Origin of the sequence: uncultured Dechloromonas sp. (assembly GCF_945957265.1) — a bacterium.
Lineage (GTDB): Bacteria > Pseudomonadota > Gammaproteobacteria > Burkholderiales > Rhodocyclaceae > Azonexus.
In genome coordinates, this window is sequence record NZ_CAMFKO010000006.1 from 57,368 (window position 1) to 139,725 (window position 82,358).

The window sequence follows — 82,358 nt, forward strand, 5'->3', positions numbered from 1 at the left end:
TGGCGTAATCGAGGTTGAGGTTGACGATCTGGTTGATCGTTCGCCGGTTCTCGATTTCCTCGCCCGAATTACTCGGCGCCTCGGTCGCTTTCTTCGTTGATCCGGCCCGCCACTGGTCGGCTTTGGCGTAGGAGTAGCGGAGATCGACCAGCAGCCCGCTATCGTTCGACAGCCCCTGGGTGTTCCAGTTGGTGTTCACCATGCAATAGGATGAACCGCAAGAAGCGTGGGCCAGGCCGGCAACGAGCAGGCCGGGAATCAGGAGGAGGGACGGGTTCATGCCGGAACACTCGCAGGATGGGCTAGCCGGCGATTTTAGCCGGCCTGGCGCCCGCCCCGCCTGCGACAGATTGTCGCACTGCCGGCACTCGAGTCAGCTCAGGTAGTTGGCGATCCGGACGTAGCCCTCGACCGGGATATCTTCGGCCCGTCGCGTCGGATCGATGCCCAGGGCGGCGAAGCCGGCATCGTCCAGCATGCCCTTCAGGGTGTTGCGCAGCATCTTGCGACGTTGCGAGAAGGCGGTCAGCACGACCTGCGACAGCTTGTCCAGGTTTCGGGCATTGAGTTCGCCGGGCGGCTTGGGAATCAGCCGGACGACGGCGGAATCGACCTTGGGCGCCGGATCGAAGCTTTCCGGCGGCACGTCGATCAGCCATTCCATATAGAAGCGGTACTGCAGCATCACCGAGAGGCGGCCGAAATCGGCGTCGCCCGGCTCGGCCACCATGCGTTCGACGACCTCCTTCTGCAGCATGAAATGCATGTCGTAGACGTTCTCGGCATAGTCGGCGAGATGGAAGAGCAGCGGCGTCGAGATGTTGTACGGCAGGTTGCCGACCAGGTGCAGCTTCGTGCCGATGCTGGCGAAGTCGAAGGCCAGCGCATCGCCCTCGTGGATGGTCATGCGCTCGGGGCTGTGCTGCTTTTTCAGGCGGGCGATCAGGTCGCGGTCGATTTCGACCACGTGCAGGTGATCGACGCGCGCCAGCAGGGGTTCGGTGATCGCCCCCAGGCCGGGGCCGATCTCGACGACGGTATCGCCGCGTTGCGGATTGATGGCCGACACGATGGCGGAAATGATGCCGCTGTCGACCAGGAAGTTCTGACCGAAGCGTTTGCGGGCGACGTGGCCTTTCATGTTGCTATCCTTGCGTGTGTTCTGCTGGGTAATAGGCTAGCCGCGATGCGACCGCCGAGGCTAGGCGCGGGCCGCGGCACGCGCCATGCGTGCGGCTTCGGCGACGGACTCGAACAGGCTGCCGTGGTCGGCCTTGCCGGTGCCGGCCAGTTCGAGTGCGGTGCCGTGATCGACCGAGGTGCGGATGATCGGCAGGCCCAGCGTGACGTTGATGCCATGGCCGAAAGTCGCGTACTTGAGCGCCGTCAGCCCCTGGTCGTGATACATCGCCAGCACGGCGTCGCCCTGGGCGAGGACCGGCGGCGTAAACATCGTGTCGGCCGGGTGCGGACCGCTGAGCAGCATGCCTTCGGCACGCAGCTTGTCGAGCACCGGCGTGATGACTTCGATCTCCTCCATGCCGAGGTAGCCTCCCTCGCCGGCATGCGGGTTGAGGCCGGCCACCAGGATGCGGGGCTGCGCCAGGCCGTACTTGCGACGCAGGTCGGCATGCAGAATGCGCAGCGTCTCTTCCAGCATGGACGAGGTGATGGCCGAAGGAACGTCCTTCAGCGGCAGATGGGTGGTGGCCAGGGCCACGCGCAGCGGACCGCGCGTCGTGCCGCCGGCAAGCATCATGACGACCAGCGGCGTGCCGGTCCGGTCGGCCAGGTATTCGGTATGGCCGGTGAAATGCACGCCGGCCTGGTTGATGACGCCCTTGTGCACCGGGGCCGTCGCCATCGCGGCGAATTCGCCGGAAACGCAGCCGGCCAGCGCCCGGTCGAGCAGATCGAGGACATGGCGCCCGTTGGCCGGGTCGAGCCGGCCGGCGACGGCGGGTACCGCCAGCGGCAGGTGAAGCACGTCGAGCACGCCGGGCTGCGGCGCATTGCCCACCGCGTAATCCCGCATGGCCACCGCCAGCCCGAGCTGCGCGGCCCGCCCTTCAAGCAACCCGCGATCGCCCAAGACGACGGGGTGCGCTTCGTCAGACCAGTTCGCCAGCCGCAGGCAGAGCTCCGGCCCGATACCGGCCGGCTCGCCACTGGTGACGGCTATGCGCGGTTGCATCACTTCTCGTCGAGACGGTTTTCGACGTAGGTCCGGTCGCGCAACTGACGCAGCCAGTCCTGGTAGGCCTCGTCCATCTTGCGTTCGCGCAGCGCCTGACGGGCGACCGCACGCTGACGCTCGGCCGAGACATCGCGCTCGCGGCGCTCCTGGACCTGGATCAGGTGCATGCCGAACGGCGACTGGACCACGGCGCTGACTTCGTTGACCTTCAAGGCATCCATGGCCCGCTCGAATTCCGGAACCGTATCGCCGGGATTGAGCCAGCCCAGGTCGCCGCCCTTGGCGGCCGAACCGTCCTGCGAGTAGAGGCGGGCCTGCTCGCCAAAATCGACCCCGTTGGCGATGCGTTCGCGCACGGCCTCCAGCTTGCGCCGCGCCTCGGCCTCGGACACCACTTCGTTGACGCGGATCAGGATATGGCGGGCCTTGGTCTGCTGGACCGAGGCCGGCATGCTGCCGCCCCGCTTGCCGACCAGCTTGACGACGTGGAAACCGGCCGAGGAGCGCAGCAGCTCGCTGACCTCGCCCTGCTGCAGGCGCCCCGCCACCTCGGCGTACAGGCTGGGCAGACGGCTCAGCGGACGCCAGCCGAGATCGCCTCCCTGCAGGGCATCCGGCGCATCGGAAAAGGCGGCGGTCAGTTCGGCAAAGTTTTCGCCGGCACGCGCCCGCTTGAGCGCTTGTTCGCCGCGCAGGCGCAGCTTCTGCAACTGTTCCGGGCTGGCCGATTCCGGGGCGCGCAACAGGATGTGGGCCAGCTGATACTCCTCGCTGCTGCCCGAAGCGGCCTGGTTGGCGATGTAGTTGTCGATCTCGCCGTCGGAGATGACCAGCTTGCTATCGACCTCGCGTTCGCGCAGGCGAACCGAGACCATTTCGTTGCGAATGTCTTCCCGGAAGCTGGCGTACTGGACGCCATCCTTCTCCAGCGCCGCCCGGAATTCCGGAACGCTCATCTTGTTTCCTGCCGCGATGCGGCCGATCGCCTGATCGAGCTGGATATCGTCGACCCGCATGCCCGAATCCTTGGCGTACTGCAGTTGCGCGCGATCCATGATCAGGCGCTCGAGCATCTGGCGCTCCAGGACATCCTGCGGCGGCAGCGGCGTTCCCTGCTTTTGCAGTTGCTTGAGCGCCGCCGCGAGGCGACTGCGCAACTCGACATAGGTGATCACGTCGGAACCGACGACGGCGACGATGCGGTCCGCCTCGACCGGCTCCTGCGCCGTGGCGAACGGCGCCTGGGAAAGCAGGCCGCCCAGGCAGGCGATCAGAAAAACGAAGGTACGAACGAATTTGGTCATGGGGTTCATTAGGGAGTAAGCAGACTGCTGTTGGTTGGCAGTTCGTTGATCTTGCCATAACCCGGGATGCTGCGCCGGAGCATGCCGATCGGATTGGAGCCGATGCTGCCGAAATCGTTGAGTTCGAGCTGCAGGAAGAGCGTCTCGTTGGGCGTACCGGAAATCGCCGCCAGGCGCTGCCCGACCAGACGAACCGACCAGCAGCTGGCGTTGTACTCGACGCCGGCGATGACTTCGAGCGCCCGGCTGTCGCGCAGCGAGTAGTTGTAGCGGCCGACCGCATACCAGTTGGCCGAAATGGGCCATTGGCCGGCGAAATCGACCTGGTCGACGGTGGAATTGCCGGTCAGCGCATCGCGGGTGTAGCGATAGCTGGCCGACAGCACCTTGCCGTATTCCGGCTGGAAACGCGCGCCGGCCGAGAAGCGTTCGATGACGTTTTCGCGGTAGTTGTACTCGGTCGCCAGATCGGCGTAGGTCTTCGACGCGACCAGCCCGTTGAAGGCCGCGACGATGTTGGAAAAGTCGCTCTGGCGCGTCGTTTCACTAGCGATCGAAACGCGCTGCGGCTTGAAGTAATAGCGCTGGCCCAGCATCGCCTTGAAGCGCTCGACCCCCGTCTCCGCGTCGAGCAGACGGGTGGTCAGACCGGCCGTCAGCTGGTTGGCGTCGTTGATGCGGTCGTAACCGCTGTAGCGGTTCTCGGAGAAGATCTGGGCGAAATTGAAGTCGGACAGGCCGGTGTCGAACAGCGGAATCTGGCTCTGGTCCTTGTACGGAATATTGACGTAGTAGAGCCGCGGCTCCAGCGTCTGGATGTAGCCCTTGCCGAACCAGTCGCCCTCGCGCTCGAAAACCACCGTCGAATCGAGCGAGAAGGTCGGCAGCGCGCGGCTGAAGGTATTGGGCAGCCCCGAAGCCTGCTCGTCCAGCGAATACTTGGTCAGGTGCAGGCCGAGCTTGGGCGTGATCTGGAAGGCCGGATGGACGATGGGCAGGGAAACCTGCGGATAGAACACCATCCGGTCGCCCTGCACCTTTGCGGCATCGACGTGGGTGAAGCGCGAATATTGGCCGATCGCGGAAAAATCGGTCTTGAACACGTTCGGCTTGTACGCCAGCAGGTTGAGCTGTGGCTCGAGGAAGTAGGGACGGGCGATCGGGTTGGCCGGATCGATCTGCAAGGTCTGGTAGCGCAGCACCTGCATGTTGGTCTGCAGCCACGGCGCGGGCGTATAGCCGAGCGACACCTGGCGCGGCAGCTGGGTCTGCGATGTCTGCAGCAGACGCGAGGTCAGGTCCTGCCAGTAGTAGTCGTCGGAAACGCCGTTCCAGTTAACCGTTGCCGAAAGACCGCGTCCCAGGTTGTGCCGATGGTCGATACGATAGGCGTAGCGATGACGATTCAACATGTCGTCGTTCGGCATGTACTCGAAGCGTGCCTGGCCTTCGTAGAAATGATCGACATAGCGCGCATCGGCCCCGATCTGGACGCCGCGCTTCGACAGGTAGCGCGGCACCAGCGTCAGGTCGTAGTTCGGCGCCAGGTTGAGGTAGTACGGAACCGTCAGGTCCAGGCCGCTGCGCGTCGACGTCGAGAAATGCGGATGCAGGATGCCCGAACGTCGCTGGTTGTTCAGCGGAAAGGACGCCAGCGGCGTATAGAGAATGGGCGCGCCATGGAACCACAGCGTGGCATCCCTGGCCGTTCCCTTGCCCTCGTCGTAATCGAGATGCGTTTCGGCGCTCTTCAGATACCAGTCGGCGCTTCCCGGCTTGCACGTCGAATAGGTATTGGTGAACAGCGACATCTGGTTCTCGCCTTCGAAATCGATCCGTTCGGCGTAACCGTTGGCTTCCGAGGGACGCGGCGGCGGCAGTTGCGTCGGCAGCCCGTAGCTGTTGGCGACGTTGAGCATCATCGGCGCGCCCGAGGTATTCGCGTTGCTGCTCGCCACCGTGACCACCGTCTGCTGCGGGGCATAGTAGCGACTCGGCACGTCGCGCACGATGTGGTAGGTCGCCTGCTCGGCCGAACCGATCCGGTCGGACAGCCGCATGCGCAAATGCGGGCCGCTGATCTCCGCGCCATCCTGCAGCAGGCGAACCGAGCCCGTGGCCTCGACCTCGTCCTCGAGCGGCCGATAGGTGAGGCGGTCGGCATAGAGCAGGCTGCCCACCTTGCGCAGTTCGACATCGCCCTCGGCTTCCGTGAGCTCGTCGGCCTGCCCCTCGATCTGGTCGGCGACGATGAACAGCGGATAGCTATCGTCCTGCTTCAACACCGCCGGCGCTTCCGGCACCGGCACCTTGGCTTCCTGCACCTTCTCCGCCGGCGCCTTCTTTTTCTTGAGGATGTCGAACTTGCGTTCCTTGCGCAGGTTCAGCGGCACGTCGTTGGCCGCCAGCATCAACGGCTGCACAAGTTCTTCCGGCGCCGAACCCGCCGCCTGCAGCGAGGCGCGCTCGGTCTCGATGGCCGCATGACCGACCTGCGTGCCGGAAAACAGGCAGCAGACAAGAACGGCGAGCGGGCGACGGGAAAAACCGGGCATTCAGGCGATCGAAGAAAAGCGAGGACCGGAACGACCGGAACCCGAGTGTTAAAATCGCGCCATTTTACAACGAACCCACACCCGACCGATGTCGCGCGATCAACTTGTTACAGACTGGGTAGCCGAGCGCTTCCCCAACCAGAACGTCCAGATCACCCCGGCCTCGGCCGATGCCAGCTTCCGCCGCTACTTCCGCCTGACCTGGCCGGACGGCAGCACGCGCATCCTGATGGACGCCCCGCCGGAGAAGGAAGACTGCAAGCCCTTCATCCATGTCGCCGGACTGCTCGCCAAGGCCGACCTGGCCGCGCCGCGCATCCTCGACAAGGATCTCGACAAGGGTTTCCTGGTGCTCACCGACCTCGGCCGCATCGGCTACCTCGACGCCCTGAACGCCGACCTGAGCATGGCCGACCTGCTGATCCGCCCGGTCCTCGACGTGCTGATCCAGTGGCAACTGTCGTCGACCGCCGCCACGTTGCCGCCCTACGACGGCACGCTGCTGCGCCGCGAACTCGACCTCTTTCCGGAATGGTTCGTCGGCCGCCACCTCGGCATCGAACTGGCCGACGAAGACCGCATCATGCTCGATCGCACCTTCAAGTTCCTGATCAACTCGGCGCTCGGCCAGCCCAAGGTGTTCGTGCACCGCGACTTCATGCCGCGCAACCTGATGGTCGTCGAAAGCGCCGAGCGCCTGACCCCGGGCATCATCGACTTCCAGGATGCCGTCATGGGGCCGATCACCTACGACGTCGTCTCGCTGTTCCGCGACGCCTTCATCTCCTGGGACGAAGAGCAGGAAATCGACTGGGTCGTCCGCTACTGGGAAAAGGCCCGCGCCGCCGGCCTGCCGGTGCGCGAGGACTTCGGCGCCTTCTGGCGCGAATACGAGCTGATGGGCCTGCAGCGCCACCTCAAGGTGCTCGGCATCTTCTGCCGCCTGAAGTACCGCGACGGCAAGGACAAATACAGCGAAGACCTGCCGCGCTTCATCAACTACGCCCGCAAGACGGCCAGCCGCTACCTCCAGCTCAAGCCGCTGCAGAACCTGCTCGACCGCCTCGAAGGCAACACCGAGCAGATCGGCTACCGGTATAAGTAGTTGTTGGCTACCAGCAAAGGCACTCCATCCTGGATTCCAAGATGAAAGCGATGATCCTCGCCGCCGGCCGCGGCGAACGCATGCGACCGCTGACCGACCACACGCCCAAGCCGCTGCTGGTCGCCGGCGGCAAGCCGCTGATCGTCTGGCACCTGGAGCGCCTGGCGGCGGCGGGATTCCGCGACATCGTCATCAACCACGCCCACCTCGGCCAGCAGATCGAAAGCGCGCTGGGCGACGGCTCGCCATGGGGCCTGCGCATCCGCTACTCGGCGGAACCGCCGGGCGCGCTGGAGACCGCCGGCGGCATCGCCACCGCCCTGCCGCTGCTCGGCGACGCGCCCTTCCTGGTGGTCAACGGCGACGTTTATTGCGACTGGGATTTCAATCAGGCCCGGCGACTCGCATCGGCGAACGCCCATCTCGTCATGGTCGCCAACCCGGCGCACCATGCCGGCGGCGACTTCAGCCTGGACGGCCAGCGGGTCATCTACGCCCACGGTGAGCAAACGCTCACCTATGCCGGCATCGGCGTTTTTTCGCCATCCTTCTTCGCCGGCGTCCAAGCCGGCACGGTCATGAAACTGCGCCCGCTGCTCGACGCCGCCATCGCGGCCAAGACGCTGACCGGGGAACGCCACGCCGGCCACTGGGTCGACGTGGGAACACCGCAACGTCTTGCGGAACTGGATGCCGAGCTATCGAAGACAGCCTCCCGATGACCGCCGCCGCCCAGCCACGTGTCCTGATCATCGCCGGCCCCAACGGAGCCGGGAAAACCACCTTTGCCCGCGAATTCCTGCCGAACGAGGCCGGTTGCCCGGCCTTCATCAACGCCGACCTGATTGCCGCGGGGCTCGCCCCCTTCGCCCCCGAATCGGCAGCTATTGCAGCGGCCCGCCTGATGCTGCAGGAACTGAACCGCCACTTTGCTTCTCGAACCAGCTTTGCGTTTGAAACCACGCTGTCCGGGCGAGGTTATTTGCGGCTGATCGACCAATGGCAAGCCGCCGGCTATCGCGTCAAGCTGATTTTCCTGCAACTCGACAGCCCCGAGGAGGCCATTGCCCGCGTAGCCCAGCGAGTGCGACAAGGCGGGCACGATATTCCCGAAAACGTCATTCGGCGCCGCTACTCCGCAGGCTTGGAGAATTTCCGCCAATACTACGCCCCGCGTGTAGACGCCTGGATGCTTTACGATAACAGCGGCTTGACGCCGACCCTGCAGGACTGGAGTGAATGAAGATGAACACTCGCCCGATTGAAACCGCACAAGACCCGGATTTGCGTTTATCCGTTCACGCTATCGAGCGGGCCGCCCGTCGCGCCAGGGAAATTGCCCGACAAACCGCTACCGCATTGGTTATCAGCCATAACGGGGTGATCGAGTTGCTGCAACCGGAGCAACTCGTTCAGACGCCACCCTCGGCTCAAGAGCAAACAGCACCTTACGCAGCCAAATGACCCACGCCCACTTTCTCGCCCGCCGCAAGCGCCTGCTGAAGACAATCGGCGACGGCGTCGCCATCGTGCCGACCGCGCCGGAAGTCATCCGCAATCGCGACGCGCACCATCTCTACCGCTTCGACAGCTACTTCTGGTACCTGACCGGCTTTCCCGAGCCGGAAGCCGTCGTCGTGCTGATCGGCGGCAAGAAGCCGAAATCCATCCTCTTCTGCCGCGAAAAGCACGAAGAACGCGAAATCTGGGACGGCTACCGCTACGGCCCCAAGGCCGCGAAAGCCGCCTTCGGCTTCGACGCCGCCTACCCGATCGAGCAATTCGACAAGAAACTGGCCGAATTCCTCGTCGACCGCGACACGCTGTGGCACGCCATCGGCCACGATGCCGCCTGGGATGCCCGCATCGCCAAGGCGCTCAACGAAGTGCGCGCCCAGACCCGGGCCGGCAAGCGTGCGCCGCGCGCCATCCACGACCTGCGCGCCGAACTCGACGCCATGCGCCTGGTCAAGGACGCCGCCGAGGCCGACATCCAGCAGCGTTCGGCCGACATCGCCAGCGCCGGCCACGCCCGCGCCATGCGCGCCTGCCGCCCCGGCATGGCCGAATACGAGCTGGAAGCCGAACTGACCTACGAATTCCGCAGGCGCGGCGCCGATGCCCACGCCTACACGCCCATCGTCGCCGGCGGCGCCAATGCCTGCGTGCTGCACTACGTCGAGAACAACAAGCTGCTCAACGACAACACCCTGGTGCTGATCGACGCCGGCTGCGAAGTCGAGGGCTACGCCGCCGACATCACCCGGACTTTCCCGGTCAACGGCCGCTTCAACGCCGCCCAGAAGGATGTCTACGAAATCGTCCTCGCCGCGCAGGACGCCGCCTTCGCCGCCACCGCCCCCGGCCGCCACTTCATGGAAGCCCACGACGCCGCCGTGCGCGTGCTGACGCAAGGCCTGGTCGACCTCAAGCTGCTCCAGGGCGATATCGACAACCTGATCGAAAAAGGCGACTACCGCCGCTTTTACATGCACCGCACCGGCCACTGGCTCGGCCTCGACGTGCACGACGCCGGCGAATACAAGGTCGGCGACCAATGGACGACCTTGCAGCCGGGCATGACCGTCACCGTCGAACCCGGCCTCTACATCCGCCCGGCCGACGACATCCCGCCGGCGCTGGCCGGCATCGGCATCCGCATCGAGGACGATGTGCGCGTCACCGACAGCGGCTGCGACATCTACACCTCGGCACCGAAGACGGTCGCCGAGATCGAGGAGGTGATGCGCCGTGACTGAAGCCGTGGAAACCGTCGACATCCTGATCGTCGGCGCCGGCCCGGTCGGCATGACGCTGCACCTGGCCCTCGCCGCCGGCGGGCAGCCATCGCTGCTCATCGACCGCCGCCCCCCGGCCGACCTGCAGACCGACCCGCGCGCCCTCGCCCTGTCGCACGGCGCCCGCGAACTGCTCGAACAGATCGCCAGCTGGCCGGCCCGCGCCGCCACGCCGATCGAAACCATCCACGTCTCGCAAAAGGGCGGTTTCGGCCGCACGCTGATCGACCGCGACGATTACGCCTTGCCGGCACTCGGCTACGTCGTTCGCTACCGCGACCTCGCCGCCGCGCTGGCCGCCAACCTCGCCACCGGCAGCCTGCTGGCCGAGACGGAAATCCTCGGCATCGACGCCGACGATGACGGCGCCACCGTGTCCCTGCGCCAGGCCGGCCGGCAGCGGACCATCCGCTGCCGACTGCTGGTCCATGCCGAGGGCACGCCCGGCGACGATCCGGCCGTGTCGGTCAGCGACTACGACCAGCATGCGGTGATCTGCGAAGTGACGCCGACGCCTAGCCACGGCCGGCGCGCCTGGGAACGCTTCACACCCGACGGCCCGCTGGCCCTGCTGCCGCTCGGCGAGGAATACGCCATCGTATTCACGCTGCCGCCGGCCAAGGCCGATGCCGTGATGGCGATGGACGACGCCGCCTTCAGCGCCGCCCTGCAGGCCCAGTTCGGCAGCCGCATGCGCTTCGCCAGGCCCGGCCCGCGCAGCCGCTTCCCGCTCGCCCTGCGCCTGCGCGACACCCTGGTCAAGGGCCGCGAGGTATGGATCGGCAATACCGCCCAGACCTTGCACCCGGTCTCCGGCCAGGGCTTCAACCTCGGCCTGCGCGACGCCTGGCAGCTGTGCGAGACTCTGCTCAGGAGCGGCATCGACGCTGCCAGCCTGGGGGACTACGCGGCCAGCCGCCGCCTTGATCGCCGGGGCGGCGCCCTGTTCACCGACCGGATCGTCAGGGCCTTCTCCAACGACTGCGCCCCGCTGCAAGTGGCGCGCGGCCTGGGCCTGCTCGCCCTCGACGTCTTCCCGCCGGCCCGCCACTTCGTTGCCAAGCGCATGATCTGGGGCGCCCGCGCCTGGCCTTGATCTGCGCCAAGGGCAAGGGCGCGGCAGCCGGTTAATGTCGTGCCCCCGGCCCTTCGATCCGACCCATGAACAAAAGCACCGCCTGGTTCCTCGCCTGTCGCCCCAAGACGCTCTCGGTCTCGCTGTCGCCCGTGCTGGTCGGCACGGCCGTCGCCTGGCATGACGTCCACGCCCTGCTCTGGCTGCCGCTGCTGGCCGCCGCGCTCGGCGCCGCCTTCATCCAGATCGGCACCAACCTGTTCAACGACGTCGGCGACTTCCTGCGCGGCACCGACACGCCCGGGCGCCTCGGTCCCCGACGCGCCACCGCCGAGGGCTGGCTGTCGCCGGGCACGGTCAAGGCCGGGGCCTGGCTCAGCTTCGCGCTGGCTTTCCTGTGCGGCATCTATCTCGTCCGCCACGGCGGCTGGCCCATCGTCGCCATCGGCCTCGCCTCGCTGGCCGCCGGCTGGGCCTACACCGGCGGCCCCAAGCCCATCGCCTACGGGCCGCTCGGCGAGGTTTTCGTGTTTGCCTTCTTCGGCCTGGTCGCCGTCGGCGGCAGCTACTACCTGCAGACGCTGACCCTTACGCCCACGGCCCTCGTCGTCGCGGCACTGGTCGGCATCCACGCCGCCGCCGTCATCACCGTCAACAACTACCGCGACCACGACGGCGACCAGGCCCACGGCAAGAACACGCTGGCCGTTCGTCTCGGCCGCCCGGCCACCCGGCATGTCTATGCGCTGGAGATGCTCGCTCCCTACGCCCTGCTGCCGGCGCTCGGCGACCTCGGCTGGCCGGCCGCCCTGCCGCTGCTGTCGCTCCCGCTCGCTCTGCGCCTGATCGCCCGCTTTTATCGCCAGCCGCCCGGCCCGGCGTTCAACCTGATTCTCGCCGCCACCGCCGGCCTGCAGCTGGTCTTTGCCTGCCTGCTCGGCCTCGCTTTCGCGTTGGTGTAAACCACAATCGCGCCGGGCCTCACATTGCGATAGAGTGCCTTGCTTTTTTCCGGGAGCAGCGCATGCTCGAACGGTTTTTCCAGCTGCAGGCCCACGGCACCACGGTCCGCACCGAAGTCCTCGCCGGCCTGACCACCTTCCTGACGATGGCCTACATCGTCTTCGTCAATCCGGACATCCTTTCCGCCGCCGGCATGCCGCGCGATGCGGTATTCGTCGCCACCTGCCTGGCCGCCGCCATCGGCACGGCGATCATGGGCCTCTACGCCAACTACCCGGTGGCCCTCGCCCCGGCCATGGGCCTCAATGCCTACTTCGCCTTCACCGTCGTCCAGGGCATGGGCTACACCTGGCAGACCGCCCTGGGCGCCGTCCTGATTTCCGGCGGACTGTTCATCCTGCTCAGCCTGTTCAAGGTGCGCGAATGGATCGTCAACGCCATTCCGACCTCGCTCAAGTATTCGATTTCCGCCGGCATCGGCCTCTTTCTCGCCATCATCGGCCTCAAGAACGCCGGCCTGATCACCGCCCATCCGGCGACGCTGCTCACCCTCGGCGACATCCACCAACCCGGCCCGCTGCTCGCCGCCGCCGGCTTCATGCTGATCGTCGCGCTGGAATACCGCAAGGTGCCGGGCGCCATCATCATCGCCATCCTCGCCGTGACCGGCGCCTCGGTCGGCCTCGGCCTCACCGAGTTCAAGGGCATCGTCGCCGCCCCGCCGTCGCTGGCCCCGACCTTCATGCAGCTCGACCTTGCCGGCGCCCTGAATGCCGGCCTGCTCGCCGTCGTCCTCACCTTCTTCATGGTCGAGCTGTTCGATGCCTCCGGCACCCTGGTCGGCGTCTGCCACCGCGCCGGCCTGCTCGACAAGGACGGCAAGCTGCCTCGCCTGCGCAAGGCCCTGCTCGCCGATTCTGTCGCCATCAGCGCCGGCGCCCTGCTCGGCACCTCGTCGACCACCGCCTACATCGAATCGGCGGCCGGCACCGCCGCCGGCGGGCGCACCGGCCTGACCGCCGTGGTCGTCGCCCTGCTCTTCCTGTGCTGCATCGTCTTCGCGCCGCTCGCCGGCACCGTGCCGGCCTACGCCACGGCGCCGGCCTTGTGCTACGTCGCCATCCTGATGTCGCGCGGCCTCGCCGAAATCCACTGGGACGACCTGACCGAGGCGACTCCCGCCGTCGTCACCGCGATCACCATCCCGTTCACCTTCTCGATCGCCCACGGCATTTCCTTCGGCTTCATTTCCTATGTCGCGATCAAGGCGCTGTCCGGCCGCGCCCGCGATGTCTCGCCGACGGTGGCCGTCATCGCCGCCGCCTTCGTCGCCAAATTCGCCCTGCTCTGAGCTCGCCATGAACCACGCCCCCCTGCCCGACACCGGCTACCTGAAAGCCCGCATCCGCACCGTTCCGGACTGGCCCGAGCCGGGCGTGCAGTTCCGCGACATCACGCCGCTGCTGCAGGACCCGCGCGCCTTCCGCGTGCTCGTCGACGCTTTCGTGCTGCGCTACATGGAAGACCGGATCGACGTCGTCGCCGGCATCGATGCGCGCGGCTTCATCCTCGGCGCCGTCGTCGCCCACCAGCTGAACAAGGGCTTCGTGCCGGTGCGCAAGAAGGGCAAGCTGCCGTTCTCGACGGTGAGCGAGGAATACGAACTGGAATACGGCAACGCCACCGTCGAAATCCACACCGACGCGATCAAGGCCGGCGACCGCGTGCTGCTCATCGACGACCTGATCGCCACCGGCGGCACCATGATGGCCGGCGCCCGGCTGATCCAGCGCCTGGGCGGCACCATTGTCGAAGCCGCCGCCATCGTCGACCTGCCCGAACTCGGCGGCTCCCGGCTGCTCAAGGCCGCCGGCCTGCCCATCTTTACCGTTTGCGAATTTGAAGGACACTGACATGACCGTCGACATCAACGAAATCAAGCGCGCGATGGCCGAGGCCGACTGCCTGGCCACGCCGCAACAGGTCGATGCCGCGCTCGACCGCATGGCCGCAGCCATCACCGCCGAGCTCGCCGACAGCGCACCGCTGGTCTATTCGGTCATGAACGGGGGCCTGGTCGTCGCCGGCCAGCTGCTCGCCCGCCTGAACTTCCCGCTGGAAGTGAGCTACCTGCACGCCAGCCGCTATGGCATGCAGCTGCAGGGCAACAGCCTGCTCGACTGGCGGGTCCGCCCGGCGCAGGAGCTGAAGGGGCGCACCGTCCTGGTCATCGACGACATCCTCGATGAAGGCCACACCCTGAAAGCCATCTGCCAGCACCTGGGCGAGGAAGGCGCGGCCCGCGTGCTGACCGCCGTGCTGGTGCACAAGGACCATGACCGCAAGGCCGAGCCGGGCATGCGCGCCGACTTCACCGGCCTCGATATTGCCGATCGTTTCCTGTTCGGCTGCGGCATGGACTACAAGGGCTACTGGCGCAATGCGCCGGGCATCTACGCGCTCAAAGGTCATTAAAAATCAATCGTCAAGCCGGGGCGCCGGGATGCAAATCGATGCCCCTCTGACTATTTTTTAGGCGGCAATTGCGCTACAATCCGCCGCTTCCCAAAATTTGCTTGAACGCACCCGCTCGCCCATGGAATTTGCCGGTTTTACCTTGCGCAACAATCTCTTCGTCGCACCGATGGCGGGCGTCACGGATCGTCCGTTTCGCCAGCTGTGCAAGAAGATGGGCGCCGGACTGGCCGTTTCCGAGATGGTCACCTCGAACTCGCTGCTCTACGGCAGCGCCAAGACGCTGCGCCGGGCCAACCACACCGGCGAGGTCGATCCGATCTCGGTGCAGATCGCCGGCGCCGATCCGAAGATGATGGCAGAGGCGGCCAGGCACAACGTCGACAACGGCGCCCAGATCATCGACATCAACATGGGCTGCCCGGCCAAGAAGGTGTGCAACGTGATGGCCGGCTCGGCGCTGATGCAGCACGAGCAGCTGGTCGGCGAGATCCTCGATGCCGTGGTCGGTGCCGTGCCCGACACGCCGGTGACGCTGAAATTCCGCACCGGCTGGAATATCGCCAACAAGAATGCGCCGAACATCGCGCGCATCGCCGAAAACGCCGGCATCCGCGCCGTCGCCATCCACGGCCGCACGCGCTGCCAGCAATACACCGGCGAAGCCGAATACGACACCATCGCCTACGTGAAAACGCTGGTGAAGATTCCGGTCATCGCCAACGGCGACATCACGACGCCCGAGAAGGCCAGGCACGTCCTCGACGTCACCGGCGCCGACGGCGTGATGATCGGCCGCGCCGCCCAGGGCCGCCCCTGGCTGTTCCGCGAGATCGAACACTACCTGAAGACCGGCGAAAAAATGGCGCCGGCGCCGGTCGGCGAGATCCACGCCATCCTGATGGCGCATCTCGAAGACCTCTACGATTTCTACGGCCTGGACACGGGGGTCAAGGTCGCGAGAAAGCACATCTCCTGGTACACCAAGGGCCTGATCGGCTCGGCGGCGTTCCGCAAGGTGATGAACACGCTGCCGACGGTGGAATTGCAGCACCAGGCCGTGAACGAGTTTTTCCTGCGTTACGCGGAGGAACACGATCATCTGCAGTATGAAGAAAACAAAACACAAGAGGAGGCGTTGGCAGCATGAGCCAACATGATCTGGGGAAGTGCGTCGTGAACGCACTGGAGCAGTATTTCAGGGACCTGGACGGCGAAAGCCCGTCCGCCATCTACGACATGGTCCTCAAGAGCGTGGAAAAGCCGATGCTGGAAGTCGTGCTGGCCAAGGCCGGCAGCAACCAGACGCTGGCCGCCGAGATGCTGGGCATCAACCGCAACACGCTGCGCAAGAAACTCACCGAACATTCACTTCTGTAAGCCACGACCATGACCATCAAGCAAGCGCTGATTTCCGTCTCCGACAAGACGGGTGTTCTCGAATTCGCCCAGGGCCTCGCCGCGCAAGGCGTCAAGCTGCTGTCCACCGGCGGCACCGCCAAGATGCTGCGCGACGCCGGCCTGGAAGTCACCGAAATCGGCGACTACACCGGCTTCCCGGAAATGCTCGACGGCCGCGTCAAGACCCTGCACCCGAAGGTGCACGGCGGCATCCTGGCCCGTCGTGATCTGCCCGAGCACCTGGCGACCATCGCCGAGCATGGCATCCCGACCATCGACCTGGTCTGCGTGAACCTCTACCCGTTCGCCGCCACCATCGCCAAGCCGGGCGTGACGCTGGAAGACGCCATCGAGAACATCGACATCGGCGGCCCGGCCATGGTCCGTTCCTCGGCCAAGAACTACAACGGCGTCGCCATCGTGACCGACCCGTCCGATTACCAGCCGCTGCTCGACGAGATGAAGGCCAACGGTGGCGCGCTGCAACTGGCCACCCGCTTCGGCCTGGCCAAGAAGGCCTTCACGCATACCGCGCGCTACGACAGCATGATCGCCAACTGGCTGACCGGCCTCGACGAAGGCGCCGAAAGCAAGCCGGCCGACGCCGCACCGCTGCCCTCCGTGTTCCCGGCCAAGCTGCAACTGGCCTTCGACCGCACCGAAATCCTGCGCTACGGCGAGAACGCTCACCAGCAGGCTGCCTTCTACCGCGACACCGTCGCGCTGCCGGGCAGCATCGCCGCCTACACCCAGCTGCAGGGCAAGGAACTGTCCTACAACAACATCGCCGATTCCGATGCCGCCTGGGAATGCGTCAAGGCCTTCGACGCCCCGGCCTGCGTCATCATCAAGCACGCCAACCCGTGCGGCGTGGCCATCGACGGCAAGCTGCTCGGCGCCTACGAAAAGGCCTTCAAGACCGACTCGACCTCCGCCTTCGGCGGCATCATCGCCTTCAACGGCGAAGTCGGCATCGACGTCGTCAACGCCATGAACGAGCGCAAGCACTTCGTCGAAGTGCTGATCGCCCCGTCCTTCACCGCCGAAGCCAAGGCAGCGCTCGCTGCCAAGCAGAACCTGCGCGTGCTGGTCGTGCCGCTCGGCCGCGACCTCAACAAGCTTGAGCTCAAGCGCGTCGGCGGCGGCCTGCTGGTGCAGACGGCCGACGACTTCACCGCCCAGGCTTCCGGCCTCAAGGTGGTCACCAAGGTCCAGCCGACCGCCCAGCAGATCGAAGACCTGCTCTTCGCCGAGCGCGTTGCCAAGTTCGTCAAGTCCAACGCCATCGTCTTCTGCGGCGGCGGCATGACCCTGGGCGTCGGCGCCGGCCAGATGAGCCGCGTCGATTCGACCAAGATCGCCAGCATCAAGGCGCAGAACGCCGGCCTGCCGCTCAAGGGCTCGGTCGTCGCTTCCGACGCCTTCTTCCCGTTCCGCGACGGCCTCGACGTGCTGGCCGAAGCCGGCGCCGTCGCCGTCATCCAGCCGGGCGGCTCGATGCGCGACGAGGAAGTCATCGCGGCAGCCGACGAACACGGCATCGCCATGGTGTTCACGGGCGCCCGCCACTTCCGACACTAAAGGCAGTCGCGAGTCGTTAGTTGCTAGTCGCTGGCAACCCCTCGCTAACAACTAACGACGAATAACCAACGACTAGCAACTAGGAACTAGCACAATGAAACTACTGGTAATCGGTTCCGGCGGCCGCGAGCACGCCATGGCCTGGCGCCTGGCGCAGACCCCCGGCCTGCAGAAGGTGTTCGTCGCCCCCGGCAATGCCGGCACGGCGCGCGAGCACGAGCTGGAAAACATCGACATCACCGATCCGGAAGCGCTGGCCGATTTCGCCGAGCAGAACAAAATCCACCTCACGCTGGTCGGCCCCGAGGCCCCGCTGGCGGCCGGCGTGGTCAATGTCTTCCGCAACCGCGGCCTGAAGATCTTCGGCCCGACCAGGGAAGCCGCCCAGCTCGAGTCCTCCAAGGACTTCGCCAAGCGCTTCATGGCCCGCCACAACATCCCGACCGCCGGCTTCGAGACCTTCTCGGATGCCGCCGCGGCCCACGCCTACATCGACCGCCAGGGCGCCCCCATCGTCATCAAGGCCGACGGCCTGGCCGCCGGCAAGGGCGTCGTCGTCGCCATGAGCCTCGACGAAGCGCACGCCGCCATCGACGACATGCTGTCCGGCAACAAGCTGGGCGATGCCGGTGCCCGCGTCGTCATCGAGGACTTCCTCGACGGCGAGGAAGCCAGCTTCATCGTCATGGTCGACGGCAAGAACGTGCTCGCCCTGGCCTCCAGCCAGGACCACAAGCGCATCTTCGACGGCGACCAGGGCCCGAACACCGGCGGCATGGGCGCCTACTCCCCGGCTCCGTGCGTCACCCCGGAAGTGCATGCCAAGGCGATGCGCGAAATCATCCTGCCGACGGTGCGCGGCATGGCGGCCGACGGCATCCCCTTCACCGGTTTCCTCTACGCCGGCCTGATGATCGGCAAGGACGGCTCGGTCAAGACGCTGGAATTCAACTGCCGCATGGGCGACCCGGAAACCCAGCCGATCCTGATGCGCCTGAAGTCCGACTTCGTCGATCTGCTCGAACACGGCATCGCCGGCACCCTCGACCAGGTCGAGGCCGAATGGGACCGCCGCATCGCGCTGGGCGTCGTGCTCGCCGCCGCCAATTACCCGGACACCCCGAAAAAGGGCGACGTCATCGGCGGCCTGCCCAAGGGCAACAGCTTCGGCGACGACTGCCACGTCTTCCATGCCGGCACGGCCGACAAGGACGGCCAGGCGGTGACCGCCGGCGGCCGCGTGCTGTGCGTCACGGCGCTCGGCGAAAACGTCAAGCTGGCCCAGAAGGCTGCCTACGAGGCCGCCGCCCAGATCGCCTGGGAGGGCATGCAGTACCGCAAGGACATCGGCTACCGGGCGATCGGCCGCTGACAGCGCGCGGTCGGGGCACCGGCCGGCAGAAAAACGACAATCGGGCGGCTCACGCCATGCATGAGCCGCCCGTTGCACATCCAACGGAGACAACCATGGACACCACCCGCCTCAAGGATTACTTCACCGGCCTGCAAAGCCGCATCGTCGGCGAACTGGAGGCTTTCGACGGCCAGCCGTTCCGCACCGACAGCTGGGTTCGACCGGAAGGCGGCGGCGGCGTTTCGCGACTGATCGAGGAAGGCGATTTCTTCGAACGCGGCGGCGTCAATTTCTCGCACGTCACCGGCAACTCCCTGCCCGCCTCGGCCACCGCCGTGCGCCCGCAACTGGCCGGCCGCTCGTGGGAAGCGATGGGCGTCTCGCTGGTCCTCCACCCGCGCAACCCCTACTGCCCGACGGCGCACATGAACGTGCGCAGCTTCGTCGCCAGCAAGGCAGGCGAAGACGATGTCTGGTGGTTCGGCGGCGGCATGGACATGACGCCCTATTACGGCCAGCGGGAAGACGTGGCTCATTTCCACCGCAGCTGCCGCGATGCGCTGGCCCCGTTCGGCGACGATGTTTACGCCAAATACAAAGGGTGGTGCGACGACTACTTCTTCCTCAAGCACCGCAACGAGCCGCGCGGCGTCGGCGGCGTTTTCTTCGACGATCTCAACGAAGGCGGTTTCGAGCGCTGTTTCAGCCTGACGCAATCCGTCGGCGACGCCTTCACCCGGGCCTACCTCCCGGTCCTGGCCAAGCGCCGCGACACGCCCTACGGCGAGCGCGAGCGCGACTTCCAGGCCTACCGTCGCGGGCGCTACGTCGAATTCAATCTCGTCTGGGACCGCGGCACGCTGTTCGGCCTGCAGTCCGGCGGGCGCACCGAGTCGATCCTGATGTCCCTGCCGCCCGTCGTCAAATGGCGCTACGACTGGAAACCGGAAGCCGGCAGCCCGGAAGCCGAACTGTACGAGGTCTTCCTCAAGCCGCAGGACTGGCTGGAGGGCAGTTGCTAGTCATTGGTTGCTAGCGAATCGTTGAGGGCGCCAAGGCGCCCTCTGTTTTTGCTAGCAACGAATAACTAATGACTAGCAACTATTTCAGCTTGCCCTTGACCACACGGACACGCGTCGGGTCCTTGACCCCCATTTTCCCGCCCCCGCCCGCCAGGTTGCCGCAGGCGCAGGCGGCCTTGATGTGCGGCACCGAATTGACGACCACCGCGCATTCGAGGCATTCGTAATAGACGTCGCCACCGGTCGGGAGCGCATGCGGATCGGGAGCCGGCTCGACCGGGTAGAAATTGTAGATTTTCCGCAGATCGATATTCAGCATTTTCCCTCTCCTCGTCTTGGGTGCGCCTTGTAGCCTAGCCCAGAGATTGCGGAACAAAATGAAAGCGAAGAATTTGCGTTGCCGGCTAGGCGCGAACCACAGCGATAGCCGAAGCTATCGCGAGGATGAGCAACAACGCCAGCAGCGCAAAGGCGAGTTTTCATGTTCCGTAATCTCTGGGCTGGGCTACTAGCTTGCGTTGAGCTGGGCGCTGGCCCGGTAGTGTTTGTTGGCTTCGTCCGCCTTGTCGAGTTCGTCGAGCAGGCGGGCCAGCGCGAGATGCGCCTCCTGCGTCGCCCGGACCGACAACGACGCTTCCAGGTAACTTTGCGCCTTGCCCCACAGGCGCTGGCGCTGGCACATCCGGCCCAGGGCGAGCAGCAGCACGGCATCGCCCGGATGATGGAGCAGCCAGCCTTCCGCCCGGGCAATGCGGGTCGTCTGTTCGCCGCGCGCCAGGCGGCCGTAGATGGCGGCCAGTTCCGATTGCCAGGCGTCGCCGCCGGCCTTGTCGAGCGCCGCCTCGATCAGCTTCTGCGCTTCGCCCTCGGTATCGAGCGCGGTCAGCGCCTTGGCCGCCGCCAGCGACACGCGCCGGCCGCGCTCTTCCTCCGGCAGGCCGCGCAGGTAGGCGACCAGTTGTCCCTGATCGCTGCGGCGCTTGGCGATATTGGCCAGATGCGCCTGGGTGCGGATTTCCACCACCACTTCCGGCGGCAGCGCGTCGCGCTTGGCCAGCTGGCGTACCAGCTTGAGCACGCCGTCCCAGTCGCCACTGCCCTGGCGCGCCCGCAACTCCAGGCGCAGCGCGGCGATATGCCGCCCCAGCTTGCCCTGCAGACGCCCCAGGGCAGCCAGGGCATCGGCGAAGCGGCGTTCCTCGTTGGCCATTTCGGCATCGAGCATCAGGGTGGCGGCTTCGGTCCGCGGGTCGTCGGTCCTGGCATGCTCCAGCCAGTATTGCTGCTTTTCCGGCTCGCGCATGCGCTGGGCGGCCCGCGCGGCAATCAAGGCCGACAGGCCGGGCGCCGTGCCGGCACCGTGGGCTTCGCCGGCCCTCTTCATGGCCTGCCCGAAGCGTCCCTCGAAGAGCAGGCGCACGGCATCCTGGAATACCTGCCCGGCCTGATCGCGCTGACGACGGGCACGATAGTCGCGGACCCGTTTCGGCAGCCCGAGGGTCGCCGAGGTGACGCGCATCGCCGCGTAGAAGGCGAGGAAGAGGCCGAACAGCAGCACGACGAATAGGTTCAGCGAAATCTCGACGCGCCACGGCGGCACCACGAGCAACAGGTAGCCGTCGTTCAAGCGGGCGCCGAGGGCGACCGCAACGGCTGCCACGAACAGGACAACGACCCAGAACAGCCCTCTCACCGCTTGTCCCTGCCCTGGCGCAGGCTGCGCAACGCGGCCTGGGTGTCGTTCAAATTCGGGAGCTCGACATTGATCTCGGCCGCCGACATCTGGCGCAGCGTCGATTGCGCCGATGCAACCGCCTTGTCATTGGCATCGAAGTGCTTGCCCAGCCACTCCTGGGCGACCTTCAACTCGTTGCGGTAGGTCCATTGGTCGCGCGAAAACAGGGCCAGGCGGGCGTTGAGCAGGCGCAGCTTGAGGTTTTCGCGCAGGAAATAGCCCTGGCCGGGCGCGAGCAGCGCCGGGTCCTCGCGGTCGAAACGCTGGATGCGGACCAGTCCCTTGAGTTCCTGCCAGACCTCGCCGCCGGTGCGCTGCCACCACGGGGCGGCGGCCACGGCCTTCTGGGCTTCGCTCTTCTCCACCGGGCGCCCGTAGGCGGTCAGCGGCAGCTTGTCGATGCCGTGAATCAACTGCTCGAGACGCAGGCTGACGCCGGGCATATCGACGAAGGGCAGCGCGTTCAGGCGCTCGAGATCCTTGGCCAGCGCCTTGCGCAGCGGCAGATGGGCCGGACGGTCGAGGCGGGCCAGGCGCGAGTCGGCGGTCTGCAGGGCGAGCACCGCGACCGGCACGTTGCCGGCCAGCTGCAGTTGCTGCCCGGCCAGCGTGATGGCCTGCTCGACCTCGAGCAGGGTCGCTTCCTCGCGGCCGCGGGCGATATCCTGGTTCAGCGTCTTGAGCGCCTCGGTCTGCGCCTGGAATTCGGCGAAACGACCTTCGAAGGCGCCGAGCTTGGCCTGCAGCGCCTCGAGCTGCTCGCGCGTCTGCTTCTGGGCGCCGCGCTCTTCCTTGTGGCCGGTATCGAAGTCGCCCAGCTGGCGGCTGACTTCCTGCTGCAGGTCGTTCAGTTTCTGGCGGGTTTCGAACCATTGCCAGCCGGCCAGGGCCAGGGCGGCGACGGCAACGGCCAGGCTCAGTCCGAGACGACCGGAGCGGCGTGACGAAAGCGGCGTGGGAGCGGGACTCTGGAGGGGGGAAGTATCGTTGTCAGGCATCATTTCGGCCAATTATAAGCACCTAAGCCGGCAAGAATGCCGGCGTCGGCGGCATCGGTGAGGATAATGTTGCTTAAACCCAAAGCCCGGGCATTTTCGGCGATCCGGAAATGCGGCACGAACAGCGGGGTGGCGTGCAGGAAAGCCCGGCCTTCGTCGTCGAGCCGGTCGACCAGGTAGCGCAAGCCCTCGCTGCTCGAGACCGTGAGCGCATCGAGGCGCCCCTCCCGCCAGGCCGACAGCAGCGGCGCCAGACCGGCGGACGGGCCGGAGCGGCGGTAGCAGGTCACGCAATCGACCGTTGCGCCGCGTGCGCGCAAGGTATCCGCGAGCAGTTCGCGGCCGCCGTCGCCGCGAAAAATGGCGACGCGGCGCCCATTGACCCGCTCGCCGGCCAGTTCGGGGAGTTCGAGCAAGGCTTCCGAATCGAAGCGCTGGGTCGGCGCGACGCAACCGGCGACGCCGTGCAGCGCCAGCGCCTTGACCGTTCCCTGGCCGACGGCCGCCGGCACCAGGGCGGCCGGCCAGGCAGCGCGCTCGAGAATGGCGGGCAAGGCGTAATCGACGGCGTTCGGGCTGATGAACACGGCCAGCGCATAGTCGGCCAGCCGGTCCACGGCATCGGCCAGCGGGCGCGGGTCGCTCGCCGGCGCGATCTCGAGCAGGGGGAAAACCAGCGGCCTGCCGCCGGCCGCCGCAATGGCCTCGGCCAGCGGTGCCGCCTGCGCCAGCGGCCGGGTGACGACGATGGTTCGGCCGATCAGCGGGCCGCCAGTGCTGTGCCGCATGTTATGGAGTGCCGGACGAAACCGATGCAGCCGGACTCGCGGCAAGGCGCAAACCGCGATACCCCGCGCTATCGCGAGGACTTGCCAGGCCGCCACGGAGGCAACTACGCGGTTTTATGACCCGAATAGCGTGCGACACAACACTCGGCTCATTTGCAGTGGGCGAGTTTTTCCAGGATGGCGTCGGCGCCCTGGGCGCGCAGCTCGGCGGCCAGCTTGAGGCCCAGCGCTTCGTCGTCGGCCGGGTTGCCGCGCAATTCGGCGCTGACCATTTCCTTGCCGTCGGCGGTGGCGACGAATCCGCGCAGCCACAGCTGGCCGTTGTCGATCACCGCGTAGCCGCCCAGCGGCACCTGGCAGGAGCCGCCGAGGGCGCGCGAGAAGGCGCGCTCGGCCTTGACGCAGTGAGCCGTATCGGCATCGTTGAGCGGCGCGACGACGCCGGCCATGGCGGCATCGCCGTCGACCAGCTCGATGCCCAGCGCGCCCTGGCCCGGCGCCGGCAGCGACTGCTCCGGCGTCAGCACGGCCTTGATGCGCTCCTTGAGGCCGAGGCGGATCAGGCCGGCGGCGGCGAGGATGATCGCGTCGTACTCGCCGGCATCCAGCTTGCGCAGGCGGGTATCGAGGTTGCCGCGCAGGCTCTTGATCACCAGCTGCGGGTATCTGGCGCGCAGGATGGCTTCGCGGCGCAGGCTGGAGGTGCCGACCACGGCGCCGGCCGGCAGGTCGTCGAGGCCGTTGTATTTGTTCGAGACGAAGGCGTCGCGCGGGTTCTCGCGGGCCGAGATGGCGGCCAGCACGAAGCCTTCCGGCATCACCATCGGCACGTCCTTCATCGAATGCACGGCGAGATGGGCCTTGCCTTCCTGCATGGCGACTTCCAGCTCCTTGATGAACAGGCCCTTGCCGCCGATTTCGGCGAGCGGGCGATCAAGAATCTGGTCACCCTTGGTGGTCATGCCTAGAATGACCACTTCGGCTCCCGGATTGAGTTCGGACAGGCGGCCTTGGACATGAACGGCCTGCCACATGGCAAGGCGGGATTCGCGGGAGGCAATGACGATTTTGGAAGGAACGGACATGGTGCGTCACTTGGCAGGGCTTTTGGGAGGGCTGATTCTAGCATGCGCCCCCGCTGCCGCTCTTGATCCATCCGGTGTTCCGCCGGCGCGCGACCTGCGCGCCGAGTCCGCCGCCGCCGCGCAGGCCGGCGTGCCGCTAGTCGTCATCTACAGCCGCGACGACTGCAAGTTCTGCACCGCGATCAAGCGCGACTACCTGGAACCGATGAGCCGCCAGCCGCGCAACGGCAAGCGCCCGGTCATCCGCGAAATCCGCCAGGACAGCGAACAGGCGCTGATCGCCTTCGGCGGCGAAAAAACCACCCACGCCCGCTTTGCCGGCGACGAAAAGATCAGGCTGGTGCCGGTGGTCGCCTTCTACGGCCCGGATGGCCGGCAACTCGCCGACCCCATCGTCGGCGCCCGCCTACCCGACTTCTACCAGAGCTATCTCGACGACGGCATCGACAACGCCAGCAAGAAACTGCGGAAATGAACCAGGAAACCGACACCTCGCCCCCCGAAAAATCCGCCGACCAGCGACCGGAGCACCCGGATTTCTGGAGCAAGCGTTTCGGCGCCGGCACCACCCCCTGGGACGCCGGCAAGGTGCCCGACGATTTTTCCGCCTTCGTCGGCCGGCAAGCGGCGCCGCTGCGCACGCTCATCCCCGGCTGCGGCAGCGCCTGGGAAGCCGCTCACCTCGCCGCCCGCCAATGGCCGGTCAGCGCGCTCGACTTCTCGCCGGTGGCCATCGAAACGGCCCGCGGCATCCTCGGCGACGCCCCGGTCGACCTGGTGTGCGCCGATTTCTTCCAGTGGCAACCGCCGGCAGCGCTCGACCTCATCTACGAACGCGCCTTCCTCTGTGCCCTGCCGCGCAAGCTGTGGGACGACTGGGGCCGACGCGTCGCCGAACTGCTGCCGGCCGGCGGCCTGCTCGCCGGTTATTTCTTCGTCTGCGACCAGCTCAAGGGGCCGCCTTTCGGCATCCTGCCGGAACAGCTCGAGGCCCTGCTGCAGCCGGCCTTCGAGCGACTCGAGGAGCGCCCGGCGGCCGACTCGATCCCCGTCTTCGCCGGCCGCGAGCGCTGGCAGGTCTGGCGGCGCAAGGGCTGAGCGCGGTGTTCGAGATGAGCGCCGGCCCGGCGCGCCGCTGACATGGCACAGCCGCCCCGTCGCCTCGGTCGCCCCCTGCGCGGCGCGACCGTCCGCCGCGAACGGCCGACGCCGCTGGCCGCCTATACGCAGCGGATGAACCGCGTCCTCGACCATATCGACGCCCACCTCGACGAGGCGCTGGAAGTCGCAGCGCTGGCCGAAGTCGCCCATTTCTCGCCGTACCACTTCCACCGGGTTTTTTCCGCCTGGATGGGCGAGACGCTGGGCGACTACGTGCGCCGCCGCCGTCTCGAGATCGCCGCCGCCCGGCTGGCCGGCCAGCTTGGGCAACCGATCCTGCACATCGCACTGGGCGTCGGCTTCGGCTCCGGCGAAGCCTTTTCGCGCGCCTTCAAACTGCATTTCGGACAAACCCCGAGCGCCTGGCGGGCGACCACCGCGGCACGCTGGAACAGCGAACTGCTGCATGTCCGCCGTCGGAGCAATCCCGATCAGGTCCTGCGCAAGCCGGATCAGGAGGCGAATGCGACAGAACGTGACAATCCTGGGGTCTTCAACCCACCTCTCCAGGAGTTCAGCATGCAAGTCACCCTCGCCACCCTGCCCCCGACCCGCGTCGCCTACCTGCGGCACATCGGCCCCTATGGCCCGTCGATCGCCGCCTTCTGGCAACAGCAATTCCTGCCCTGGATGCGCGCCAAGCAGCTGGAGGGCCGCCCCTGCTACGGCATCGGCCACGACGACCCGGGGATCACCGCCCCGGCCAACTGCCGCTACGATGCCTGCGTCGAGATTCCCGCCGATTTCCACCCCGGCGGGCAGGCCGGCGTCGCCCTGCTGCCTGGCGGAGCTTACGCGCTGGCCGCCTACCGCGGCGACGGCCCGGGCATCGGCCGGGCGTGGATCGAATTCCTGCGCGACTGGCTACCCGGCAGCGGACTGCAGATCGACAGCCGCCCGTTCTTCGAGCACTACCCGGTCGATGCCGAAAATGACCCGGTGACCGGGATATTCAGCTGCCAGCTGTGCATTCCGGTCAAGCCCCTGTAGTGGTCTGCTTCGTAATTGGCCGGACTGAATGAAAGTGCCGGATTTGCCACTCCGGCTAGGCGCGAACCGCAGCGATAGCCGGTGCTATCGCGAGGATGAGCAACAACGCCAGAGGGGCAAAGACAAGCTTTCATGTTCGGCTAATTGCGAAGCAGATCACCATGCTTGCCCCGGCGGCGGTTCAGGCGCCGCCAGCCGATCACCGCGCCGCTGACGCTGAGCAGGAAGCCCAGCAAACTGGCCGCGACGAGCAGCACATCCCACAGCGGGCGCTTGTCGAGCAGGAAGCGCCAGTCCCAGCTGTGCAGGAAGGCGAACAAGATGCGCTGCGCCCGGCGATGGGCATCCAGGCGCTGGACGACGCGGCCGCTCGCCGGATCGAGGTAGAGCCAGGTTCCGGCCGGGTCGTCGAAGCGCAGGCGCAGCACCGGCAGCGGCCGCTCCAGGTGGCCGCCCATGGTGTGCTCGGCGCGCGCGTAGTAGTGCCAGTCGTATTCGGCCTGCAGCGATTCGTCGACCAGCCGGGCGCCGGGCAGCATCGCCCGGCCGGCTTCGGCGAGATGCGGCAGCGCATGGCCGGACGACACCGTGCCGTCCGCCCGCCAGTCGATCAGGCGCTGCCCGCCTTGCGCGTCGCAGGCGACCGCGTACAGCCGCCCGGCCAGCGGCTGCCAGAGCAATTCGACGCTCCGCTGCCCGGCGGCGTCGAGCCGGCGCAAGGCCGTCGCCGGGGCCAGCCCGGCAAGATCCTCGGCGCGCAGCGGCGACTGCTGCAAGGCCGGCGCCCCCGAATCGAAGAGACGCCAGGGATTCATCGAGAACAGGCCGCTCAGCACCCAGGTCAGGGCAAACACGCCGCCGACCAGGCCGAGGTAATGGTGCCAGCGCATCATCGCCGAGCGGTAGGGCGTGTGCCGGCCGCTGGCGTAGCCGGCGCGCCGCCAGCGCCAGATGCCGACCAGGATGCCGCACAAGGCGAGCAGCGAACCGGCCAGGCTGCTGTAGATGACGAAATCGCTCCACGCGAAATCGACGCTGCCGCCGCGCAAGGGATAGACCCAGTGCAGCCAGGCGCCGATCCAGCCCCAGCTGCGCTCGACCGGGCTGACATCCCTGACGACTTCGCCGGAAGCCGACGAAACGTAATACAGCCCGCCGGCGTCGTCGGCCACGCGATGCAACGGGCGATGGCCGGCCAGCGCCTTGGAATGCGTCCACGCATCCTCGGCCAGCGTGCCTTCGTAGGCCAGCGCCCGGCCCGGCGCGAAGGGCGCGGCCGAACGCAAAGCCTGCGCCGCATCGACCCTTTCCAGCGCCTCGCCACTCCCGGCATCGACCGTCAGGTAGCGCTGCCCCGGCAGCGTCGCCACGTAAACGGCCCGCTCGCCGATGCTGGTCAGGCGCAGCGACTGGATGCCGGCGCCGGCCAGTTCGAACGCCCGCTCCGGCGGCACCGGGCAGCAATCCGCGGCCAGCGCCGGCAGGGTGCGCAGGCGCTCGCCCGGGGTCAGCTTGGGGTAGCCGACGTACATCATGACCACCCCGCTGAGGAACCACAGCGCCATCAGCCAGCACAGGGCGATGCCCAGCCAGCGATGCGCCAGGTACACCCAGCGCTTCACGGAGCGCCCTCGGCGCTGCGGCGAGCCGACTCAGAAGCGAGCATGAATCGACAGGTCGACGGTGCGCGGCGCCCCGAGGTAGGCCATGGCGCCGGTACCGCTCAGGAACTCGGAATAAATCTTGTCGGTCAGGTTGCGCGCGCGCAGGGTCAAGGTCGTGCTCCGGTCCAGCTTGTACGAGGCGAAGGCGCCGAACAGATTGTAGCTGCCCTCGTCGATCGTGTTGGCGCTGTCGGCGAAGCGGGCGCCGACGTGACGCAGGTCGCCGCCGAGCTGCACATTGGCCAGCGGCGACCAGGTCAGCCACAGGTTGCCGACCTGGCGGGGCGTGTTGGTCGGCTGGTAGCCGGCGCGCGACACCGCGACGCCGCCCACGCTTTCCGTAAAGTCGTCGTAGCGCGCCTTGACCAGGCCGTAGTTGCCGGCCAGCTGCACGCCGGGCATCACGCGGTAGGAGCCGCTCAGCTCGATGCCGCGCGAAGTCTGCTGGCCGACCGGCACCGTCGTTGACGGCTGGCTCGGGTTGGCCACCGCAAAATTGTTGCGCGTGATCTCATACACCGCGACGGTCGCCGTCCCCTTGCCCTCGTCGAAGAACCATTTGCTGCCGGCCTCGACCTGCTTGCCGGTGGTCAGCGCGAAATCCTTCACCTGGCCGAAGGTCGCCGTGGTCAGGATGCCGGCCGGCGGGTCGGCCGCCGTGCTGTACTGGATGTAGGCGCTGGCATTCGGCGTCAGGTCGTAGTTCAGCGCCAGGCGGCCGGTGAGCGGCTTGTAGCGGCGCGCGAAATAGGCCGGATTGCTGGCGCTCGCCGCCTGGTGGTTGGTCACCTCGAGATCGATGCGCTCCTGGCGCAGGCCGCTCAGCAGCGACAGCGCGGGGGTCAGGAAGGTGCGATTCTCGAGGAAGACGGCCAGCGTCGTCACCTCGTTGCTGCGATTGGGCGTGAAACCGGGCGTCATGCCGGGCAGGCTGAAGAAGCTCTCGGTATTGAAGGCATACGGATCGACATTGCCGAACGGCCCGGTCACCGAGCGCGGGAAGCGCGTCTGCTTGTTGACGCTGTAGTCGACGCCGCCGGCCCAGTTGCTCTTCAGCGAACCCAGCGGCTGGTCGAGCGAGAGTTCGAGGCGATTGCCGTTGACGCTCTGGTCATGGCGCTGCAGCAGCGCGCCCGAGCGGGAGACCTGGGTGTTGCCGGCGTTGAATTCGTAGGTCTCGACGTTGCGATAGTCGCGCAGGGCATCGTAGTGATAGAAGGTATTGCGCAGGCTGAGCTTGTCCGAGGCGCGGTAATCGACGATCGAACGCGCCCAGCGCACGGTTTGCTCGTAGAGGCCGTCGGTGGAATTGTAGTTCTTGAAGCGCGTCCCCTCGTCGATGGCGATGCGGCCGCCAAGCGGCTTGAGCACCGGCGTGCCCCAGTACGGACGGTCGACCGTCTCCTTCTGGTATTCGAGCGCCAGGGTATGACTCAGCCCGGGCGCCAGGTCGACCAGCCACGAACCGGCCAGCTGCACGGCCTCGCGCTCGGTGTGGTCGCTCCAGGCGCCGCCGGTGTTGCGGCTGACATCCAGGCGCAGCACGTTGCTGGCGCCCAGCTTCCGGTTGAAGCCCGCCGCCATCTGCAGCGCGTTGTAGCTGCCGACGCCGAGGCGCGCTTCGGAGAAATCGCCGTCGCGACTGGCCAGCTTGGTGACGTAGTTGATCGAGCCGCCGATGGCGCCGGCGCCGAACAGGAAACTGGACGGCCCGCCGATGGCCTCGACGCGGTCGTAGATCCAGCTATCGACCGGCCGTGCGGCAATCACGTCGTACTGCACGGTGATGCCGTTGAACAGCTGGGTCACGCTGCCCGAGGTGAAGCCGCGGTAGAAGACCTGGCCGGGGCTGCCCGGCGCCGACGACGCGGTCACCCCGGGAATGCCCTTGATGATCTCCTGCGTGTTCTCGGCCCCGCGCGCCTCGATCAGTTCGCGGTCGATGACGGTGACCGAGGCCGGGGTTTCCTTGACGCCGAGTTCGAGCCGGCTGCCGGTCGTCGATTTCCGGGCCAGGCCGGCCGGGTCGATCGCGACGCTGTCGCGGACGACGACGTCGGCCAGGGTCGGCACCTTGCCCTCGCCGTCAGCCCAGCTCGGCATCGCCGCCAGGGCCAGCATGGCCAGCGCCAGCGGGCGCAGGGTAAAAAACGGCTGGGCTGCGGCAGGCATTGCAGTTTTCATTGATTGATCCAGTTTGATGACTCCCCTGACCGGGGCAAGGGCGCAGATACTACTTTCGGCAGGCGCACATGCTACTTGCGGCACATCAAAAACGCGCACCAATTCGGTGCGTCATATTGTCACACCCCGCCCCGTCAGCCTTTCGGCGTCCTCCTGCCTCCGTCGCCCGGCATTTGTCGGGAACAGGCGACATCTTTTTTTGCCTGCACTGTCCCCCGATGCGGCGGCTCTGTCGTTAAATGGGTATCTTCCCGAAGGAAACAGAACCATGTCCTTACGCCACCTTCTCTCCGCCACGCTGCTTACCCTGCTGCTCGCCACCACGGCCTCCGCCCAGGTCTCCGTCAGCATCGGCCAGCCGGGCTTCTACGGCCGCATCGATATCGGCGGCTTTCCCCCGCCGCCGCTGATCTACGCCGAACCGATGATCATCCGCCCGGCCCGCATCGCCTATCCGCCCCTCTACCTGCGCGTACCGCCCGGCCACGCCAAGAAATGGCACCGCTACTGCGACCGCTACAGCGCCTGCGGCCGGCCGGTCTATTTCGTGCAGGACGACTGGTACCGCAACGAATACGTGCCGGTCTACCGCGAGCGCCATCACCACCACGACCGCGACGAATACCGCGACGGCTACCGGGATGGCCATCGCGACCACGACCGCTACGAGGATCGCGGCGGCAGTGGGCGCGGTCATGACCACGGCCATGGTCACGGGCGCGGGCGCGGCGACCGCGACTGACGCCTCGCCGGCCAAGCCGCTCCCGGGCGGCGGCTTGGCGTATCATCGGGCGCTTGAACGACACCAGCGCCCCGCACGATGAAAACCGACACGCCCCAAACCATCTATCTCAAGGATTACACCCCGCCCGCTTTCCGGGTCGACCAGGTCGATCTCGATTTCGTCATCGAAGCCGGCCACACCACCGTCACCGCGACGCTGGCCATGCGCCGCAATGACGAGCGCCCCGGCCAGCCGCTGGTGCTCGACGGCGCGGAACTCGAAACCCTGGCCGTGACGGTCGACGGCAATCCCTGGCCGACAGCGGAAACGCCGACGACGCTGACCCTGGCCGACCTGCCGGACAGCTTTACCCTGCGCACCGTAGTGCGCATCCAGCCCGACCTGAACACCTGCCTGTCCGGCTTCTACCGCTCCAAGGACGGCTATTTCACCCAGTGCGAGGCACAGGGCTTCCGCCGCATCACCTGGTTCCTCGACCGTCCGGACGTCATGGCGACCTACACGGTGACCCTGCATGCCGACAAGGCCGCTTTCCCGGTCCTGCTCGCCAACGGCAACCCGGTCGCCGCCGGCGACGAAGCCGACGGCCGCCACTGGGCGACCTGGGAAGACCCGTTCAAGAAGCCGGCCTACCTGTTCGCCGTCGTCGCCGGCAAGCTCGACGTGCTGCGCGACCGCTTCCGCACCGCCTCCGGCCGCGACGTGCAGCTCGCCATCTACGTCGAGCCGGGCAAGCTCGACCAGTGCCCGCACGCCATGGATGCCTTGAAAAAATCCATGCGCTGGGACGAGGAACGCTTCGGCCTGGAATGCGACCTCGACCACTACATGATCGTCGCCGTCGGCGACTTCAACATGGGCGCCATGGAGAACAAGGGCCTCAACATCTTCAACACCAAGTACGTGCTGGCCCGCCCCGATGTCGCCACCGACGTCGATTTCGAGAACATCGACCGCGTCGTCGCCCACGAGTATTTCCACAACTGGACCGGCAACCGCGTGACCTGCCGCGACTGGTTCCAGCTGTCGCTGAAGGAAGGCCTGACCGTCTTCCGCGACCAGGAATTCGGCGCCGATCTGCACAATCGCCAGACCGCCCGCATCCGCGAGGTGCGCGGCCTGCGCGCCGCGCAGTTCCCGGAGGATGCCGGCCCGATGGCGCATCCGATCCGCCCGGCCAGCTTCGTCGAGATCAACAATTTCTACACCGCCACCGTCTATGAAAAGGGCGCCGAGGTCATCCGCATGATCCAGACCCTGATCGGTCGCGACGCGTTCCGCGCCGGCATGGACGAATACTTCCGCCGTCACGACGGCCAGGCGGTGACCTGCGAGGATTTCGTCGCCGCCATGGCCGCCGCCTCCGGCTTCGACTTCGCGCAATTCATGCGCTGGTACAACCAGCCGGGCACGCCGCATGTCGCCGTGGATGGCCATTACGATGCCGAGTCGCAAACCTACACGCTGACCTGCACGCAATCCAACCGCCGCGCCGCGGACGACGCCCCCACCCTGATCCCGATCCGCATCGCGCTGTTCGCCGCGGACGGCACGCTGCTGCCGGGTAGCGAGCGCCTGCTGCAACTGACCGCCGCCAGCCAGTCCTTCGTCTTCGACGATATCGCCGGCGCACCGGTGCCCTCGCTGCTGCGCGACTTCTCGGCGCCGGTCTATCTCGATTTCGACTACGCGCCGGAACAGCTGGCCCTGCTTCTCGCTCACGAGCCCGATCCGTTCAATGCCTGGGAGGCCGGCCAACGGCTCGCCACGACGCTGATCCTCGACGCCACGCAAGCCATCGCCGACGGGCGCCCGCCGGTCTGGCCGGAAACCTTCGCCGCCGCCTGCCGCCGCCTGCTGCAGACGCAGGCCCGACGCGGCGCCGCCTTCGTCGCCGAAGCCCTGACCCTGCCCGGCGAAGGCACGCTCGCCGAACTGCTCGACCCGGTCGATCCGGACGCCCTGCACGCCGCCCGCAATGCGCTGCGCCGCCACCTGGCCGAGGAGCTCGAAGGCGAGTTTTCCGGCCTCTACGCGGCGCTCGCCGTGACCGAGCCGTATGCCCCGAGCAGCGAACAGGCCGGCCGCCGCGCCCTGCGCAACGTCTGCCTCGGCTACCTGCTCGAACTCGACACCGATGCCGCGCGCCAGATGGCGCTGCAGCAGTTCAGCACGGCCGACAACATGACCGACCAGTTCGCCGCGCTGGCGGCGCTGGCCAACGTCACCGCCGCCACCTGCCCGCAGCGCGACCAGGCGCTGGCCGATTTCTACCGGCGCTGGCAGGACGAGGCGCTGGTCGTCGACAAGTGGCTGGCCGTGCAGTCGACCAGCCGCCGTCCGGACACGCTGGCCACGGTCAAGGCGCTGACCGCCCACCCGGCGTTCGACGCCACCAACCCGAACAAGATCTACGCCCTGATCCGCAACTTCGGCGCCAACCTCGTCCGCTTCAACGCCGCCGACGGCAGCGGCTACGCCTTCATCGCCGAGCGCATCCTCGACCTGCACGACAAGAACCCGCAGGTCGCCTCGCGCCTCGCCCGCTGCTTCGACCGCTGGAAGAAGTTCGACAGCGGCCGGCAGCAGCATGCCCGCCAGGCCCTGGAGCGCCTCCGCGACCACCCCGGTCTCAGCCGCGACGTGCTGGAGGTGGTCTGCCGGGCGATGGATTGAGTCCGCGCCGACGGGCAAGCGTGAGAGATGGCCGAGCCGGACCCGCCCGTGCCGGCCTCTCCCCTTCCCGCCGCCAGGCCAGGCGGCACCGCCCTTGGAAAACCGCCCGAAAAATTCCGCAAAAACAAAATATTCTGCAATACTAACAATCGCCACGCAGCCGGTGGCAAGAAGCGGCCATCGTCACTGCGGCCTCCCTGGCCAACCCCTGGAGAGACGACTCCATGCCTGGATTTCGTATTGCGCACCTTGCGGGAAACCTGCTGCTGTCCGGACTGCTGGTCTGGCTTGGCGGTGGCGCGTGGCCGTTCTGGCTCGTCGCGGGCGCGCTCCTGGCCCAAGGCGCCTGGCTGATCTTCGGCCTTGCTCCGCCCCCCGGCGGCGCCCACCCCGGTACCTCCGACACCGTAAATCCGGCATTTTCGTCAAAACTGGAAAACCTTCTGGGGGAACTGCTCCCCCTGTGGAATCGCCACATCGAACTGGCAAAAAGCCAGACCGGCAAGGCCGCCGACGGGCTGAGCGAACAATTCGCCAGGATGAAGCACGAGCTGGAGGCCGGCATCGCACTGCCCGGCATCGACGGCGACAGCGTCATCGGCCTGATCCGCGAAGCGGAATGCGAGCTGCCGAAAGCATTCGCCGCGCTCGAGGAAAGCCAGAACCGGCGGGCCGGCCTGCTCGCCGAACTGCATGCGATGACCGGGCTGGTCGGCGACCTTTCCAGCATGGCCGGGGATGTGCGGGAGCTCGCCAAACAGACCGACCTGCTGGCCCTCAACGCCGCCATCGAGGCTGCCCGCGCCGGCGAGTCGGGGCGAGGCTTCGCCATCGTCGCCGACGAGATTGGCAAACTATCGACGGCATCGGGCGACACGGGAAAACGCATAACCGAGCAGGTAAGTTCGGTGACGCGGACGATCCACCATGTCATCCAGGCGGCCACCGCGAGCAGCGGCGATGCCAGCCGATTGCTCGGCGACGCCGAGAAGGTGGTCCGCGACCTCCTGCAGCGCCTGGACGGCAATGCCCGCGAACAGGAAGCGCGCCTCGACAGGATGCGCGGCATCCATGCCGCCGTCGATGCCACGCTGAACCAGATACTCGTCGAACTGCAGTTCCAGGATCGCGTCGCGCAAATCCTCGGCCACGTCCAGGCGGATGCCGAGCGACTCCGCCACGCGCTGGACCAGGGCCGGCCGCTGGACGGGGAAGCCTGGCTGCGCGACCTGAAAAAAACCTACAGCACCGACGAACAGCACGCGGTACACGGCAGGCGGCCGCCCGCCCACGCCGCGCCGGGCAAAATGCAGACTAGCGAGATCACCTTTTTCTAGGAAAGGAAAACCGCGTGGACAAAACCATCCTGGTCGTGGACGACTCGTCGAGCTTCCGCAACGTCGTGTCCATCGCGCTCAAGGACGCCGGCTACCAGGTCGTTCAGGCCGGCGACGGCAGGGATGCGCTCGGCCGGCTCGACGGCCGGAAAATCAGCCTGATCATCACCGACCTCAACATGCCGGTGATGGACGGCCTGAGCTTCGTCAAGGCGGCCAGGCAGATCGCCGCCTACCGCTTCACGCCGATCATCATGCTGACCACCGAAGCGGGCGAAGACAAGAAAGCAGAAGGCAAGGCGGCCGGCGTGCGGGCCTGGGTGCTCAAGCCTTTCCAGCCGCCGGTGCTGCTCGACGCGGTCGCCAAGCTGATCCAGGCCTGAGCCCGCTTGCCGCCGCGCCCATTCCCCCGGAGGACGAAACATGCTTGATGCAGAGATCGAATCCCCGCTCCAGGTCGAAGGCCAGGAAGCCACCCTGAACCTCCAGGGGGACCTCACCGTCTTCACCGTCGACGCGCTGAAGGACGATGTTTTTCTGGCGCTCAACTGCCCGCGGATCCGCGTCTCGCTTGCCGCCGTGACCGACATCGACAGCTGCGGATTGCAGCTGCTGCTCCTGCTGGCCCGACAAGCGCAGCACCTGGGGCGCGACTTCGCGCTGAGCCACCGGCATCCGGAAGCCGACGCCCTGCTCGCGCTGTACGGGCTCGACCTGCCGTCGCCGGCCGCCGGGGAAGGCGCGTCATGAACAACGCATCCGCCCTGGCGCTTTTTTTCGAAGAGGCCTTCGAGCAGAGCCGCCTGCTCGAAAGCCTGCTGCTGTCGCTCGACGAACAGCCGGAAAGCAATGCCGAAGACCTCGGCGCCATGTTTCGCAGCGCCCACACCATCAAGGGTTCCGCCGGGCTGTTCGGGCTCGACGGCCTGATCGCCTTCACCCACGTGATGGAAAACGTGCTCGATCGCCTGCGCAACGGCAAGCTCGCCATCGACAAGCCGCTGCTCGGACTCCTCCTCGCCGGCAACGACCATCTGCGGCAAATGCTGGCCCACTACCGGCGCGAACCGGCCACGCCCTTCCCGGAAGACGTCGAGCACCGGCAGCTGCTGGCTGCGCTGGAGGAGCACGCGCAATTCGCGCAGCCGAACGCATCGGCGCCACCGCCGGCGGCACCGGAAAGCGCCGGGAGCGATATCTGGCACCTCTTCCTGCGTTATCACCCGGACATTTTCCGGCACGGATTCGACCCCGCATCCTTCCTTCGCTATCTCGGCAAGCTCGGCAGCATCGTCCATATCCACACGCATCTCGCGATGCCCGACACGCTGCTCGCACTCGACCCCACCACCTGCCTCCTGGGCAACGAACTGGCCTTCCGCAGCCAGGCCAATGCGGCCGAGATTGCCGCCGCCTTCGAGTTCATCCGGGACGACAGCGCGATCGACATCCTGCCGCCCGCCAGCGACTATGACGCGTTCGCCGAACTGGCCGCCCGCTACGGCGGCGCCGCGGAAACCCACCTGGCGCGCTGGAAAGACGCCGGCTACCTGCCCGCCGCCACCCCGACAGCGCCCCCCCTTCCGGCGCCGGCGCCGAGCGTCGAGGCGTAAACGGCGCCGCATGAAAAACGGCGCAACGCCGACCGCCTCGACGGCAACCGCTTCATCCGCATCGAAGCCGCCAAGCTCGACGCCCTGATCAACCGGGTGGGCGAACTGGTCATTTCGGCCGCCAGCTCGCGCCTGCACGCCAAGCAAACCGCCGACAGCGACATGATCCAGGCCGTCGAAGTGCTCAGCCAGCTGGTCGAAGGCATCCGCGACGATGCGCTGAACCTGCGCATGGTCCCGATCAGCGAGATATTCAACCGCTTTCCGCGCATGGTGCACGACGTCTCCGCCCGCCTCGGCAAGGAGATCGAACTCGATCTCGTCGGCGCCGACACCGAGATCGACAAGTCGATGATCGAAAAGCTGACCGATCCGCTGATGCACATCGTCCGCAACGCCATCGACCACGGCATCGAGGATGCCGCCAGCCGCCTGGCGCAGGGCAAGCCGGCGCGCGGCCTGCTCCGGCTCAAGGCCTATCACGACACCGGCGCCATCGTCGTCGACATCAGCGACGACGGGCGCGGCCTGAACAAGGCGGCGATCCTGGCCAAGGCGCTGGAACGCGGCCTGCTGCCGGACGGGCGGCAACTGAGCGACCAGGAAATCTACAAACTGATCTTCCTGCCCGGCTTCTCCACCGCCGAACAGGTCAGCGACCTTTCCGGGCGCGGCGTCGGCATGGATGTCGTCCGCCGCAACATCGATGCCCTGCGCGGTGAAATCGAGATCCTGAGCAGCGCCGGCCAGGGCAGCACGCTGCGCATCCGCCTGCCGCTGACCCTGGCCATCATCGACGGGTTCCACGTCGAGGTCGGCGGCTCGTCGCTGGTCCTGCCGCTCGACATGATGGCCGAATGCATGGACATGCCCTGCGAACGGATTTCGCGCGAAACCCGGCAGATCTGGCTGCGCGACAGCTGGATTCCCTATGTCAGCCTGCGCGAGCTGTTCTCGCTGCCGCCTTGCGACGGCCCGGAATACGTCGTCGTCGCCCAGTTCGGGCAAACCACCGCCGGCATCATCGTCGACCGCCTGGTCGGCGACATCCAGGCCGTGATCAAGCCGCTGGGCACCCTGTTCCGCTCGCTGCACGGGATCAGCGGCTCGACCATCATGGGCAACGGCCGCCTCGCCCTGATTCTCGACATCCCGCAACTGATCCAGCTCGCCCTGAAGCGGGAACATCGCCTGGTCGAACAACGCCAGGCGGACCTGACCGAACACGACATCGCCCCCGCCAACCCGGCCCCACGCTCCGCTTAACGCCCTATCCCACTGGAGGTCATCATGATCATCGCCAGCAACATGAAAGTCGCCCACCGCCTGATGCTCGGGTTCGGCCTTGCCATTGCCGCCCTGGTCGGCCTCGGCGCGGCGGCGATCACGAGCATCGCCAAGCTGAGCGCCTCGCTGACGAACATCGTCGAAGTCAATGCGCCGGAAGCCATCATGGCCACCCGCATGCTCGATGCGGTGCAGGAAATGCGCGTCCAGTACCGCCAGGCCCTGCTCGACCGCGAGGTGGGGGCCAAGCGCGCCAGCGCGGTGGAAAAACTGAAGGCCGCCGAAGCGGTCTACCTGAGATCGGAGAGCGAGCTGTTCAAGCTCTTCGACAAATACGCCCACCTGATGACCGCCAACGAGCGCGAGCTGGTCTCCCAGATCACCCAGCAGCGGCCGATTGCCTTCGCGGCCACCGATCGCGTGCTGGCCCTCGACCAGGAAGGAAAGGCCGAGGAAGCCAAGCTCCATCTGGAAACCAGCGCCTCGCCCGCCAACGCCAGGCTCAATGTCCTCCTGCGCGACCTGGCCAAGGAGGAGAACGACCTGAACAACCAGGCCTCGGCCGAACTGAAGGCCGAGGCCGCCTCGCTGCGGAGCACGCTGATCGCGGTGGCGGCGGGGTCGATCCTCCTGCTGGCGCTGATCGCCTGGGCCATCAGCCGCGCCATCCTCGACACGCTCGGCGGCGACCCCGGCGAGGTCAAGAACATCGTCGAGAAGGTCGCCCATGGCGACTTCAGCCTGTCCATCGCGCTGAAGCACGATGACCAGACGAGCCTGATGTACGCCTTTGCCAGCATGGTGCAACGGCTTTCCGGCGTGCTCAACGAAGTCCGCTTCATGTCCTCCAACCTCAGCTCGGCCTCGGAGCAACTGGCCCTCACCGCCACCGCGCTGTCATCCAGCGCCGTGCAGCAGGCCGCCAGCGTCGAGCAGACCAGCGCCTCGGTCGAGGAGATGTCGGCCACCGTCGGCCAGAACACCGACAATGCCAAGATCGCCGACGGCATCGCCAGCAAGACCGCCGGCAACGCCACCGAAACCGGCCAGGCGGTCGACAACATGGTGCATGCGATGAAGGAAATCGCCAGCCGCATCACCGTCATCAACGACATCGCCAACAAGACCGACCTGCTGGCGATCAACGCCGCCATCGAGGCTGCCCGCGCCGGCGAGCACGGCAAGGGCTTCGCCACCGTGGCGGTCGAGGTGCGCAAGCTGGCCGAGCGCTCGCAGGTCGCCGCCCGCGAGATCGGCGACCTGGCCAGCCGTTCGGTCGGCCTGGCCGAGAAGGCCGGCGGGCAACTCGGCGAAATGCTGCCGGGCATCCTGCAAACCGCCACGCTGGTCCAGGAAATCGCCGCCGGCTCGCGCGAACAGGCTACCGGCATCCGCCAGATCAACCAGGCCATGACGCAAATCAGCTCGACCATGCAGACCACCTCGTCCTCCGCCGAGGAGTTGAGCGCCACGGCCGAGGAAGTCAGTTCGTCCGCCATGCAATTGCGCGACCTGATGGAGCAGTTCAAGCTCGCCGGCGCTGCGCAGCGCGACAGCGGCATCCATCGCTTCCCGGCGGGCGCCAGGCCCGGCGCCGCGCTGCGCCCCCTCGACACGGGCGGAGAGGGCGGCGATCTCGGCATCGCCAGCAAGTTCTCCCGCTTCTGAAAGGAGCGCCGCCATGAGCCTGCACGAACCTGTCCTGCAGCCCGCCGATGCCGGTGGCGAAGGTGTCGCGCATTGCGTCACCTTCGTCCTCGGTGACGAAATGTTCGCCATCGGCATCCACCATATCCGCGAAATCATCGAATACGAAGAGATCACCAGCGTCCCGATGATGCCGGCCTTCGTCCGCGGCATCATCAACCTGCGCGGCGCGGTCGTCCCGGTCATCGATCTCGCCGCCCGCTTCGGCCGCCCGTTGAGCGAGATCAAGCCGGGAACCTGCATCGCCATTCTCAGCATCGAGGGCAACGACGAACTCTCTCTGCTCGGCATCCTGCTCGACGGCGTGCGCGAGGTGGTCGAAATCCCGCTCGCGGCGATCGAGCCGGCCCCCGCCTTCGGCACCCGCCTGCGCAGCGAGTTCATCCAGGGCATCACCACCGTCGCCGGTCGCTTCGTCATCCTGCTCAACGTCCAGAAGGCGCTGTCGGTCAGCGAATTGAGCGAGCTTGCCGACGAAGTGGCGAGCGCCCATTGCAGCGAATCGCTCGCCGGCGAAACCCCGTGACCGTCACCTCAAGCCAGCCGCCATGCCCATCCCGCTGAGCCAAGCCGACTTTCTGCGCATACGCCGCTTCATGTACGAAGCCTCGGGCGTGGACCTGGCCCCCAGCAAGCAGGCGATGGTCGAGGCACGTCTCGCCAAACGGGTCAATCAGCTCGGCCTTCGAGGGTTTTCCGACTACTGGAAACTGGTCAGCGCGCCGGAATCGGATGCAGAGCGGCAACGCGTCATCAACGCGCTATCGACCAACGAGACGTATTTTTTTCGCGAACCGGAGCACTTCAGCTGGCTGGCCGAATTCGCCCGCGCCAACCAGACGCCGGGACAGGCCTTCCGCGTCTGGTCGGCCGCCGCCTCGAGCGGCGAGGAAGCCTATTCGGCGGCCATCTCCCTGAGCGAGGCGCTGGGCGAGAAAGGCGCCTTCGAGATCCTGGCGACCGACATCAACACCGAGGTGCTGAAGGAGGCCCGAAACGCGATCTATCCGCGCGACGAGGTGCGCAATCTGCCGCCCAATGTCATGCAACGCCATTTTCTGTGGGGACGGGACGAGTATCGCGGCATGCTGATGGTTGCGCCCGAGCTCAGCCGGCGGGTACGCTTCCAGCAACTCAACCTGAACCAGTGCGAACGCAGCGCCATCGGCCTTTTCGACGTCATCTTCCTGCGCAACGTCATGATCTATTTCAACCCCTCGACCAAGGAGCGCCTCCTGGCGCAGATCTGCGACAAACTGAAAGACCACGGCGTACTGGTCATCAGCCACGCGGAAACCATTACCGGCCTGAACTGCCCCCTGGTTCCGATCCGCCCATCGTTGTACCGCAAGAGAAACGACAATGAATAGGAAAATCACCGTCCACATCGTCGACGACTCCGCAGTCGTCCGCGAAGTGCTGGGCAGCATCCTGGCCAAGGCGCCCGACATCGAGGTCATCGCGGCATCGCCGGACCCCTTGTTCGCGATGGAAAAACTCAACCGCCAGTGGCCCGACGTGATCATTCTCGACCTCGAGATGCCACGCATGGATGGCCTCAGCTTCCTGCGCAAGATCATGAAGGAACGCCCGACCCCGGTGATCATCTGCTCGTCGCTGGCCGAAGCCGGGATGCCGGTGACGCTCGACGCGATGGCGGCCGGTGCGGTGTCCATCGTCACCAAGCCCAAGATCGGCCTGCGCGACTTTCTCAGCGATGCCGCGCGCCAGCTGATCGACGAAGTCCGTGCCGCCGCCGGCGCCCGCCTGGGCAACCTGGCGCCGCAACTGAAGACTGCGCAAAAACTCAGCGCCGATGCGATGTTGTCGGCACCGGCCGGCCGCAACACCTTCCGCACCACGGAGCGCATCGTCGCGCTCGGCACCTCGACCGGCGGCACCCAGGCGCTGGAGTATGTCCTGCCCCGCCTGCCCCGCGACTGTCCGGGCATCGTCGTGGTCCAGCACATGCCGGAAATGTTTACCGCGTCGTTTGCCCGCCGACTCGACCAACTCAGCCAGATCGATGTCAAGGAAGCCAGCAACGGCGACCGCCTGGTCGCCGGGCTGGCCCTGATCGCTCCCGGCGGCAAGCACCTGATGCTCAACCGCAGCGGCACGCAATACGTCGCCGAGGTGCGCGACGGCCCCCTGGTATCGCGCCACAAACCCTCGGTCGACGTGCTGTTCCGCTCCGTCGCCGTCAGCGCCGGCAGCAATGCGACGGGCATCATCATGACCGGCATGGGCGACGATGGCGCCCGCGGCCTCGGCGAAATGCTGGCCAGCGGCGCCCGCACCTTCGCCCAGGACGAAGCCTCGTGCGTCGTCTTCGGCATGCCCAAGGTCGCCATCGAACTCGGTTCGGCACAGAAAGTGGTCCCGCTGAACGACATTCCCGCGCTGATCTGCGCGGCATAAGGAGCCACCCATGAACCCACCGCTTACCCAATGGCAAGGACGCACCGCGATGGTGGTCGACGATTCACCCAGCATGCGCCACGAGTGCTCCCGAATACTGAGGGAGCTCGGCTTCGCCAACATTCTGCTCGCCGAGAACGGGCAGCAGGCGCTCAACCAGCTCATGCAGGGGCAGCTGATCGACTTTCTGCTGACCGACCTCAACATGCCGGTGCTGGACGGGGTCGAGTTGCTGGACGCCGTCGAAAAATCCTTCAGCGGCAAACTCTACGTTGGCGTGATGAGCGGCCTCGACAGCAGCCTGCTGTCTTCGGTACGGGAGATCGTTTCCGGCAGCGAGCTTGAACTGGTCGCCATCCTGCCCAAGCCGATCACGGCCGACTGCCTGTACCGCGCCCTCAAACCGCACGATCCGAGCCACCATCAATTCGTTTCCCGCCAGCACGGCACCTTTCCCCCCTTGTTCAGCGACGATTTCGCGAACGCCATGCACGCGGGAGAAATCCTCGCCTACTACCAGCCCAAGATATCGCTGGTCGACGACCGCATCGTCGGGGTCGAGGTCCTCGCCCGCTGGCAGCACCCGAAGCACGGCCTGGTACCGCCCGTCGCCTTCCTCGAGCACATCGAGAACGGCCCGCTGGCCCTCCCCCACTTCCTTTTCCAGCTTTCCACCACGCTGGCCTTCCTGAAGGAGGCGAGCGCCTGCCATCCCGGTTTCTGCGCCAGCATGAACCTCCCCGTCCCGCTGCTCAGCGAGCATGACCTGGTCGACAAGATCGTCGCCCAGATCGAGCAAACGGATATTGCCACCGCCCAACTCACCTTCGAAGTCACCGAAACCTCGGTCATGTCCAATCTCAAAGCCTGCCTCAGTACGCTGACGCGCTTGCGCATCAAGGGCTTCGGCATCGCCATGGACGACTACGGCACCGGCTATTCGTCGATGAAGCAATTGGCCAAATGCCCCTTCACCGAGCTCAAGATCGACCGCTCCTTTGTGCACGCCGTGGCGGCAGACCAGAAACTGCTGTCGATCCTGACCGCCGCAATCAACATCTGCCAGGAGCTCAAGCTGACCTCGGTCGCCGAAGGCGTCGAGGACTTCGAGGACTGGCGCCTGGCACGCAGCCTGAATTGCGAAATCGGGCAGGGCTACTACTTCAGCCGCCCGCTTCCGAAGCAGGAGATGCTGGCCTACCTGGTCAAGCGCGGCGACTGATTCCACCCCGCGCCCACAGCAGGCAAGGCGACGCACAGTACGATACGCACTGTTGCAAACCGTTACTTGAAAGCGCGCGGGGCTGCCCTTATCTTGGACACATGCGCTGAACAGACATCAGCCATGACGGCCCACCCCTCCCCTGACCCCCAAAGGGCCGTCCAGAAAGCCTCGTACTCCCCCCGGTACGGGGCTTTCGCCTTTCTGGCGGAAGGCGGCCTTTCCGGCTAGGCTGGGCGACATGGCAAAACGCAGAAAAAAGAAACACGAGCGCATCGTCCACCTGTCTGTCGGCCCGTTGCCGGAACGCCTGGCGCCGCGCTTCGCCGACCAGGCGCTGCTGTTCACCGACGCCAGCCGCCTGCGCCACGGCGGGCTGGCCGCGGCCCTCTATCGCACGGCCGATGCGCCCGCGCAAACCTTGACGCGCAGCGTGGCGCCGACAGGCAGCAACGAACTGGAGTTGCAGGCGGCCGTCTTCGGCCTGCAGCAAGCCGCCAAGCTCATCCCCGACAGGCCGTTTGCGCTGTTCTCGGACAATCAGGATGCCGTCGTCCGCCTGAGCCGGGTCAAACGGCTGGGCGCGGCGGAGGACGAGGAACTCGGCCGGCTGTTTCCCGCCGCGGATCTCGACGCCTGGCTGCGGCACGCCACGCCCTGCTGGATTCCGGGCCACGGCACGTGCCGCGGCAACGCGCTGGCCGACCTGCACGCCCGCCTGGCGGCCGGCGGCGAAGCGCCGCCGGGCGATCCGTTCAGCCCTTGATCCAGGGCTGCAGCAACTGGCGCAGCGCCCCTTCGTTCCAGCCCTTGATCACATCGTCGCCGACCACGATCAGCGGCACGCCGTTACCGCCGAGTTTGCGGTGCTGCTTGAGCGCCTCCGAACTCTTCTCGATGTCGTATTCGGTATAGCGGATGCCGTTGGCGGCGAAAAATTCCCGGGTCATCTTGCAGTATCCGCACCACTCGGTCGCATACAGGCTGACTTCGGGCTGGCTCGCTGAGGCCGCCGCAATCGGCGCCGCCCCCGGCATGAGCAGCGGCCGGCCAAACCAGAATGCCGCGCCGAAGACGGCGAGGATCAGCAACCAGCGCCCGGCGCCGGCACGCCGCGCCGGCTGCACGTTGGGGCCATAGGTGCGCAAGCCTGGCGGCGGCAGCGGGCTGCCCGCCTTGTCGTAGGCTTTTTCGCACGCCGGGCATTGCCAGTCGGGCACGGTGGCATCGGCCTGGCGGGCATGATTGCAATGGGGGCAGATACGGGACACGTCCTTGTCTCTTTCGGAGGATGGTTCAGGAATTCTTGATCAAGGCCTTGGCCGGCGCCCACTGGCGGCGGCTGACCGGCAGCTTTTCCGGGATGCCGCGCAGCAAGGCCCAGCCGTAGGCTTCGACGTCGTCGCCCGCCGCCTTCTCGAAGCCGGCGAGGGCGGCCTTGGCGACCAGGACGGCACGGTGCAGGCGCATGAAGCGGTCGGCGAACTCGTTCTCGAGATGGGTCAGCGCCTCGTCGAGCAGGTATTCGCGCTCCGCCGTGCGTGCCGTCACGTACTTGAGGTCGGCCTTGAAATACAGCACCTCGCCGACCGGAACCAGCAGCAGCCGCCCCCGCTCGTGGCAGGACAGGTGCGTCCGCCCGCTGCCCCGCACTTCGTGACCGATGCCGGCCAGCAGCGCCGGATCGGGGTGCTGCGCCGGCACCTTCTGCAAGGCGGCCAGCAGGCGCTGGGCGCGCACCGGCTTGAGCAGGTAATCGACGGCGTTCAGGTCGAAGGCCTGCACCGCGTAGTTGTCGTAGGCAGTCGTGAAGATCACGGCCGGCGGCTTTTCGAGGCGACCGAGATGAGTCGCCAGCTCGATGCCGTCCATGCCCGGCATGCGAATATCGGCGAGGACGATATCGACGGCGTTGGCGCGCAGGAACTCGAGCGCCAGCAGGCCGTTGGCCGCCTCGCCGACCACCGTGCCCGGCAGTTGCACGGCGAGGTCGCCAAGCAGCGTGCGCAGGCGGTCGCGCGCCAGCGGCTCGTCATCGACGATGAGGATTCTCAACGGTTTTTCGTTTGACATGGCAGCGTGATGCGAACCTCGTAGCGATGGTCACTGACCTCGGTTTCCAGACGGGCTTCGAGATCGTAATACAGGACCAGGCGTTCGCGAATATTGGCCAATGCCATCCGGTTGCCGGCGGCATGCTGGGGCTGACCGGCGGTCGGGTTGGCGATGACGATGCACAGCGCGTCGCTCCTTTGGGTGATGGCCACGCTGACCACACCGCCCTCCGGTGACGGTTCGATACCGTGGTAGACGGCGTTTTCGAGCAAGGGCTGCAGCATCAGCGGCGGAATCGGCAGGTTCAGGTCGACCGCACCCAATTGCCAGTCGACCGCCAGGCGCTCGCCCAGGCGCAGCTTTTCGAGGTCGAGATACTGCCGGCCGAGCGAGATTTCGTCGGCCAGGCTGACCAGCTCGCCGGGGTCGCGCATGGCGGCGCGAAACAGGTCGGACAGCGACTCCAGCGCCTCCTCCGCCTGCTGGGGACGGGCCCGGATCAAGGACAGCACCGCGTTCAGCGAGTTGAACAGGAAATGCGGCCGGATGCGGGCGTTCAGCGCCGCCAGCCGTGCCTCGGCCTGGGCCGGGGAGAGCGCCCGCGCGCGCAGTTCGAAATAGGCGAGCAGCAGGGCCGCGCTGGCCACGGCCAGCAGGACGGCGCGCAACGCCGCCCCGGCTTCGATCGGCACCAGGCTGCGGGCATACACGAACATGGCCGCGGCCAGCCCGCCGGCCAGCCCGGCGACGCATGCCTGTCCGAGGCGCAGGGGAAGGCGCCACAGCCCGTCGCGCAACAGGGAGAGCAGGCCCAGTTCGACCAGCAGCAGGGGTTCCACGACGGCGGCCAGTTGCAGGTAGCTGTCCAGCCACTTGCCGATATCGCCCGCCTGAACCAGGGCGGCCAGCGCCGCCAGGCCGTTGACACCCAGCAGCACGCGCAGCATCACCCCGAAATTGCGCCAGTCGGGCAAGGGGTGCGTGGCGGGAAAGTGCCGTATACTTGTCATCTTTGTGCGGGTTTCTTCGAAATTCGTCGCCGATTCGCCCCATTCTAGATCAGAGTCATGACTTCCAACGCCAATCAATACACCTGGGCCGGCCGTTTCTCCGAGCCGGTCTCCGACCTCGTCAAGCGCTACACCGCCTCCGTCGACTTCGACCAGCGCATGTGGCGCCAGGACATCCGCGGCTCGCTCGCGCACGCCAAAATGCTCGCCAAGCAGGGCATCATCAGCGCCCAGGATCTCGCCGACATCGAACGCGGCATGGCCGTCGTCGCCCAGGAAATCGAATCCGGCCAGCTGGCATGGTCGATCGACCTGGAGGACGTGCACCTCAACATCGAGAAGCGCCTCACCGCGCTCGTCGGCGATGCCGGCAAGCGCCTGCACACCGGCCGTTCGCGCAACGACCAGGTGGCCACCGACATCCGCCTCTACCTGCGCGACAGCATCGACGACATCCAGCTGCTGCTCAAAGCCTTCCGCGGCGCGCTGGTCGATCTGGCGGAAAAGGAAGCGGCCACCCCGATGCCCGGCTTCACCCACCTGCAAGTCGCCCAGCCGGTGACCTTCGGCCACCACATGCTGGCCTATTTCGAAATGTTCGGCCGCGATGCCGAGCGCTTCGCCGACGCCCGCAAGCGCACCAACCGCCTGCCGCTCGGTTCCGCCGCGCTGGCCGGCACGACCTACCCGATCGACCGCGAATTCGTCGCCGCCGAACTGGGCTTCGAAGCCGTCTGCGAGAACTCGCTGGATGCCGTTTCCGATCGCGACTTCGCCATCGAATTCACCGCTGCCTGCGCGCTGCTGATGATGCACATCAGCCGCCTGTCGGAAGAACTGGTGATGTGGATGAGCCCGCGCGTCGGCTTCATCCAGATCGCCGACCGCTTCTGCACCGGCTCGTCGATCATGCCGCAGAAAAAGAACCCGGACGTGCCGGAACTGGCGCGCGGCAAGACCGGCCGCGTCTACGGCCAGCTGATGAGCCTGCTGACCCTGATGAAATCGCAGCCGCTGGCCTACAACAAGGACAACCAGGAAGACAAGGAACCGCTGTTCGACGCCGTCGACACGGTCACCGACACCCTGCGCATCTTCGCCGACATGGCCGGCGGCATCACCGTCCGCGCCGACAACATGAAGGCCGCGCTGACCCAGGGCTTCGCCACCGCCACCGACCTCGCCGACTACCTGGTCAAGAAGGGCCTGCCCTTCCGCGACGCGCACGAAGCCGTCGGCCACGCCGTCAAGGCGGCGGAAGCCAAGGGCGTCGACCTGCCGCAACTGACGCTCGACGAGATCCGCGCCTTCTGCCCGCAGGTCGAAAGCGATGTGTTCGCCGTGCTGACCGTCGAAGGCTCGCTCGCCTCGCGCAACCACATCGGCGGCACCGCCCCGGAACAGGTCAAGGCCGCCATCGCCCGCGCCCGCCAGCGTCTCGGCTAAGGCGCCCGCCGCGCCCCACCAGCAAACCGCCGGCCAGCCCGGCGGTTTTTTTTGCGCCCGGCGCCGTGGCGGGTTAATATATAAGCGTATTCTGATAAAACAATAAGCCAAGGAAGAACAGCATGTACGCATCCGTTGCCGACAACACCCCGCTCATCAAGGTCACCAGTGGCAAGCACGAAGCCAGCTATGCGCTGGACGGTTCCCTGATGAACCCCCTCGAAGCCTTCTATGCCGCACTCGCCGCCTGCGCCATCGTCTTTGCCAAGAAAGCCTGCAAGGGCCTGGGCCTCAAGGCGGAAGGCATCGCCGTCGAATGCAGGCCCTTCGCCGGCCCCGGCGGCCCCCTGACCTTGAGCCGGTTCCGGACCGAAGTCCGCTTCCCGGCCGACTTCACGGCCGAGCAGAAGGCGGTCATCCTCGACAGCATCGCCCATTGCGCGGTCAAGGAAATCGTCATCGACGGCGGTCATATCGACTTCCAGGTCAGCGAGGCTTAAGCGCCGCCGGCAAAAGGCGATCGCCCCGGCGACGCTGTTGCGACCTTGTGTCGCGCAGCGGTGCCCGTTACAGTATGCGAAACGATTCCTCCATGGAGTTTCGCATGCGAGCGGGGCCTTACTCCTGGCAGTCCCTGAAGACCCGACTGGCGCTTGTCACGCTCGCCATCTTCCTGGCCGCCCTCTGGTCGCTATCGTTCTACAGCTATCGCACCCTCCGCCACGACACCGCGCAACTGCTCGGAGAGCAGCAGTTCGCGACGGTTTCGGTGCTCGCCTCGGCGACCAACGACGAGCTTGAGCGACGTTTCATCGCGCTCGAGTCGGTCGCCCGGCATCTCGCGCCGGCCGCCCTCGGACCGGCCGCCGAACTACAGGCCTGGCTCGACAACCAGCCCATCCTGCTGCAGCTCTTCAATGCCGGCATCCGGATAACCGGAACCGACGCGGTTCCCCTTGCCGTGGCACCGAGATCGCCTGCACGCCTGGCTACCAGCTACGCCGATCGCGACTACATGCTTGCCGCGCTGAAGGATGGGAAGCGCGCCATCGGCCGGCCGACCATCGGCAAAGTGATTCAGTCCCCGCTCATCAGCCTGGCCGTACCGATCCGGAACGACCGGGGAACGATCATCGGCGCCGTTGCCGGCTCGATCAACCTGAGCGAGGCCAATTTCCTCGAGCGCAACATCGAGGCCCGGATCGGCAGCAATGTCGGCTTCCTGCTGATCGCCCCCGACCACCAGACGATCGTCACGGCCAGCGACAAGGCGCGCATCATGCAGGCGGTGCCGGCCCCCGGCGCCAATGCCATGCATGACCGCTACATGCAGGGCTACGAAGGCTACGGGGTCGCCGTCAATTCGCGGGGCGTCGAGGAAATCTCAGCCAGCCGCCGCATTCCCCTGGCCGACTGGTTCGTCGTCACCATCCTGCCGACCGATACGGCATTTGCCCCGATCGAAGCGCTCTGGCAGAAAATGCTGCTCGCCACGCTGGTCCTCTCCGTGCTTGCCTGCCTGCTCACCTGGTGGGTGACGACCCATTTGCTGCGCCAGCGGCTCGCCCCCCTGACGGCCGCCACGCAGGCGCTGAACTCGCCCGTCTACGATCCGGGACTGCCGGACAGCCTGCCCGTCCTCTGCGCCGACGAAATCGGCGACCTGGTCAGCGCCTTCAATCAGCTGCTCGCCACCTCGCGCCATCGCGAGGCGCTGCTCGGCCATCGAACCGAGGCACTGCTTTCCGAGCAGGCCGTGTCGAAGAAAACGGCGGCCGAACTCGCCCAGGTCAACGCCCATCTCAACGCGCTCATCGAATACCTGCCCGACCTGTTGTGGCTGAAGGACCCGGACGGGGTGTACCTGGCCTGCAACCCCCGCTTCGAGGCCTTCTTCGGCGCCCCCAAGGAGAACATCCTCGGCCGCACCGACTACGACTTCGTCGACAAGGAACTGGCCGACTTTTTCCGGGAACACGACCGCAAGGCCATGCAGCGCGGCGGACCGAGCGTCAACGAGGAGTGGATCACCTTTGCCAACGACGGGCATCGCGAACTGCTGGAGACGACCAAGGTACCGGTCGTCGACGGCCAGGGCGAGCTGATCGGCGTCCTCGGCATCGGGCACGACATTTCCGAGCGCAAGCGCAACGAAGCCGAACTGGAAAAACACCGCCGGCAGCTGGAAACGCTGGTCGGCGAGCGGACGACGGAGCTGCGCCAGGCCAAGGACCAGGCGGAAGCGGCCAACCGGGCGAAAAGCACCTTCCTGGCCAACATGAGCCACGAGCTGCGGACGCCGATGAACGCCATCATGGGCATGACCGAAAGCGCCCTGCAGCGAACCGACGACCTGCAGCAAAAGGAACGGCTGAGCAAGGTCATGCACGCCTCCCGCCATCTCCTGGCGGTCATCAGCGACATTCTCGACCTGTCGAAAATAGAAGCCGAGCGGATGACCTTCGAGCAGACGGCATTCACGCTCGACGGCATTCTGCGCGACATGGATGCCCTGCTCAGGGGCAAGGCCCAGGAAAAAGCGCTGCAGCTGGACATCGACCTGCCCGCAGCGCTGGGCAGACAGCGGCTTTGCGGCGATCCGGTCCGGCTGCGCCAGGTCATGATCAACCTCGTCGGCAACGCCATCAAATTCACCCCGCCGGGCGGCCGCGTCGATGTCCGCATCGCCGCCCTGGGCGACGGCGACGACGAATTGCACTACCGCGTCGAGGTGATCGACACCGGCATCGGCATTGCCGAATCCAGCCTGCCCCGGCTGTTCAACGCCTTCGAGCAGAGCGACAACACGATGACCCGCAAATATGGCGGCACGGGCCTGGGGCTGGCCATCTGCAAGCGGCTGATCGGCCTGATGGGGGGCGAGATCGGCGTCCGCAGCGAGGAGGGATCGGGCACCACCTTCTGGTTCACCCTGCGCCAGCTCAAGGCGACCGGCGCGACGGAAAACACCGACACGATCGGCGAGGATGCATGCGCCGCCATTGCCCGCGAATTCTCCGGCCTGACCATCCTGCTTGCCGAGGACGAGCCGATCAACCAGGAGGTCACCTGCGAGCTGCTGATCGACAGCGGCCTGACGGTCGATGTTGCCGACGACGGCGCCGCGGCCGTCGACCTGGCGCGTCGCAAGCCCTACGCCCTGATCCTGATGGACATGCAGATGCCGGTGATGAACGGCATCGACGCCACCCGGGCCATTCGCGCGCTGCCCGGCTATGCCGGGGTCCCGGTCCTGGCCATGACCGCCAACGCCTTCGCCGAGGATCGCCAACGCTGCCTGGACGCGGGCATGAACGACCACATCGGCAAGCCGGTGGCGCCCGACATGCTGTTCCTGGCCATCCTCAAGTGGCTGCGCCGCACAAACGACAAGGCCGGCTCAGCGGCCGGCCCTGCGGGTTGAGCGGACGAAGGAATCAGGCCTGCGCAATGCCCTCGAGCAATTGCTGCAATTCGCCGGAGTGGTACATCTCCTTCATGATGTCGCAGCCGCCGACGAACTCGCCCTTGATGTAGAGCTGCGGAATGGTCGGCCAGTTGGCGTATTCCTTGACGCCCTGGCGGATTTCCTCGTCGGCCAGCACGTTGACGGTGACGAAATCGTTGACGCCGCAGACCTTGAGGATCTGCACGGCGGTGGCCGAGAAACCGCACTGCGGGAAGCGGGCATCGCCCTTCATGTAGAGGACGACCGGGTTGCTGGTCACGGTTTCGCGGATGCGTTGCTGAACGTCGGACATGGAATCTCCAGATTACAGTTGAGCGCCTGAAACACGGTCGATGCCGGCCAGGTCGGGATGAGTGAATGGGTCTTTGAACCCGGCGTCGGCCAATAAGTTCCGGCTGGCGGCCCCCTGGTCGTAGCCGTGCTCGAACAAAAGCCAGCCGCCGGGATTCAGGTGGGCTGCCGCCGCCGCCACGATGCGGCGGATGCAGGCCAGGCCGTTGCCGCCGGGCTGCAGGTCGCTCAGCGCCATGCGCGGCTCGTGCGGCAGGCCGTCGCGTTCGAGATGCGGGTCGCCGTCGGCGACGTAGGGCGGGTTGGAAACGATCAGGTCGAAGTGCCGGCCGGCCAGCGGGGCGAACCAGTCGCCGGCCTGGAAATCGATACGTGCCCCGAGGCGACCGGCATTGTTGCGGGCCACGGCCAGTGCGCCGGGCGACAGGTCGACCGCCGCCACGCTGGCGGCCGGACACTCGAGCGCCAGCGAGACGGCGACGATGCCGGAGCCGGTGCCGAGATCGACGACCGACGGCGATGCCCTGCCCGCCAGCCTTTCCAGCGCCAGGTCGATGAGCACCTCGGTTTCCGGACGGGGAATCAGGACATCGGGCGAGACCTGGAAGACCCGGCCGCGGAACTCGGCCTCGCCGACCAGGTAGGCCAGCGGCTCGCCGGCGGCGCGGCGGGCCACCCACCCGGCGAACTGGTCGAAAGCCGGCGCGATGAGCGGCGTTTCCGGCCGCGCCAGCAGGTCGGCGTGCGTGCAGCCGGCGGCGTATTGCAGCAGCAGGCGGGCGTCGAGGCGGTCTATCTTCTGCCGCGCGAAGGCCAGCGCTTCGCCGAGCGTGGTCATGCTCAGTTCTGTTCCGCCAGTTCGGCCAGCTGGTCGGCCTGGTGCTCCGAGGCCAACGCGCCGAGCAGCTCGTCCATGTCGCCGTCCATGATCGCGGCGATCTTGTACAGCGTCAGGTTGATACGGTGGTCGGTGATGCGCCCTTGCGGGAAATTGTAGGTGCGGATGCGCTCGGAACGGTCGCCGGAGCCGATCAGGCTCTTGCGGGTGCTGGCGATGGCGCTTTGCTGGGCGCGCACCTGCACGTCCTTGATGCGGGCGGCGAGCACGCGCATGGCCGAGGCCTTGTTGGCGTGCTGCGAGCGGCCGTCCTGGCATTCGGCGACGATGCCGGTCGGGATGTGCGTGATGCGCACCGCCGAGTCGGTCTTGTTGATGTGCTGGCCGCCGGCGCCGGAGGCGCGGAAGGTGTCGATGCGCAGGTCGGCCGGGTTGAGGTTCACGTCCTCGACCTCGTCGGCCTCCGGCATCACCGCCACGGTACAGGCCGAGGTGTGGATGCGGCCCTGGGTCTCGGTTTCCGGCACGCGCTGCACGCGATGGCCGCCGGATTCGAACTTCAGCCGCGAATAGGCGCCGTTGCCGGCCAGCCGGCAGATGATTTCGCGATAGCCGCCGAGTTCCGACTCGCTGGCCGACATGATCTCGACCTGCCAGCGCTGGCGCTCGGCGTAGCGCGAATACATGCGGAAGAGGTCGCCGGCGAACAGCGCCGACTCGTCGCCGCCGGTGCCGGCACGGATTTCGAGCAGGACGTTCTTTTCGTCGTTGGGGTCCCTGGGCAGCAGCAGCTTCTGCAGTTCGACCTCGAGTTCGGGCAGGCGCGCCTTGGCCGCGGCCATTTCCTCTTCGGCGAAGTCGCGCATGTCCGGGTCGGCGAGCATGGCCTCGGCTTCGGCCAGATCGTTTTCCGCCTGGCGGAAGGCATTGAACTGGATGGCCACCGGCTCGACCTCGGCCCGTTCGCGCGACAGCTTGCGGAACTGATCCATGTCGTTGGCCGCATCGGGCGAAGCCAGCATGCGGTCGATTTCGTCGAGGCGATCGACCAGCAACTCCAGTTTTTGGCGAATGCTCGATTTCATCGGGAAGATCTGCCAGGTAATTGATTCAGGGGGCGAAATTCTAACCGAGATCACCATTGATCGGCGACGAATGGCAATTGCCCGCGACGATCTATGACGTGATAATGGCCCACCTTCAGGCCCGCCCCCATGCACGAAGTCTCCCACTCCCTCATTGCCCTGGCGAAAACGCTCGACCTCCGCTGGCAGCACTACCGCAGCAGCGGAGAATTCGACCAGTTCGTCGAGTTCACCCTGTCGCTGAACGGCCTGACCGAGCGCCTCACCCAGCAGAACCTGCCGGGGCTGGCCGGCGCCTGCCAGGAGTTGGAAAACCGCGCCCTGGCCTGCCTCACCGACCACAGCCTGCGCCCGGTTTCCGACGAGCAGTCGGCAGCCATCAGTCAGCAACTGAACGTCATCCTGCAGCTGCTCCTCCGCCACGAGACGCCGGCCGTGATGGCCAAGCGCCTGTCCGACGCGACGGACGACGAGCGCGACCCGTGGATACGCCAGCGCAACATCCTGATCGTCTCGCGCCCCGGCCACGCCTGGAGCGCCGCCCTGGTCGAGCAACTCGCGTTCTACGGCTTCCGCCCCCAGGCCGTCGGCTGGGACGAGACGCCCGCGGCAGGCGAGGAGCCGCTGGCCATCATCATCGTCCCCGACCAGGAAAACAGCATCTATCCGCAGCACGCGCTGGCCGCCCTGCAAAAGCTGCGCGCCCGCCACCTGGCCAGCTATGTCTATTGCCTCTCGGTGCCGCCCGCGCTGGAAGCCATCGTCAACCTCCAGCGCGCCGGCGCCAACGTGTGCATTCCGGCGGAATACCGGCTGAGCGACATGCTCTCGCGCATTCTCGACCTGGTCGAAAGCCGTGAACAGGAAACCCACCGCGTCCTCATCGTCGAGGACTCGAAGACGGCGACCGCGCACATCCAGCGCGCCCTCGAACTGCACGGCATCGACAGCCGCGCCATCAACACGCCGCTGTCCCTGCTCCAGGCCTGCGCCGACTACCGTCCGCACGCCATCCTGATGGACATGTACATGCCCTTCTGCACCGGCGTCGAGGTGACCCGCGCCCTGCGCCAGATTCCCGAATACCAGTCCGTCCCGGTCATCTACCTGTCCGGCGAAACCGACATCGGGCAACAGGTCGAGGCGCTGCGTCTGGGCGGCGACCAGTTCCTGACCAAGCCGGCCAACCCGATCATCCTGAGCGCCGTGGTCAAGACCAAGATCGACCGCTATCGCGACATGTTGCGCTCCGGGCGCCACGACAGCCTGACCGGCCTGCTCAACCATTCGGCCGCCAAGGAACAACTGGAGCACATGCTGCGCCGCGCCCTGCCGGCCGGCCACCTGAGCGTGGCGATGATCGACATCGACCGCTTCAAGTCGATCAACGACAACTACGGACACCCGGTGGGCGACCAGGTCATCCGCAGCCTGGCCTGGCTGCTGCGCGGACGCCTGCGCAACACCGACCTGATCGGGCGCTACGGCGGGGAGGAATTCATCGTCGCGCTGGGCGGTGTCGACGCCGGCCAGGCGACGACCCTGCTCGAGCGCATCCGCGAGGATTTCGCCCGCCTGCCGCATGCCCACGGACGCGGTGCGCTGCGCGCCAGCTTCAGTTGCGGCATTGCCGCCCTGCCCGCCTACGCTACCAGCAGCTCGCTGATCGAAGCAGCCGACGAGGCGCTGCTGCAGGCCAAGCGCGAGGGACGCAACCGGCTTGTCGCCGCCGGCCGCAGGCGGCCGGAACAGTAGCCCTTCTTAATCGCCGGCGTGCAGGTGGAAGAGGCGTGCCGCCGCTGCCTGGAGCTCGGCGCGCTCGCCGGCATCGGCCGCATTCAGGGTCTGGGTGGGCGCGTGCAGGAACTTGTTGGTCAGGCGATGCGCCAGGTGATCGAGCACTTTCTCGGGGTTTTCGCCCTTGGCCAGCAGCTTCAGCGCATGCTCCATCTCGTGGCGACGCATGCGTTCCGCCGAATCGCGCAAGGAACGGATGACCGGCACGGTATCGCGCGATTCCAGCCAGCCGAGGAAATCCTTGACCCGGTTGGCGATGATGTCCTCGGCCTCGACCACGGCAGCCTGCCGCGACTCCAGGCCGCTCTCGACCACCTGCGCCAGGTCGTCGACGGTGTAGAGGAAGACGTCGTCGAGGCGGCCGACCTCCTCCTCGATGTCGCGCGGGACAGCCAGGTCGACCATGAACATCGGCCGGTGACGGCGCGCCTTGATGGCCCGCTCGACCATGCCCAGACCGATGATCGGCAGCGGGCTGGCGGTACAGGAAACGACGATGTCGTGGGCGGCCAGGTGCTCGCCCAGTTCGTCGAGACGGATGGCGGAGCCGCCGTACTGCTCGGCCAGCGCCCGACCGCGCTCGATGGTGCGGTTGGCGATGGTGACCTGCTTCGGCTTGTTGGCGCAGAAGTGGGCGGCGCACAGTTCGATCATCTCGCCGGCGCCGATGAACAGGATGCGCTGGTCGCCAATCGACTCGAAGATGCGCTCGGCCAGGTGCACGCCGGCCGCCGCCATGGAGACGATGTTGGCGCCGATGGCCGTGGTGCTGCGCACTTCCTTGGCGACCGAGAAGGAGCGCTGGAAGAGCTTGTGCAGCTGGGTGCCGAGCGTGCCGTTTTCCTCGGCGGCGCGCACCGCGTCCTTCATCTGGCCGAGGATCTGCGGTTCGCCGATGACCATCGAGTCGAGACCGCTGGCGACGCGGAAGGCGTGGCGGATGGCCGCCGGCTGGTCGTGGGTGTAGACGTAGGGCACCAGTTCGTTGCGCGGCACCTGGTGGTACTGGGACAGCCAGTCGATCACCACGTCCGGCGACTCGGCCGCACAGTAGATTTCGGTGCGGTTGCAGGTGGACAGGATGGCCACCTCGCGCACCGGCCGTTCGCTGGTCAGGTCGGCCAGCGCGTGTCCCAATTTGTCGGCGCCGAACGCCACCCGCTCACGGATGGCGAGGGGTGCGGAATGGTGGTTGATGCCGAGGGTAAATATCACCGGGTACGGTTGTGCGAACGGAGTGGGGGCCGATTATAGCACCCGCCCCCGGCCGCCCGATTTGCCCCGGATCAGAACAGGAAGGGCTGTTTGTCGGGACCGGCCTGCACCTGCGCGTCGGCACCGAAGACCCGCATCTGGCGGGGCCTGAACCACACCGACTGGCCGACCGCCAGTTGCAGGGCCTCGTGACGCTCGCGCGACAGCTCGACCTCGACGATCTCCTGGCCGTGCAGCAACTCGACGCGAACCACCGGCCCGATCGGATGGACGTGCTGCACGGTCGCCTCCAGGCTGCCCTCGCTGAGCGCATGGCTGATGTCGATATCGTGCGGACGGACGAAGGCGGTCGCCTTCTCCGGCGCTTCGCAGCGCTCGACCTCGGCATAGCCGCCCTGCACCCGGCTGTGGAAGACGTTCACATTGCCGAGGAACTGGTAGACGAAGGGCGAGGCCGGCGCCGAGTACACCTCGTCCGGCGAGCCGATCTGCTCGATCCTGCCGTGGTTCATCACCACGACGCGGTCGGCGACTTCCAGCGCCTCTTCCTGGTCGTGGGTCACGAACACCGACGAGATGTGCATGTCGTCGTGCAGGCGGCGCAGCCAGCGGCGCAGTTCCTTGCGCACCTTGGTGTCGAGCGCGCCGAACGGCTCGTCGAGCAGCAGCACCTTGGGCTCGACGGCCAGCGCCCGGGCCAGCGCGATGCGCTGGCGCTGGCCGCCGGACAGCTGCGACGGATAGCGGTCGGCCAGCCAGTCGAGCTGGACCAGGCCGAGCAGTTCCATGACCCGGCGCCTGATTTCGGCGTCGGACGGCCGCTCCTTGCGCGGCTTGACGCGCAGGCCGAAGGCGACGTTCTCGAACACCGTCATGTGGCGGAACAGCGCGTAATGCTGGAAGACGAAGCCGACGTTGCGGTCGCGGGCGTGCAGGTGGGTGGCCTCGGCGCCGGAGAACAGGATCTCGCCCTGATCGGCCGTTTCCATGCCGGCGATGATGCGCAGCAAGGTGGTCTTGCCGCAGCCGGAGGGGCCGAGCAGCGCGACCAGTTCGCCGGTCGGGATGTCGAGGTTGATGTTGTCGAGCGCGACGAAGTTGCCGAAGCGCTTGGAGATGTTGCGGATTTCGATGCTCATGAGGTTTTCTCGCCGGGGAGTTCAGCGTTCAGCATGTCGGTCTCGGCCTTCATGCGCCATTCGACGACGGTCTTGGCCACCAGCGTCACCAGCGCCAGCAGCGCCAGCACCGAGGCGGCGGCAAAAGCGCCGATCGCGTTGTATTCGTTGTAGAGGATTTCGACGTGCAGCGGCAGGGTGTTGGTTTCGCCGCGGATATGCCCGGAAACCACGCTGACCGCGCCGAATTCGCCCATCGCCCGGGCATTCGACAGGATGACGCCGTAGAGCAGGCCCCACTTGATGTTGGGCAGGGTCACGCGCCAGAACATCTGCCAGCCGGAGGCGCCGAGCGACACCGCCGCCTCCTCCTCGTCCTTGCCCTGCGACTGCATCAGCGGGATCAATTCGCGGGCGATGAAGGGGAAGGTGATGAACAGCGTCGCGAGGATCATGCCCGGCACGGCGAAGATGATTTTCAGGTCGTGCGCCGCCATCCATTCGCCGAAATAACCCTGCGAGCCGAACATCAGGATGAAGATCAGGCCGGCGACGACCGGCGATACGGCGAACGGCAGGTCGATCAGCGTGATGAGCAGGCTCTTGCCCCTGAAGTCGAACTTGGCGATAGCCCAGGCCGCCGCCACGCCGAACAGGATATTGAAGGGCAGCACGGCCAGCGCGATGACGATGGTCAGCCAGATCGCCGAGCGGGTTTCCGGCTCCTTCAGCGCTTCGAGATAGATCGGCAGGCCCTGCGCCAGGGCTTCGACGAAGACGGCGATCAGCGGCAGGCCGAGGAAGAAGAACAGGAAGCCGAGGCCGACCGTGAGCAGCAGGGTGCGTACCCAGGCCGGTTCCTGCGTGGCGCGGGTCAGTTTGTTGGCCCTCATGCTTCACCCGCCTTCGCCTTGCCGGCGGCGACTTCCAGCGGCTCGCTGTTCTTGTGCCGGTTGGCGGCCCACCACTGCAAGGCGTTGATGACCAGCAGCAGCACGAAGGAGATGGCCAGCATGACCACGGCCAGCGCCGTCGCGCCGAGCACGTCGTACTGTTCCAGCTTGGAGATGATCAGCAGCGGCACGATTTCGGAAATCAGCGGCAGGTTGCCGGCGATGAAGATGACCGAGCCGAATTCGCCGAGCGCGCGGGCGAAGGCCAGCGCGAACCCGGTGAGCAGCGCCGGGCCGATGGCCGGAAAGATCACCTTGACGAAGGTCTGCCAGCGCGAGGCGCCGAGCGAGGCGGCGGCTTCCTCGACCTCGGTCTCGATATCCTCGATCACCGGCTGCAGCGTGCGCACGACGAAGGGCAGGGTGATGAAGGTCAGCGCCACGATGATGCCGAGCGGCGTGTAGGCGACCTTGATGCCCAGCGGCTCGAGATGGCTGCCCAGCCAGCCGTTGCCGGCATACAGCGTGGCCAGGGTGATGCCCGCCACCGCGGTCGGCAGCGCGAAGGGCAGATCGACCAGCGCATCGACGAAGCGCTTGCCCGGAAAGGGGTAGCGCACCAGGATCCAGGCGACGATCAGGCCGAAGAAGGCATTGATCGAGGCGGCCAGCAGCGACGACATGAAAGTGACGCGAAAGGCGGCCAGCGAGCGTTCGCCGAGGGCGATGTCGAGAATCTGGCCGAAGCCGAGCTCGGACGCCTTGAGGACCATGCCGCCCAGGGGCAGCAGGATGAGCAGCGAGAGATAGACCAAGGTGTAACCCAGCGCCAGGCCGAAGCCGGGCAACACGCGTTGGGGTTTAGCGGACATAGGAATTCATTCTGGGAGCGATTGTTCTGAGCGGGCGCAACAAAGGCAACGGCCGGGCAACCCCGGCCGCCGATGCGCCAGGATCGCAGGCTTACTTGGCGACGTAAATCTGGTCGAAGCTGCCGCCATCCTTGAAGTGCGCGGCGAAGGCCTTGTTGGCGCCGCCGAACACCTCGTCCACCGTGAAGGTCTTCACTGCGGGGAAGAACTGGGCATACTTCTTCAGCAGTTCGGCGTCGCGCGGGCGCAGGTAGTTCTGCGCGGCGTTCTCCTGGCCCTCCTTGGACCACAGGTACTCCAGGTAAGCCGTCGCCTGCTTGCGCGTACCCTTCTTGTCCACCACCTTGTCGACGACGGCGACCGGGAATTCGGTCTGCATCGTCAGGCTGGGATAGACGACCTCGAAATTACCCTTGCCGAATTCCTTGGCGATCATCTCGGCTTCGGACTCGAAGGTCACCAGCACGTCGCCCAGGCCGCGCTGCATGAAGGTCGTCGTCGCATCGCGGCCGCCGGCGGCGAACAGCGGGGCATTCTTCAACAGCTTGCCGACGAATTCCTGCGCCTTGGCATCGCTGCCGCCCGGTTGCTTCAGCGCCCAGGCCCAGGCCGACAGATAGGTGTTGCGGCCGTTGCCGGTATTCTTCGGGTGCGGCAGGATGACCTGGATACCGGGCGCGGCAATGTCCGGCCAGTCCTTGAGCGCCTTCGGGTTGCCCTTGCGCACGATGAACACCATCGCCGACGTGTACGGCGACGCGCTGTTCGGGAACTTCTTCGCCCAATCCTTGGCAACCAGGCCCTTGTCGGCCAGGAACTCGATGTCGTTGGTCTGGTTCATGGTCACCACGTCGGCTTCCAGGCCGTCGGCCACGGCGCGCACCTGCTTCGACGAGCCGCCATGCGACTGCTTCAGCTCCAGGCTTTCGCCGGTCTTGGCCTTCCAGTACTTCTGGAACATCGGGTTGTAATCCTTGTAGACATCGCGGGCGACATCGTAGGAAGCGTTCAGCAGCGTCGCGTCGGCCAGGGCGGCACCGGCGGCCAGGCCGAGCAGAAGGGCGGCAATCGATTTACGGAAATGGGTCATGGTTCACCTCGCTTTGGACAAGCGCTAATTTAGCGAAGTCATATATAACCACAAAGACAATTTTTGAATTTGCTTATTACACAGCTCGCAAATCCACCGACAACCCGAAGCTCGGCACTATTCGCCACTCATGCGAGCGGCTATCATTGTGGATTCTTCAAGCCGCCGACAATCAAGATGCGCGCCACCCTGCCAGCCATTCTCCTGCTCTCCGCCCTGCTCGCCGCCTGCTCCACCAAGAGCACCATTCCGCCGAGCACGCACATTTCGCAAAACGGCCCGCTGCGTGTGCATCCCGGCCTGCTTGGCCAGCCGGTGCCGGCGGAATTGCAGCAGGATGGGCAAATGCCCAGGACGGCATCCGCCGCCCCGGTCGAGGCCGACAAGCCGATCCGGATCGACCCGGTCGGCCTGCGCACGCAACGCAGCGTCTACTTCGAGCTGAACAGCGCCGACATCAAGGCGGATTACGACCCGGCGCTGCGCGCCCATGCCCGCTACCTGGCCGAGCACCCCAAGGCCCGCGTGCGCATCGAAGGCAACGCCGACGAGCGCGGCAGCGTCGACTACAACCGCAAGCTGGGCCTGAAGCGCGCCGAGAACGTGCGCTCGACGCTGGTCTCCCACGGCGCCGGCGACAAGCAGGTGAACATCAGGACCCTGGGCGAAGCCCGCCCCAAGCTGACCGGCCACGACGAAAGCTCGTGGGCGGAAAACCGCCGGGCCGACGTGGTTTACGAAATCGAGAACTGACCCGCCGTTGCGGCGGGCCGCCCGGACCGCCGCTCAGTTGTCGAAGTGGTAATAGCGCTGGTTCAGCCAGGCAGCGACGCTGCCTTCCTCCTCAGGGAACCAGCCGGCGCCGACCTGCGCATTGCAGGCCGCCACCCGCTGCAGCAGTTCCAGCTTGTTGGACAGCATCCGGCCATCGCGGGAGTACATCTTGCTCCCGTCGCCGCCATACATCCGGACATGGCAGCTGACGCAGCCCTTCTGATGCAGCTCGGGCGCCGCCTTCAGGTCGACCTTGCCCCATGGCTCCTCGGCCGTGGCCGCAAGCGGGGCCAGCAGCAGCCAGGGAAGAATGCGAAAGATGCTCATGGTCTCTCCTCGCGCGCGATGGTTCAGAAACTGGCCGCCTCGGCTTCCAGATAGGCAAGACTGACATACTTCCCGATATTCGTGTCGAAACCGCGCGTTTCCCTGGCCCGCGAGGCCACCCGCGGGTCGCGCAGGACCAGTTCCTTGGCCGCCTCGAGTGGCAGGCCTTCCTTGACCGCCTGTTCGCAGGGCCGGTAGATGCCTTCGAACAAGGCCTTGTTCCAGGCCAGCACGCCGGCGCCCGGCTCGCCGTGACCCGGCAGCCAGATCCGGCTGGCCACCTCGCGCTCGAGCTGGCCGTAAGCCTTGAAAGTGCCCAGGAAGGAGCCGTCGTCCATGTTGGCGATGCGCCTGTCCATGGCTACGTCGCCGACGCAGGTCAGTTTGTCCTCGACCACCTCGACGCATAGATCGTAAGGCGTGTGGGCCGTGCCGTAGTGATGCAGGCGCAGCGTCACATCGCCGTAACGCAGCTCGGCGCCGTTCTCCAGCGGCAGGCGCGGTGGAACCACCCGCGTCCCCAGCGTTGCCTGATTGGTCCATTGCTCGAGCAGGGTCCGCCACATCTTGCCCTGCACCCCCTCGATTTCGCGGATCGTCCCCGGATGGGCATGGATCGGCAGGTCCTTGCCGTAGGCATCGACAAAGGCGTGGTTGCCCAGCCAATGATCGCCGTGATAATGGGTGTTGATGATCGCCACGACGGGCTTCTTCCATTGCTTCCTGATCTGGCGGATGGCCATTTCGCCGATCTGCACGGAAGCGCCGGAGTCGATGACCACCAGCCCCTTGGCAGTATCCACGAAGGTCAGGTTGCACATCATTCCCTGGTTCTCCGGCGTCGGAAAACCGTCCGGCGAAAAGATCATCCAGACATGCGGCGACACCTGGCGCAGGGGATGATCGCGCACGGCCGGCCCGCGCACGAAATCGTCCACTTCCCTGGCCATGGCGCCGATGCCCTGCCAGGGCGCGAACTCGGCGGCCAGCAAACCGCCCAGGGCGGTGGCCGCCCGGATGAAAGCGCGACGTTCCATGAATGTCTCCTCGTCGGGCATTGCGAGCCATCCGCCGGCACCGAAAAAACCGGCACCGGCGAGGCCGTACGCCGTTGTTTGAAAGGCAAGTGTAAGCTAATTATTATTTGATAATATATTCACAACCATCAACCGGGGGAATATTTTGGGAACCATCACTCGCCGCCTGCTGGGAGCAGGCCTGCTCGGCATCTGCCTGAGCGCTCCCGTTCTCGCCAACGACCTGGCTCGCGCCGAGGAAATCGTCGGCGGCCGCTGCTTTCTGTGCCACGGCCTGAACGGCGAATCGGCCAGCGCCGTCTTCCCGCGCCTGGCCGGACAGCACGCCGATTACATCGCCCGGCAGCTGGCCGACTTCAAATCCGGCAAGCGCGCCAGCGACACCATGAAACCGCAGGCGGAAGAACTGACCCCGGCCGAGATGAAGGCGCTCGGCGCCTTCTTCCAGAGCAAGGTCGTCGGCCCGCGTCCGGCCCGGGACAAGGAACTGCTTGCCGTCGGCAAGTACATTTTCGACCGCGGCAACAACTTCAGCGGCCTGCCGGCCTGCGGCAGCTGCCACGGCTCGAAGGGACTGGGCACGCCGCAACTCCCCCGCCTGGCCGGCCAGCATCCGCGCTACATCGAGGACCAGCTCAAACAGTTCAACAAGCGCGAGCGAACCAACGACAACGCGATCATGCACACCATCGCCTCCAAGCTGAGCGAACTGGAAACGCACGCCGTCGCGGAGTACATCGCGACACTGGATTAGTCGTCGCGCCGGCCCCATGCAAAAGGCCGCCAACCGGCGGCCTTTTGCATGCCGAAACGCGTGCCTGGCGTTTCCCGCAACGAGCCCGCGAACGATTACGAACGTCGATAAAGCTCGAAGCCTGAAATGACCGCCTTCAGCTGGCGCGAGGTAAGCAGCAATTCATCGGCAGCCTGCCTCGCCGACCCCGCGGAACTGGCGTTCTGTTCGATCAGGTCGGTGATCTGCTGCATGCTGGCGGCCACTTCCTCGCTGGCAACGCCCTGCTGGCGCGCGGCGTCGGAAATCTGACCGGCCATCTGCGATACCGTCGTTGAAGACTGCGTAATCCCCTCCAGCCCGGCCACGCTTTCTCGCAACTTGGCGATTCCGTTCTCGACCTCGCTGGCGGCCAGGTCCATGCTCGAGACGGCCTGCGCGGTAGCGCTCTGGATTTCGTTGACCGTCATGCTGATGTCCGCCGTCGAGGCGGTCGTTCTCTCGGCCAGCTTGCGAACTTCGTCGGCCACCACCGCGAAGCCCCGCCCCTGCTCTCCGGCACGCGCCGCCTCGATGGCCGCGTTCAGGGCGAGCAGATTGGTCTGGCTGGCAATATCGGCAATGACCCGGGTGATATCGCCAATCTTGGCAATGGAGAGGTTCAACTGGGCAATGGTCTGGTTCGAACTGCTCACCGCCTCGACGACACGCGTGGTCGCCGCCATGCTCTGGCTGATGTTGTTGTTGCTCGCCACCACCTGCAGCTGCGAATCGCGTGCCGCGGAGGCCGTATCCTCGGCATTGGCAGCGACCTCCTGGACCGACTGGCTGAATTGCTCGGTCGCCGCGGCAACGCCTTCGACGCTGGCCTGCTGCTGCTCGGACTGCGCCGAAACGCTGCGCATCTGATCCTCCAGCAGGTGACTGCGTTGCTCGATCGCACGCGAAGCCGTGCTGATCTCGTCCAGCATCGCCTTGAGCGTGCCCTGCATGGTTGCCAGGTCGCACATCAGGCGCCCCGTCTCGTCGCGTCCCGAAATATCGATATCCTCCGTTAGCTTGCCTTCGGCGATGTGCTCGAAGTGGGAAATTGCCCTGCGCAACGGCTTGACGATGGCCGACAACAGCAGCATGCCGCCCGCCAGGGCGATCGCGACAGCCAGAAGGAGCAGTCCGATACTGAAATTGCGAACGGATTCGTAGTGCCCCTTCGCTGCGGCATGGCGCACCTCGGCATCGCCGGCCAACTGCTGGATCAGCGCATCCCCGTCGCGCTTGAGCTCGGCATAGAGCGGATTGATCTTGAGCAGCAGGACGACGTTGGCTTCGTTGAACTTGCCCTCCTTCAGCAAAGCGCGCGCGACGTTGACGCCCTCACTCGAGAAACGCTCGCGTGTCTGGCCGAGTTTCTCGAGCAGCGCCTTCTGGCCTTCGGTCAGCTGGAGTTTTTTCAGCGCATCCAGTTCGGCGTTGATCGCCTCGCGGTTCTTCAGGGTGTTTTCGATATGCAGATCGAGCGGGTGGTCGTGCAGCTTCGCGTTCGGGTTGGCCGTATCGTGCTGCAAACCCAGCATGATCTGCGAGCGATTGTCGGCCAGCAGGAACAGCATCTTGTTGATGCTGTTCGAGGGCAGCAGATTCTCGCGATAGACCGCGTTCAACTCGTCATTCGATGCTGCCAGGCTGCGCAGCCCGGCAAATCCGACAATGGCCATCAGCACGAGCAGAACGCCCAGGGCCGCCCACAGGCGCGGACCGATCGCCAGCGTACGTCGGCGGGTCGCCGACAGCTTTCCCGAAACGCCGATCTTGCGGTAAAGCGCATCGGCACCCGCCTTTTTCTCGGCGGACAGCGGCGTGCGCACCGACATGTAGCCGGTGATCTGGCCGTTTTTCTTGAGCGGCACGACGAAGGCCTCCACCCAATAGAAATCGCCGTTCTTGCAGCGGTTCTTGACCGCGCCGCGCCACGGCAGCCCGGACTTCACCGTTCGCCAAAGATCCTCGAAGGCCGCCGGCGGCATGTCCGGATGGCGGACGATGTTGTGGCTGCTGCCGATCAACTCGCTGCGACTGAAACCGCTGATCTCGACGAAGGCATCGTTAGCCTGGGTGATGATGCCTTTGAGATCGGTTTTCGAAACCAGGTATTGATCGGGCGGAAAGGGAATCTCTCGCTGGGTTACAGGCTGATTGTTTTTCATCGTTGTCTCGTGGAAGCGGGGTCGTCAAAGTTTTGAAATCGATTTTACTAATCGAAATATGCACCAACAACACCCGCCTACAAATCATTACAAACAAGCCGTATCCCGCAACTTTCCCGATTTAGAACAACAGCATACAGATCGCCTTGCACAATAAAAAAAGGCCGCAACCGCGGCCTCTTCACGGCTGGCAAACGGAGCCTCAGGTCAGCATGTCGGCCCAGATGTTCTGGGCCCAGCCCAGCGCGACCTTGCCTTCCAGTTCGTTACGCGCCGCCGACACGCCGCCGGCGCCCTTGACCGGTTGCACGGTCTTGGTCGCGGCGTCGTACTGGTGGACGGACGACACGTGGATGACATTCTTGCTGTCGACGAAGCTGTAGCAGGTGTTCATCACCACCGGCTCCGGGTTCGGCTCCTGGCCGGACAGCATGTTGAGGATCGCCGCGGCGGCCAGCTTGCCGTGCTGGTTGGCCATGTGGCCGGACTTGGGCATGGTCGGCGCCGGGAAGATGGCGTCGCCCAGCACATGGATGCCCGGCGTGCTGGTCGATTCCATGCTCAGCCAGTTGATGTCCACCCAGCGGTTGTTGACCAGCTTGATGCCCGACTTGTGCGCGATGTCGCCGGCGCGGTGCGGCGGGATGACGTTGAGCACGTCGGCCTTGAACTTGTCGAACTCGAGGATGGCGGTATTGGTGCCGACCTCGACGTCCTTGACCTCGCTGTTGTTGCGGTACTCGACGATACCCTTGTAGAGATCGCTCCACGCCTTGGTGAACAGGCCCTTCTTGGACACCACGTCCTCGTTGGCGTCGAGGATGACGACCTTGGACTTCGGCTTGCTCTGCTTGAAGTAGTTGGCGACCAGGCAGGCGCGCTCGTAAGGTCCGGGCGGGCAGCGATACGGCGCCTTGGGGATGGAGATGGCATAGACGCCGCCGTCCTTCATCGACTCCAGCTGCTTGCGCAGGGCCACGGTCTGGGCGCCGGCCTTCCACGCGTGCAGCACCTTGCCCTGGGCCTCGGTACCCTTCAGGCCGGGAATCTCGTCCCACATGAAATCGACGCCCGGCGACAGCACCAGACGGTCGTAGCTCAGCGCGCTGCCGCCTTTCAGGGCAATCATTTTCTTCGCTGCATCGACCGCCACCACGTCGTCCTGGATAACGCGCACGCCCCACTTGCTGCGCAGGCCTTCGTAGCTGATCGTGATGTCTTCCATCGTCTTCTGGCCGCCGATGACCAGGTTGGAAATCGGGCAGGAGATGAAGGTCGGGTTGCGCTCGACCAGCGTCACCTGGACGCCGCCTTCGCTCCACATGCGCAGGTACTTGGCGACCGTGGCGCCGCCGTAGCCGCCGCCGACCACGACGACATGGCCGCTCGCCTTGCCGCCGCCGGCACAGCCGTACAGCGAAGCCATCGCGCCGGCCGCGGCGCCGGCTTTCAGGAAATCACGTCTTTTCATCAGCATCATGGCGGTCTCCCTTATTTTTGCGCGGCGAAATAGGTGGCGATCAGGTCGAGCTGGGCATCGGTATAGCCCTTGACGATCTGGTGCATGATCGAGGCCGGCTTGTCCCCGCTCTTGAAATCGGCGAGCTTCTGCAAGGTCTTGTCCTTGGGAAGCCCGGCCAGGCCGTCGATGCCGGAGCCCTTGACGGCATTGCCGTTGGTGCCGTGGCAGTTGGCGCAGGTGGCGGCCAGGTTGCGGCCGAGGTTGGGGTCGGCGGCCTGCGCCGCCCCGGCGGTCGCCAGCAGACAGGCTGCGGCAAGAGGTACGAACATTTTCATCGGGACATCTCCTTCCTCATCGTGATGTTGTTTGTCATATAGCCGGAGTGCTGTTTTTTGCCGGAAGCAGCATCGTACAAAGGTTATAAGCCTTGCGCACAAAAAGCATGCTGCGTCGCAACAATATTAGTAGTTGACTATATAAGTACGCAGTTATACATTGATTCTTGATCGAAATCAAAAGAACAGCATGGACGAAACGTTGCAGGTCTTCGAGCAGGTAGCGCAGTACTTCGGATTGCTGGCCGATCCGACGCGTTTGCGCATCCTTTCCTGCCTGTGCGCCGAGGAGCGTCCAGTCCATGAGGTGGTGGAAAAGATTGGCCTGACCCAGGCCAACATCTCGCGCCACCTGAACATCCTGTATCGGGCCGGCGTGGTCGAGCGGCGGCGTGACGGAAGTTCGGTCTATTACCGGGTCGTCGATCCCAATTTCGTCGACATCTGCCGGACGGTCAGCATCACGGTGGCAAGCCGCGATCTGGGCGACGAGCTGGGTGTCGGCAAGTAATTCGCAGCAACGACTTAAATATCGGAGGGGTGTTTGCAGATGGGTGATATCACACAACAACCGGGGCGTTTGCGGCCCGCCCCGGAGAACTTCCTGTCGGAAGATCAGGTCAAGGCCGTCGCCGCCGGGCGCCGCGACTTCCTGCGCAAGAGCTTCCTGGCCGCCGGCGCGGCCATGGCGGCGCCGCTCGCCGCACGGGCCGGCGAAGGCGATCCGAACATCCTGAATCTGCCGGCATGGAGCACCTCGCTCGGCCAGCCGGTGGCGACCCACCCGTACGGCATGCCGTCGAAATTCGAAAGCCAGCTGGTGCGCCGCGAATCGCCGGGCCTCGCCCGCGTCGGCGGCGCCTCGGTGTCCTTTGCGCCGTTGCAGGGGCTGTTCGGCATCATCACGCCGTCCGGCCTGCATTTCGAGCGCCATCACCAGGGCTGGCAGGATGTCGATCCGACCCGGCATCGCCTGATGATCAACGGCTCGGACGACTCGCTGCTCAGGAAGCCCAAGGTCTACACCATGGACGAACTGATGCGCCTGCCCTCGGTGTCGCGCATCCACTTCATCGAGTGCGGCGCCAACACCGGCCTGGAATGGGGCAATGTCGCCGTGCCCACCGTGCAATACACGCACGGCATGCTGTCCTGCTCTGAATTCACCGGCGTGCCGCTGAAGACCCTGCTCGAGGACTGCGGCGTCGATTACAGGAAGGCCCGCTACGTGCTGGCCGAGGGTGCCGATGGCTCCTCGATGACGCGAACGATCCCGATGGAAATGGTCGAATCCGGCGAAGTCTTCGTCGCCTACGGCCAGAACGGCGAAATGCTGCGCCCGGAGAACGGCTACCCGCTGCGCCTGGTCGTGCCCGGCGTGCAGGGCGTGTCCTGGGTCAAGTGGCTGCGCCGCATCGAAGTCGGCGACATGCCCTACGCCACCAAGGACGAGGCAGTGCACTACATCGACCTGCTGCCCAACGGCCTGCATCGCCAGTACAGCTCGATCCAGGAAGCCAAGTCGGTGATCACCACGCCGTCGGGCGGCCAGACCCTGGTCGAGAAGGGCTTCTTCAACGTTTCCGGCCTGGCCTGGTCGGGCCGCGGCCGCATCAAGCAGGTCGACGTCTCCTTCGACGGCGGCCTCAACTGGCAGACCGCCCGCCTCGAAGGACCGATCCAGAACAAGGCGTTGACCCGCTTCAACATCAACTGGGTGTGGGACGGCAAGCCGGCCATCCTGCAGTCGCGCGCCACGGACGAGACCGGCTACGTGCAGCCGGGCTACGGCCAGCTGCGCAAGGTGCGCGGCACCAAGTCGATCTATCACAACAACGCGATCCAGTCCTGGAAAGTGGTCGAAAGCGGGGAGGTCACCAATGTCCAGGTTCTCTAAATCGGTTCTGGCCCTGGCCCTCGTCGGCGCATCGACGGCCGGCTTCGCCTTCGACAACTTCACCGGCGTCGGCCGCCCGGCCACGCCGGCCGAGGTGAAGGCCTGGGACATCGACGTCCGCCCGGACTTCAAGGGCCTGCCCAGCGGCAAGGGCAACGTCGAGCGCGGCAACGAAGTGTTTGAGGAAAAGTGCGCCTCCTGCCACGGCTCCTTCGGCGAGTCGAACGAGGTGTTCACGCCGCTGGCCGGCGGCACGACCAAGGACGACATCAGGAACGGCCGCGTCAAGGGCCTGTCCTCCGGCGAACTGCCGCAGCGCACGACCTTCACCAAGGTGGCGACCATTTCGACGGTCTTCGACTACATCCAGCGCGCCATGCCCTGGACGGCGCCCAAGTCGCTGAAGCCGGACGACGTCTACGCCATCCTCGCCTACCTGCTCAACCTGCAGGAAATCGTGCCGGCCGACTTCGAACTGTCCGACAGGAACATCGCCGACGTCCAGAAGCTGCTGCCCAACCGCAACGGCATGACCACCGACCACGGCCTGTGGCCCGGTGCCGCGGCCAAGAAGGGCGGCATCGGCAACGGCGGCACGCCGGACGTGAAGAACGTCGCCTGCATGAAGAACTGCAAGCCGGAAGTTCAGATCGGCTCGACCCTGCCCGAGTATGCCCGCACCGCCCACGGCGAGCTGGCCGACCAGAACCGCAACTTCGGCCCGGTGCGCGGCACCCGCACGCTCGGCGCGGAAGCTGCCCGGAAGGCAGCCGACGCCGGCACGCTGGAACTGGCGACGAAGAGCGGCTGCATGGCCTGCCACGGCGTCAAGAGCAAGATCGTCGGCCCCGGCTACAGCGAGGTCGTCGCCCGCTACCAGGGCCAGCCCGACGCCGAATCCCGCCTGATCGCCAAGGTCAAGGCCGGCGGCCAGGGCGTCTGGGGCTCGGTCCCGATGCCGCCCAACGCGCACCTGAAGGATGACGACCTGAAGACACTGGTTCAGTGGATTCTGGCCGGCGCCAAGTAATTCCCATTTCTACAGAGGAGAAGTCATGAACAATCAACGTCGCACCGTACTCAAATCCGGCTCCGGCGCCGCCCTGCTGGGCATGCTGGCCGCCGCCGGCATCATCACCCCGGGCATCGCCCTGGCCGACTGGAACAAGGCCGCCTTCGACGCCAAGAGCATGGCCGACACGCTGAAGGCGCTTGGCGCCGGCACGCCGGCCGACAGCAAGGATGTCCAGGTCACCGGCCCGGACATCGCCGAAAACGGCGCCGTGGTGCCGGTCGGCGTCGCCTCCTCGCTGCCCAACATCAGCATGGTCGCCATCCTGATTGAAAAGAACCCGAACGCCCTGGCCGCCACCTTCACGCTGCCGGAAGGCACCGAAGCCAACGTCCAGACCCGCGTCAAGATGGGCCAGACCTCGAACATCTACGCTCTGGTCAAGTCGGACGGCAAGTTCTTCATGGCGACCAAGGAAATCAAGGTCACCCTCGGCGGCTGCGGCGGCTAATCGATACGAATTCAAGGAGCAAAACATGGGCAATCCGATGAAAATCCGCGCCGCCAACAAGGATGGCGTTACCGAAGTGAAGGTTCTGGTCAGCCACGAAATGGAAACCGGCCAGCGCAAGGACGCCGCCGGCGCCGTCGTGCCGGCCTGGTTCATCACCGAGCTGGTCGCCAGGCATGGCGACAAGACCGTGCTGAGCACCGAGTTCGGCCCGTCCGTATCGAAGAACCCCTACCTCGCCTTCAAGTTCAAGGGCGGCTCCAAGGGCGACAAGATCACGGTCAGCTGGAAGGACAACAAGGGCGACAGCCGATCCGACGAAGCCACCATCGGCTGATCGTTGCCCGGATTTCGGCAGCGAAGCGGCGCAGACCGCCGCTGCCGGCGCAACACTTACCCCTCTGGAGGAGTAGCTCATGTTCCACCGTTTCATCAAAACGCTGGCCAGCGCGGCATGTTTCGCCGCATTTGCCGGCCCCGCCCTGGCGCAGGACAGCAAGGTCGCCGACGAACTGGCCAAGTACCGCGAAGCCCTGGCCGACGGCAATCCGGCCGACCTGCTGGAAGTGAAGGGCGAAGGCCTGTGGTCGGAAAAGCGCGGCCCAAGGAGTGCCTCGCTCGAACAATGCGACATGGGCCTCGGCCCGGGCAAGCTGGACGGCGCCTACGCCCAGTTGCCGAAGTATTTCAAGGACACCGGCAAGGTCATGGATGTGGAGTCCCGACTAGTGCATTGCATGGTGACCTTGCAGGGTTTCAAGCCCGAGGAAGTGACGAAGAACTGGTACTCCAGGCCCGGCACCGAATCCGACATCGAGGCCCTGGTCACCTTCATCGGCGCCAAGTCCAACGGCAAGCCGATCAACGTGCCGGCGACGCACCCCGAGGAAGCGAAGATGGTGAAGATGGGCGAGTACATCTTCTACCGCCGCTCCGGCCCGCAGGATTTCTCCTGCGCCATCTGCCACGGCCAGGACGGCAAGCGCATCCGCCTGCAGGACCTCGGCAACCTGACGACCAAGGAAGGAGCCGGCGTGGCCATGAAGACCTGGCCGTCCTACCGCGTGTCGCAAGGCGCGGTATGGACCATGCAGCGCCGCCTGATCGACTGCATGCGCCAGGCCCGCTGGCCCGAGCCCAACTACCTGGCCGACTCGATCATCGCGCTGGAAACCTACCTGCAAAAAACCGCGACCGGCACCGTGATGGAAACGCCGGGCATCAAGCGCTGAAAGGGGACGACCATGAAAACCAAAGCAGCCTCCTTTTCCAGCCTTGTTGCCGCCCTGGGCATCGCCTTGGCCACGCCCGCCCTCGCCCAGAAAGCCGCCGAAGCGCCCGGCGGCCAATACGCTCGGGAAGCCGAACAGATGTTCCGCACCTCCTTCCGGGCCGACAATCCGACATACTGGATGACCCGGCTGGAGCAGGACGAAACGATGAAGACCTGCCTGCAGTACCGCGACAACCCGCCGCGCAAGATTGGCGAAAAACTGGAAAGGCTGAATAAGGCAACCGTCCGCTACCCGGTAGACGGCAAGCTGATCGGCGACTGGAAGGAAGGCGAGAAGCTCGCAGCGGTGGGCACCGGCGGTCACATTGGCTTCATCCAGCCCGACCCGGCCGGGCGCCTGCGGGGTGGCAACTGCTATGCCTGCCACGAGCTGGCCAAGAAGGAAATCGCCTACGGCACGATCGGCCCCAGCCTGCGCGAATTCGGCAAGATCCGCGGCAAGGACGAGGGCACGATCAAATACGTCTACGACAAGATCTACAACTCCAACGCCTTCACGGCCTGCACCAACATGCCGCGCTTCGGCCTGCACAGCTGGCTGACGCCGGAACAGATCACCCACATCGTGGCTTTCCTGATCGACCCGGAATCACCGGTGAATAAGGACTAGTTGTTAGTCGGTAGTCGCTAGTTGCTAGCAACTACTGACCACCGGCTAGCGACTCGTAACTATCGACTAAGGACTAAATATGAGCATGAATCGCCGAGAATTCCTCCAGGTCATGGCTGTCGCCGCAGCGGGCGGCATGTCGCTGCACAGCGATTTCGCGCTGGCCGAGAAGGGCGCCGCCAAACTCTACGACCTGCCGAAATTCGGCAACGTCAGCCTGCTGCACATCACCGACTGCCATGCCCAGCTGCTGCCGATCTACTTCCGCGAACCGAACGTCAATCTCGGCTTCGGCGACCAGTTCGGCAAGGTGCCGCACCTGGTCGGCGACCAGCTGCTGAAGCACTTCGGTTTCAGGCCCAACAGCATCGAGGCGCACGCCTACACCTACCTGAATTTCGAGAAGGCCGCCGAGACCTACGGCAAGGTCGGTGGCTTCGCCCACCTGGCGACGCTGGTCAAGCGCATGAAGGCCAACCGCCCCGGCGCGCTGCTGCTCGACGGCGGCGACACCTGGCAGGGCTCCGGCACGGCGCTGTGGAGCAACGCCCAGGACATGGTCGATGCCTGCAAGGCGCTCGGCGTCAACGTCATGACCCTGCACTGGGAATCGACCTACGGCGAGGCCCGCGTCAAGGAAATCGAGGAAAAGGACTTCGCCGGCCACATCGACATCGTCGCCCAGAACGTCAAGACCACCGACTTCGGCGACGCCGTGTTCAAGCCCTTCGTGATGAAGCAGATCAACGGCGTGCCGGTCGCCATCATCGGCCAGGCCTTCCCCTACACGCCGATCGCCAACCCGCGCTGGCAGACCCCGAACTGGAGCTTCGGCATCCAGGAAGAGAACATGCAGAAGACCGTCGACGAAGCCCGCGCCGCCGGCGCCCAGGTCGTCGTCGTGCTGTCGCACAACGGCATGGACGTCGACCTCAAGATGGCTTCGCGCATCAAGGGCATCGACGCCATCCTCGGCGGCCACACCCACGACGGCATGCCGGCCCCGGTCGTCGTCAGGAATGCCGGCGGCCAGACCCTGGTCACCAACGCCGGCTCCAACGGCAAGTACCTCGGCATGCTCGATTTCGACGTCAGGAACGGCAAGATCGCCGACTTCCGCTACAAGCTGCTGCCTGTCTTCGCCAACCTGCTGCCGGCCGACAAGGACATGCAGGCGCTGATCGACAAGGCACGCGCGCCCTACCTGTCGAAGCTGAACGAAAAGCTCGCCGTCAGCGAAGGCACGCTGTACCGGCGCGGCAACTTCAACGGCACCTTCGACCAGGTCATCCTCGATGCGCTGATGCAGGTCAAGGATGCCGAAATCGCCTTCTCGCCCGGCTTCCGCTGGGGCACCTCGCTGCTCCCCGGCCAGCCCATCCTGATGGAACACGTCCTCGACCAGACCGCCATCACCTACCCGTGGACGACGGTCACCAACATGAGCGGCGAGATGATCAAGACCGTGCTCGAAGACGTCTGCGACAACCTGTTCAACCCCGACCCCTACTACCAGCAGGGCGGCGACATGGTGCGCGTCGGCGGCCTGCAATGGACCTGCGATCCGACCGCAAAAATGGGGCAGCGCATCCAGAACATGATGCTCAAGGGCAAGCCGATCGACCCGGCAAAAGCCTACAAGGTCGCCGGCTGGGCGCCGGTGTCGGAAGAGGCGAAGAACGCCGGCGAACCGATCTGGGATGTCGTGGCGAAATACCTGCGCGACATCAAGACCGTCAAGCCGGTTAAACTCAACCTGCCGACGCTGAAGGGGGCGTCGAACAACCCGGGGATAGCCTAGATGACAACGAACCTGACCAGAAACCTGCTCGCCGCGGCGGCGATCGCACTGTCGGCCGGCGCATGGGCTGCCGACTGGGCGCCGGGAACGGCAAGCTGGGAGCAATTGCCGGAACTCAAGCGCAGCAAGCTGGGCCTCTACCTGACGCCGCAGCAGGCCTACGACATGAAAAAGGCCAACCCGAAGGGCGTTGCGCTGTTCGACATCCGCACCCGGGCCGAGGCGATGTATGTCGGCTGGCCGGGCGATGCCGACGCGCTGGTGCCCTATCTCGAGCACCCGGAAATCATGACCGAATGGGACGACAGGCGCTTCATGTACAAGCTGGAGCCGAACCAGGACTTCATCCCCGAACTGGAGCGTCGCCTGACGGAAATGGGCCTCGGCAAGGATGCGACGATCATCCTGATCTGCCGCTCCGGCGACCGCAGCGCCAAGGCCGCCGACCGTCTGCAAATGGCCGGCTACGGCAAGGTTTACAGCATCGCCGAGGGTTTCGAGGGCGACATCGTCAAGGATGGCGCCCGCAGCGGGCAGCGCGCGGTGAATGGCTGGAAGAACGCCAACCTGCCCTGGACCTACAAGCTCGACAAGAACCGGATGTATTTCACCAAATAGTCCGCCGGTCGAAAAAAACCCCGGCAGCGAGCCGGGGGTGTCGATGGCCGGCCATCCCGCGGCCGGAAGGAAATGTCCTTACTGGTGTTCCAGCGCCTTTTTTCCCGGCATGTGGGCCAACCACTCGGAAAATGGAATTTCCTCGACTTCGGGAGCGCGCCGTTCCACCGTCTTGCGGCGATCGCGCCAGCCGTTCGGCGGGCCGACTTCCTGTTGGCGGCGATCCGCCCCGGAGCGCTTGTCGTTCTTGCAGATCATTTGAATTCCCGATCCCGTTATTTGCTGCTGACGGTTGTAGTGTACCGGGCACTCAATTCAACTTCAGTGAAAAAACTCACAAATTCGCCGGCGCGGCGAAATATAGCAGATCAGGCGTGACATTCGCCACGCTGCGCGTCGCGGCCAACGCGCCGCAACTCAGTCCTGGAGCGACCGGAAAACCCGTTTCAGCTCCTGGCTGTCGGGGTGCGGCATGATCGAAAACCCCAGCCCGGTCATCAAGCGCAGCATTTTCGGGTTGTCGGCGAGGACATCGCCAACGATGGCGCGGTACGACTTCTCGCGGGCGCAATCGATCAGCGCGCCCATCAGGCGCCGGCCCAGGCCGCTGCGCTGCCAGCGATCGTCGACCACCAGCGCGAACTCGACCGACTCGCCGTCGGCCGTCAGCGTATAGCGGGCGCTTCCCACCTGCTGTTCGACGCCATCGACCCTGACCAGCGCGATCAGCGCCATTTCCCGGTCGTAGTCGACCTGGGTAAAGCGGCTGACCAGGCTGGGCGGCAATTCGCGCAGGTTTTCCATGAAGCGGAAGTAGCGCGACTCGGGACTCAGGCGATTGAAGAAATCGAGGGTCAGCGCCGCATCCTCCGGGCGAATCGGACGCACCGTCACCGCCTGGCCGTCGCGCATCGGCCACGATCTTTCGAGGTGGGCCGGATACGGATGGATCGCCATGTGGGCATAGCGTGCCTTGCCGGTGCCCAGGGTGTGGTCGATCACCATGCGCGCCGCGCCCACCGTGACACCGTTTTCATCGACGATCAACGGGTCGATCGACAATTCGCGCAGCCACGGCAAATCGCACACCATGCTCGAGATGCTCAGCAGGGCGTTTTCCAGCGCCGCCTCGTTCACCGGCGGCAGCTGGCGATATTCGCCCAGCGTCCGCGAGACGCGCGTGGACTCGATCAGCTTGCGGGCGAGGAAGCGGTTCAGCGGCGGCAAGGCGACGGCGCGATCCTGGAAGACATCCACCTGCTCCCCCCCCGCCCCGACGCTGATCACCGGGCCGAAAACCGGGTCGCGGAAGACGCCGAGCGTCAGCTGGCGGGCATGCGGGCGGCTGCGATCGGGCTCGATGGCGACGCCATCGACAGGCAGGCCGGGCACCGCCTTGCCGGCCATCTCGACGAGATCCTGGTAGGCCAGGCGCACCGACTCGAGGCTGTTCAGGTTGCGCCGGGTGGTCAGCACCGCGCTGCCGAGATCGTGGTCGTGAAAATCGACCCGCATGTCCACCGGCATGCCCACCTGCTCGGCCAGGAACATCGCCTCCTTGGCCGAGTGGGCCAGCACGGCGGCCGGCACCGCCAGGCCGTAGGTCCGCAGCAGGGAACGCACCTCGCCGCCGGACGGGATGCGCCGATGTTCGCCGAGCAGCGCATCCATCAGCAGGCGGCCGTTGTTGCCGCCCGGCCCGTCGACGCCGTGATCCGAACCCGGCGTCTGCAACAGCAGCTTCTGGTTGTCGTAATACTGCGCAATGTTGTGGAACAGCTCGATCACCGTCTCCGGCGTCCGGAAAATCGGCACCCCGGCGTCTTCAAGTATCTTGCGCGCCTCGACGATGAGGTCGCCGCCCATGAAGCAGCAGCAGAGCGGCACCCGCTGCCTGGCCACCAGGGCGGCGATGCCCCGGGCGAGCACGGAGGGTTGCGCCATCGCCAGGGGCGACAGGATGACCAGAATGGCATCGACACCCGCATCCTGGCGCACCGCTTCGATGCTCTGCAGGTAACGATCCGGCGTGGCATCCCCGCCCAGGTCGACCGGATTGACCCCGCGCCAGTCGGAGGCCAGGACGCGCCGCAGCGCCGCCACCGTGTCGTCGGCCAGAGCAGCCATGGGCACGCCGAAGGCACGCGCCGAATCCGCTGCCATGGCCGCCGGCCCGGTGCCGTTGCTGATCACGGCGAGCCGCTTGCCGCGCGGACGGAAACCGCCGGCCAGGGCTCTGGCGGCATGGAACAGCTGGCTGATGCCGCTGACCCGGATCGCCCCGGCCCGGCGCACCGCGGCATCGAAGACGGCATCTTCCATGCACGCCGCTTCGGGACCGTCCGCGTCGGACAAGCCGGAAACCACCTGGTCGCTGGATTTGAAGAGGATGACGGGCTTGACCCGCGCCGCTGACCGCAGGCCGCTGAGAAAACGCCGCGCGTTGCCGATTTTCTCGACATGCAGCAGGATGTAGCGCGTCTGTTCGTCGTACACCAGGTAATCGAGCACCTCGCCGAAATCGACATCCTGCGTGTTGCCCAGGGCCACGACCGACGACACGCCGATCCGGTTCATCGTCGCCCAGTCGAGCACGGCGGCGCACATGGCCCCGGACTGGGTGACCAGGGCCAGTTCGCCGACCAGCGGCTGGGTTTCGGTAAAGGTCGCATTGAGCGACAGCGAAGGGCGAATCAGGCCCAGCGACTTGGGACCGAGAATCCGCACCCCGTGGTTGCGCGCGGCCTCCCGGATGCGTCGCTCGGCGGTCTGGCTCCCGGCGCCGGACGGATTGGTCACGATGGTCACGTAGCGAATGCCGGCCCTGCCGCATTGCTCGATCAGCTGCGGAATCGTTCTCGGCGCCGTGGTCACGATGGCCAGGTCGACCTGGGCGCCGATCTGCTCGACCGACGCCAGGCAGGGCTGGCCCAGGACCTGCGGGTACTTGGGATTCACCGCCCACAACTTGCCCTTGTAGCCGCCGCCCAGGATATTGCGGAAGATCACCTGGCCGATGGCGCCCTCCTTCTCCGAGGCGCCGATCACCGCCACCGACAGCGGTTCCAGCAGGGGTCTGAGGTAATGGGTGTTCTGCATGAGCGGCCGGGCTCCAGGAAATGCCAGCCAATACGATACCATTAATCTGTGAAATCAATTAATTTTGTATCGCAATATCCCGAAGCCGCCAGCCCGGCCGCCCCAAGCCCCCGCTCAGAGTCGCAGCAACTTCCGCATGAATTCCTCGACCTTGGCCGGCCGGACCGGCTTCAGGAAATAGCCCTTGGCGCCGCCGGCCACCGCCTCCGCCACCACCTGCCGGGTGGCGTTTCCAGTCACCATGACGACCCGGGTCTGCGGGCTGGCCGCCCCGATATGCGGCAAGGCCTCGAGGCCGCTCATGCCCGGCATGTCGACATCGAGGCAAACCACGGCCGGCCGCAAGCGCCTGACCAATTCGATGCCGTCCTTGCCACTGGTGGCCATGCCGACGACCTTGACCCCGACTTCCTCGAGAATGCCCTTGAGCAGCAGCCGGATCGAACCGCTGTCATCGACCACCACCGCGGTCCGGGAAACAACGGCTGCGCCAGGCTCCGCCTGCGTTTCGGCCGCCTTCGCCGGGCTCCGGGCGACCGCCGGCGCCACCGCTTCGGCCTCGGGCCTGGCGGCAGCGCGGGCCGCAATCGCCCGCGCCTTGGCAATTTCGTTCAATTCGGCAATGACCTGGGCGTTCTCGAAGGGCTTGCGGATAAAGCCGGCAGCCCCCAGGTCGGCGGCATGCCCCTTCAACTCCGGCTCGTCGGATCCGGTGATCACCACCACCGCGACCTGGTTGGCGGCGTGATCCATCTCCGCCAGCAATTCGAAGCCGTTCCGTCCCGGCAATTCGTAGTCCAGGCACACGACATCCGGGCGAGCCCCCCGGACGCAGTCGAGCAGCCCCTCCCCATCGGGAAACTCGGCAACGATCTCGTGCCCCTCGCCCTCGCAGATCGCACGCAATACCTTGCGTATCGCCTCGCTGTCATCAACGATCACTACCTTCACTTCACTACGCTCCACATGAGTGCCGCTTGTCGAAGCGGCGAAAGCAAGCCGGCGCCGGCTCCCCATCCACGGCACATCTCCCCGGCGCCCAGGCAGTGCCCGGCGCGCGGAAAACCCCGCAACCCCGAACTCTACAACAAGCGGCCCGCCCTCCGGAAAACCATTCGGCATGTACCGCCTGGCATCCACCGCCGCCACGAGGAATTCGAAAGCAAGACCCGGAGTGCGCAGTGTTTGTTCGGCGTCTAGAGTCGTACCATACAATCGCGATGAAAGCCTCGAACATGTCCAAGCAGACCGAAACACGTGCACATGCGGTGCTGACCGATCCCCGCTGGGCATCGGTCGTGGCGCGCGACCCCAGGGCGGATGGCCGCTTCTACTACGCGGTGCGGACGACGGGGGTTTATTGCCGCCCCTCTTGCGGCGCGCGTACGCCGCGCCCCGAGCATGTCGGCTTTTTCCCGAGCGCAGGGGAAGCCGAACAAGCCGGATTCCGCCCCTGCAAACGCTGCCAGCCGGACCAGCCGCCGCTGGCCGAGCGACACGCCGAACAGGTGGCCCGGCTGTGCCGTCAGATCGAATCGGCCGAAACCCCGCCCAGCCTCGCAACCCTGGCGACGGCCGCCGGGATGAGCACCTACCACCTGCACCGGGTATTCAAGGCGGTCACCGGGCTAACGCCCAGGGCCTATGCCGCGGCGCATCGCGCCAACAAGGTTCGCGACGCGTTGCTGCGGCGCGACAGCGTCACCGCTGCGATCTACGAATCCGGCTACAACGCCAACAGCCGTTTCTACGCGACGTCGAATCGCTTGCTGGGCATGACGCCGACCGCCTTCCGGGCGGGTGGTGCCACCGCCGTCATTCGCTTCGCCATCGGCCAATGCACGCTCGGCGCCATCCTGGTTGCCGCCAGCGAACGCGGCGTTTGCGCGATTCTGATCGACGACGACCCGGCAGCCCTGGCCCGCGACCTGCAGGATCGCTTCCCGAAAGCCGAGCTCATCGGCGGCGATGCCGAGTTCGAGCAACTGGTTGCCAAGGTCGTCGGCTTTGTCGACATGCCGAAGCTGGGCCTCGACTTGCCCCTCGACATCCGCGGCACGGCCTTCCAGCAACGCGTCTGGCAGGCGCTGCGCGAAATCCCGGCTGGTTCCACGGCGAGCTACAGCGAAATCGCCCGGCGCATCGGTGCGCCCAAGGCCGTGCGCGCGGTGGCCGGGGCTTGCGCCGCCAATGCGCTGGCGGTCGCCATCCCCTGCCACCGGGTGGTTCGCAACGACGGCACGCTGTCCGGCTATCGCTGGGGCGTCGAGCGCAAGCGCAGCTTGCTGGAGCGTGAGGCCGAGGCATGACGGACGATCTGTTCGCCGCCGTCGGCGGCCTCCCCAAGCAGAAGGAAGCGCTCGCCGACGGCGCCTTCCTGTTGCACGGGTACGCCTGCAATCAAGCGAACGATTTCCTGGAAGCCGTACACCGCATGGCCTTGCAATCCCCGTTCCGGCAGATGGAAACGCCGGGCGGATACCGCATGTCGGTGGCTATGACCAACTGCGGCGCAGTTGGCTGGACCTCGGACCGCCACGGATACCGTTACTCGGCAATCGATCCGCTGACCGGACATCCCTGGCCCACCATGCCGGCAGATTTCCAGGATTTCGCCCGGGAAATTGCCGCCGAGGCGGGTTTTCCGGGGTTTTCACCGGACGTCTGCCTGATCAACCGCTATGCGCCTGGCACCAAGCTATCCCTGCACCAGGACAAGGACGAAGTGGATCTGCTGGCGCCGATCGTGTCGGTATCGCTTGGCCTGCCCGCCATCTTCGTGCTGGGCGGCTTGAAACGTCAGGATCCCGGCCGACGCCTCGGCCTCCGCCACGGCGATGTCCTGGTTTGGGGCGGCCCGTCGCGCCTGCGCCACCACGCCGTCCTGCCGATCAAGGAAGGGCATCACCCGGCAACGGGGAATTGCCGCATCAACCTGACCTTTCGCCAGGCCAGAGGATGAATGTCGCCAACAGAGACCGTCAGCCTCGCACCTCGAGATCGACCATGGCGCCCGACCATTCCCTCACCCTCCCGCTGCCTGCCGCCTTCCGCAGCGGCGACATCCTGGCCTTCCATCGGCGCGACACGCATGAAATTGCCGAACGGGTCGGCGCATCGATCCTCGAAAAAGGAATGCTCTGGCACGGTGCGCCGGCCTGCTTGTCGGTGCGCTTCTCTCCCGGGCTGGCCCAAGCCCACTTGGCCGTCGACGGGGAAACGCCGGATGGCGGTAGCCAGGATTTCGCCGCCATGCTCAGGCGGATGCTCGGGCTGACCCAGGATATCGAAGCCTTCGAGAAGCGCTATGCCGACCATCCCCGGTTGGGCGACCTGATCGCCCGCCAGCCGGGCCTGCGGGTGCCGGTCGCGGCCAGCCCGTTCGAAGCCCTGACCTGGGCGATCACCGGCCAGCAAATCAGCGTCGGCGCCGCCGTATCCTTGCGACGCAAGCTGATCCTGGCGGCGAACCTTCGTCACAGCGACGGCTTGCTGTGCCACCCGGGAGCGCGGCAGATCGCGGCGATGCCGGAACAAACGCTGCGCCAGGCGGGGTTTTCCACGGCAAAAGCCAGGACTTTGCAGACAATCTCCCGGCTGGTCGCCGATGGCGAACTGCCGCTCGATGCCTGGGCGCGGGATTTCCCGGGAGCCAACATCGTTCGCGAGCGATTGCTGGCCGTACGCGGCATCGGCCCATGGACGGCCAACTACGCCCTGTTGCGCGGCTTTGGCTGGCTGGACGGTTCCTTGCACGGCGACGCCGCGGTACGGCGGGGGCTGCAAATCCTGCTCGGCACGCCGGGCAAGGTCGACGAAAAAACAGCCGAAGCCTGGCTCGCCTCATTTTCGCCATGGCGCGCCTTGATCGGCGCCCATCTCTGGGCGGCACAATCGTCCGCCGCCTACTGAATTTTAAATCCGCAAAGCAAAAACCCCCACCGGATATCCGGAGGGGGTTTTTAGGATGGGAGTCTGGCGTTGACCTACTTTCGCGAGCGGAAGCTCACTATCATTGGCGC

At 66.0% G+C, this 82,358-nt stretch carries 80 protein-coding genes (1 of these 80 cut by a window edge); 49 read left to right on the forward strand and 31 right to left on the reverse strand.

The window, feature by feature from the left end:
* The 5 genes from Q0P59_RS05140 to Q0P59_RS05160 all read right to left on the reverse strand — a co-directional run.
* Nucleotides 1–280: the beginning of a transporter gene (locus Q0P59_RS05140; protein ID WP_295004262.1), read on the reverse strand. It extends 716 nt beyond the left edge of the window; the window shows 280 of its 996 coding nt (coding positions 1–280); its start codon is at nt 278–280; its stop codon lies beyond the left edge, outside the window.
* 93 nt (nt 281–373) lie between these two features.
* Nucleotides 374–1,141: a 16S rRNA (adenine(1518)-N(6)/adenine(1519)-N(6))-dimethyltransferase RsmA gene (rsmA, locus tag Q0P59_RS05145; protein ID WP_295004264.1), complete on the reverse strand. Its 768-nt coding sequence runs from the start codon at nt 1,139–1,141 to the stop codon at nt 374–376.
* A 60-nt stretch (nt 1,142–1,201) separates the two neighbouring features.
* The gene (gene pdxA / locus Q0P59_RS05150) at nt 1,202–2,194 is read right to left on the reverse strand and encodes a 4-hydroxythreonine-4-phosphate dehydrogenase PdxA (RefSeq protein ID WP_295004266.1); all 993 of its coding nucleotides are present in this window, start codon (nt 2,192–2,194) and stop codon (nt 1,202–1,204) included.
* The gene (locus Q0P59_RS05155) at nt 2,194–3,501 is read right to left on the reverse strand and encodes a peptidylprolyl isomerase (protein ID WP_295004268.1); all 1,308 of its coding nucleotides are present in this window, start codon (nt 3,499–3,501) and stop codon (nt 2,194–2,196) included. The genes pdxA and Q0P59_RS05155 overlap by 1 nt, the downstream gene beginning before the upstream one ends.
* Before the next feature lie 8 nt (nt 3,502–3,509).
* Nucleotides 3,510–6,056, reverse strand: coding sequence for an LPS-assembly protein LptD (locus Q0P59_RS05160; protein WP_295004270.1), 2,547 nt, complete (start codon nt 6,054–6,056; stop codon nt 3,510–3,512).
* Nucleotides 6,057–6,144: 88 nt separating this feature from the next.
* On the opposite strand from Q0P59_RS05160, the gene Q0P59_RS05165 reads away from it, so the two are divergent.
* From Q0P59_RS05165 to hemF, 15 genes are all read left to right on the forward strand, one after another.
* Complete coding sequence (locus tag Q0P59_RS05165; RefSeq protein WP_295004272.1) at nt 6,145–7,161, forward strand: phosphotransferase; 1,017 nt, start codon at nt 6,145–6,147, stop codon at nt 7,159–7,161.
* Between the two features lie 41 nt (nt 7,162–7,202).
* The gene (gene murU, locus Q0P59_RS05170) at nt 7,203–7,883 is read left to right on the forward strand and encodes an N-acetylmuramate alpha-1-phosphate uridylyltransferase MurU (RefSeq protein WP_295004274.1); all 681 of its coding nucleotides are present in this window, start codon (nt 7,203–7,205) and stop codon (nt 7,881–7,883) included.
* Complete coding sequence (locus Q0P59_RS05175) at nt 7,880–8,404, forward strand: zeta toxin family protein (RefSeq protein WP_295004276.1); 525 nt, start codon at nt 7,880–7,882, stop codon at nt 8,402–8,404. Before murU ends, Q0P59_RS05175 begins: the two co-directional genes overlap by 4 nt.
* The gene (locus Q0P59_RS05180; protein WP_295004278.1) at nt 8,401–8,625 is read left to right on the forward strand and encodes a hypothetical protein; all 225 of its coding nucleotides are present in this window, start codon (nt 8,401–8,403) and stop codon (nt 8,623–8,625) included. Before Q0P59_RS05175 ends, Q0P59_RS05180 begins: the two co-directional genes overlap by 4 nt.
* The gene (locus Q0P59_RS05185) at nt 8,622–9,920 is read left to right on the forward strand and encodes an aminopeptidase P N-terminal domain-containing protein (protein WP_295004280.1); all 1,299 of its coding nucleotides are present in this window, start codon (nt 8,622–8,624) and stop codon (nt 9,918–9,920) included. The genes Q0P59_RS05180 and Q0P59_RS05185 overlap by 4 nt, the downstream gene beginning before the upstream one ends.
* Nucleotides 9,913–11,055, forward strand: a complete 1,143-nt coding sequence (locus Q0P59_RS05190) for an FAD-dependent monooxygenase (protein ID WP_295004282.1) — start codon at nt 9,913–9,915, stop codon at nt 11,053–11,055. The genes Q0P59_RS05185 and Q0P59_RS05190 overlap by 8 nt, the downstream gene beginning before the upstream one ends.
* A gap of 65 nt (nt 11,056–11,120) precedes the next feature.
* Nucleotides 11,121–11,996 carry a 1,4-dihydroxy-2-naphthoate polyprenyltransferase gene (locus tag Q0P59_RS05195; RefSeq protein WP_295004284.1) on the forward strand — a complete coding sequence of 292 codons (876 nt, stop codon included), beginning with the start codon at nt 11,121–11,123 and terminating at the stop codon, nt 11,994–11,996.
* A 62-nt stretch (nt 11,997–12,058) separates the two neighbouring features.
* Nucleotides 12,059–13,348 carry an NCS2 family permease gene (locus Q0P59_RS05200; protein ID WP_295004286.1) on the forward strand — a complete coding sequence of 430 codons (1,290 nt, stop codon included), beginning with the start codon at nt 12,059–12,061 and terminating at the stop codon, nt 13,346–13,348.
* Between the two features lie 7 nt (nt 13,349–13,355).
* Nucleotides 13,356–13,910 (forward strand): adenine phosphoribosyltransferase, encoded by a 555-nt coding sequence (locus tag Q0P59_RS05205; RefSeq protein ID WP_295004288.1) that lies wholly within the window; start codon nt 13,356–13,358, stop codon nt 13,908–13,910.
* A 1-nt stretch (nt 13,911) separates the two neighbouring features.
* A complete protein-coding gene (locus tag Q0P59_RS05210; protein WP_295004290.1) occupies nt 13,912–14,472 on the forward strand; it encodes a hypoxanthine-guanine phosphoribosyltransferase in 561 nt (186 codons plus the stop codon).
* Nucleotides 14,473–14,593: 121 nt separating this feature from the next.
* A complete protein-coding gene (dusB, locus tag Q0P59_RS05215; protein ID WP_295004292.1) occupies nt 14,594–15,622 on the forward strand; it encodes a tRNA dihydrouridine synthase DusB in 1,029 nt (342 codons plus the stop codon).
* Nucleotides 15,619–15,852, forward strand: a complete 234-nt coding sequence (locus Q0P59_RS05220; RefSeq protein WP_295004294.1) for a Fis family transcriptional regulator — start codon at nt 15,619–15,621, stop codon at nt 15,850–15,852. The genes dusB and Q0P59_RS05220 overlap by 4 nt, the downstream gene beginning before the upstream one ends.
* 9 nt (nt 15,853–15,861) lie before the next feature.
* Nucleotides 15,862–17,454: a bifunctional phosphoribosylaminoimidazolecarboxamide formyltransferase/IMP cyclohydrolase gene (gene purH, locus Q0P59_RS05225; RefSeq protein WP_295004296.1), complete on the forward strand. Its 1,593-nt coding sequence runs from the start codon at nt 15,862–15,864 to the stop codon at nt 17,452–17,454.
* A gap of 94 nt (nt 17,455–17,548) precedes the next feature.
* Nucleotides 17,549–18,826, forward strand: coding sequence for a phosphoribosylamine--glycine ligase (purD, locus tag Q0P59_RS05230; protein WP_295004298.1), 1,278 nt, complete (start codon nt 17,549–17,551; stop codon nt 18,824–18,826).
* Between the two features lie 95 nt (nt 18,827–18,921).
* Nucleotides 18,922–19,830: an oxygen-dependent coproporphyrinogen oxidase gene (hemF, locus tag Q0P59_RS05235; RefSeq protein ID WP_295004300.1), complete on the forward strand. Its 909-nt coding sequence runs from the start codon at nt 18,922–18,924 to the stop codon at nt 19,828–19,830.
* A 79-nt stretch (nt 19,831–19,909) separates the two neighbouring features.
* Here hemF and Q0P59_RS05240 read toward each other — a convergent pair whose 3' ends face one another.
* The 5 genes from Q0P59_RS05240 to hemC all read right to left on the reverse strand — a co-directional run bounded on the left by Q0P59_RS05240 (nt 19,910) and on the right by hemC (nt 24,436).
* Nucleotides 19,910–20,149 carry a hypothetical protein gene (locus Q0P59_RS05240; RefSeq protein ID WP_295004302.1) on the reverse strand — a complete coding sequence of 80 codons (240 nt, stop codon included), beginning with the start codon at nt 20,147–20,149 and terminating at the stop codon, nt 19,910–19,912.
* Nucleotides 20,150–20,338: 189 nt separating this feature from the next.
* Nucleotides 20,339–21,523 carry a heme biosynthesis protein HemY gene (locus Q0P59_RS05245; protein ID WP_295004304.1) on the reverse strand — a complete coding sequence of 395 codons (1,185 nt, stop codon included), beginning with the start codon at nt 21,521–21,523 and terminating at the stop codon, nt 20,339–20,341.
* Nucleotides 21,520–22,563, reverse strand: coding sequence for a uroporphyrinogen-III C-methyltransferase (locus tag Q0P59_RS05250; protein WP_295004306.1), 1,044 nt, complete (start codon nt 22,561–22,563; stop codon nt 21,520–21,522). Before Q0P59_RS05250 ends, Q0P59_RS05245 begins: the two co-directional genes overlap by 4 nt.
* Entirely contained in the window at nt 22,563–23,351 is a 789-nt protein-coding gene (locus Q0P59_RS05255) for a uroporphyrinogen-III synthase (protein ID WP_295004308.1), read from the reverse strand. The genes Q0P59_RS05250 and Q0P59_RS05255 overlap by 1 nt, the downstream gene beginning before the upstream one ends.
* A 149-nt stretch (nt 23,352–23,500) precedes the next feature.
* The gene (hemC, locus tag Q0P59_RS05260) at nt 23,501–24,436 is read right to left on the reverse strand and encodes a hydroxymethylbilane synthase (protein ID WP_295004310.1); all 936 of its coding nucleotides are present in this window, start codon (nt 24,434–24,436) and stop codon (nt 23,501–23,503) included.
* Between hemC and Q0P59_RS05265 the strand changes: the two genes are divergently transcribed.
* Genes Q0P59_RS05265 through Q0P59_RS05275 form a run of 3 tightly spaced genes read left to right on the forward strand, consistent with a single transcriptional unit; the run spans nt 24,435 to nt 26,587 of the window.
* The gene (locus tag Q0P59_RS05265; protein WP_295004312.1) at nt 24,435–24,911 is read left to right on the forward strand and encodes a thioredoxin family protein; all 477 of its coding nucleotides are present in this window, start codon (nt 24,435–24,437) and stop codon (nt 24,909–24,911) included. The two genes, hemC and Q0P59_RS05265, sit on opposite strands and share 2 nt — an antisense overlap.
* Nucleotides 24,908–25,534: a methyltransferase domain-containing protein gene (locus Q0P59_RS05270; protein WP_295004313.1), complete on the forward strand. Its 627-nt coding sequence runs from the start codon at nt 24,908–24,910 to the stop codon at nt 25,532–25,534. Before Q0P59_RS05265 ends, Q0P59_RS05270 begins: the two co-directional genes overlap by 4 nt.
* A 42-nt stretch (nt 25,535–25,576) precedes the next feature.
* Nucleotides 25,577–26,587, forward strand: a complete 1,011-nt coding sequence (locus Q0P59_RS05275) for a GyrI-like domain-containing protein (RefSeq protein WP_295004315.1) — start codon at nt 25,577–25,579, stop codon at nt 26,585–26,587.
* Nucleotides 26,588–26,727: 140 nt separating this feature from the next.
* On the opposite strand, the gene Q0P59_RS05280 is transcribed toward Q0P59_RS05275, so the two are convergent.
* Both Q0P59_RS05280 and Q0P59_RS05285 read right to left on the reverse strand, forming a co-directional pair.
* Nucleotides 26,728–28,209 carry a PepSY domain-containing protein gene (locus Q0P59_RS05280; RefSeq protein ID WP_295004318.1) on the reverse strand — a complete coding sequence of 494 codons (1,482 nt, stop codon included), beginning with the start codon at nt 28,207–28,209 and terminating at the stop codon, nt 26,728–26,730.
* Nucleotides 28,210–28,239: 30 nt separating this feature from the next.
* Nucleotides 28,240–30,435 (reverse strand): TonB-dependent receptor, encoded by a 2,196-nt coding sequence (locus Q0P59_RS05285; RefSeq protein ID WP_295004320.1) that lies wholly within the window; start codon nt 30,433–30,435, stop codon nt 28,240–28,242.
* A gap of 268 nt (nt 30,436–30,703) precedes the next feature.
* Between Q0P59_RS05285 and Q0P59_RS05290 the strand changes: the two genes are divergently transcribed.
* The 13 genes from Q0P59_RS05290 (at nt 30,704) to Q0P59_RS05350 (ending at nt 44,209) form a co-directional block, all read left to right on the forward strand.
* Nucleotides 30,704–31,177 (forward strand): hypothetical protein, encoded by a 474-nt coding sequence (locus Q0P59_RS05290; protein WP_295004322.1) that lies wholly within the window; start codon nt 30,704–30,706, stop codon nt 31,175–31,177.
* Nucleotides 31,178–31,255: 78 nt separating this feature from the next.
* Nucleotides 31,256–33,856, forward strand: a complete 2,601-nt coding sequence (pepN, locus tag Q0P59_RS05295) for an aminopeptidase N (protein ID WP_295004323.1) — start codon at nt 31,256–31,258, stop codon at nt 33,854–33,856.
* A 224-nt stretch (nt 33,857–34,080) separates the two neighbouring features.
* Nucleotides 34,081–35,193: a methyl-accepting chemotaxis protein gene (locus tag Q0P59_RS05300; RefSeq protein WP_295004325.1), complete on the forward strand. Its 1,113-nt coding sequence runs from the start codon at nt 34,081–34,083 to the stop codon at nt 35,191–35,193.
* A 14-nt stretch (nt 35,194–35,207) separates the two neighbouring features.
* Nucleotides 35,208–35,576, forward strand: coding sequence for a response regulator (locus Q0P59_RS05305; RefSeq protein ID WP_295004327.1), 369 nt, complete (start codon nt 35,208–35,210; stop codon nt 35,574–35,576).
* A 40-nt stretch (nt 35,577–35,616) separates the two neighbouring features.
* Nucleotides 35,617–35,943, forward strand: a complete 327-nt coding sequence (locus tag Q0P59_RS05310; protein WP_295004329.1) for an STAS domain-containing protein — start codon at nt 35,617–35,619, stop codon at nt 35,941–35,943.
* The gene (locus Q0P59_RS05315; protein ID WP_295004330.1) at nt 35,940–36,806 is read left to right on the forward strand and encodes an Hpt domain-containing protein; all 867 of its coding nucleotides are present in this window, start codon (nt 35,940–35,942) and stop codon (nt 36,804–36,806) included. Before Q0P59_RS05310 ends, Q0P59_RS05315 begins: the two co-directional genes overlap by 4 nt.
* Before the next feature lie 60 nt (nt 36,807–36,866).
* Complete coding sequence (locus tag Q0P59_RS05320; protein ID WP_295004421.1) at nt 36,867–38,072, forward strand: chemotaxis protein CheA; 1,206 nt, start codon at nt 36,867–36,869, stop codon at nt 38,070–38,072.
* Nucleotides 38,073–38,096: 24 nt separating this feature from the next.
* Nucleotides 38,097–39,761, forward strand: a complete 1,665-nt coding sequence (locus Q0P59_RS05325) for a methyl-accepting chemotaxis protein (RefSeq protein WP_295004332.1) — start codon at nt 38,097–38,099, stop codon at nt 39,759–39,761.
* Between the two features lie 13 nt (nt 39,762–39,774).
* Nucleotides 39,775–40,326, forward strand: a complete 552-nt coding sequence (locus Q0P59_RS05330; protein WP_295004334.1) for a chemotaxis protein CheW — start codon at nt 39,775–39,777, stop codon at nt 40,324–40,326.
* A 22-nt stretch (nt 40,327–40,348) separates the two neighbouring features.
* On the forward strand, nt 40,349–41,170 hold the full coding sequence (locus Q0P59_RS05335; protein WP_295004336.1) for a protein-glutamate O-methyltransferase CheR: 822 nt from the start codon (nt 40,349–40,351) through the stop codon (nt 41,168–41,170).
* Nucleotides 41,163–42,221: a chemotaxis response regulator protein-glutamate methylesterase gene (locus Q0P59_RS05340; protein ID WP_295004338.1), complete on the forward strand. Its 1,059-nt coding sequence runs from the start codon at nt 41,163–41,165 to the stop codon at nt 42,219–42,221. The genes Q0P59_RS05335 and Q0P59_RS05340 overlap by 8 nt, the downstream gene beginning before the upstream one ends.
* A gap of 10 nt (nt 42,222–42,231) precedes the next feature.
* Nucleotides 42,232–43,443 carry an EAL domain-containing protein gene (locus Q0P59_RS05345; RefSeq protein WP_295004340.1) on the forward strand — a complete coding sequence of 404 codons (1,212 nt, stop codon included), beginning with the start codon at nt 42,232–42,234 and terminating at the stop codon, nt 43,441–43,443.
* A gap of 241 nt (nt 43,444–43,684) precedes the next feature.
* The gene (locus tag Q0P59_RS05350) at nt 43,685–44,209 is read left to right on the forward strand and encodes an RNase H family protein (RefSeq protein ID WP_295004342.1); all 525 of its coding nucleotides are present in this window, start codon (nt 43,685–43,687) and stop codon (nt 44,207–44,209) included.
* On the opposite strand, the gene Q0P59_RS05355 is transcribed toward Q0P59_RS05350, so the two are convergent.
* The 3 genes from Q0P59_RS05355 to Q0P59_RS05365 are packed head-to-tail and all read right to left on the reverse strand — an operon-like array spanning nt 44,199 to nt 46,508.
* Nucleotides 44,199–44,714 (reverse strand): glutaredoxin family protein, encoded by a 516-nt coding sequence (locus Q0P59_RS05355; RefSeq protein ID WP_295004344.1) that lies wholly within the window; start codon nt 44,712–44,714, stop codon nt 44,199–44,201. The two genes, Q0P59_RS05350 and Q0P59_RS05355, sit on opposite strands and share 11 nt — an antisense overlap.
* A 25-nt stretch (nt 44,715–44,739) precedes the next feature.
* Nucleotides 44,740–45,516 (reverse strand): response regulator transcription factor, encoded by a 777-nt coding sequence (locus Q0P59_RS05360; RefSeq protein ID WP_295004346.1) that lies wholly within the window; start codon nt 45,514–45,516, stop codon nt 44,740–44,742.
* Nucleotides 45,495–46,508 (reverse strand): histidine kinase, encoded by a 1,014-nt coding sequence (locus Q0P59_RS05365; RefSeq protein WP_295004348.1) that lies wholly within the window; start codon nt 46,506–46,508, stop codon nt 45,495–45,497. Before Q0P59_RS05365 ends, Q0P59_RS05360 begins: the two co-directional genes overlap by 22 nt.
* A 57-nt stretch (nt 46,509–46,565) precedes the next feature.
* Between Q0P59_RS05365 and argH the strand changes: the two genes are divergently transcribed.
* From argH to Q0P59_RS05380, 3 genes are all read left to right on the forward strand, one after another.
* Nucleotides 46,566–47,954, forward strand: a complete 1,389-nt coding sequence (gene argH / locus Q0P59_RS05370) for an argininosuccinate lyase (protein WP_295004350.1) — start codon at nt 46,566–46,568, stop codon at nt 47,952–47,954.
* A 122-nt stretch (nt 47,955–48,076) separates the two neighbouring features.
* Entirely contained in the window at nt 48,077–48,454 is a 378-nt protein-coding gene (locus Q0P59_RS05375) for an OsmC family protein (protein ID WP_295004352.1), read from the forward strand.
* A gap of 104 nt (nt 48,455–48,558) precedes the next feature.
* Nucleotides 48,559–51,378, forward strand: a complete 2,820-nt coding sequence (locus Q0P59_RS05380; protein WP_295004354.1) for an ATP-binding protein — start codon at nt 48,559–48,561, stop codon at nt 51,376–51,378.
* 13 nt (nt 51,379–51,391) lie between these two features.
* Here the strand turns inward: Q0P59_RS05380 and grxD are convergent, their stop codons facing one another.
* From grxD to prfA, 3 genes are read right to left on the reverse strand one after another with little or no spacing between them, the layout of a single operon-like run.
* Nucleotides 51,392–51,715, reverse strand: a complete 324-nt coding sequence (grxD, locus tag Q0P59_RS05385; RefSeq protein WP_295004356.1) for a Grx4 family monothiol glutaredoxin — start codon at nt 51,713–51,715, stop codon at nt 51,392–51,394.
* A 12-nt stretch (nt 51,716–51,727) separates the two neighbouring features.
* Nucleotides 51,728–52,552 carry a peptide chain release factor N(5)-glutamine methyltransferase gene (gene prmC, locus Q0P59_RS05390; RefSeq protein ID WP_295004358.1) on the reverse strand — a complete coding sequence of 275 codons (825 nt, stop codon included), beginning with the start codon at nt 52,550–52,552 and terminating at the stop codon, nt 51,728–51,730.
* 2 nt (nt 52,553–52,554) lie between these two features.
* Nucleotides 52,555–53,637 (reverse strand): peptide chain release factor 1, encoded by a 1,083-nt coding sequence (gene prfA / locus Q0P59_RS05395; protein ID WP_295004360.1) that lies wholly within the window; start codon nt 53,635–53,637, stop codon nt 52,555–52,557.
* A 129-nt stretch (nt 53,638–53,766) separates the two neighbouring features.
* Here prfA and Q0P59_RS05400 point away from each other — a divergent pair, with 129 nt between their 5' ends.
* Entirely contained in the window at nt 53,767–55,392 is a 1,626-nt protein-coding gene (locus Q0P59_RS05400) for a diguanylate cyclase (RefSeq protein ID WP_295004362.1), read from the forward strand.
* A 6-nt stretch (nt 55,393–55,398) separates the two neighbouring features.
* Here Q0P59_RS05400 and hemA read toward each other — a convergent pair whose 3' ends face one another.
* The 5 genes from hemA to Q0P59_RS05425 form a co-directional block, all read right to left on the reverse strand.
* A complete protein-coding gene (gene hemA / locus Q0P59_RS05405) occupies nt 55,399–56,649 on the reverse strand; it encodes a glutamyl-tRNA reductase (protein ID WP_295004364.1) in 1,251 nt (416 codons plus the stop codon).
* 71 nt (nt 56,650–56,720) lie between these two features.
* Entirely contained in the window at nt 56,721–57,788 is a 1,068-nt protein-coding gene (locus Q0P59_RS05410) for a sulfate ABC transporter ATP-binding protein (protein ID WP_295004366.1), read from the reverse strand.
* A complete protein-coding gene (cysW, locus tag Q0P59_RS05415) occupies nt 57,785–58,660 on the reverse strand; it encodes a sulfate ABC transporter permease subunit CysW (RefSeq protein ID WP_295004368.1) in 876 nt (291 codons plus the stop codon). Before cysW ends, Q0P59_RS05410 begins: the two co-directional genes overlap by 4 nt.
* Nucleotides 58,657–59,532, reverse strand: coding sequence for a sulfate ABC transporter permease subunit CysT (gene cysT, locus Q0P59_RS05420; RefSeq protein ID WP_295004370.1), 876 nt, complete (start codon nt 59,530–59,532; stop codon nt 58,657–58,659). Before cysT ends, cysW begins: the two co-directional genes overlap by 4 nt.
* A gap of 91 nt (nt 59,533–59,623) precedes the next feature.
* Nucleotides 59,624–60,622, reverse strand: coding sequence for a sulfate ABC transporter substrate-binding protein (locus Q0P59_RS05425; protein WP_295004372.1), 999 nt, complete (start codon nt 60,620–60,622; stop codon nt 59,624–59,626).
* A gap of 177 nt (nt 60,623–60,799) precedes the next feature.
* On the opposite strand from Q0P59_RS05425, the gene Q0P59_RS05430 reads away from it, so the two are divergent.
* Complete coding sequence (locus Q0P59_RS05430; RefSeq protein WP_295004374.1) at nt 60,800–61,375, forward strand: OmpA family protein; 576 nt, start codon at nt 60,800–60,802, stop codon at nt 61,373–61,375.
* A gap of 33 nt (nt 61,376–61,408) precedes the next feature.
* On the opposite strand, the gene Q0P59_RS05435 is transcribed toward Q0P59_RS05430, so the two are convergent.
* Both Q0P59_RS05435 and Q0P59_RS05440 read right to left on the reverse strand, forming a co-directional pair.
* On the reverse strand, nt 61,409–61,723 hold the full coding sequence (locus Q0P59_RS05435) for a cytochrome c (RefSeq protein ID WP_295004376.1): 315 nt from the start codon (nt 61,721–61,723) through the stop codon (nt 61,409–61,411).
* A 23-nt stretch (nt 61,724–61,746) separates the two neighbouring features.
* Nucleotides 61,747–62,760, reverse strand: coding sequence for an MBL fold metallo-hydrolase (locus Q0P59_RS05440; RefSeq protein WP_295004378.1), 1,014 nt, complete (start codon nt 62,758–62,760; stop codon nt 61,747–61,749).
* 145 nt (nt 62,761–62,905) lie between these two features.
* Here Q0P59_RS05440 and Q0P59_RS05445 point away from each other — a divergent pair, with 145 nt between their 5' ends.
* Complete coding sequence (locus Q0P59_RS05445; protein ID WP_295004380.1) at nt 62,906–63,514, forward strand: c-type cytochrome; 609 nt, start codon at nt 62,906–62,908, stop codon at nt 63,512–63,514.
* Between the two features lie 95 nt (nt 63,515–63,609).
* Here Q0P59_RS05445 and Q0P59_RS05450 read toward each other — a convergent pair whose 3' ends face one another.
* From Q0P59_RS05450 to Q0P59_RS05460, 3 genes are all read right to left on the reverse strand, one after another.
* Nucleotides 63,610–65,697 carry a methyl-accepting chemotaxis protein gene (locus Q0P59_RS05450; RefSeq protein ID WP_295004382.1) on the reverse strand — a complete coding sequence of 696 codons (2,088 nt, stop codon included), beginning with the start codon at nt 65,695–65,697 and terminating at the stop codon, nt 63,610–63,612.
* 202 nt (nt 65,698–65,899) lie between these two features.
* Complete coding sequence (locus tag Q0P59_RS05455; RefSeq protein ID WP_295004384.1) at nt 65,900–67,177, reverse strand: NAD(P)/FAD-dependent oxidoreductase; 1,278 nt, start codon at nt 67,175–67,177, stop codon at nt 65,900–65,902.
* Nucleotides 67,178–67,188: 11 nt separating this feature from the next.
* Nucleotides 67,189–67,494 carry a c-type cytochrome gene (locus Q0P59_RS05460; RefSeq protein ID WP_295004386.1) on the reverse strand — a complete coding sequence of 102 codons (306 nt, stop codon included), beginning with the start codon at nt 67,492–67,494 and terminating at the stop codon, nt 67,189–67,191.
* A gap of 190 nt (nt 67,495–67,684) precedes the next feature.
* On the opposite strand from Q0P59_RS05460, the gene Q0P59_RS05465 reads away from it, so the two are divergent.
* From Q0P59_RS05465 to Q0P59_RS05505, 9 genes are all read left to right on the forward strand, one after another.
* Entirely contained in the window at nt 67,685–68,005 is a 321-nt protein-coding gene (locus Q0P59_RS05465; protein ID WP_295004388.1) for a metalloregulator ArsR/SmtB family transcription factor, read from the forward strand.
* A gap of 39 nt (nt 68,006–68,044) precedes the next feature.
* On the forward strand, nt 68,045–69,391 hold the full coding sequence (gene soxC / locus Q0P59_RS05470) for a sulfite dehydrogenase (RefSeq protein ID WP_295004390.1): 1,347 nt from the start codon (nt 68,045–68,047) through the stop codon (nt 69,389–69,391).
* Nucleotides 69,375–70,421, forward strand: a complete 1,047-nt coding sequence (locus Q0P59_RS05475; protein ID WP_295004392.1) for a c-type cytochrome — start codon at nt 69,375–69,377, stop codon at nt 70,419–70,421. The genes soxC and Q0P59_RS05475 overlap by 17 nt, the downstream gene beginning before the upstream one ends.
* A 25-nt stretch (nt 70,422–70,446) precedes the next feature.
* Entirely contained in the window at nt 70,447–70,914 is a 468-nt protein-coding gene (gene soxY / locus Q0P59_RS05480) for a thiosulfate oxidation carrier protein SoxY (protein WP_295004394.1), read from the forward strand.
* A gap of 25 nt (nt 70,915–70,939) precedes the next feature.
* Nucleotides 70,940–71,251: a thiosulfate oxidation carrier complex protein SoxZ gene (soxZ, locus tag Q0P59_RS05485; RefSeq protein ID WP_295004396.1), complete on the forward strand. Its 312-nt coding sequence runs from the start codon at nt 70,940–70,942 to the stop codon at nt 71,249–71,251.
* 79 nt (nt 71,252–71,330) lie between these two features.
* Nucleotides 71,331–72,146, forward strand: coding sequence for a sulfur oxidation c-type cytochrome SoxA (gene soxA, locus Q0P59_RS05490; protein ID WP_295004398.1), 816 nt, complete (start codon nt 71,331–71,333; stop codon nt 72,144–72,146).
* Nucleotides 72,147–72,158: 12 nt separating this feature from the next.
* A complete protein-coding gene (soxX, locus tag Q0P59_RS05495) occupies nt 72,159–72,818 on the forward strand; it encodes a sulfur oxidation c-type cytochrome SoxX (protein ID WP_295004400.1) in 660 nt (219 codons plus the stop codon).
* 79 nt (nt 72,819–72,897) lie between these two features.
* Nucleotides 72,898–74,619 carry a thiosulfohydrolase SoxB gene (gene soxB, locus Q0P59_RS05500; RefSeq protein WP_295004402.1) on the forward strand — a complete coding sequence of 574 codons (1,722 nt, stop codon included), beginning with the start codon at nt 72,898–72,900 and terminating at the stop codon, nt 74,617–74,619.
* Nucleotides 74,620–75,237 (forward strand): rhodanese-like domain-containing protein, encoded by a 618-nt coding sequence (locus Q0P59_RS05505; protein WP_295004404.1) that lies wholly within the window; start codon nt 74,620–74,622, stop codon nt 75,235–75,237.
* A 78-nt stretch (nt 75,238–75,315) separates the two neighbouring features.
* Here Q0P59_RS05505 and Q0P59_RS05510 read toward each other — a convergent pair whose 3' ends face one another.
* From Q0P59_RS05510 to Q0P59_RS05520, 3 genes are all read right to left on the reverse strand, one after another.
* Entirely contained in the window at nt 75,316–75,495 is a 180-nt protein-coding gene (locus Q0P59_RS05510) for a hypothetical protein (protein WP_295004407.1), read from the reverse strand.
* Between the two features lie 159 nt (nt 75,496–75,654).
* Nucleotides 75,655–78,336, reverse strand: coding sequence for a GNAT family N-acetyltransferase (locus tag Q0P59_RS05515; protein ID WP_295004409.1), 2,682 nt, complete (start codon nt 78,334–78,336; stop codon nt 75,655–75,657).
* Between the two features lie 114 nt (nt 78,337–78,450).
* Nucleotides 78,451–79,287: a response regulator gene (locus Q0P59_RS05520; protein WP_295004411.1), complete on the reverse strand. Its 837-nt coding sequence runs from the start codon at nt 79,285–79,287 to the stop codon at nt 78,451–78,453.
* Nucleotides 79,288–79,571: 284 nt separating this feature from the next.
* Between Q0P59_RS05520 and ada the strand changes: the two genes are divergently transcribed.
* The 3 genes from ada to Q0P59_RS05535 are packed head-to-tail and all read left to right on the forward strand — an operon-like array spanning nt 79,572 to nt 82,248.
* Nucleotides 79,572–80,645 (forward strand): bifunctional DNA-binding transcriptional regulator/O6-methylguanine-DNA methyltransferase Ada, encoded by a 1,074-nt coding sequence (gene ada, locus Q0P59_RS05525; protein WP_295004413.1) that lies wholly within the window; start codon nt 79,572–79,574, stop codon nt 80,643–80,645.
* Nucleotides 80,642–81,298 (forward strand): DNA oxidative demethylase AlkB, encoded by a 657-nt coding sequence (gene alkB / locus Q0P59_RS05530; RefSeq protein ID WP_295004415.1) that lies wholly within the window; start codon nt 80,642–80,644, stop codon nt 81,296–81,298. The genes ada and alkB overlap by 4 nt, the downstream gene beginning before the upstream one ends.
* A gap of 44 nt (nt 81,299–81,342) precedes the next feature.
* A complete protein-coding gene (locus tag Q0P59_RS05535; RefSeq protein WP_295004417.1) occupies nt 81,343–82,248 on the forward strand; it encodes an AlkA N-terminal domain-containing protein in 906 nt (301 codons plus the stop codon).
* Nucleotides 82,249–82,358 lie beyond the last annotated feature (110 nt).

What these genes read in the sequence shown, in the direction of transcription:
- Q0P59_RS05160 (WP_295004270.1), bottom strand. Translation starts at nt 6,056, where the DNA reads ATGCCCGGTTTTTCCCGTCGCCCGCTCGCCGTTCTTGTCTGCTGCCTG.
- Q0P59_RS05425 (WP_295004372.1), bottom strand. Translation starts at nt 60,622, where the DNA reads ATGACCCATTTCCGTAAATCGATTGCCGCCCTTCTGCTCGGCCTGGCC.
- soxA (WP_295004398.1), top strand. Translation starts at nt 71,331, where the DNA reads ATGTTCCACCGTTTCATCAAAACGCTGGCCAGCGCGGCATGTTTCGCC.
- Q0P59_RS05365 (WP_295004348.1), bottom strand. Translation starts at nt 46,508, where the DNA reads ATGACAAGTATACGGCACTTTCCCGCCACGCACCCCTTGCCCGACTGG.
- Q0P59_RS05185 (WP_295004280.1), top strand. Translation starts at nt 8,622, where the DNA reads ATGACCCACGCCCACTTTCTCGCCCGCCGCAAGCGCCTGCTGAAGACA.
- Q0P59_RS05535 (WP_295004417.1), top strand. Translation starts at nt 81,343, where the DNA reads ATGGCGCCCGACCATTCCCTCACCCTCCCGCTGCCTGCCGCCTTCCGC.
- Q0P59_RS05210 (WP_295004290.1), top strand. Translation starts at nt 13,912, where the DNA reads ATGACCGTCGACATCAACGAAATCAAGCGCGCGATGGCCGAGGCCGAC.
- Q0P59_RS05330 (WP_295004334.1), top strand. Translation starts at nt 39,775, where the DNA reads ATGAGCCTGCACGAACCTGTCCTGCAGCCCGCCGATGCCGGTGGCGAA.
- Q0P59_RS05340 (WP_295004338.1), top strand. Translation starts at nt 41,163, where the DNA reads ATGAATAGGAAAATCACCGTCCACATCGTCGACGACTCCGCAGTCGTC.
- pdxA (WP_295004266.1), bottom strand. Translation starts at nt 2,194, where the DNA reads ATGCAACCGCGCATAGCCGTCACCAGTGGCGAGCCGGCCGGTATCGGG.
- Q0P59_RS05450 (WP_295004382.1), bottom strand. Translation starts at nt 65,697, where the DNA reads ATGAAAAACAATCAGCCTGTAACCCAGCGAGAGATTCCCTTTCCGCCC.
- purH (WP_295004296.1), top strand. Translation starts at nt 15,862, where the DNA reads ATGACCATCAAGCAAGCGCTGATTTCCGTCTCCGACAAGACGGGTGTT.
- Q0P59_RS05475 (WP_295004392.1), top strand. Translation starts at nt 69,375, where the DNA reads ATGTCCAGGTTCTCTAAATCGGTTCTGGCCCTGGCCCTCGTCGGCGCA.
- Q0P59_RS05270 (WP_295004313.1), top strand. Translation starts at nt 24,908, where the DNA reads ATGAACCAGGAAACCGACACCTCGCCCCCCGAAAAATCCGCCGACCAG.
- Q0P59_RS05255 (WP_295004308.1), bottom strand. Translation starts at nt 23,351, where the DNA reads ATGCGGCACAGCACTGGCGGCCCGCTGATCGGCCGAACCATCGTCGTC.
- Q0P59_RS05380 (WP_295004354.1), top strand. Translation starts at nt 48,559, where the DNA reads ATGCGAGCGGGGCCTTACTCCTGGCAGTCCCTGAAGACCCGACTGGCG.
- Q0P59_RS05505 (WP_295004404.1), top strand. Translation starts at nt 74,620, where the DNA reads ATGACAACGAACCTGACCAGAAACCTGCTCGCCGCGGCGGCGATCGCA.
- Q0P59_RS05195 (WP_295004284.1), top strand. Translation starts at nt 11,121, where the DNA reads ATGAACAAAAGCACCGCCTGGTTCCTCGCCTGTCGCCCCAAGACGCTC.
- soxZ (WP_295004396.1), top strand. Translation starts at nt 70,940, where the DNA reads ATGGGCAATCCGATGAAAATCCGCGCCGCCAACAAGGATGGCGTTACC.
- purD (WP_295004298.1), top strand. Translation starts at nt 17,549, where the DNA reads ATGAAACTACTGGTAATCGGTTCCGGCGGCCGCGAGCACGCCATGGCC.
- Q0P59_RS05435 (WP_295004376.1), bottom strand. Translation starts at nt 61,723, where the DNA reads ATGAGCATCTTTCGCATTCTTCCCTGGCTGCTGCTGGCCCCGCTTGCG.
- Q0P59_RS05515 (WP_295004409.1), bottom strand. Translation starts at nt 78,336, where the DNA reads ATGCAGAACACCCATTACCTCAGACCCCTGCTGGAACCGCTGTCGGTG.
- Q0P59_RS05375 (WP_295004352.1), top strand. Translation starts at nt 48,077, where the DNA reads ATGTACGCATCCGTTGCCGACAACACCCCGCTCATCAAGGTCACCAGT.
- Q0P59_RS05310 (WP_295004329.1), top strand. Translation starts at nt 35,617, where the DNA reads ATGCTTGATGCAGAGATCGAATCCCCGCTCCAGGTCGAAGGCCAGGAA.
- Q0P59_RS05400 (WP_295004362.1), top strand. Translation starts at nt 53,767, where the DNA reads ATGCACGAAGTCTCCCACTCCCTCATTGCCCTGGCGAAAACGCTCGAC.
- Q0P59_RS05205 (WP_295004288.1), top strand. Translation starts at nt 13,356, where the DNA reads ATGAACCACGCCCCCCTGCCCGACACCGGCTACCTGAAAGCCCGCATC.
- Q0P59_RS05200 (WP_295004286.1), top strand. Translation starts at nt 12,059, where the DNA reads ATGCTCGAACGGTTTTTCCAGCTGCAGGCCCACGGCACCACGGTCCGC.
- soxC (WP_295004390.1), top strand. Translation starts at nt 68,045, where the DNA reads ATGGGTGATATCACACAACAACCGGGGCGTTTGCGGCCCGCCCCGGAG.
- Q0P59_RS05220 (WP_295004294.1), top strand. Translation starts at nt 15,619, where the DNA reads ATGAGCCAACATGATCTGGGGAAGTGCGTCGTGAACGCACTGGAGCAG.
- argH (WP_295004350.1), top strand. Translation starts at nt 46,566, where the DNA reads ATGACTTCCAACGCCAATCAATACACCTGGGCCGGCCGTTTCTCCGAG.
- Q0P59_RS05300 (WP_295004325.1), top strand. Translation starts at nt 34,081, where the DNA reads ATGCCTGGATTTCGTATTGCGCACCTTGCGGGAAACCTGCTGCTGTCC.
- murU (WP_295004274.1), top strand. Translation starts at nt 7,203, where the DNA reads ATGAAAGCGATGATCCTCGCCGCCGGCCGCGGCGAACGCATGCGACCG.
- Q0P59_RS05275 (WP_295004315.1), top strand. Translation starts at nt 25,577, where the DNA reads ATGGCACAGCCGCCCCGTCGCCTCGGTCGCCCCCTGCGCGGCGCGACC.
- Q0P59_RS05440 (WP_295004378.1), bottom strand. Translation starts at nt 62,760, where the DNA reads ATGGAACGTCGCGCTTTCATCCGGGCGGCCACCGCCCTGGGCGGTTTG.
- Q0P59_RS05345 (WP_295004340.1), top strand. Translation starts at nt 42,232, where the DNA reads ATGAACCCACCGCTTACCCAATGGCAAGGACGCACCGCGATGGTGGTC.
- cysT (WP_295004370.1), bottom strand. Translation starts at nt 59,532, where the DNA reads ATGTCCGCTAAACCCCAACGCGTGTTGCCCGGCTTCGGCCTGGCGCTG.
- dusB (WP_295004292.1), top strand. Translation starts at nt 14,594, where the DNA reads ATGGAATTTGCCGGTTTTACCTTGCGCAACAATCTCTTCGTCGCACCG.
- Q0P59_RS05180 (WP_295004278.1), top strand. Translation starts at nt 8,401, where the DNA reads ATGAAGATGAACACTCGCCCGATTGAAACCGCACAAGACCCGGATTTG.
- Q0P59_RS05165 (WP_295004272.1), top strand. Translation starts at nt 6,145, where the DNA reads ATGTCGCGCGATCAACTTGTTACAGACTGGGTAGCCGAGCGCTTCCCC.
- Q0P59_RS05240 (WP_295004302.1), bottom strand. Translation starts at nt 20,149, where the DNA reads ATGCTGAATATCGATCTGCGGAAAATCTACAATTTCTACCCGGTCGAG.
- soxY (WP_295004394.1), top strand. Translation starts at nt 70,447, where the DNA reads ATGAACAATCAACGTCGCACCGTACTCAAATCCGGCTCCGGCGCCGCC.
- Q0P59_RS05290 (WP_295004322.1), top strand. Translation starts at nt 30,704, where the DNA reads ATGTCCTTACGCCACCTTCTCTCCGCCACGCTGCTTACCCTGCTGCTC.
- Q0P59_RS05250 (WP_295004306.1), bottom strand. Translation starts at nt 22,563, where the DNA reads ATGCCTGACAACGATACTTCCCCCCTCCAGAGTCCCGCTCCCACGCCG.
- Q0P59_RS05350 (WP_295004342.1), top strand. Translation starts at nt 43,685, where the DNA reads ATGGCAAAACGCAGAAAAAAGAAACACGAGCGCATCGTCCACCTGTCT.
- Q0P59_RS05315 (WP_295004330.1), top strand. Translation starts at nt 35,940, where the DNA reads ATGAACAACGCATCCGCCCTGGCGCTTTTTTTCGAAGAGGCCTTCGAG.
- Q0P59_RS05460 (WP_295004386.1), bottom strand. Translation starts at nt 67,494, where the DNA reads ATGAAAATGTTCGTACCTCTTGCCGCAGCCTGTCTGCTGGCGACCGCC.
- Q0P59_RS05325 (WP_295004332.1), top strand. Translation starts at nt 38,097, where the DNA reads ATGATCATCGCCAGCAACATGAAAGTCGCCCACCGCCTGATGCTCGGG.
- soxX (WP_295004400.1), top strand. Translation starts at nt 72,159, where the DNA reads ATGAAAACCAAAGCAGCCTCCTTTTCCAGCCTTGTTGCCGCCCTGGGC.
- Q0P59_RS05465 (WP_295004388.1), top strand. Translation starts at nt 67,685, where the DNA reads ATGGACGAAACGTTGCAGGTCTTCGAGCAGGTAGCGCAGTACTTCGGA.
- Q0P59_RS05360 (WP_295004346.1), bottom strand. Translation starts at nt 45,516, where the DNA reads ATGTCAAACGAAAAACCGTTGAGAATCCTCATCGTCGATGACGAGCCG.
- prfA (WP_295004360.1), bottom strand. Translation starts at nt 53,637, where the DNA reads ATGAAATCGAGCATTCGCCAAAAACTGGAGTTGCTGGTCGATCGCCTC.
- Q0P59_RS05410 (WP_295004366.1), bottom strand. Translation starts at nt 57,788, where the DNA reads ATGAGCATCGAAATCCGCAACATCTCCAAGCGCTTCGGCAACTTCGTC.
- Q0P59_RS05175 (WP_295004276.1), top strand. Translation starts at nt 7,880, where the DNA reads ATGACCGCCGCCGCCCAGCCACGTGTCCTGATCATCGCCGGCCCCAAC.
- rsmA (WP_295004264.1), bottom strand. Translation starts at nt 1,141, where the DNA reads ATGAAAGGCCACGTCGCCCGCAAACGCTTCGGTCAGAACTTCCTGGTC.
- Q0P59_RS05285 (WP_295004320.1), bottom strand. Translation starts at nt 30,435, where the DNA reads ATGAAAACTGCAATGCCTGCCGCAGCCCAGCCGTTTTTTACCCTGCGC.
- Q0P59_RS05155 (WP_295004268.1), bottom strand. Translation starts at nt 3,501, where the DNA reads ATGACCAAATTCGTTCGTACCTTCGTTTTTCTGATCGCCTGCCTGGGC.
- grxD (WP_295004356.1), bottom strand. Translation starts at nt 51,715, where the DNA reads ATGTCCGACGTTCAGCAACGCATCCGCGAAACCGTGACCAGCAACCCG.
- prmC (WP_295004358.1), bottom strand. Translation starts at nt 52,552, where the DNA reads ATGACCACGCTCGGCGAAGCGCTGGCCTTCGCGCGGCAGAAGATAGAC.
- ada (WP_295004413.1), top strand. Translation starts at nt 79,572, where the DNA reads ATGTCCAAGCAGACCGAAACACGTGCACATGCGGTGCTGACCGATCCC.
- pepN (WP_295004323.1), top strand. Translation starts at nt 31,256, where the DNA reads ATGAAAACCGACACGCCCCAAACCATCTATCTCAAGGATTACACCCCG.
- Q0P59_RS05335 (WP_295004336.1), top strand. Translation starts at nt 40,349, where the DNA reads ATGCCCATCCCGCTGAGCCAAGCCGACTTTCTGCGCATACGCCGCTTC.
- alkB (WP_295004415.1), top strand. Translation starts at nt 80,642, where the DNA reads ATGACGGACGATCTGTTCGCCGCCGTCGGCGGCCTCCCCAAGCAGAAG.
- Q0P59_RS05430 (WP_295004374.1), top strand. Translation starts at nt 60,800, where the DNA reads ATGCGCGCCACCCTGCCAGCCATTCTCCTGCTCTCCGCCCTGCTCGCC.
- Q0P59_RS05455 (WP_295004384.1), bottom strand. Translation starts at nt 67,177, where the DNA reads ATGATGCTGATGAAAAGACGTGATTTCCTGAAAGCCGGCGCCGCGGCC.
- soxB (WP_295004402.1), top strand. Translation starts at nt 72,898, where the DNA reads ATGAGCATGAATCGCCGAGAATTCCTCCAGGTCATGGCTGTCGCCGCA.
- cysW (WP_295004368.1), bottom strand. Translation starts at nt 58,660, where the DNA reads ATGAGGGCCAACAAACTGACCCGCGCCACGCAGGAACCGGCCTGGGTA.
- Q0P59_RS05510 (WP_295004407.1), bottom strand. Translation starts at nt 75,495, where the DNA reads ATGATCTGCAAGAACGACAAGCGCTCCGGGGCGGATCGCCGCCAACAG.
- hemC (WP_295004310.1), bottom strand. Translation starts at nt 24,436, where the DNA reads ATGTCCGTTCCTTCCAAAATCGTCATTGCCTCCCGCGAATCCCGCCTT.
- hemF (WP_295004300.1), top strand. Translation starts at nt 18,922, where the DNA reads ATGGACACCACCCGCCTCAAGGATTACTTCACCGGCCTGCAAAGCCGC.
- Q0P59_RS05265 (WP_295004312.1), top strand. Translation starts at nt 24,435, where the DNA reads ATGGTGCGTCACTTGGCAGGGCTTTTGGGAGGGCTGATTCTAGCATGC.